Annotated in this window: 118 protein-coding genes, 1 riboswitch and 1 other annotated feature (1 of these 120 cut by a window edge); of the genes, 55 read left to right on the top strand and 63 right to left on the bottom strand. The window is 63.0% G+C overall.

Annotated elements, in window-relative coordinates:
• Together F4U95_RS24920 and F4U95_RS11765 are read left to right on the top strand one after the other, a co-directional pair.
• A partial coding sequence (locus tag F4U95_RS24920) for a hypothetical protein (protein WP_211364032.1) occupies window positions 1–299 on the top strand: 299 nt, incomplete at its 5' end.
• Window positions 138–193, top strand: a sequence feature (sul1 is cis-regulatory element that is thought to sense ions involved in sulfur or methionine metabolism; They are found in Alphaproteobacteria). (Overlaps the previous gene by 56 nt.)
• The gene (locus F4U95_RS11765; protein WP_120251149.1) at window positions 265–1,746 is read left to right on the top strand and encodes a SulP family inorganic anion transporter; all 1,482 of its coding nucleotides are present in this window, start codon (window positions 265–267) and stop codon (window positions 1,744–1,746) included. The genes F4U95_RS24920 and F4U95_RS11765, both read left to right, overlap by 35 nt.
• A gap of 184 nt (window positions 1,747–1,930) precedes the next feature.
• On the opposite strand, the gene F4U95_RS11770 is transcribed toward F4U95_RS11765, so the two are convergent.
• A complete protein-coding gene (locus F4U95_RS11770; protein WP_246171578.1) occupies window positions 1,931–2,770 on the bottom strand; it encodes a hypothetical protein in 840 nt (279 codons plus the stop codon).
• A 129-nt stretch (window positions 2,771–2,899) separates the two neighbouring features.
• Here F4U95_RS11770 and F4U95_RS11775 point away from each other — a divergent pair, with 129 nt between their 5' ends.
• Window positions 2,900–4,204 (top strand): SLC13 family permease, encoded by a 1,305-nt coding sequence (locus F4U95_RS11775; RefSeq protein ID WP_120251148.1) that lies wholly within the window; start codon window positions 2,900–2,902, stop codon window positions 4,202–4,204.
• A gap of 141 nt (window positions 4,205–4,345) precedes the next feature.
• Here F4U95_RS11775 and rodA read toward each other — a convergent pair whose 3' ends face one another.
• Together rodA and nhaA (F4U95_RS11785) are read right to left on the bottom strand one after the other, a co-directional pair.
• Window positions 4,346–5,470, bottom strand: a complete 1,125-nt coding sequence (gene rodA, locus F4U95_RS11780) for a rod shape-determining protein RodA (RefSeq protein ID WP_120251147.1) — start codon at window positions 5,468–5,470, stop codon at window positions 4,346–4,348.
• A 58-nt stretch (window positions 5,471–5,528) separates the two neighbouring features.
• On the bottom strand, window positions 5,529–6,713 hold the full coding sequence (gene nhaA / locus F4U95_RS11785) for a Na+/H+ antiporter NhaA (RefSeq protein WP_120251146.1): 1,185 nt from the start codon (window positions 6,711–6,713) through the stop codon (window positions 5,529–5,531).
• A 170-nt stretch (window positions 6,714–6,883) separates the two neighbouring features.
• Between nhaA (F4U95_RS11785) and F4U95_RS11790 the strand changes: the two genes are divergently transcribed.
• The 3 genes from F4U95_RS11790 to F4U95_RS11800 all read left to right on the top strand — a co-directional run bounded on the left by F4U95_RS11790 (window position 6,884) and on the right by F4U95_RS11800 (window position 9,758).
• Window positions 6,884–7,798, top strand: coding sequence for a hydrogen peroxide-inducible genes activator (locus F4U95_RS11790; protein WP_120251145.1), 915 nt, complete (start codon window positions 6,884–6,886; stop codon window positions 7,796–7,798).
• Between the two features lie 49 nt (window positions 7,799–7,847).
• A riboswitch (Fluoride riboswitch) is annotated at window positions 7,848–7,924 on the top strand.
• A 23-nt stretch (window positions 7,925–7,947) separates the two neighbouring features.
• Complete coding sequence (locus F4U95_RS11795; protein ID WP_150425823.1) at window positions 7,948–9,342, top strand: voltage-gated chloride channel family protein; 1,395 nt, start codon at window positions 7,948–7,950, stop codon at window positions 9,340–9,342.
• A gap of 32 nt (window positions 9,343–9,374) precedes the next feature.
• Window positions 9,375–9,758, top strand: a complete 384-nt coding sequence (locus tag F4U95_RS11800) for a DUF190 domain-containing protein (RefSeq protein WP_246171579.1) — start codon at window positions 9,375–9,377, stop codon at window positions 9,756–9,758.
• Between the two features lie 372 nt (window positions 9,759–10,130).
• On the opposite strand, the gene F4U95_RS11805 is transcribed toward F4U95_RS11800, so the two are convergent.
• The gene (locus F4U95_RS11805; protein WP_161600434.1) at window positions 10,131–10,742 is read right to left on the bottom strand and encodes a DNA -binding domain-containing protein; all 612 of its coding nucleotides are present in this window, start codon (window positions 10,740–10,742) and stop codon (window positions 10,131–10,133) included.
• Window positions 10,663–10,830, bottom strand: a complete 168-nt coding sequence (locus F4U95_RS25540; RefSeq protein WP_425505057.1) for a transcriptional regulator domain-containing protein — start codon at window positions 10,828–10,830, stop codon at window positions 10,663–10,665. Before F4U95_RS25540 ends, F4U95_RS11805 begins: the two co-directional genes overlap by 80 nt.
• Before the next feature lie 359 nt (window positions 10,831–11,189).
• On the opposite strand from F4U95_RS25540, the gene F4U95_RS11810 reads away from it, so the two are divergent.
• The 7 genes from F4U95_RS11810 to F4U95_RS11840 all read left to right on the top strand — a co-directional run bounded on the left by F4U95_RS11810 (window position 11,190) and on the right by F4U95_RS11840 (window position 16,836).
• The gene (locus tag F4U95_RS11810) at window positions 11,190–11,948 is read left to right on the top strand and encodes a LuxR family transcriptional regulator (RefSeq protein WP_150425826.1); all 759 of its coding nucleotides are present in this window, start codon (window positions 11,190–11,192) and stop codon (window positions 11,946–11,948) included.
• 56 nt (window positions 11,949–12,004) lie between these two features.
• The gene (locus F4U95_RS11815) at window positions 12,005–12,619 is read left to right on the top strand and encodes an acyl-homoserine-lactone synthase (RefSeq protein ID WP_150425827.1); all 615 of its coding nucleotides are present in this window, start codon (window positions 12,005–12,007) and stop codon (window positions 12,617–12,619) included.
• Between the two features lie 24 nt (window positions 12,620–12,643).
• A complete protein-coding gene (locus F4U95_RS11820) occupies window positions 12,644–13,528 on the top strand; it encodes a phytanoyl-CoA dioxygenase family protein (RefSeq protein WP_150425945.1) in 885 nt (294 codons plus the stop codon).
• Window positions 13,525–14,133: a GntR family transcriptional regulator gene (locus F4U95_RS11825; protein ID WP_150425828.1), complete on the top strand. Its 609-nt coding sequence runs from the start codon at window positions 13,525–13,527 to the stop codon at window positions 14,131–14,133. The genes F4U95_RS11820 and F4U95_RS11825 overlap by 4 nt, the downstream gene beginning before the upstream one ends.
• A gap of 123 nt (window positions 14,134–14,256) precedes the next feature.
• Complete coding sequence (locus F4U95_RS11830; protein WP_150425829.1) at window positions 14,257–14,376, top strand: benenodin family lasso peptide; 120 nt, start codon at window positions 14,257–14,259, stop codon at window positions 14,374–14,376.
• Window positions 14,377–14,440: 64 nt separating this feature from the next.
• Window positions 14,441–15,085, top strand: a complete 645-nt coding sequence (locus F4U95_RS11835; RefSeq protein ID WP_161600436.1) for a lasso peptide biosynthesis B2 protein — start codon at window positions 14,441–14,443, stop codon at window positions 15,083–15,085.
• Entirely contained in the window at window positions 15,085–16,836 is a 1,752-nt protein-coding gene (locus tag F4U95_RS11840; protein ID WP_150425831.1) for an asparagine synthase-related protein, read from the top strand. Before F4U95_RS11835 ends, F4U95_RS11840 begins: the two co-directional genes overlap by 1 nt.
• Here the strand turns inward: F4U95_RS11840 and F4U95_RS11845 are convergent.
• The 10 genes from F4U95_RS11845 to F4U95_RS11890 all read right to left on the bottom strand — a co-directional run bounded on the left by F4U95_RS11845 (window position 16,833) and on the right by F4U95_RS11890 (window position 28,198).
• Window positions 16,833–18,938, bottom strand: a complete 2,106-nt coding sequence (locus F4U95_RS11845; RefSeq protein WP_246171580.1) for an Atxe2 family lasso peptide isopeptidase — start codon at window positions 18,936–18,938, stop codon at window positions 16,833–16,835. The two genes, F4U95_RS11840 and F4U95_RS11845, sit on opposite strands and share 4 nt — an antisense overlap.
• 11 nt (window positions 18,939–18,949) lie before the next feature.
• Window positions 18,950–21,463, bottom strand: coding sequence for a TonB-dependent receptor (locus F4U95_RS11850; RefSeq protein WP_246171581.1), 2,514 nt, complete (start codon window positions 21,461–21,463; stop codon window positions 18,950–18,952).
• A 127-nt stretch (window positions 21,464–21,590) separates the two neighbouring features.
• The gene (locus F4U95_RS11855; RefSeq protein ID WP_150425833.1) at window positions 21,591–22,601 is read right to left on the bottom strand and encodes a FecR family protein; all 1,011 of its coding nucleotides are present in this window, start codon (window positions 22,599–22,601) and stop codon (window positions 21,591–21,593) included.
• Window positions 22,594–23,082, bottom strand: coding sequence for an RNA polymerase sigma factor (locus F4U95_RS11860; protein WP_246171582.1), 489 nt, complete (start codon window positions 23,080–23,082; stop codon window positions 22,594–22,596). The genes F4U95_RS11855 and F4U95_RS11860 overlap by 8 nt, the downstream gene beginning before the upstream one ends.
• Before the next feature lie 590 nt (window positions 23,083–23,672).
• Window positions 23,673–24,185 (bottom strand): hemerythrin domain-containing protein, encoded by a 513-nt coding sequence (locus F4U95_RS11865; RefSeq protein WP_150425835.1) that lies wholly within the window; start codon window positions 24,183–24,185, stop codon window positions 23,673–23,675.
• A gap of 110 nt (window positions 24,186–24,295) precedes the next feature.
• Window positions 24,296–24,697, bottom strand: coding sequence for a DUF6766 family protein (locus F4U95_RS11870; protein ID WP_150425836.1), 402 nt, complete (start codon window positions 24,695–24,697; stop codon window positions 24,296–24,298).
• 306 nt (window positions 24,698–25,003) lie between these two features.
• On the bottom strand, window positions 25,004–25,789 hold the full coding sequence (locus F4U95_RS11875) for an SDR family NAD(P)-dependent oxidoreductase (protein WP_211364033.1): 786 nt from the start codon (window positions 25,787–25,789) through the stop codon (window positions 25,004–25,006).
• 12 nt (window positions 25,790–25,801) lie between these two features.
• Complete coding sequence (locus F4U95_RS11880) at window positions 25,802–26,239, bottom strand: DUF4142 domain-containing protein (protein WP_161600437.1); 438 nt, start codon at window positions 26,237–26,239, stop codon at window positions 25,802–25,804.
• 172 nt (window positions 26,240–26,411) lie between these two features.
• The gene (locus tag F4U95_RS11885; protein WP_150425839.1) at window positions 26,412–27,605 is read right to left on the bottom strand and encodes a zinc-dependent alcohol dehydrogenase; all 1,194 of its coding nucleotides are present in this window, start codon (window positions 27,603–27,605) and stop codon (window positions 26,412–26,414) included.
• Complete coding sequence (locus F4U95_RS11890; protein ID WP_150425840.1) at window positions 27,605–28,198, bottom strand: SRPBCC family protein; 594 nt, start codon at window positions 28,196–28,198, stop codon at window positions 27,605–27,607. The genes F4U95_RS11885 and F4U95_RS11890 overlap by 1 nt, the downstream gene beginning before the upstream one ends.
• 515 nt (window positions 28,199–28,713) lie before the next feature.
• Here F4U95_RS11890 and F4U95_RS11895 point away from each other — a divergent pair.
• The 8 genes from F4U95_RS11895 to F4U95_RS11930 all read left to right on the top strand — a co-directional run bounded on the left by F4U95_RS11895 (window position 28,714) and on the right by F4U95_RS11930 (window position 38,871).
• Window positions 28,714–31,398, top strand: coding sequence for a hybrid sensor histidine kinase/response regulator (locus tag F4U95_RS11895; protein WP_150425841.1), 2,685 nt, complete (start codon window positions 28,714–28,716; stop codon window positions 31,396–31,398).
• Window positions 31,399–31,974: 576 nt separating this feature from the next.
• The gene (locus F4U95_RS11900) at window positions 31,975–33,414 is read left to right on the top strand and encodes a DUF7125 family protein (protein ID WP_120251143.1); all 1,440 of its coding nucleotides are present in this window, start codon (window positions 31,975–31,977) and stop codon (window positions 33,412–33,414) included.
• Entirely contained in the window at window positions 33,411–34,487 is a 1,077-nt protein-coding gene (locus tag F4U95_RS11905; RefSeq protein WP_120251142.1) for a sensor histidine kinase, read from the top strand. Before F4U95_RS11900 ends, F4U95_RS11905 begins: the two co-directional genes overlap by 4 nt.
• Window positions 34,484–34,867 (top strand): response regulator, encoded by a 384-nt coding sequence (locus F4U95_RS11910; RefSeq protein ID WP_120251141.1) that lies wholly within the window; start codon window positions 34,484–34,486, stop codon window positions 34,865–34,867. The genes F4U95_RS11905 and F4U95_RS11910 overlap by 4 nt, the downstream gene beginning before the upstream one ends.
• 36 nt (window positions 34,868–34,903) lie before the next feature.
• Entirely contained in the window at window positions 34,904–35,527 is a 624-nt protein-coding gene (locus tag F4U95_RS11915) for a CinA family protein (RefSeq protein WP_120251140.1), read from the top strand.
• On the top strand, window positions 35,517–37,586 hold the full coding sequence (locus F4U95_RS11920) for an NAD(+) synthase (RefSeq protein WP_120251139.1): 2,070 nt from the start codon (window positions 35,517–35,519) through the stop codon (window positions 37,584–37,586). The genes F4U95_RS11915 and F4U95_RS11920 overlap by 11 nt, the downstream gene beginning before the upstream one ends.
• A gap of 159 nt (window positions 37,587–37,745) precedes the next feature.
• On the top strand, window positions 37,746–38,600 hold the full coding sequence (locus F4U95_RS11925) for an SDR family oxidoreductase (protein WP_120251138.1): 855 nt from the start codon (window positions 37,746–37,748) through the stop codon (window positions 38,598–38,600).
• A 13-nt stretch (window positions 38,601–38,613) separates the two neighbouring features.
• Window positions 38,614–38,871 (top strand): DUF6894 family protein, encoded by a 258-nt coding sequence (locus F4U95_RS11930; protein WP_120251137.1) that lies wholly within the window; start codon window positions 38,614–38,616, stop codon window positions 38,869–38,871.
• 3 nt (window positions 38,872–38,874) lie between these two features.
• On the opposite strand, the gene F4U95_RS11935 is transcribed toward F4U95_RS11930, so the two are convergent.
• From F4U95_RS11935 to F4U95_RS11945, 3 genes are all read right to left on the bottom strand, one after another.
• Window positions 38,875–39,633 carry an ATP-binding protein gene (locus tag F4U95_RS11935; protein WP_232015749.1) on the bottom strand — a complete coding sequence of 253 codons (759 nt, stop codon included), beginning with the start codon at window positions 39,631–39,633 and terminating at the stop codon, window positions 38,875–38,877.
• Between the two features lie 158 nt (window positions 39,634–39,791).
• Window positions 39,792–40,034 (bottom strand): DUF6894 family protein, encoded by a 243-nt coding sequence (locus tag F4U95_RS11940; RefSeq protein WP_120251136.1) that lies wholly within the window; start codon window positions 40,032–40,034, stop codon window positions 39,792–39,794.
• Between the two features lie 58 nt (window positions 40,035–40,092).
• Window positions 40,093–40,863, bottom strand: coding sequence for a Crp/Fnr family transcriptional regulator (locus tag F4U95_RS11945; RefSeq protein WP_120251135.1), 771 nt, complete (start codon window positions 40,861–40,863; stop codon window positions 40,093–40,095).
• Between the two features lie 208 nt (window positions 40,864–41,071).
• On the opposite strand from F4U95_RS11945, the gene F4U95_RS11950 reads away from it, so the two are divergent.
• Window positions 41,072–42,243, top strand: a protein-coding gene (locus tag F4U95_RS11950) for an IS3 family transposase (protein WP_120251134.1) whose coding sequence is annotated in 2 segments (ribosomal slippage) — window positions 41,072–41,336 and window positions 41,336–42,243 — 1,173 coding nt in all. Because the reading frame shifts where the segments join, the coding sequence is not laid out codon by codon here.
• Between the two features lie 97 nt (window positions 42,244–42,340).
• On the opposite strand, the gene F4U95_RS11955 is transcribed toward F4U95_RS11950, so the two are convergent.
• The 7 genes from F4U95_RS11955 to F4U95_RS11985 all read right to left on the bottom strand — a co-directional run bounded on the left by F4U95_RS11955 (window position 42,341) and on the right by F4U95_RS11985 (window position 44,817).
• A complete protein-coding gene (locus tag F4U95_RS11955; protein ID WP_120251133.1) occupies window positions 42,341–42,637 on the bottom strand; it encodes a plasmid stabilization protein in 297 nt (98 codons plus the stop codon).
• A complete protein-coding gene (locus F4U95_RS11960) occupies window positions 42,624–42,920 on the bottom strand; it encodes a DUF3175 domain-containing protein (protein ID WP_120251132.1) in 297 nt (98 codons plus the stop codon). The genes F4U95_RS11955 and F4U95_RS11960 overlap by 14 nt, the downstream gene beginning before the upstream one ends.
• A 27-nt stretch (window positions 42,921–42,947) precedes the next feature.
• The gene (locus tag F4U95_RS11965; protein WP_120251131.1) at window positions 42,948–43,148 is read right to left on the bottom strand and encodes a hypothetical protein; all 201 of its coding nucleotides are present in this window, start codon (window positions 43,146–43,148) and stop codon (window positions 42,948–42,950) included.
• Window positions 43,145–43,393 carry a hypothetical protein gene (locus tag F4U95_RS11970; RefSeq protein ID WP_120251130.1) on the bottom strand — a complete coding sequence of 83 codons (249 nt, stop codon included), beginning with the start codon at window positions 43,391–43,393 and terminating at the stop codon, window positions 43,145–43,147. The genes F4U95_RS11965 and F4U95_RS11970 overlap by 4 nt, the downstream gene beginning before the upstream one ends.
• A gap of 15 nt (window positions 43,394–43,408) precedes the next feature.
• Entirely contained in the window at window positions 43,409–43,621 is a 213-nt protein-coding gene (locus F4U95_RS11975) for a hypothetical protein (RefSeq protein ID WP_120251129.1), read from the bottom strand.
• Window positions 43,618–44,286: a class I SAM-dependent methyltransferase gene (locus tag F4U95_RS11980; RefSeq protein WP_232015748.1), complete on the bottom strand. Its 669-nt coding sequence runs from the start codon at window positions 44,284–44,286 to the stop codon at window positions 43,618–43,620. Before F4U95_RS11980 ends, F4U95_RS11975 begins: the two co-directional genes overlap by 4 nt.
• Before the next feature lie 144 nt (window positions 44,287–44,430).
• Window positions 44,431–44,817, bottom strand: coding sequence for a response regulator (locus F4U95_RS11985; protein ID WP_120251128.1), 387 nt, complete (start codon window positions 44,815–44,817; stop codon window positions 44,431–44,433).
• 196 nt (window positions 44,818–45,013) lie between these two features.
• On the opposite strand from F4U95_RS11985, the gene F4U95_RS11990 reads away from it, so the two are divergent.
• Window positions 45,014–45,535 carry an MgtC/SapB family protein gene (locus F4U95_RS11990; protein WP_120251127.1) on the top strand — a complete coding sequence of 174 codons (522 nt, stop codon included), beginning with the start codon at window positions 45,014–45,016 and terminating at the stop codon, window positions 45,533–45,535.
• A 514-nt stretch (window positions 45,536–46,049) separates the two neighbouring features.
• Here F4U95_RS11990 and F4U95_RS12000 read toward each other — a convergent pair.
• The 5 genes from F4U95_RS12000 to F4U95_RS12020 all read right to left on the bottom strand — a co-directional run bounded on the left by F4U95_RS12000 (window position 46,050) and on the right by F4U95_RS12020 (window position 49,258).
• Window positions 46,050–46,808 carry an HvfC/BufC N-terminal domain-containing protein gene (locus F4U95_RS12000; RefSeq protein WP_120251126.1) on the bottom strand — a complete coding sequence of 253 codons (759 nt, stop codon included), beginning with the start codon at window positions 46,806–46,808 and terminating at the stop codon, window positions 46,050–46,052.
• Window positions 46,805–47,647: an MNIO family bufferin maturase gene (gene bufB / locus F4U95_RS12005; protein WP_120251125.1), complete on the bottom strand. Its 843-nt coding sequence runs from the start codon at window positions 47,645–47,647 to the stop codon at window positions 46,805–46,807. The genes F4U95_RS12000 and bufB overlap by 4 nt, the downstream gene beginning before the upstream one ends.
• An 89-nt stretch (window positions 47,648–47,736) precedes the next feature.
• Window positions 47,737–48,006, bottom strand: a complete 270-nt coding sequence (gene bufA2, locus F4U95_RS12010) for a BufA2 family periplasmic bufferin-type metallophore (protein ID WP_120251124.1) — start codon at window positions 48,004–48,006, stop codon at window positions 47,737–47,739.
• Window positions 48,007–48,080: 74 nt separating this feature from the next.
• Window positions 48,081–48,722 carry a DUF1109 domain-containing protein gene (locus F4U95_RS12015; RefSeq protein WP_120251123.1) on the bottom strand — a complete coding sequence of 214 codons (642 nt, stop codon included), beginning with the start codon at window positions 48,720–48,722 and terminating at the stop codon, window positions 48,081–48,083.
• Complete coding sequence (locus tag F4U95_RS12020) at window positions 48,722–49,258, bottom strand: sigma-70 family RNA polymerase sigma factor (RefSeq protein WP_120252212.1); 537 nt, start codon at window positions 49,256–49,258, stop codon at window positions 48,722–48,724. Before F4U95_RS12020 ends, F4U95_RS12015 begins: the two co-directional genes overlap by 1 nt.
• Before the next feature lie 225 nt (window positions 49,259–49,483).
• Here F4U95_RS12020 and F4U95_RS12025 point away from each other — a divergent pair, with 225 nt between their 5' ends.
• Both F4U95_RS12025 and F4U95_RS12030 read left to right on the top strand, forming a co-directional pair.
• A complete protein-coding gene (locus tag F4U95_RS12025) occupies window positions 49,484–49,753 on the top strand; it encodes a BufA1 family periplasmic bufferin-type metallophore (protein WP_120251122.1) in 270 nt (89 codons plus the stop codon).
• Between the two features lie 25 nt (window positions 49,754–49,778).
• Window positions 49,779–50,243, top strand: a complete 465-nt coding sequence (locus F4U95_RS12030; RefSeq protein ID WP_120251121.1) for a DoxX family protein — start codon at window positions 49,779–49,781, stop codon at window positions 50,241–50,243.
• Between the two features lie 214 nt (window positions 50,244–50,457).
• On the opposite strand, the gene F4U95_RS12035 is transcribed toward F4U95_RS12030, so the two are convergent.
• The 8 genes from F4U95_RS12035 to nhaA (F4U95_RS12070) all read right to left on the bottom strand — a co-directional run bounded on the left by F4U95_RS12035 (window position 50,458) and on the right by nhaA (F4U95_RS12070) (window position 58,723).
• Window positions 50,458–52,248 (bottom strand): SLC13 family permease, encoded by a 1,791-nt coding sequence (locus F4U95_RS12035; protein WP_120251120.1) that lies wholly within the window; start codon window positions 52,246–52,248, stop codon window positions 50,458–50,460.
• 3 nt (window positions 52,249–52,251) lie between these two features.
• Window positions 52,252–53,586, bottom strand: a complete 1,335-nt coding sequence (locus F4U95_RS12040; RefSeq protein WP_120251119.1) for a chloride channel protein — start codon at window positions 53,584–53,586, stop codon at window positions 52,252–52,254.
• Complete coding sequence (locus F4U95_RS12045; protein WP_120251118.1) at window positions 53,586–53,777, bottom strand: hypothetical protein; 192 nt, start codon at window positions 53,775–53,777, stop codon at window positions 53,586–53,588. Before F4U95_RS12045 ends, F4U95_RS12040 begins: the two co-directional genes overlap by 1 nt.
• The gene (locus tag F4U95_RS12050; protein WP_120251117.1) at window positions 53,774–55,183 is read right to left on the bottom strand and encodes a DUF2254 domain-containing protein; all 1,410 of its coding nucleotides are present in this window, start codon (window positions 55,181–55,183) and stop codon (window positions 53,774–53,776) included. The genes F4U95_RS12045 and F4U95_RS12050 overlap by 4 nt, the downstream gene beginning before the upstream one ends.
• Window positions 55,184–55,247: 64 nt before the next feature.
• Window positions 55,248–56,807, bottom strand: a complete 1,560-nt coding sequence (locus F4U95_RS12055; RefSeq protein ID WP_120252211.1) for a DUF389 domain-containing protein — start codon at window positions 56,805–56,807, stop codon at window positions 55,248–55,250.
• 190 nt (window positions 56,808–56,997) lie between these two features.
• Window positions 56,998–57,204: a pirin family protein gene (locus F4U95_RS12060; RefSeq protein ID WP_120251116.1), complete on the bottom strand. Its 207-nt coding sequence runs from the start codon at window positions 57,202–57,204 to the stop codon at window positions 56,998–57,000.
• Window positions 57,201–57,533 carry a cupin domain-containing protein gene (locus tag F4U95_RS12065; protein ID WP_120251115.1) on the bottom strand — a complete coding sequence of 111 codons (333 nt, stop codon included), beginning with the start codon at window positions 57,531–57,533 and terminating at the stop codon, window positions 57,201–57,203. The genes F4U95_RS12060 and F4U95_RS12065 overlap by 4 nt, the downstream gene beginning before the upstream one ends.
• Window positions 57,530–58,723, bottom strand: a complete 1,194-nt coding sequence (nhaA, locus tag F4U95_RS12070; protein WP_150411931.1) for a Na+/H+ antiporter NhaA — start codon at window positions 58,721–58,723, stop codon at window positions 57,530–57,532. Before nhaA (F4U95_RS12070) ends, F4U95_RS12065 begins: the two co-directional genes overlap by 4 nt.
• Before the next feature lie 1,143 nt (window positions 58,724–59,866).
• Here nhaA (F4U95_RS12070) and F4U95_RS12075 point away from each other — a divergent pair.
• Window positions 59,867–62,338, top strand: a complete 2,472-nt coding sequence (locus F4U95_RS12075) for a TonB-dependent receptor (protein WP_150425842.1) — start codon at window positions 59,867–59,869, stop codon at window positions 62,336–62,338.
• A gap of 82 nt (window positions 62,339–62,420) precedes the next feature.
• Window positions 62,421–63,488, top strand: a complete 1,068-nt coding sequence (locus tag F4U95_RS12080; protein ID WP_150425843.1) for a tyrosine-protein phosphatase — start codon at window positions 62,421–62,423, stop codon at window positions 63,486–63,488.
• Window positions 63,489–63,736: 248 nt separating this feature from the next.
• Here the strand turns inward: F4U95_RS12080 and F4U95_RS12085 are convergent, their stop codons facing one another.
• Window positions 63,737–64,135, bottom strand: a complete 399-nt coding sequence (locus F4U95_RS12085) for a winged helix-turn-helix transcriptional regulator (RefSeq protein ID WP_150425844.1) — start codon at window positions 64,133–64,135, stop codon at window positions 63,737–63,739.
• 100 nt (window positions 64,136–64,235) lie between these two features.
• Here F4U95_RS12085 and F4U95_RS12090 point away from each other — a divergent pair, with 100 nt between their 5' ends.
• A complete protein-coding gene (locus F4U95_RS12090; protein ID WP_150425845.1) occupies window positions 64,236–65,330 on the top strand; it encodes an SDR family oxidoreductase in 1,095 nt (364 codons plus the stop codon).
• A 114-nt stretch (window positions 65,331–65,444) separates the two neighbouring features.
• On the opposite strand, the gene F4U95_RS12095 is transcribed toward F4U95_RS12090, so the two are convergent.
• Window positions 65,445–66,239, bottom strand: a complete 795-nt coding sequence (locus tag F4U95_RS12095) for a hypothetical protein (RefSeq protein WP_150425846.1) — start codon at window positions 66,237–66,239, stop codon at window positions 65,445–65,447.
• Between the two features lie 125 nt (window positions 66,240–66,364).
• Here F4U95_RS12095 and F4U95_RS12100 point away from each other — a divergent pair, with 125 nt between their 5' ends.
• From F4U95_RS12100 to F4U95_RS12125, 6 genes are read left to right on the top strand one after another with little or no spacing between them, the layout of a single operon-like run.
• Window positions 66,365–67,060, top strand: a complete 696-nt coding sequence (locus F4U95_RS12100; protein ID WP_150425847.1) for a DUF4129 domain-containing protein — start codon at window positions 66,365–66,367, stop codon at window positions 67,058–67,060.
• Window positions 67,057–68,295 carry a DUF4350 domain-containing protein gene (locus tag F4U95_RS12105; RefSeq protein ID WP_150425848.1) on the top strand — a complete coding sequence of 413 codons (1,239 nt, stop codon included), beginning with the start codon at window positions 67,057–67,059 and terminating at the stop codon, window positions 68,293–68,295. Before F4U95_RS12100 ends, F4U95_RS12105 begins: the two co-directional genes overlap by 4 nt.
• Window positions 68,295–69,251: an AAA family ATPase gene (locus F4U95_RS12110; protein ID WP_150425849.1), complete on the top strand. Its 957-nt coding sequence runs from the start codon at window positions 68,295–68,297 to the stop codon at window positions 69,249–69,251. The genes F4U95_RS12105 and F4U95_RS12110 overlap by 1 nt, the downstream gene beginning before the upstream one ends.
• Before the next feature lie 10 nt (window positions 69,252–69,261).
• The gene (locus F4U95_RS12115) at window positions 69,262–70,566 is read left to right on the top strand and encodes a DUF58 domain-containing protein (protein WP_150425850.1); all 1,305 of its coding nucleotides are present in this window, start codon (window positions 69,262–69,264) and stop codon (window positions 70,564–70,566) included.
• Window positions 70,563–71,597: a stage II sporulation protein M gene (locus F4U95_RS12120; protein WP_150425851.1), complete on the top strand. Its 1,035-nt coding sequence runs from the start codon at window positions 70,563–70,565 to the stop codon at window positions 71,595–71,597. The genes F4U95_RS12115 and F4U95_RS12120 overlap by 4 nt, the downstream gene beginning before the upstream one ends.
• Window positions 71,581–72,459, top strand: coding sequence for an RDD family protein (locus tag F4U95_RS12125; RefSeq protein ID WP_120251105.1), 879 nt, complete (start codon window positions 71,581–71,583; stop codon window positions 72,457–72,459). Before F4U95_RS12120 ends, F4U95_RS12125 begins: the two co-directional genes overlap by 17 nt.
• Before the next feature lie 89 nt (window positions 72,460–72,548).
• On the opposite strand, the gene pgeF is transcribed toward F4U95_RS12125, so the two are convergent.
• A complete protein-coding gene (gene pgeF / locus F4U95_RS12130; protein WP_150425852.1) occupies window positions 72,549–73,313 on the bottom strand; it encodes a peptidoglycan editing factor PgeF in 765 nt (254 codons plus the stop codon).
• A gap of 169 nt (window positions 73,314–73,482) precedes the next feature.
• On the opposite strand from pgeF, the gene F4U95_RS12135 reads away from it, so the two are divergent.
• The gene (locus tag F4U95_RS12135) at window positions 73,483–75,045 is read left to right on the top strand and encodes an amino acid permease (RefSeq protein WP_150425853.1); all 1,563 of its coding nucleotides are present in this window, start codon (window positions 73,483–73,485) and stop codon (window positions 75,043–75,045) included.
• A gap of 116 nt (window positions 75,046–75,161) precedes the next feature.
• Here the strand turns inward: F4U95_RS12135 and F4U95_RS12140 are convergent, their stop codons facing one another.
• The gene (locus F4U95_RS12140; RefSeq protein WP_150425854.1) at window positions 75,162–76,433 is read right to left on the bottom strand and encodes a multidrug effflux MFS transporter; all 1,272 of its coding nucleotides are present in this window, start codon (window positions 76,431–76,433) and stop codon (window positions 75,162–75,164) included.
• Between the two features lie 295 nt (window positions 76,434–76,728).
• Here F4U95_RS12140 and F4U95_RS12145 point away from each other — a divergent pair, with 295 nt between their 5' ends.
• Window positions 76,729–77,025, top strand: a complete 297-nt coding sequence (locus F4U95_RS12145) for a hypothetical protein (protein ID WP_120251102.1) — start codon at window positions 76,729–76,731, stop codon at window positions 77,023–77,025.
• Here F4U95_RS12145 and F4U95_RS12150 read toward each other — a convergent pair whose 3' ends face one another.
• The 5 genes from F4U95_RS12150 to F4U95_RS12170 are packed head-to-tail and all read right to left on the bottom strand — an operon-like array spanning window position 77,026 to window position 80,265.
• Entirely contained in the window at window positions 77,026–78,159 is a 1,134-nt protein-coding gene (locus F4U95_RS12150; protein WP_150425855.1) for a GNAT family N-acetyltransferase, read from the bottom strand.
• The gene (locus F4U95_RS12155) at window positions 78,152–78,883 is read right to left on the bottom strand and encodes a glycerophosphodiester phosphodiesterase family protein (RefSeq protein ID WP_150425856.1); all 732 of its coding nucleotides are present in this window, start codon (window positions 78,881–78,883) and stop codon (window positions 78,152–78,154) included. The genes F4U95_RS12150 and F4U95_RS12155 overlap by 8 nt, the downstream gene beginning before the upstream one ends.
• Complete coding sequence (locus F4U95_RS12160; RefSeq protein WP_150425857.1) at window positions 78,864–79,328, bottom strand: RidA family protein; 465 nt, start codon at window positions 79,326–79,328, stop codon at window positions 78,864–78,866. Before F4U95_RS12160 ends, F4U95_RS12155 begins: the two co-directional genes overlap by 20 nt.
• Window positions 79,325–79,981 (bottom strand): HAD family hydrolase, encoded by a 657-nt coding sequence (locus F4U95_RS12165; RefSeq protein WP_120251099.1) that lies wholly within the window; start codon window positions 79,979–79,981, stop codon window positions 79,325–79,327. Before F4U95_RS12165 ends, F4U95_RS12160 begins: the two co-directional genes overlap by 4 nt.
• Entirely contained in the window at window positions 79,978–80,265 is a 288-nt protein-coding gene (locus tag F4U95_RS12170) for a DUF3572 domain-containing protein (RefSeq protein WP_150425858.1), read from the bottom strand. Before F4U95_RS12170 ends, F4U95_RS12165 begins: the two co-directional genes overlap by 4 nt.
• 66 nt (window positions 80,266–80,331) lie before the next feature.
• Here F4U95_RS12170 and F4U95_RS12175 point away from each other — a divergent pair, with 66 nt between their 5' ends.
• A complete protein-coding gene (locus F4U95_RS12175) occupies window positions 80,332–80,694 on the top strand; it encodes a response regulator (RefSeq protein WP_172598788.1) in 363 nt (120 codons plus the stop codon).
• A 147-nt stretch (window positions 80,695–80,841) separates the two neighbouring features.
• Window positions 80,842–82,722: a PhoX family protein gene (locus F4U95_RS12180; protein WP_150425859.1), complete on the top strand. Its 1,881-nt coding sequence runs from the start codon at window positions 80,842–80,844 to the stop codon at window positions 82,720–82,722.
• Between the two features lie 190 nt (window positions 82,723–82,912).
• Here F4U95_RS12180 and rpmG read toward each other — a convergent pair whose 3' ends face one another.
• Window positions 82,913–83,080 (bottom strand): 50S ribosomal protein L33, encoded by a 168-nt coding sequence (gene rpmG / locus F4U95_RS12185; RefSeq protein ID WP_120251096.1) that lies wholly within the window; start codon window positions 83,078–83,080, stop codon window positions 82,913–82,915.
• A gap of 201 nt (window positions 83,081–83,281) precedes the next feature.
• Here rpmG and F4U95_RS12190 point away from each other — a divergent pair, with 201 nt between their 5' ends.
• From F4U95_RS12190 to F4U95_RS12200, 3 genes are all read left to right on the top strand, one after another.
• Entirely contained in the window at window positions 83,282–83,608 is a 327-nt protein-coding gene (locus F4U95_RS12190) for a hypothetical protein (RefSeq protein ID WP_150425860.1), read from the top strand.
• Window positions 83,609–83,621: 13 nt separating this feature from the next.
• Window positions 83,622–84,188: a TMEM165/GDT1 family protein gene (locus F4U95_RS12195; protein ID WP_150425861.1), complete on the top strand. Its 567-nt coding sequence runs from the start codon at window positions 83,622–83,624 to the stop codon at window positions 84,186–84,188.
• 124 nt (window positions 84,189–84,312) lie between these two features.
• Entirely contained in the window at window positions 84,313–84,804 is a 492-nt protein-coding gene (locus tag F4U95_RS12200; RefSeq protein ID WP_150425862.1) for a Dps family protein, read from the top strand.
• Between the two features lie 71 nt (window positions 84,805–84,875).
• Here the strand turns inward: F4U95_RS12200 and F4U95_RS12205 are convergent, their stop codons facing one another.
• From F4U95_RS12205 to F4U95_RS12235, 7 genes are all read right to left on the bottom strand, one after another.
• The gene (locus tag F4U95_RS12205) at window positions 84,876–85,346 is read right to left on the bottom strand and encodes a GreA/GreB family elongation factor (protein WP_150425863.1); all 471 of its coding nucleotides are present in this window, start codon (window positions 85,344–85,346) and stop codon (window positions 84,876–84,878) included.
• A 78-nt stretch (window positions 85,347–85,424) separates the two neighbouring features.
• Entirely contained in the window at window positions 85,425–87,251 is a 1,827-nt protein-coding gene (gene cobT / locus F4U95_RS12210; protein ID WP_150425864.1) for a cobaltochelatase subunit CobT, read from the bottom strand.
• Window positions 87,248–88,027, bottom strand: coding sequence for a tyrosine-protein phosphatase (locus F4U95_RS12215; RefSeq protein WP_150425865.1), 780 nt, complete (start codon window positions 88,025–88,027; stop codon window positions 87,248–87,250). The genes cobT and F4U95_RS12215 overlap by 4 nt, the downstream gene beginning before the upstream one ends.
• Window positions 88,024–88,446: an OsmC family protein gene (locus F4U95_RS12220; RefSeq protein WP_150425866.1), complete on the bottom strand. Its 423-nt coding sequence runs from the start codon at window positions 88,444–88,446 to the stop codon at window positions 88,024–88,026. The genes F4U95_RS12215 and F4U95_RS12220 overlap by 4 nt, the downstream gene beginning before the upstream one ends.
• Before the next feature lie 34 nt (window positions 88,447–88,480).
• Entirely contained in the window at window positions 88,481–89,488 is a 1,008-nt protein-coding gene (gene cobS / locus F4U95_RS12225; protein WP_120252206.1) for a cobaltochelatase subunit CobS, read from the bottom strand.
• Window positions 89,489–89,575: 87 nt separating this feature from the next.
• A complete protein-coding gene (locus tag F4U95_RS12230) occupies window positions 89,576–90,868 on the bottom strand; it encodes an Hsp70 family protein (protein WP_150425867.1) in 1,293 nt (430 codons plus the stop codon).
• Window positions 90,869–91,163: 295 nt separating this feature from the next.
• Entirely contained in the window at window positions 91,164–91,784 is a 621-nt protein-coding gene (locus tag F4U95_RS12235; RefSeq protein WP_120251089.1) for a J domain-containing protein, read from the bottom strand.
• Between the two features lie 45 nt (window positions 91,785–91,829).
• Here F4U95_RS12235 and F4U95_RS12240 point away from each other — a divergent pair, with 45 nt between their 5' ends.
• Genes F4U95_RS12240 through F4U95_RS12250 form a run of 3 tightly spaced genes read left to right on the top strand, consistent with a single transcriptional unit; the run spans window position 91,830 to window position 93,784 of the window.
• A complete protein-coding gene (locus tag F4U95_RS12240) occupies window positions 91,830–92,117 on the top strand; it encodes a BolA family protein (RefSeq protein WP_150425868.1) in 288 nt (95 codons plus the stop codon).
• 57 nt (window positions 92,118–92,174) lie between these two features.
• Window positions 92,175–92,882: a glutathione S-transferase gene (locus tag F4U95_RS12245; protein WP_150425869.1), complete on the top strand. Its 708-nt coding sequence runs from the start codon at window positions 92,175–92,177 to the stop codon at window positions 92,880–92,882.
• On the top strand, window positions 92,879–93,784 hold the full coding sequence (locus F4U95_RS12250) for a pirin family protein (protein ID WP_150425870.1): 906 nt from the start codon (window positions 92,879–92,881) through the stop codon (window positions 93,782–93,784). Before F4U95_RS12245 ends, F4U95_RS12250 begins: the two co-directional genes overlap by 4 nt.
• Window positions 93,785–93,798: 14 nt before the next feature.
• On the opposite strand, the gene F4U95_RS12255 is transcribed toward F4U95_RS12250, so the two are convergent.
• Window positions 93,799–94,632, bottom strand: a complete 834-nt coding sequence (locus F4U95_RS12255) for a zinc-ribbon domain-containing protein (RefSeq protein WP_150425871.1) — start codon at window positions 94,630–94,632, stop codon at window positions 93,799–93,801.
• Window positions 94,633–94,803: 171 nt separating this feature from the next.
• Here F4U95_RS12255 and ftsE point away from each other — a divergent pair, with 171 nt between their 5' ends.
• Genes ftsE through F4U95_RS12275 form a run of 4 tightly spaced genes read left to right on the top strand, consistent with a single transcriptional unit; the run spans window position 94,804 to window position 97,657 of the window.
• The gene (gene ftsE, locus F4U95_RS12260; protein WP_120251084.1) at window positions 94,804–95,526 is read left to right on the top strand and encodes a cell division ATP-binding protein FtsE; all 723 of its coding nucleotides are present in this window, start codon (window positions 94,804–94,806) and stop codon (window positions 95,524–95,526) included.
• Window positions 95,526–96,431, top strand: a complete 906-nt coding sequence (locus F4U95_RS12265; RefSeq protein ID WP_150425872.1) for a cell division protein FtsX — start codon at window positions 95,526–95,528, stop codon at window positions 96,429–96,431. The genes ftsE and F4U95_RS12265 overlap by 1 nt, the downstream gene beginning before the upstream one ends.
• A complete protein-coding gene (locus F4U95_RS12270; protein ID WP_150425873.1) occupies window positions 96,428–96,961 on the top strand; it encodes a YdcF family protein in 534 nt (177 codons plus the stop codon). The genes F4U95_RS12265 and F4U95_RS12270 overlap by 4 nt, the downstream gene beginning before the upstream one ends.
• A 12-nt stretch (window positions 96,962–96,973) precedes the next feature.
• On the top strand, window positions 96,974–97,657 hold the full coding sequence (locus tag F4U95_RS12275) for a lysophospholipid acyltransferase family protein (RefSeq protein WP_150425874.1): 684 nt from the start codon (window positions 96,974–96,976) through the stop codon (window positions 97,655–97,657).
• Window positions 97,658–97,879: 222 nt separating this feature from the next.
• Here the strand turns inward: F4U95_RS12275 and F4U95_RS12280 are convergent, their stop codons facing one another.
• The 3 genes from F4U95_RS12280 to F4U95_RS12290 all read right to left on the bottom strand — a co-directional run bounded on the left by F4U95_RS12280 (window position 97,880) and on the right by F4U95_RS12290 (window position 101,378).
• Window positions 97,880–98,785 (bottom strand): prephenate/arogenate dehydrogenase family protein, encoded by a 906-nt coding sequence (locus tag F4U95_RS12280; RefSeq protein ID WP_150425875.1) that lies wholly within the window; start codon window positions 98,783–98,785, stop codon window positions 97,880–97,882.
• Between the two features lie 4 nt (window positions 98,786–98,789).
• Window positions 98,790–99,887 (bottom strand): histidinol-phosphate transaminase, encoded by a 1,098-nt coding sequence (gene hisC, locus F4U95_RS12285; protein WP_150425876.1) that lies wholly within the window; start codon window positions 99,885–99,887, stop codon window positions 98,790–98,792.
• Between the two features lie 540 nt (window positions 99,888–100,427).
• Window positions 100,428–101,378, bottom strand: a complete 951-nt coding sequence (locus F4U95_RS12290) for a 2-hydroxyacid dehydrogenase (protein ID WP_246171583.1) — start codon at window positions 101,376–101,378, stop codon at window positions 100,428–100,430.
• A gap of 76 nt (window positions 101,379–101,454) precedes the next feature.
• Here F4U95_RS12290 and metX point away from each other — a divergent pair, with 76 nt between their 5' ends.
• Both metX and metW read left to right on the top strand, forming a co-directional pair.
• Window positions 101,455–102,591, top strand: coding sequence for a homoserine O-acetyltransferase MetX (gene metX / locus F4U95_RS12295; RefSeq protein WP_150425878.1), 1,137 nt, complete (start codon window positions 101,455–101,457; stop codon window positions 102,589–102,591).
• Window positions 102,588–103,181: a methionine biosynthesis protein MetW gene (gene metW, locus F4U95_RS12300; protein ID WP_056692280.1), complete on the top strand. Its 594-nt coding sequence runs from the start codon at window positions 102,588–102,590 to the stop codon at window positions 103,179–103,181. The genes metX and metW overlap by 4 nt, the downstream gene beginning before the upstream one ends.
• Before the next feature lie 2 nt (window positions 103,182–103,183).
• On the opposite strand, the gene F4U95_RS12305 is transcribed toward metW, so the two are convergent.
• Both F4U95_RS12305 and F4U95_RS12310 read right to left on the bottom strand, forming a co-directional pair.
• On the bottom strand, window positions 103,184–103,585 hold the full coding sequence (locus tag F4U95_RS12305; RefSeq protein ID WP_161600397.1) for a PilZ domain-containing protein: 402 nt from the start codon (window positions 103,583–103,585) through the stop codon (window positions 103,184–103,186).
• Window positions 103,586–103,688: 103 nt separating this feature from the next.
• Entirely contained in the window at window positions 103,689–104,306 is a 618-nt protein-coding gene (locus F4U95_RS12310) for a TetR/AcrR family transcriptional regulator (protein WP_120251074.1), read from the bottom strand.
• Window positions 104,307–104,465: 159 nt separating this feature from the next.
• On the opposite strand from F4U95_RS12310, the gene F4U95_RS12315 reads away from it, so the two are divergent.
• Window positions 104,466–106,826 (top strand): TonB-dependent receptor, encoded by a 2,361-nt coding sequence (locus tag F4U95_RS12315; protein ID WP_150425880.1) that lies wholly within the window; start codon window positions 104,466–104,468, stop codon window positions 106,824–106,826.
• Window positions 106,827–106,921: 95 nt separating this feature from the next.
• Window positions 106,922–108,181, top strand: a complete 1,260-nt coding sequence (locus F4U95_RS12320; protein ID WP_150425881.1) for a spinster family MFS transporter — start codon at window positions 106,922–106,924, stop codon at window positions 108,179–108,181.
• Between the two features lie 93 nt (window positions 108,182–108,274).
• Here the strand turns inward: F4U95_RS12320 and F4U95_RS12325 are convergent, their stop codons facing one another.
• Complete coding sequence (locus F4U95_RS12325) at window positions 108,275–109,852, bottom strand: peptide chain release factor 3 (protein WP_150425882.1); 1,578 nt, start codon at window positions 109,850–109,852, stop codon at window positions 108,275–108,277.
• Between the two features lie 157 nt (window positions 109,853–110,009).
• On the bottom strand, window positions 110,010–110,900 hold the full coding sequence (locus tag F4U95_RS12330) for an aldose 1-epimerase family protein (RefSeq protein ID WP_246171584.1): 891 nt from the start codon (window positions 110,898–110,900) through the stop codon (window positions 110,010–110,012).
• Window positions 110,901–111,025: 125 nt separating this feature from the next.
• On the opposite strand from F4U95_RS12330, the gene F4U95_RS12335 reads away from it, so the two are divergent.
• The 3 genes from F4U95_RS12335 to F4U95_RS12345 all read left to right on the top strand — a co-directional run.
• Complete coding sequence (locus F4U95_RS12335) at window positions 111,026–111,550, top strand: hypothetical protein (RefSeq protein ID WP_120251069.1); 525 nt, start codon at window positions 111,026–111,028, stop codon at window positions 111,548–111,550.
• Window positions 111,551–111,685: 135 nt separating this feature from the next.
• The gene (locus F4U95_RS12340) at window positions 111,686–112,102 is read left to right on the top strand and encodes a SufE family protein (protein WP_150425884.1); all 417 of its coding nucleotides are present in this window, start codon (window positions 111,686–111,688) and stop codon (window positions 112,100–112,102) included.
• Between the two features lie 61 nt (window positions 112,103–112,163).
• On the top strand, window positions 112,164–112,465 hold the 5' portion of the coding sequence (locus F4U95_RS12345; protein WP_150425885.1) for a hypothetical protein. 196 nt of this gene lie beyond the right edge of the window; only the first 302 of its 498 coding nucleotides appear in the window; its start codon is at window positions 112,164–112,166; its stop codon lies off the right edge, out of view.

Here is a 112,465-nt window from a genome sequence, read left to right on the forward strand (position 1 = left end):
CGACCACGTCCGGCCATTTCGGCCTAATTCGAGGAACGACCTATTTCGACGTAAGCAGTCATTCGGTAATCATAAACGATCAAAATGAGGCGCAATGTTGCGCTGCGGCAAACTTCTGGCTAAGGAAGCGGCAATCGCATGGACCCGGTGCAATTCCGGGTGGCTATTCCGGCCGCCGATCCGCCGGACAACGCACTTCGCACTCCAATATCACGCCACTCTTCGAAGACGGCGCTGCTGCGATCTTTGCGGAATATCACATTGATGAACATCACACCCTTTGCCCGGTATCGTGCTGAATGGTGCAACGGCGCCGGTAGCGTGCGCCGCGATGTGCTTGCCGGTATGGTTGGCACTTTCGCGCTCATTCCCGAGGTTATTGCCTTTTCCTTTGTCGCCGGCATTGATCCCGAAGTCGGCCTTTTCGCATCTTTCGTGATCGGGATCGTCATCGCTATTGCCGGCGGCCGACCGGCGATGATCTCCGGCGCAGCTGGCTCGGTCGCACTAGTCGTAGCAGCTCTGGTTCACAGCCATGGCCTTCAGTACCTGCTTGCCGCGACGATCTTGGCTGGCATCCTTCAGATCGTCTTTGGCCTGCTCAAGCTGGACGTCCTGCTGCGGTTCGTGTCGCGGTCCGTCCGGACTGGCTTCGTGAACGCTTTGGCGATCCTGATCTTCTCGGCGCAAGTGCCGCAGATGCTGGGCGTAACCTGGCACACCTATGCGATGATCGCTGGCGGTCTCGGGATAATCTACCTGTGGCCCCGCCTGACGACGGCCATTCCGTCGCCGCTCATCTGCATCGTAATCTTGACGCTGATCAGCGTCGCTTTCCCGATGCCGGTTCACACCGTCGCTGACCTGGGTCGATTGCCTGCGTCGCTTCCTTCGTTCCATATTCCCGACTTCCCGCTCACCCTAGAGGCGTTTCGGATTGTGGCGCCCTACGCTTTCGCGATGGCGGCAGTTGGCCTGCTGGAATCGATGATGACCGCGAGCGTGGTCGATGAGCTCACTGAAACCACCAGTTCAAAGGCGCGGGAATGTACGGGTCTTGGCCTCGCTAACGTAGCTGCCGGCCTCTTCGGCGGCATCGCGGGCTGCGGCATGATCGGTCAAACCGTCGGCAATGTGCGGTACGGTGGCCGAGGGCGCCTCTCGACCCTTGTTGCAGGCGTCTTCCTGCTGATCGTCATGGTTCCGCTGCGTCCTTGGATCGCTCAGGTGCCGGTTGCCGCGCTCGTCGCGATCATGATCATGGTGTCGATCAGCACATTCTCTTGGGGATCGCTGTCGGATCTTGCGCGACATCCCAAGGTCTCGGGGGTCGTCATGCTGGCCACGGTGGCGGTGACGGTTGCAACGCATGACTTGTCTGCCGGGGTCGCGGTCGGCGTGGTTCTCAGCGGCGTGTTCTTCGCCTTCAAAGTGACCAAGCTCATGCGCGTCGAAGAAGACTTTGATCCTCTGACCGACACGCGGACCTATATCGTCTCCGGCCAGATTTTCTTTGCCAGCGCCGAGATTTTCGCGGACCAGTTCGACCTGCGCGACACAGCGCGAAACGTCCGGATCGACCTGACAGCGGCACATCTCTGGGATATCACGGCCGTGGGTGTGTTGGAGGACATCGTCACGAAGATGCGACGACACGATATACGGGTGGAATTGATCGGCCTCAACCAGGCCAGTGCGATCCTCGTCGACAGGCACGCACCAATTGTTCGCCAATCCACGGGCTGATGGTCTGCTTATGCCTATTATGATCGTCTGAGGTTCTGCAGCCGGAGCGGTTCAAATTCCGGTCGCTGCCGGGGGTTGCTCATTCCATTGAAACGCATGACGCGATCGGCGTTAGGAAAGATACGCATTGGTTTGATGCCCGGTGAATCGATCAGCCCGCATCGTCGGAAGGCGCTATGTTGCCTCATTCGCGCTGGTTCGTTTCGCTCACCGGCCAGACACCGAGCAAATCGCCTGTCTTGGAATTCTCGACGCGCAACTCCGCGAAGTCGCCGATGATCATGCACTGCGGTCGTTCATGCAGCCCGGCCCGCTGGAAACATCGCACTGGTCCACCCGCCTCGGCTGATTGGAGGCGGCCAGTGATCCGCAAGGCAAATCCGCGTACGGCATCAAAATCGTCCGGCGCCATCCGCTTGACGATGTCGAGCCTGCGCGCGCTCTTGCCCGCATCGTCTCCAATAAGGCGGGCAATCGCCAATTCGCCCTGGGCCTGACCAGACGGATCGGTGTTGATCGCGCCGGAAAGTGGGGTGGCAGGGCACTCTGGGGCCGTCGACCAAGGCCTGGCGATCCAGAAGCCCTCAAACGCGGCCTTGCCTTCCCCGGTCTCGGTGATTCCCCATAGTGCGCGTTCCCACCGCATGGGGTTGATCCACACGCGCAAAGTCGACTTTGCCTCGTCATACCGCCATCCGAACGGCGCAGTGCGTTCGCCCTCGACCGGTCCCTCGCAGCCGAACGGTAGCATGAGATCGAAGCGCCGGCCCGCCGCTGCCTGCACCGCTTCCGGCAAGGGACGTGAAGCACTCGCCGCGTCGATCGCATCGGCGACTAGGTCGAGCAGTCCGGCTCGTTCCAGAGTGGGGGGCGGCGCAATGGCTGTTGGCGCAGGCGGCGCTTCGCCTTGAGGCGTCAGAGCGGCCGCCACTAGAGGCGCAGGTTCGGGAGCCGTCGCGCGACCGATCAGGAAGCCGCCGCCACCCACCAGCAGCACCGCGGCAAGCCCGCCGGCGATGGCCAATCGACTGGAATGGGGGGTCGGCTCTTGCATAAGCCCCTCCTAGCAAAGCATCTTCCGCTCTCCCACCCCGAAGACCATTGGTGCGTCTTTCGTTGACAGACGGCGGCCATAAACCGAGGCAGGGAAGCCATGACGCTCGATCAACTTCTTACCCTCCTGGTTCTGGCGACGGTCGTCGCCGCGCTCATCTGGGACAAGGTGCGAGCCGATGTGGTGGCGCTGAGCGGGGCAGCCCTACTGCTGATAACGGGCGTGGTCAGGCCGGTCGAAGTGCAGAGCGCCTTTGCCAGCCCCGCAATCATGGCGCTCGCATCGCTGTTCGTCATCGCCTACGCGTTGGAATTGAGCGGACTGCTGGACCGCGCGATTGTGTTGGGTGTCAACCTGTGCAAGCGCATGGGATCGAAAGGGATCTGGCTACTCCTCACCATGATCGGCTGTGCCTCCTGCTTTCTCAACTCGACCCCCATCGTCGTGCTGGGTGCCCCCGTAATCCGTGACATCGCGCAGTCGCTGGGCCAGTCGCCCAAGCGCTATCTGATGCCGCTTTCCTACATCACCGTGCTGACTGGCTGCTGCACGCTCATCGGCACCTCGACTAACCTGCTTGTCGACGACATGGCGCGCGTCGCGGGACAACCCCGCTTCGGCTTCTTCGAGATCACGCCCGTGGGTCTGCCCGTCGCGATCGTCGGCGGCCTCTACCTTCTGCTGGTGAGCGGGCATATGCTCGCTCGGCCCGAGGAGGAGACGCAATCGCATCCCAAGGCGATCGACCCGCACGCGATTCATAGCGCTCAGGTCGGAGACGCCACGCTGTTTGCCGAGCCACGCATCCTGCATCCGCGCAAGGCCGCACTGGCCGCCGGAATATTCGTGGGCGTCATCGCGCTTGCCGCGTTGAACGTTGCGCCGATCGCCGCGACCGCGCTGACCGGGGCCGTCCTGCTCATTCTTCTGCGCGTGATCAGCCCGGATGAGGCCTATGCCGGCCTCAAGCCCGAAATCCTTATCCTGATCGCCGGGATGGTCGTGATCGGTATCGCCATGGACCAGAGCGGGCTGGCGTCGCAGGCGTCGGAACTGCTCATCGCCAGTGTGGAAGGGCTCAGTCCACTCGTCGCACTCATCGTGCTCTACGGCGTCACCATGGTCCTGACCGAACTTCTCTCCAACGCCACGGTCGCGGTATTAGTGACGCCTGTCGCCGTCGCGCTGGCCGACAGTCTAGGGGTCAGCCCGCGTCCCTTCCTAATCGCCGTCATGATTGCAGCCAGCGCGGCTTTCGCCACCCCGTTTGGCTATCAGACCAACGTCATCGTTTATCAGATGGCAGGCTACCGCTATATGGATTTTGTGCGCGTCGGGCTTCCGCTCAACTTCATCACTTTTGCCGTGGCCATCGTTGCGATCCAGGCGGCCTTTCCTTTCTAGAGCCGACTTATCGGACGTTTTTGCTGAAAAAATTAGAAAGCGCCGACGGCAAGGAGCAGCGCGAAAGTAAGCGCAACTGATGCGATTATGCTCCAGACGAAACCGGAGTCTAACTGTCGCTTCATAATCGTTCTCCAAAAGTCAGACAGCGAACGATCCAGTGCCGTTCAGGCGCGATCCGCCTACGTTCTCACGGTGGATGGCCATAAGGATGCCGAGCAGGATCAGCACCGTCATCATCGCTGAGCCTCCGTAGGACATGAGTGGCAGCGGAATGCCGACGACCGGCGCCAGCCCCATCACCATGGCAAGGTTGATCGACACATAAAGGAAGATGGTGAAGGCCAGGCCGCAAGCCGTCAGTCGAGTGAAGATCGTGTCACCGGCGACACCCAGGCGCCAGCCCCAGCGAATGAGATAACCGTAAGTCAACACGACGAAGAGGCCGCCCATGACGCCCCACTCTTCCGCCATTGTCGCGAAGATGAAATCGGTATGCGCTTCGGGCAGATAGGCTAGGTGGCTTTGGGTGCCATCAAGGAAACCCTTGCCGAACAGTCCGCCTGATCCGATCGCTATTTTCGATTGGGTAATGTGATAGCCCGTGCCCAATGGATCGCCTTCCGGGTCCATGAACACCAGCACCCGGTTTTTCTGATAATCGTGCAGCATGCTCCATGCGACGGGGAGTGCGGCAAGAAGAGCGGCACCCGCTGTCAAGAACCAGCGTAGTCCGACACCGGCGAGAAAGATGACGAGCACGCTCGCCATGGAAATCATCATGGCGGTGCCAAGGTCGGGCTGGAGCATGACCAGCGCAGCGGGGACAGCGAAAAGGGCGATCGGCGCAACAAGCACCGATGGCGTGCTGACATAGATCGCCGGTAGCCGGTGAAAAAACTTGGCGAGGCTGAGCACGACCGCGATCTTCATAAACTCGGACGGCTGCAACCGTATAAAACCGAGGTCGATCCAGCGTTGCGCACCCATACCGATTTTGCCGAACAGTTCGACGATCAGCAGCAGTACGAGCGTGACGCCGTATAGCGGATAGGCAATGTCCATCCAGCGGGCCACGGAGATGCGCGACAGAGCGAACATCAACCCGGACAGCAGTACAAAGCGAAGGCCCTGGTTGGAAGCCCAGGGCGAAATCGAGCCGCCAGCTGCGGAGTAGAGGGTAGCAAGACCGAACAGTACGATCGCCATCAATGTTGCCAGCATCCCCAAGGGAAGGGTGCGGATGGCTGCGGGGACGAGCGACAACGCGGTAATGCTCCAGATACTGTCATGGAGGGCGGCCTGCCGCCCGTCTTCGGGTGGGTCAGATTGCCGGTTTTGATCGTTCCGGTTGCGCCCAGCGTAAGATGGCGTAGCCGATAATTCCGGACAGAAATGAACCAGCCAGGATGCCGATCTTGGCTTCCGACTGGAGCAACGCTTCGCCGGGAAATGCCAAAAGCGTGATGAACAAGCTCATCGTGAAGCCGATGCCGCACAGAAAGGCGACGCCGAGCATCTGTAGCCGGCTTGCATGAGCGGGCAGGTCCGCGAACCCCAAACGGATCGCAAGCATGGAAAACCCGAAGACGCCGATCACCTTACCCATCAGCAAGCCGAGCGCCACGCCCAGCGTGACCGGCGCAGCCAGTGCTTCGGCGGGCAGGCTCAGCACCGGGACGCCCGCATTGGCGAGGCCGAAAATCGGCACGATCAGGAAGCCAACCGGCAGATGCAGGAAATGCTCAAGCCGGTGCAGCGGACTTTTCGTTTCACTGTCCGGACGCGCAGGGGTCCGGTCCATTGGGATAGTCAAAGCCAGGACGACACCAGCCAGCGTCGCGTGAATGCCGGATCGGTAGACCAGCACCCATAGCAGGATACCCAGTAGCAGGTACGGGCTGAGACGACGCACCTTGAACCGATTGAGGGCGACCAGCGCGGCGACCACACCTCCCGCTGCGGCAAGGTCGATGACCGACAGGTCAGCCGTGTAGAAAAAAGCAATGATAACTACGGCGCCCAGATCGTCGATAATCGCCAGGGCCGTCAGGAATATCCGGAGCGACGCCGGCACACGGCTGCCAAGCAGCGAGATAACGCCAAGTGCGAAGGCGATATCAGTGGCTGCCGGAATGGCCCAGCCATGCACCGATGCGCCTTGGTTGAAAGCAACGTAAACAAGGGCAGGAGCGATCATCCCTCCGGCTGCTGCGATCCCTGGCAGGACACGCCTCGACCAGCTCGAAAGCTGGCCATCGAGCATCTCGCGTTTGATCTCCAGACCGACAAGCAGGAAAAAGACCGCCATCAGCGCATCGTTGATCCAGTGTCCCAGAGATAGCGGCCCGATATAGAGATGAAGCAGTGCTTCATATCCCGGGCCAAGCGGAGAGTTGGCGATGATAAGGGCTGCCGCTGCCGCGCCCATCAGGACGAGTCCAGCAGAAGATTGCGCATCCAGAAATCGGCGCAGGGCACTGGGATGGATGCGGTGATAGTCCGTCATGCGGTCGGCCTTGGCTGTGGGTCGTCAGGGTTGAGGGTTGCTGGCCGCCCAAAAACACCCGCCAAAGCGAGCGACACAAACTGCCGAAGCTGCTGATATTCACAAAAGCGAGTACGAGGCAAATTGGAAGTTTCGTTGCTGCTTATAGCTACAGGCTATAAGGCATAGGCATGCCGACGTTACAGCAGCTTCGATACCTGGTCGCGGTCGCCGACACGCTGAGTTTCAGCCGTGCTGCTCAAGCATGCCACGTCACTCAACCGACCCTTAGCCTTCAACTCAAGGAGCTGGAAGGCAGACTCAAAGCGCGCCTTGTGGAGCGGACGCGGGCACGGGTGCTCCTGACACCAGTGGGAATCGAAATCGCCCATCGGGCAAGACGCGTGTTGGCGGATGTCGACGACATAAAGGAAGTTGGCCGGCGCGACGAACAGGGAGGCCTTAAGGGCACGCTTCAAATGGGCGTCGTCCAAACCGTCGGTGCCTATGTTTTGTCCGTCGCGATGCCATCGCTTCGCGCATGTTACCCGGACACGCGCATTTTCGTCCGCGAGGATCGCCTGGAAAATCTCCCCTCGAAGCTCTCAGACGGCACGCATGATCTGCTGCTCTTGCCAGAAGCGATCAATCACCCGGATTTCACCAGCACTCCCCTGATTCGGGAGCCGCTCCAATTGGTCATGCCGACGGATCACCGGCTCGCCCAGCAGGCGGTGATTGATCCCGAAGCTATTGCAGGCGAGACGATATTGGTCATGGAGCGTGGACGTCGGCTCCATGATGAGATTGCTGCGCTCTGCAATGATTTTGGCGCGCTCCAGGCCCAGGATTACGCCGGGACGACGCTCGACACTCTTCGCCTCATGGTGACCACCGGAATGGGACTGTCGCTGCTACCTGCGCTCTATGTCCGCTCGGATGTTCTGCGGGAGAAGCTGATTGTCGCACGGCCATTGTCGCGGCGGGCGCCTGTGCGTCAGGTCACGATGGTATGGCGCAGTTCATCACCACGCAGCGATGCCTATCACCGCCTCGCTGCCACAATTGCGGAGACGTTGCTTCCGTGGGCGGAGAAGGAAGCTTAGGCCCAAGCGCGTGGCGTCCCTTGATCTTTTCCGCTTCGCCCATCATACGGCGTACCACGGTAATGGATTTCTGCCGGACCTTCGGGTCGAACCGCCCTGACAAGGGACGATGATTCCTACTTGGCGCCGCAAGGCAGCAAGGAGGAATCGTGCGCGCGACTTTTCGCAACCTGTTCAGTATACTCAATGTGGCGGCCTTTCTCCGGGATCGACACGATCATGCGATGTCGGTCGTGCGCTGGACGCTGATCCTGGTTCCCCTGGCCGCGCTGATCGGCACGTTGTGTGCCGCATTCCTGTGGAGTCTGGATGCGGCAACACAGGCCCGTTTCGATCATCCCTGGCTTCTCTATCTTTTGCCGGCAGGTGGCGCGGCAATCGCCCTGCTCTACCATCGCACCGGTAAGTCGGTCGAAGCGGGCAACAATCTGATCGTCGAGCAAATTCATGAGCCAGGGGGCGGCGTTCCCCTGCGAATGGCGCCGTTGGTCTTCATCGGTACTATCGCCACACATTTGTTCGGCGGAGCGGCAGGCCGCGAAGGCACAGCGGTGCAACTCGGCGGCAGCCTTGCAAGCGCTGCCGCCCGACTGTTCAAACTTGACGCTCCGAGCATCCGCATCGTTTTGATGGCTGGGGTCGCTGCCGGCTTCGGGGCTGTTTTCGGCACGCCGCTAGCCGGCGCTGTGTTCGCGCTCGAAGTACTGGCGGTCGGCCGCATGGAATATAGCGGGATCTTACCGTGTCTGCTTGCCGCGCTGGTGGGCGACTGGACGTGCCATGCCTGGGGCATCCATCACACGCCCTACCAGGTCAGTAGCATTACTGGAGGCGTGGGCGCTCTGATCGTCGAACCGCTGATTCTCGCCAAGGCGGCCGTAGCAGGGGTGGCATTCGGCCTGGCAGGACTCCTATTTGCCGAAGCCAATCACGCGCTCGGCGGGTTCCTCAAGGCTCGCATTCCCTATGGCCCTCTGCGGGCGGCCTTTGGCGGCATATTGGTCATCGCGCTGGTCTGGATTTTTGGCACACGTGCCTATCTTGGTCTTGGCGTCTGGTCCGCCATTCCCGGAGACCCGACCATCGCTGGCTTCTTCACCGGTCCTGCCGATCGGTGGAGCTGGGCGCTCAAGATGGTCTTTACGGTCGTGACCCTCAGCGCCGGCTTCAAGGGCGGCGAAGTGACGCCGCTATTCTTCATCGGGGCAGCACTCGGCAATGCGCTGGGTTGGCTGCTCGGCGCGCCGCTCGACCTTTTCGCCGGCCTTGGGTTCGTCGCCGTCTTTGCCGGCGCGGCCAATACACCGCTTGCCTGTACGATCATGGGTATCGAGTTGTTCGGGGCCACCCACGCGGTTCCGATCGCGGTGGCCTGCTTCGTGGCTTATATCTGCTCGGGCCATAACGGAATCTACCTGTCGCAGCGTATCGCCGTTCCGAAGCGGCTGACACGCGGCCATTCCCATGGCGCTACCCTGCGCAAAGCGCGTGCCTCGCGGCGAACACGTCGGGAGAATAGCTCTTTCAACAAGAAGGAAAACTGATGTCTCACAAGGTCACGCCCAGCGAGATCGGCATGATCCGCATCTACATGAAGCCATCGGACAAGGCGACCGATGGCTCGCGTAGCTTCTGGACCCGAAAACCGCTCTACCGGCAGTTGGTCATGCAGGCGAAGCGCGACGGCATCATGAACGCCGTCGCGCATCATACCCACTACGGCTTCAGCAACCACGGTCCGGTAATGGAGGATGGTGCTGAATTATCCAATCCGCATCTGACGATGTGTGTCGAGCTGATCGGCCAGCGCCATGAACTGGAGCGCTTTTGCGAGGTACATGGCGATCTGCTCGGCGGGAAAGTGATCGTCTACAAGCATCTTGAGCATCGGAGCATCGGTCCAGGCGGAGTGCGGCATCAGGACGCAGCGCCAGCGGAACTGACGGCAAAAGCTCGATGAGCGTCGGGTTTTGGCGAGAGCCGTCGGTCACGGTCGCGCTTGGGAACGGCAGAATTGTCCCACAAGCCGATCAAAACCCGCAATGGTCAAAGGTAGCCATTTGGGCCTTGACCATACCACTCCCGCGCCACCGGGAGAGGCCACCAAACGCGCCGCCGCGCAAGCGGCGACCGCAAGGGTCAGCAGCGCTGACCCGCGCCAGCGATCGTCACCGGCAGGCCGAGACCCGGCAACGGGGCTCGGCGGCGAGAAGCCTGGCTTCTCGCCGTAGAGCGCGGTCGCGCCGCTTCACCGGCGCGAGGCGTCATCCCTTCTGGGGCAAAACCTATCCAGTGGACATGACGCACCGCACCGCGCGGGCCACATAGGGAGCTAGGGCTTTCGCCGCATCAGTTGCCGCCAGCCACCGCGTGCCATGATGCCCGCGTCTCGAACCAGACGCCTGACCCGTGATCGCAGAGAATCGGACGGCACCGTCCAATCCAGCGCCACACGGTGTTCGCCGAACAGGGCGGCACCGATCTCGCGCTGGCTGGCCCCTTGCACGAGCGCGTCATGAACCCGCAGCATGTCGACCATGCGGGCGATCCGGGGATCGGGCGGGAATAGCGAGCGGGAGAAACGGCGCGTGCGACACAGGTGGAGGAACCGGCGCAATGGCAGCAAGCGCCGCTCCGAAGACAGGATGCCCTGCAATCTGAAATGGAGCAGGACGGCTTGCTGTCCCGCCAGGCACCCTTCCTCGATGTCGAACCGGATATGATGCCAGCCGTCGGAGAGGACGGCATGTTCGCGGCCCCCTACGCCGATGGCGACGGTGAGCCAGGGCGCGATATCGGCAAGATCGAGGCTGTCGGGATCTTCCGGATCGGCGGGGATGGAGGCAACAGCGATCGTCCCGGGATCAAATTCGGCATGCCAGATGATCCGGGCCTCGGGCGCGGCGCGGCTCGGATGTTCGGCGAAAGTGAAGCCCCCATGCAAGCGGTTCGGGATGAACGCCCCGGGTGGCGGTACTCGCCTGCACATGCCAGGCGATATAGGCGGGATCGCGGCGCAGCCATTCCCACATGAGACCGGCGCGATCGATGCCGCGCAGCCGCGCATAGCCTTGCCCATGACGCCAGTCCGGCGAAGACGGTTCGCCGGTCGGCACGCTCACCCGCCGCGCTTGACGCCGCTGGTCGAACGGCGATCAAGGACAAGAATGGATGGCGTGGGCAATATGCGCTCCGGCGGACCCGGACCATGCTGCACTGCACTATTTCGCACGAAGCGGTTGTGATATGACATTTCTATGACGTGAGTCGTCGCGCACCGACGTGAGACACCCGTGCTCGACCCGAAATGCAGGGAAAGGGCGATCGCCGGACATGCGGTGACTTGAGACACCGCCGGGGATCGCGATGCCGCCTTATGCGCATGCACAGCATGGCGACGCAGTTCATGCGCGTCATCGAGGCCGTCGCAAACCCGGACGATCTCATCGCCGCCACGGCGGCGATGACGGATCAGCTCGGTTTTCAATATTTCGCGCTGACGCATCATGTCGACGTCGTCGCGGCGAGCGGCAGCGCCATCCGCCTCCATAATTATCCGGCGCGTTGGGCCGACTATTATGATCGCAACGCGCTCGGCGTATCCGATCCGGTCCACCGCGCCAGCCATATGACCAACGTGGGCTTCCCCTGGTCGCGGATTTCGCAGATGATCCCGATGACCCGGCAGGACCACCGCATGCTGGCGCTGGGGCGCATGCAGGGCATCGGGGACGGCTTCACGGTTCCGGCGCATGTGCCCGGCGAAGCACGCGGCTCCTGCTCGTTCGCGAACGAGGCCGGTCGGCCGATACCGCATGAGATGCTGCCGCTGGCGCAACTTGCCGGAATGTTCGCGTTCGAGGGCGCGCGGCGAATCTGGTCGATCCGTGGCGGCCAGCAGGGGCCGTTGCGACCGATGCTCACAGACCGCCAGCGCGACTGCGTCCTCTGGGTCGCGCGCGGCAAGAGCGACTGGGAGATCAGCCTGATCCTGGGCGTCGGCGAGGAGACGGTCGCCCGCCATATCAAGCAGGCCTGCGAACGTTACGGCGTGAACAAGCGGACATATCTGGTGATCCTGACGCTCTTCGACGGAACCCTGACCTTCTCCGATATCTTCCGCCGCCGATATTACCCTTTTCCGGAATAGCGGCATGACCTGCAGCAGCGCGACCCTGGACCGATCACGTCCAGGGAGTCCTTGTCATGCTACATGTCCTTCAATCCGCCGCGCCGTCGGCATCGCACGCCGTCCTGCGGTCGATGTTCGCCGCCCGCAAATCCGTCTTCGTCGATCTGCTCAAATGGGACGTGCCCGTCCTCGACGGACGCTATGAGGTCGATCAGTTCGACGATGTCCACGCAACCTATCTGATCCTTGCCGAACCCGACGGCACCCACCTGGGATCGGCGCGGCTGCTGCCGACGACGCGTCCCCATATCCTGGGCCATCTCTATCGCGACCTGTGCGACGAGGCCCCGCCCCGAGCCCCGGATATTTTCGAGATCACCCGCTTCTGCCTCGATCGTCGGCTGAGGGCGCGCGAACGACGCCAGGTGCGCGATGCCCTCGTCAACGCACTGGTCGATCATGCGCTCGCGAGCGGCATCACCGCCTATAGCGCGATCGCGGAGATGGGCTGGTACCAGCAGATCCTCGCCTTTGGCTGGCGCTGCATGCCGCTCGGCCTGCCGCGCGTCATCGACGGCTCGATGCTTGCCGCGCTTCGTATCGACATCACGGCGGAGACACCGGCGCTGCTTGCCGACGGGCGCATGGTCGCTTCGGCATTGCGCGAAGACCAGCGTGTCGCGGCCTGAAGCGGGAGACAGGACATGACAGACATGATTGATCTTCCCGGCGACCTTTCCAGCGAGATTGCGCGCCACGCTGCCGACCTGCTGGCCCAGGGCTATTGCATCATCCCCGACGCGCTGCCGTCGGCAACCATCGCCGCGCTCGACGCCGACCTGGCCGGTGATTTCATCCGCACGCCCTTTGGCCAGGGCGGGTTCTATGGCACGACGACCAAGCGCTTCGGTCGGCTCCTGATCCGCTCGGGCCATGCCGCGGCGCTGGTCCAGCAGCGGCTCGTGCTCGGTGTCGTCGAGACGATATTGTCACCCTGGTGCGATCGCATCCAGCTCAACACGACCCAGGCGATCGCGGTGCATCCCGGCGCGCCGGCGCAGCTTCCCCACCGTGACCAGGACATGTGGCGCGGCCCGGTCGGCGAGATCGAATATCTCGTCAACGTGATGTGGCCGCTCAGCACCTTCACGCCGGACAATGGCGCCACCCTGGTCTGGCCGCGCAGCCATGGCGGACACGCACTCGACCCCGAACCCGAAGAAGCGCCCTTCGCGGCCGCGATCGCACCCGGTGCGGCGCTGATCATGCTCGGCTCGACCCTGCACGGTGCGGGCGCCAACGTCACCGGCGCGGTGCGACGCGGCGTCGTGGTCGGCTATGCGCTCGGCTGGCTCAAGCCCTACGAGAATCCGTGGCTGGCCTATCCACCCCAGGTCGCGCGAAGCTTTGCGCCGGATCTCGCGGCCCTGGTCGGCTACCAGCAACATCGCCCTAATCTTGGCAATTTCGAAGGCCAGTGTCCCTCCATTCTGCTGGGCGACCATGCCGATGCGCCATTGGGCGCGATCGACGCGCTGCGGCCTGACCAGCAGGCGCTGGTCGACGCCTATGTGGCCGCCCAAGGGTCGGCGTCATGAATTCCGGTCCTACCGCCGAACGCGTGCATGAGACACTGCGAAAACGGATCATGACCCGTGCATACCGGCCAGGCGACCGCCTTGATCCGGCGGTCCTCGCTGCGCCGCTCGCCTCGAGCGTCACGCCGGTGCGCGACGCGCTGCATCTCCTGACGGGGGAAGGGCTGGTCGAAACGCGGACGAGCGGTGGCTTCCATATCCCCGCGCTCGACGAACCGGCGCTCAAGGATCTGTACGACTGGTCGGCCGAGTTGCTGGCCCTGGCGATCCACGCATGGCCCCGCGCCGGGGCGCCCGCCCCGATGCCGGTCGTGCCGGCGGATCAACCGATCGCGGATCGCGCAGGCGCGATTTTCCTGGCGGTCGCGCGGCGGTCGGCCAATAGTGAGCATCCCCGTGCCGTCGATCGCCTCAACGCGCGCCTTCATGCTACCCGATCGGTCGAGCCCCATGTGCTCGAAGGGGTGGAAGAGGAACTGGCGGCGATCGGTCTTGCCGCGGCCAATGGGGAAAGCGATCGCCTGCGTCGGCTGACCACGGCCTACCACCGCCGCCGTCGCCGGGCCGCCGCCGCGATCGTGCGGGCGGTCTACCGGTTCGATTGAGCAGGCCGTTTGCGCGCATGGGCGAAACAATATCCATATAGAATCGGTATAAAGTTCGGATAGATCGCCGCGCTTCCTAAGCTGCCATGGCTGCAATTCGCAGCATGACAGAAGGAGTGCATCATGGAACGCGAAGACAATGTGATCGACCTCGGCACCGCCAGCATCGAGACCAAGGGGCCGGGCGGCAACGCCGGCGACGTCGGTCTCAACCAGATCCTGACCGGCCTGACCGAGGATTGATGCGGTGGCGCGCGGCTTGCGCCGCGCGCCATTGTGTCGCCGATATCCGATGGCTGGCTATAGATTGCGCGACGGCTTGAGCTTCTGCAGGATTGGTGAACGATCGCTGTTCCTCGACCTCGTCGCAGACCGCTATTTTGGCCTCAGCGCGCCTCTCGACAGGGCGTTTTTCGCCCTTTGCGAGACCGAGGCCATTGATCCTGCGCTGGCCAGCACGCTGGTCGAGATGGGCATCATCATTGCCAGCCACGACGCCCCATCGCCAAGCCCCTGCGCGGCCCGATCCTGGACAGCGACAGGGAAATCCGACCCAGACGCCCGCCCATCGATCGCCAGCATAGCCATGGCGCTGGCCAGGCGGGCCTCATGGTCGCGGCGCGTCAGGCGCCGCCCGCTCGCGCAGAATGTCCAATATCTCAAACGCCAGAAGCACAAAGACGCAAGGACAGGATCCCCGCCACCCGCCGCGATCGCCCGGATAGAAGGGGCCTATCGCCGCGCCGCGCTCATCGTCCCCACGCGCGATCGGTGCCTGGCGACGTCGATGGCGCTCATGTCCGCCCTCATGGCGCAAGGCGCGCGCGCCGACCTCGTCCTCGGGGTCAAGCTCGATCCGTTTCAAGCGCATTGCTGGGTCGAACTGGACGGTGCGGTCATTGGCGACGAGCCCGATCTCCTCCGGCCGTTCACGCCCATCCTGGTGGTGTGATGGAAGGCTATCTCATCATCGCGAGCACCGGCGGAGCGCATTCTCCGATCGCGCCATGGGTCCGATCGGCCATCGCCGATCGATCGGACCTCACGATCGTCCTCGATGAGATCGGCCTCATGATCGTGACGACGGCAGGCCTGCCGGTGGGTTGGCTGCAGGGCGGGCGCGGACTGATCCTGGGATCGATTTTCCCGGCCGCAAAGAGCGTGCCGGTGAACGTCGCGACCGAGGCCGCAGGGCCCCTGTCAGGGCAGATCGAACCCCATGCCTTCATGCGGTCCTATTGGGGTAATTATATCGCGATCCTGCGGGATGGGCCGACCGCGCTGGAAATCATGCGGGCACCGTTCGGGCAATTGCCCTGCCTCCATGCCAGCCATGGGGACATGCTGCTGGTCGCGTCCGACCTCGCCCTGCTGGATGCCGCGGGCTGGCGGTCGGCCGGGTTCAACTGGGACGCGATCGCACACCGGCTCGCCTATCAGAATATGCCGTCGCCGACGACCTGCCTTGTGGGCGTCTCGGAAGTGCAAGGCGGCGTCTGTCTTGGGATCAACGATGGCTGGATTACCATCGCACAGGCCTGGACGCCATGGGATCATGCCGGCCGACGGCATTGGGTCGGCAATCGCGAGCAGGGCATGGCCATGCTCCGCCAGGCCGTGACGACGGCCATCCGTGCGCCGATCGCCACCGCCGATCGCATGCTGCTGATGCTGTCTGGCGGTCTCGATTCATCGGTGCTGGCTGCGGCGCTGGCCAGCCAGGGCGGTGCCTATAGCTGCTTCAATCTCTCCAGCCATGGCGGTGTCGGTGACGAGCGGCGCTATGCGCGTGCGGTGGCCCGCCATCTGGGCGCTCCCGTCATCGAGGCCGAATGGGATGTCGATCTTGTCGATATCACCCGCTCGCACGCGGCTGGACGACCAAATCCCGTGGCCCGCAGTTTCATGCAAGGCACCAATGCGCTGCTCGCCGATGCGATCTGCGGGGCTGGCGCCGATCTGTTGATCGATGGCGGCGGGGGCGACAATATATTCTGTGCGCTCCAGTCGGCAGCGCCCGTCACGGACGCATTCGTGCGCGGCCGCAGCCTGCGCGCAACATGGTCGACGGCACAATCGATCGCCGCGCTGGCACAGGTCGGTGCGCCGACCGTGCTGGCGCACGCGGCGAGGCGGGCCTTTCGCCGTTCGCCTGCCTATCGCTGGCATCCCGACACCCAATATCTCGCCCCGGCGCTGCCCGGCGAATGCGCTATCATGCCCGGACATCCCTGGCTGCTCGCGCCGAAAGGTGCCGAGACAGGCACTGCGGCGCATATCGCGCTGATCGTGGCCGCGCAGGCCTGGGCCGAGGCCAGTGATCTGCCCGGTCTCGTGCGTCGTGCCTCTCCGCTTGCCTCGCAGCCCGTCGTGGAAGCCTGCCTTCGCATACCAAGCTGGTGGTGGTTCGGCGACGGGCGCAATCGCGTGATCGCGCGTGACGCCTATGCCGATCGACTGCCTGCCGACATCGTGCAGCGCCGATCGAAGGGGTCGCCTGACGGCTATATTGCCGCCTTATATGCCGCAAATCGCACCACCATTCGGGCGATGCTGCTCGACGGTCGGCTGCGCGGCGCGGGCCTGCTCGATGCGCCGCAGCTCGAGCGCGCCCTTGACGAAAGCGCGCTCGTTCGCGGGACCGACTATCACAGGATCATGCGTCTCGCCGATGTCGAGGCCTGGATCGCAAGCCGCACCTAATCGTCCCTGGCCTTGCGATGCTGCTTACGAAGGGATCGCCATAGCGCATATTGGTCGGCCTTGCGCGGATCGGGATCGATCCTGTCGTTGAGCCAATAGTCGAACCAGTCGAGATTGCGGTCGTAGATGGCGAGCCGGTGCGCAGGCTGCCATTTATTGTGATATTCGTCGGGAAAGACATACATGTCGACCGGCTTGCCCTGCTCGCGCAGCGCGGCATAGACGTCGATCGCCGTCAGATATTCGCGATCGGCCAATTGCATGAGCAGCGGCGTATCGATCGAGGCTGCATTCTGGATCAGCGACCCCGGTGCCCAGAATTGGCGGTCGTCGGCCGTGGCGGCGGGCCATCCCTGTTTGCGCATCGTGCGGGCGAAGGCCGGTCCGAAGGTCGCGTTGACCATCCAGGGTTCGAGGCAGCAGGTGCTCACGGCTGCGGCGGCAAAGCGTCGGCTGTTGATCAGCGCAAAGCCCACCGTGCTCGATCCATCGCTGAGGCCCGTGATACCGATGCGATCGGGATCGGCGACGCCCATGTCGATGACGCGTTGCATACCGACCAGCACGGCGGAATGCAGGCTGCGGCGCTCGGCCCAGTTCGCCGCGTTGACGGTGTTCAGCCTGTCCGCATCGATGACCGTCGCATCCGCTTCCGCGACGAAGGGCGGGCGATGGAGGCTCAGCACGGCAAAGCCGCGCGCCGCGAAGGCATGGATCGGATATTCATTGCCCGTCGCACCGCGCAGGAAGCCGCTGCTCCAATAGGTGGTGATGATGAGCGGCAGCCTTGTGCCGGGCTTATGGTCCGGCGGCAGGACCAGGTCGCCGCGCACCTTGAGGCCGCGATCGTTGCGCCAGTAGAGACGTTCGACATCGCCGAAACGGATCGCCGAAAATTCAGGATTGGGATCATAGAGGCTTTCCGTCCGCCCGGTCTGCGGGTCGATCCGCACGATGTGGCGCGGGACGGTCGCGCTTTCGCGCAGGCAGACGAGCTGCGCGTGCGCCACGACGCATCCGTCGATCACCCCGCTCGTCCGCAGGACGGCGCGCGGCTGTCGTGACCCGGGCTGCCAGCGATACAGAACCAGGTCGCCGAGATCCCAGCCTTCGCGCCGCATGAAGAGCAGCGGGCCACCCTTGGGCATCCACCACAGACCGGTATATTTGCCGCGGCAGGCACCGGCGGTGCAGGCGATCGGCTGACCGGACGCCATGTTGGCCTGGAGCACGAGCGGGCTGAGCAGATTATCCGTGCTGTGCGCCGTCCAGGCGCGACGGCCATCGTCGGCGCGCGCGGCGGGCAGTGGCGCGGGGTCGTTCAGGGCATCGGGGGGTAGCAGCGTGCGTTCTTCGCCAGCGACCGGTCGTATGGCAAGGCTGGCAATATCGACCGCATAGGCGGACAAGGGCGTCGTGGCGACTGGCAGCGGCACGCTACTCATCGCCGGCACGAAGCGGTCGCCATAAGGATAGCCCGTCAATGCCAGGGCGGCGTCTGCGGCGCGTTCGGCCACCTGTCCGGTCCGGCTCGAAAACAGGACGGCGCTGCCGTCGGCCCGCCAGACTAACTGTTCGACATCGACCGGGGAATCCGAGAGCTGGCGCGCCATGCCGCCCTCCGCCCGTGCCATCCAGAGCTGGGTGACGCCGCGATCCCGGCGCAGATAGGCGATCCATCGGCCGTCCGGCGACCAGGCCGGCGTCACCGTCGCAACATAGCCGGTCGGCGTGATCAGCCCGCGCACATTGCCCGACGCGAGGATCATCTCCCCGCCCTGGTCGATGAGGTGCGGGCGACTGCCGGAACGTAGGTCCATCACCGCCAGCCCGACGCAATAGGCGTTTGCCTTAGGATCGGCCCGGCTGATGACGAAGGCGACGCGTGCCTGGTCCGGGGAGATGGCAAGCGGGCTCATGCCCCCCAGCAGTGCGCCGTCGGGACGGCCGATATCGCGCAGGCGCGCGAGATCGGTCGGTACGATCGACCGTTGCAGTCGTGCCTGTGGCAATGCGCGCGGTAACAGATCGGCGCAGTGCGCCCAAGCCTGGGTCGGCAGGAGGAGCGTCATCGCCAGGACCCAGCGCAGGCCGATCCTCAAGAGCGTCTCCCTCACCATTTCTTCACCATCTCGAAAGCCACGAACCGACCCACGGGCGAATAATTGGTCGAGTCATAGGGCGTGTCGTAGAACAGGCTGGTCGCAATCACCGCGGGAGCCTCGTTGGTCAGATTCTGGACCGACAGCCCCAGTTCTAGGCCGTCCAGCGGACCGCGTCCGCCATCGATCCGGTAGCGAAGGCTGACATCTGCCGTCGTCATGCCATGGACGCGTCCCGCAGAGGCTGTCCGCCGATCGTCGACACCGCCGATATGGCTGATCGTCAGCGCCAGGCCGAGACCGCCCTTGTCCCAACTCGCGGTTCCCCGCCCGCGCCAGTGTGGCGGATTGAACAGGGTGCCCGCCAGTTGCCGGACCGGTTGGGTCGCCGAGATCTGTTGCTTGCTGTCGAGATAGGTCGCGCTGGCCGATAGGCTCAATCGTCCGTCTGCCAGCGTCGTCTGGTAGCGGCCCTGCACGTCGATCCCGCGGATGCTTTGCCGGCCGGCATTGACGTTGCTGTTGTCGATCACCGCCACGACCGTCGTCGGATCATAGGCCGACGGCGTCGCGTTGATGAACTCGTTGGCACCGGCCACCAGCGCGGCCAGTTGCGCGGGTGTGGGAGAAAGCGTGACCTGTCCGCCATTTGCCGGATCGCCCAGCGCCTGCGACGCGATCGGTATCGGCGTCACGATCCTGTTTACATAGCGCGTCGAGAAATAGCTGAATTCCAGCGAAGCACCCGGCCAGGCGGGCGGATGCAGCGCGAGGGTCGTGGACCAGCTGCGCGCCCGCTCGGGTTTCAAATCGCTGTTGCCACCCGTCAGGTATAGCGCCGTCGCACCCGTGGGATAGCCAGTGCCGCCGAACGTCGTGACCGGATAGAGCAGCGCCTGCTGGATCGAATGGAGCTGGATGAAGCTCGGCGCGCGGAACGACCGCCCCCAGCTCGCCTTGACATCGACGAAGTCGGCAGGTGCATAGGTCAGGCCGAGCTTGGGCGTGACGATCTCACCGATCTGCCGATAGCGTTCGTAGCGCAACGCCCCACTCAGGTTGAGCCTGTGGACGAGCGGAATGTCGAGGTCGGGACCGATGACGGGAAGGTTGACCTCGGCAAAAGCGTAGCGGCTGTCCTGCGATGGCCGGGCGTTGTTGATATTGCCCGCGCCACGGAATATCTCGAAATCATTGGCCCGGATGCCGGCGCCGATCGCGAGCTTCGCCTCGCCGCCCGGCAGCAGGAACAGCGGGCCGTCGCCGGCGACTTCGCCCGTGACGGTCTGGTTGTCGTAGCGCCCGAAAGCCATGCTCGCGAACTGGTCGTTTCTGAACGTGTCACCCTGAAAATGGGTGCGACCCTTGCCGAAGGTGCCGGACAGGCTGAGCTGCCACGGTCCGAGCGACAGACGCGCGGCGCTGGCCAGGGCAAGCGTGTAGGAATCGAACGTCTGTCGCGTTCGGCTGATCGCAAGATCGCCTGCCGCATTGAGCGGATAGGTGAATGCGCCGGTGCGGCTATTGTAGAGCGCATCGGCTTCGATCGTGAGATTGCCGGTTATATCCTGATGAGCGCTGGCGACGATCGCATGGCGTCGGCTCGCGGGGAGGATGGTGACGTTGGGTCGCACGCGGGCATAGTCGCGCTGGTTCGTCATGAGATCGCTGTTGCGGTTATATTCGTAGGTGATGAACCCGCCGCCGCCCTGCCATCGACTGCCGGCCAGAACCGAATAGCGTTGCTCGAAACCGCCGCCCTCGGTAGCGCCGCCGATGCGCGCGCGGGTCTGCAATCCGTCATGATCGCGCTTGAGAATGACGTTGACGACGCCGCCGACCGCATCCGAGCCATAAATGGCCGAAGCACCGTCTGCGACGATCTCGATCCTGTCGACCGCAGCCAGCGGGATGGCGGAAATGTCCACGCCCTGGCGCGCCGAATCATAAGGCACGCGTCGCCCGTTGAGGATCGTGAGCGTCGCGTCACTGCCAAGACCGCGCAGGTTGACCGAGGATCCGCCACCGACATTGCCGCCCGTGCTGGACGGTACGTTGAAGCCGACGCCGGGATTTTGTCCGCCACCGAAACTTTGCGGCAGGCTGCGGGCCACGTCGCCGAGATCGGCCAATCCGGTGTCCCGGATGGTCTGTTCGCTCAGGATCGTCACGGGTGACGCGATCGGCGCGCCGCGAATCCGGCTGCCGGTGACGACGATACCCGCTCCGTCGCTATTGCCCTGCCGGTCGCCAGTCGCGCGCGACGGCCGGACGACGAAACTCTCGTCCACGCGGTCGAAGGTCAGCCCCGAACCGTCGAGAAGGCGGCGCAGCGCGTCCTCGATGCCATAGGCACCCTGGAGCGACGGCGCCTGCCTGTCCCCGATCAGCGTCGCATCCGCGAGGACCGTCCTGCGGGACAGCAGCGCCAGCGCCTGGAGTGAACGCCCGAGCGGCTGCGCGGGAAGGTCGACGCCGATCCGCTGGGCTGGTTGCGCCTGGGCCGTCGTGGCGCTGGCGACCAAGGCTACCCCAGCAAGGCGATGAAGCCCGTTCTTCCCAGATATAAACATTGTCTTTGGTCTCCCCTGAACCGCCGAAGGGGCGGGTTGGGCGGGAGACGATGAGGGCGGAAAACACCCGCCAACTATTTTAGGGGAGGGTGGAAGTTCGTGCGCGTCTCGACTGCAGCAGGAGAATATCCGGATGCGATTTATCGACGGTCAAGCCGAACATGGTCGCGACCGCACGGGCGAATTGCTGCGGATCCCGCGCCTGGAAGGCACCCGTGACGGCAAGGCTGGCAAGGTGCGGCTCGGCCAGTCGCACCTGCGTTCGATTATAGCGGTTGATGGCGGCCACCGCACTGCCAAGCGGCGTTTTTTCAAGCGCCAACATGCCCGATACCCATCGCGCATCCGCCAAGGAAAGCGGGCGAGGCCCGGCAGGCTGGCCCAGCGCGGCCTGCTCGCCGCCAACGAGCCGCTGCGGGCTGCCCTTGCCATCAGGAGCGGTGCTGAGAAGCGCGACCTCTCCCTCGATCAAGGCCACCAGGGGCTGCGGCCCGACGACGCTGACGTCGAAGAGCGTGTGTCGCGCGACAATCTCGCCGCCTGAAACCGCAACGGTGAAGGGCCGATCGTCCTTCGCCACCGAAAAACGCGCCCGCCCCTGCTTAAGGTCGAGCCGCCGGGACGCACGGCTGAAACGAACGTGCACGACGGTCGACGTATCGAGCGTGAGGTTCGACCCGTCCGCGAGACGCACGCTTCGAATTTCACCGACGGCTGTCTGGTAGGTCGCCGCCTCGGCCGGAGCGACAAAACCGAAGGGTCCTGCGTGCCGGACAATCCCGACAGTCCCTAATCCCAGGAGGGCAGCAAGGCTCAGGCTGACAGCACCGACATGCGTGCTTCGGCGCATCAGGAACGGTGCGCGGACGAGCTTGCGGGTTCGACCGACAGCACTGTCGGCAAGCTGCGCGCTGTCGCGCCAATCGCGGGCCACCTGTCCATAGGCGATGCGGTGTCGAGGATCGGCGTCCAGCCAGGCAGCAAAGGCCTGTTCCACCGCAGCATCGGCACCGGCCTGCCGACGCACCAGCCACGCGCCAGCCGCGTCATGCACGCCGGGTGGAATCGAGGCCCGTTCAGGATCAGTCATCGTGGCGCAGATGTCGCCCGAGTTGCTTGATCGCCCGGCTCATTTGTTTCTCGACACCCCTTATGCTCAGCCCGGTCTGCTCGGCTATCTCTGCATAACTATAGCCGTCGAGACGACATGCGAGGAAAATCTGTCGCCGAAGAGGCTTGAGCCGAAGGACGGCCTGCTCGATCCGCGCGAGCCGGTCACGGGCCTCCAGGGCCGCGACCGGGTCGGCATCAGGCAAAGCCACGTCCTCGATCGCAACATGCAGGTGCGCGCTGTTGCGTCCGGCCGTCCTGGCATCGTCGCGGACGAGATTGCGCGCCGCCTGGCGCAAATAGGTTGCAGGCGATAGGATCGCAGCCGTCTGCTCCGCCGTCTTCCCGGCCATGCGGGCGAAGACCTGCTGGACGATATCTTCGGCACGGTCGTCGGATGCGCGCCGCGATAGAAATCGAAGCAATCCTGGCCGTTCGGCGCGGTAGAGATCGCCGAGCACGTCCTTCGGCGCTTCCAGCCGGTCATGGCCAGGCGGAAGCGGATCGCGTTCATCAAGGGGCAGGCGCGCAGCGCCTAAAGCGGTCGGCATCTCGACCGAAAACCCTTTGGGCTGCTCGCTTCACGCACCATCGACAACGTCTCCATGCGACTGGCGAGGCGTTGCCGACAAAAGCCGGGTGTAGAGAACATGCTTGAGACATGCGCCGACGCCTTTGGCCGCAAGCGGCTTGGACATGCGCGTCGGCCACCCGGCCGCGTCGATGGCGGGTCAAATCGTCTTCCCAAGCGAGGTTCTCAAGCCTCGGCGCCGCTTTCGCAGCGCGCAACCAGACTAACATTCTGATTCACAGAAGCAATACCGCAGGGAAGATTGCAGTTGGGCTTGCCTATCGACTTGAAAGGGCGAACGTCATCTTCGCCTATTTTTCATGGCGCTTTGCCGTGACAGTGGTCGCGATCATTCGGCACGGCCCTCCATCGAACGACGTACAATTCATCGTCGATCTCGTGCGCATCATGGAGGCGTTGCGAACCCAACCGGAGAAGGCACATGTCCGACCGTCAGGAAGGCGGCCGGACATGTCTGCGTCAGGCAGCGATCAGATTTACGACGCTGGGCTTCGCCGCTGGCAGGCCGGAGGTCTTGGCGAGCGCAAGCAACTCTTCCTTGCGCGCCATCATCTGGTCGCGCAGGGCGACGAGATCGACGTCCGTCTTGCGACATTGCGCGAACATGCCCTCCGACGGCATTTCCTCCTCATGGACATGATGCTTGATCTCCTCGGACAGCACCTTGACCTTGGCAGCGTAGAAATCATCCTCCGCTGACCCCGCTTCGATATCGTTGATCAGCACTTTGGCGCCATCATGCTCGACATAGGCCTCGTCCAGCGTGTCGTCCTCGATTTTCCCGCGAAACGCCGGATAAAAAATTTCCTCTTCGATCGACGTATGAATCTTGAGTTCGGTACAGATTTGGTGCGCGATCTGCTGCTTCTTCGTTGCCGCCTTCGTCGCCTCGAACTGATCGAACAGCTCTTCGACCTTGCGATGGTCAGCTTTCAGCAATGCGATCGCGTCGGTGAATGTATCGGTCGCCATAACGTCCTCCTGTTGCTCCGCTCCTGACAAAAAAATCGAGCACCCGCTCGTTGTTCCAAGCGAACGACTCGCAACAAACATCCGGCCATCTAGCGCCTAATGCCGAGGTCTCACTCATGTCCCACATCATGGGCGTGCGGCTTTGCGTGGCCGTGGGTCCGAAGATAGCGATCATCGATTGTGGCGATCAGCCGTTCGGCCTCCGCACCGCCGACAAGCTTCATCAACTCATCCACCTTCGCTTCGAGTCGGTCGTCATTTTCCTTGGACGCCGGTGAGCCGATATAAAGGAAATACGCCAGACCCACGACCTGCCAGATGAGCTGCAGAAATTCGGACTGCCAGTTTTCAAAAGTATCCCGGCCCATCTCGACGAGATAGCTGCTGACCTGCGCGACCTGATGATGCTCACGCGCTTCATCGACAAACGCATACCAACCGAAAATCCAGTGCCCGGCAATCGACACAAGAAAGAAAAGGGCGGTAATCCAGCCATAGGCATATTTCTCCATGAACGTTCTCCTCTTCATCACCCTCGAGAAACGGCCATGAAGAACAACGCTCAGCGACAGATGTCGTTCTCGTATCGCCCCGACGATGGAAACGACCAAAGTGGCATATCGTCAGTCGCCATGGCTGAAATGGGCAGAGCCACCGGCGCACCCTCCGGCCCGAAAAATATCATGACTGCATCCCGCCTCATAGGCTGGCGAGCTGCACGGCGGCGACTGCCTGCTGCGCGCCCTCAAGCCTGCGGCATTGCCATGCTCGGCGACGTCCTGAGCCCATATATGGGCGGTCATGGCTCGTTTCCCTGCCTATTCGACCTTTGCTGACCCAGGCTGGGCCATCTTGCGGTGCTGCTCGGCAAGAACCCCCGCCGGCGTCACATGGGCCACCGCCGCCTGGATCTTGTTCTTCCACCCCGAGACAATGTGCGCATGACCGGCCATCAACGCATCCCAACCGTCCTTGGCGACGTCCCTGGGATCGCTTTTGCTTTCCGACGCGCCCACGCTGGTGTCGAGCATATCTCCTCGCGCAAAAAACTCCGTTTCGACCGGGCCTGGCATAAGCGTCGTGACCGTCACGCCTTTGCTCTCCTTGATCTCGTTGCGGATTGCATCGGCAAAACTGTCAATGAATGCCTTGGTACCGTTGTAAACCGCCTGGAAACTACCCGGGATGAAGCCGGCGATCGAGCCGGTGATGAGAACCCTGCCGTCATCGCGGACGACCATCTGTTTCAGCACTTTCTGTAGCAGGTAGATTGTACCCGTGACGTTCGTATCGATCACCCGCCGCCAGTCCGCGACATCCTGATCGAGAAACCCGTGGCCCAAGCCGCGACCCGCATTGGCGCAGAGCAAATCGATCTGCCGACCGGCGGTCGCGGCAAGCAGTTGATCGACGCCTTGCAGAGTGGAAAGGTCCGCCTCGACCGATTGCACCTGCGTACCATATTGCTTGAAATCCTCGGCCGATGCCTCGATCAGCGGCTCGTCGGCCACAACCAGCAGATCATAGCCATCCTTGGCCGCCAGATGCGCGAGCTCGAAACCTATGCCGGTCGAAGCGCCGGTGATGAGCGCGAATTTGCTCATGATTGTTTCTCCTTACTTGGCCGGGAACGCCGCGAGATGGGCGATATGCTCCTTGACGACAGGTGCGATCTGCGCGGCCGCCTGCTTGAGCGCCGGCGTATCCCCGGCGCTGGCATAACCCTCGTGCAGGGCGAGCGCGGCATCATGTGCGATCTTCTGGTCCTTGATATAGACGGCATCGATCATATCGGCCGAGGCGGCCTTGATCTCGTCGAGCATCGTCTGCTGATCCGGAGCGAGGCTTGGCGGTGCCACGGTGAGCTTGGCTTCAGCCGCCGCGGCCTTGACCTTCGCTGTCGATTGCTGATGGGCCTTCACCATCATCTGCGCAAAGTCGCGCAGCTTGGCGTCCTTGCTCTTCTCGAGCAAGGCTTTGGACGATTCGATTTCAAACATGTCGCCGCCACCTGCCTTGGCAAGATATCCAGAGGCATCGGTCGGCGCGGCCACAGGGTCTGCCATGACGCCTTGATCGGCCATTTCTGACGCGCTGTTGGCGGAAATGGCATTCGCCCCGACCTGGTTATCGGATGTGTCGGAACCATTGCACCCGGCAAGAAGCAAAGCGCTTGCGGTGAAAAGGAAGAAAGAACGCATGAGCTAGTCTCCTATGGGATAAGGGTCAGGTCGCCTGCGTCAGGTCCATGCCCGGCTTCAGCACGATTTTCGTCACTTCGTTCTGCTTGTCGTGGAACAGCCTGTAGCCCTGCGCTGCCTGTTCAAGCGGCATGCGGTGCGAGATGAGAAAGGTCGTGTCGATCTTCTCCTCCATGATCGCATTGAGCAGCCCAGGCATATAATGCTGAACATGGGTCTGGCCGGTCTTGAGCGTCAGGCCCTTTTCCATGAAGGCACCCAAGGGGAATTTGTCGACGAAGCCACCATATACCGCCGGCATCGAGACACGCCCCCCTTTACGGCAGGCGAGGATCGCCTGGCGGATCGAATGGGTGCGGTCGGTGCCGAGGAAGGTCGAGACCTTGATCTGATCCCAGACATTATCGGCGAAAAATCCGTGCGCCTCCAGGCCGACGCTGTCGATGCAGGCATCCGGACCGATACCGCCGGTCATCTCCATCAATGCGTCATAGGTTTTGGTTTCCTCGAAGTTGATCGTCTCCGCGCCAAACTTTCGCGCCAGTTCGAGCCGGTGCGGGAAATGGTCGATGGCAATGACGCGCTCGGCACCCATCAGGAAAGCGGACTGCACTGCGAACAGTCCGACCGGGCCGCAGCCCCACACCGCCACGGTGTCGCCGGGTTCGATCTGCGCATTTTCCGCAGCCATCCAGCCGGTCGGCAAGATGTCGGAGAGGAACAACACCTTGTCGTCGTCGACCCCGTCGGGAACGACGATCGGTCCCACATCGGAAAAAGGCACGCGTACATATTCGGCCTGGCCGCCTGCATAGCCGCCGGTCATATGGCTGTAGCCGAACAGTCCCGACATGGGCTGGCCATAGGCGGCCTGCGCAATATCCTGATTGTCCGCTGGCAGGCCATTGTCGCATGCCGAATATTGATGCTTGCTGCAATGGAAGCAGCTGCCGCAGGCGATGGTGAAAGGCACCACAACGCGCTGGCCCTTTCGCAGTGTCGATTTGGGGCCGGTCTCGACAACTTCGCCCATGAATTCATGGCCAAGGATGTCGCCCGCCTTCATGGTCGGGATATAGCCGTCATAGAGATGAAGGTCGGAGCCGCAGATTGCGGTCGATGTGATCTTGATGATCGCGTCGCGCGGGTTGAGGATTTCGGGATCATCGACCGTGTCGACGCGCACGTCATGCTTCCCATGCCAGGTCAAAGCGCGCATCAGGCCTGCTCCTCTTCCAGCTGCTTGCGGGTCCAAGCCGCAGTCGCCACCTCGCCGGTCTCCATAAGCTGCTTGAAACGGCGCAGTTCCCGCCGCGCCTGAATGGCAGGTTCTCGCTGAAACATGGTAGCGATGACCTTGCCGATGATGCCGGCTGGCGGATCGTAAAGGATCGTCGCGCTGACCCAGGTGCCGCGCCCGCCGGGAGCATCGTGAAAATTGATGCGCCCGCTATTGGGAACATCCGCGCCGTCTTCCGAGGCCCAGGCGATGAATTCGTCCTGTTTCTCTCCGGTTATCGCAGCGATCCATTCGACCGTTTTTCCGGCCGGTGCCTTCACGACCCACCGGGACCGCCGATCATCGAGCTTCTCGACGGAAACGAGATTTTCCATGAAGCGTGGAAGGTTGGAGAAGTCGCGCCAAAAGGCGAAAAGCTCCGCGCGCGATCGGTTGATCGTGACCGTCTTGCCGATCAGCGCATCTCCCTTGTCCTCGACAAAGCTGGCTGTCGCGTCATCGACGGCATTACGCTGCTTTGAAGTGGTGATCGGCGCGTCATCTTCGCGCGGCGGGACAAGCGTGTCGCTCATGCGGCTCTCCTGGCTTACGATGGCAATAGACCGATCAACCCGGTTCTTGGCGGCTCGTTCCCATTTTGATTGTCCGTCACAGACGGAAAAACGCGGAAATTAACCTTGGTTAGTAGGAATTATTGTGGGCTTAAGGGCAAGGCCCGGTTTATGTGTCAATCGGCGAACACGAGCTTGGGAATATGCTTGGTCGGGCGCGCAGGATCTGCTTGGTCAGCGTGGGGATTTGCCTCCCCCCAACGAAGAACAAGAATGCAATGACACGGAATGTTGGCCAATATCCCTTGGTTCAACGGGCAAAGCGCCCCGCCGCAGGAACTTAAGGCAAAGGCAGTCATTAGGGTTACGCCACCGTCTCGTGACCAGTAGTTTGGGGGATCATGACCGACCGCATGTCTGAGATTTTTCCTGGTGATTCCAGGATGAGCGCCATCATGCGTGCCCATGAATGGGGGAAAACCCGGTTAGGTTCCCCAGAACAGTGGCCTGAAGGCTTGAAAGCGTCGCTCCGGCTCATGCTCATGTCGCGGTTCGAGATGTGGCTTGGCTGGGGGGAAGATCTGACCTTCTTCTATAATGATGCCTACATTCCAACATTGGGTTCAAAACATCCCACCGCGCTGGGCCAGCCCATGTCGCAGGTCTGGAAGGAAGTGTTCGAGGACGTCGAGGATCGCATCGTGTCGGTCATGCGCGACGGCGTCGCGACGTGGGACGAGCAGCTGCTCTTGTTCCTCGAGCGCAATGGCTATCCCGAGGAAACCTACCACACCTTCTCCTACAGCCCACTCGTCGGCGGCGACGGCACCGTAGAAGGCCTTATGTGCGTCGTCAGCGAAGAGACGGACAGGGTCATCAGTGAACGACGGATCAAGCAGCTCAACGATCTGGCCGCAACCTTGCTCAGGGCGCAGAGCCGGTCGGACGTGGCAGAGGCGGTTCGTACCTATTTCGGCAGCGACAGTCGGGACTTTCCTTTCGCCGACCTCATATTGTTCGATCTGCCCGAAAGCCCCCATCCTGCCTCTGGCGACGCAACACGGTGGCCCGTTGCCGCGATCGAACAAGGAGAGAAGCAGACGGTCATCGCGCTCGACGGTTTCGGGCGAAACCTGCCGACGGGACCGTGGCACATACCGCCGCGTGAAGCGTTGATCCTTGCGGTCGAACAGCCCGGAGAGGCGCGGGCCATCGGCGCGCTCATTCTCGGCTTGAATCCCTATCGCCTGCTCGATGAAGCCACCCGCGATTTCGCCAGCCTCATCGCGGTGCAGATCGCCGGCGCGCTTGCTACGATCGATGCCGTCTCGGCCCAGCGGCGCGACCGTGACCGGCTCTGGTCGCTTAGTCAGGACCTGATGCTGGTGTGTGATTTCGACGGCGTGATCCGATCGGTGAACCCAACGGCAACGCGGCTCCTGGGATGGCAGGAAGATGAGATGGTCGGTCAGGTTCTGGCCGATTTCGTCCATCCCGACGACTTGCGCAGCACGGCCAGGGAGGTCGCAAAGCTGGCGAAGGGCGTTACTACCCTTCTGTTCGAGAATCGCTATCGCTGCCGGGACGGCAGCTATCGGCTGCTCGACTGGAACGCCGTTCCCGATGCCGGCCGCATTCATGCCGTGGCGCGCGACATAACCCAGGAACGCCTGCTGGCCCGCGACCGGGAACGGATCTGGGCGATCTCGCCCGTCGTCAAGGTGGTGGCGACGACGCAAGGCGTCATTAATGCAGTCAATCCATCCTGGACGAAAGTGCTCGGATGGATCGAGGCCGATACGGTCGGCCGCAATATCCTGGAGTTCGTGGCCGAGGAGCAGGACGCCGCGCGCAAGAGACTGGCGAAACTTTCGCAGCCCGATGCGACCGTCGTAGAATCCCAAAGCGTCTTTCGGGCGCAGGATGGCAGCCACCATCGCTTCGCCTGGACCGCCGTGCCTGAGGGCGGCCTGCTCTATCTTTTCGGCCGGGACATCACGGCTGAAACCGAAGCGGCCGAGGCGCTCGCCGCGACTGAAGACGCTTTGCGCCAGAGCCAGAAGATGGAAGCGGTCGGGCAGTTGACCGGCGGCATCGCCCATGACTTCAACAATCTGCTGGCCGGCATTCTGGGCAATCTGGAACTGCTGGAGCTGCGTATTTCGCAAGGCCGGTTGGAGGCGATCAGCCGCTATCTCGAGACGGCGCAGGGCGCGGCAAAACGCGCTGCCGCGCTAACCCAGAGGCTGCTCGCCTTTTCGCGCCGGCAGACGCTCGATCCTACGCCCGTCAATGTAAATCGGCTGGTCTCCGGCTTGGAAGACCTGCTGCGCCGCACTGTTGGTCCTTCGGTCGAAATCGAAGTAGTCGGATCGGGCGGGCTGTGGACGACATTGGTGGATCGCTACCAGCTCGAAAACGCGCTGCTGAACCTGTGCATCAACGCACGGGATGCCATGCCGGACGGCGGTCGGCTGACGATTGAAACGGCTAATAAGTGGCTTGACGACCGCATGGCGCGCGAACGCGAACTGCCGCAAGGTCAATATGTATCACTTTGCGTGAGCGATACCGGCACCGGCATGACACCCGATGTGATCGCCCGCGCGTTCGACCCCTTCTTCACGACCAAACCGCTCGGCGAAGGGACGGGGCTGGGGCTGTCGATGATTTATGGCTTCGCGCGCCAATCGGGCGGTCAGGTGCGAATCTATTCCGAGGTGGGCGTCGGCACAACCATATGCCTTTATCTCCCCCGCCATACTGGCGCCGTGGCCGAAACGGAGGAGGAAGGCGAGTCGCTATGTTTGGATCTTGGTGGCCATGGCGAGACAGTGCTGGTCATCGATGACGAGGCTTCGGTTCGCTCGCTCATCGTCGATGTCCTTACCGATGGCGGCTATCATGTTATCGAGGCGGCGGATGGTCCGAGCGGCCTCAAAGTGCTCCAGTCCGACTTGCGTATTGACCTTCTCATCACTGATGTCGGTTTGCCCGGAGGAATGAACGGGCGTCAGGTCGCCGACGCCGGTCGAGTGCACCGACCGCATCTTAAAATCTTGTTCATCACGGGATATGCGGAAAATGCCGTGGTCGGCAACGGCCTGCTGGGTCAGGACATGCACGTCATCACCAAGCCCTTTGGCATAGAAGCCATCGCCAGCAAGGTGCGCGAGATGATCGACGAGGCGGACAAGTCAAGGCGGGAAGGGGAAACATAGAGGGCCAGCCAGCCATATCGTGGAGTCCGTGAAAAGGCAGCAAACTGGCTGACGTAAGGGTAATCCTTTAGCATAAGCCGACCTTTTCCGGACCTTCGGCTGGTCTATCGTCACTAGGTGTGAAATGTCCGTTATTCTGGCTAGCCAGACCTAATCTGAAACTGGGCAACGATTTCGCTGCTCAGGTTTGGACATTCGGCTACCCATGCCCTGGCACCCAGCTGGTCATTGGACCAGAACCCGCCCTGCCTGACGTTATTTTTCGGAGTAGCTCTCTAGAGACCCCGGAACGTCGTAGCGCGACTCCCGCAAACATATGTCGTTATGGCCGCTTACTTTGTGTCAAAGACAGGCCGCAGAACATGGATGTGCCACGGCAAGGTAGAGCCGACCCGTTCAGCTGATCCGTGTCACCCAAAATCTCCTTTCTCGCCGGTTCGGATAAAGACAAGGAGACCCCGTCCAGCTTAACGCGACAAGACTTCCATGTTCTAATCCAAGGCGCGAGAACCCTTCTCCATCGTACTGGCAAATCAGAGGCGATTGTGCGATCCGATGCCAAACGAGGAGACATGAGTGAGCAAGCGTAAAGCCCAGCCTGTGGTTGCAACGGGCGTCGCAGGACTGGATGAAATCCTGCGCGGCGGCCTGCCCGCATCCAACCTCTATATGCTTCAGGGTGCGCCCGGCGCGGGCAAGACGACAGCTGCTCTGCAGTTCTTGCGCGCAGGCGTAGAAGCAGGGGAAAGATGCATCTACGTAAGCCTTTCCCAGACTGCTGCTGAGCTGAAATCGATCGCCTTGTCGCATGGCTGGACGTTGGACGGCATTCGGATCGAGGAACTGTCCGCATCCGACGCCATCAATGGCGCGGCCGATCAGACCATATTCCAGACCGCCGAACTCCGCCTCGACGAAACGCGCCAGGCGATCGAACTGGCGATCGAGGAGCATAAGCCACACCGCCTCGTCTATGACTCGCTGCTGGAGATCCGGCTCATCACGGGTGATACACCGCGGTTCCGCCGCGAACTGCTTGGCTTCAAGGCGTTCCTTGCGCAGCGCAAGGTCGTCGCGCTTTTGTTGGATACCCAGACCAATGAGGCAGCGCCCAACGGAGAAGAGGTCGAAGGGATTGCACATGGCGTCATCCGCTTCGACAAGTCGTTGCAGGATTATGGCTCGGTGCGACGGCGGATCGAGGTCAGCAAGATGCGCGGCGTGCCGATTGCCGACGGTTATCACGACATGGCGATACGGGAAGGCGAAGGCGTTGTTGTTTTCCCCCGGATCATCCCGGGCGAAGCCGTCGATACCCGCAAGCCGCAGCTAATTAAATCGGGCGTCGATGCGCTCGACGACATGTTTGGCGGCGGCCAGGAATCGGGCACAACCACTCTGGTCATCGGCCAGTCCGGGACCGGCAAATCGACCATGGCCTCGCTCTACGCAACTGCAGCGCTCAAACGGGGCGAAACGGTGGCGCTATTCCTGTTCGAGGAACGCCTGGAGACCTTCTTTCGGCGATCGGAAGGCCTCGGTATGGATTTGCGGCAGTTTCATGAAGACGGTCAGCTGATCATCCGGGATTTCAATCCCAACGAGATATCTCCCGGCGAATTCGCCCAGATTGCACAGTCGATCGTCAAGGATTTCAAAACCCGCGTCGTGGTCATCGACAGTTTCACAGGCTACCTCAACTCGTTGCCGCACCGCGAGAAGGCTGTACGAGACATTCAGTCTCTCCTCAAATATCTGGCGCGGTCGGGCGTTCTGACAATGCTGATCGTCGCCCAGCACGGTCTGCTCGGCCAGAATGTCGGTATCGATGTCGATGTGAGCTTCCTGGGCGATACCGTACTCCTGCTGCGGATCATGGAAGATGATGGCCGTCTTCGACGCAACATCACCGTCGTCAAGAAACGCCATGGCCCCCATGACCTGAATGTTCATGAACTGTTGATCGAAAGCGACGGCGTCAGGGTCGTCCCGTTCAATCCGCTGCCGACGGCATGAGTGGCAGCGATCTGGTCGAGCCGGGTGCGCTGGACCAGGTCCTTATTCTGGCGCCGTATCGACGGGACGCGGCCTATCTGGGTCAGTTGCTTGCCGAATATGACATGGCTGTCGCGACCTGCATCTCGGCAGACGAACTGACGGGGTATCTGGCGGCTGGGCCAGGCGTGTTCGTGACGACCCATGAAGCATTGACCCCGACCCTCATCGATATCGTCGCCCGGCATCTGAACGCCCAGCCCCCATGGTCCGAAATGCCGATCGTGGTCCTGCTTGACCGCGCGTCGCCGAACAGTCGAATCCGTGGACAGCTGGCGGCGGCATGGCCACGGTCGCGCCAGCTTTTCTATCAGCGCCCGCTCACCCAGGTCGAACTGGTCAGCGGCATCCAGTCGGCGCTGCTGGCGCGAATGCGGCAGAGGGAAGTGCGCGATCATATCGAGCGCGAGATCGAACTTCGCAGGGAACTGAACCACCGGGTCAAGAATATCCTGGCGAGCGTGTTTTCAATCTTTGAAATGACGCGCCGCGGCGCGACGAGTGTGGACGCGCTTGCGGATGATTTCGGTGCCCGCCTGACCGCACTGTCCAACGTACATTCCGCCGTCTTCGAGGCCAAGGGGGAGGCGATCTCGATCGCCGAGATCGCACGGCTCACGTTCGATCCCTATCGGCAGATGGGGGTCAGCCGGATCGACGCCTCCGGCCCGTCAGTCATGTTGACACGCGAGGCGGGTACAACACTGGCACTCTGCCTGCACGAACTGACGACCAACGCGATCAAATATGGTGCGTTGTCCGTGCCGAACGGCCAGGTTGCGTTCCATTGGGACATACTGCCGGACCTGGGTCCTGACTTGTCTGTCTTGTGGCAGGAAACGGGTGGACCGCCTGTCGTCGCGCCGTCGCGCTCAGGCTATGGCACACGCTATCTACGTGCGGCTCTAGGCGGCTTGTTCGGTGCCAAGCCCGACATCATGTTCGCGACCGATGGCCTTCGATGTGAGATTAACGGACCATTGGCACGCGTCGCCTGCAACCCGGAGGCACCGGACAGCGTTTCGGGCTTATGACATCAGACACCATCGGCGTTCGCAAGCCACTGCGGATCTATTGCATCGAAGATAATCCCCTGATCGTGTTTCATATCGAACATCTGATTGAGAAGGCAGGCCATGTTCTGGCGGGTTTTGCCGATAGCTTCTCCCAACTGACGGCTGACCCTGCCGCGATCGACATAGATGGCGCGCTCGTGGATGTCGATCTGGCTGATGGACGCACCGGTCCTGATGCGGCTGCATGGCTCAAGGAACGAGGCATTCCGTCGATCTTCGTGACCGGCCAGCAGGACATCGCGAATCTATATGCCGACCGGGTCGTCGGGGTGGTCATCAAACCGATCGTCGCTCAGGATTTTGCCGATAAGGTCCAGCGTCTGGACGGGCGGACCTGATCCCCGTTTGTAGGTAGAGATCGACTCTTTGCCGACATGCTTGCGGCGGTTCCGGGATCGCCCAGCGCATATATCGACAGGAACGAACTTTTATCAAAGCGGTTAACGACGCAAGTAAGTGAGCGGAGTGGGAACTTGTCTCATAGCCCGGCAGAAACTCTGTCCCCTGTCTTGCCGACTGCGGTCGAAGACGCAGCCTCCAAGCTTCTTCGTGCCTGTTGCGACGCCCGGTTAAAGATTGCGACGGCGGAAAGTTGCACGGGGGGCCTACTCGCCTCTCTGCTTACCGACGTGGAGGGTGCGAGCCACGCCTTCGAGCGTGGCTTCATTGTCTATAGCGAAGAAGCCAAATGTGAATTGCTCGGCATCGCGGGGGATCAGATTGATGTGTGCGGCGCCGTCAGTCGTGACGTCGCTATTGCAATGGCGCAGGGCACCATCCGGCAATCAGCCGCCGACATTTCGCTTGCGATCACTGGCTATGCGGGTCCCACCAACGACGGCGGAGAAGAAGGGCTTGTCCATTTTGCCTGTACCCGCAGAAACAGGACGACAAGACATAGGGTGGAGCATTTCGGTGCCGTAGGCCGTGGACCCATTCGGATCGCGGCCATAACTGTAGCGTTGGATATGATGATGGACGCCGTGCGTGACGCCTGATCGCTTCGCCTCGATCAATGAGCATGGGCTGATCCGCCTTGCAGTGGCAACGCCGACCGCAAGCGTCGGCGATGTAGCGGGCAATTCCAATGCAATCCTAGACTTAGTGCGGAAAGCGGCATTGGCAGGTGCCGACATCGTCCTGTTTCCAGAGCTGTGCCTATCATCCTACGCTATCGATGATCTGCATCTGCAGGATGCGCTACTGGACCGCGTGGAAACAGAGATCGGCAAGCTGATCGAGGCAAGCCTCGACTTACCTGTCCTGCTTGTTGGCGCTCCTGTTCGGCGTGCAGGACGGCTCTATAATGCGGCCTTGGCCATCGGCCAGGGAAAGCTTTTGGGCGTGGTCCCGAAAAGCTACCTTCCCAATTATCGCGAATATTATGAGAAGCGCTGGTTCGCGTCCGGCGCAGGCTTGACCGATCTCGATATCGAGCTTGCCGGCTGCCAAGCGCCCTTTGGCACTGACCTCCTCTTTTCGGCGAAGGAGAAGTCAGACTTCATTTTTCATATCGAGATTTGCGAGGATTACTGGTCGCCCCTGCCCCCCTCGACGATGGGCGCGCTGGCGGGCGCGCTGATCCTGTGTAATCTCTCGGCGTCGAACATCACCATCGGCAAATCGCGCGATCGGCATATGTTGTCGGCTTCACAGTCGGCGCGATGCTTGGCCGCCTATGCCTATTCTGCGGCAGGCCCCGGAGAAAGCACGACGGACTTAGCCTGGGATGGGCAGGCAATGGTGCACGAACTGGGGGAATTGTTAGCGGAATCGAAGCGCTTCGGGGACGACCCGGAGCTTACACTGGCCGATATCGATGTCCAGCGTCTGCGGCTCGAAAGGATGCGCAACGGAACTTTCAATGATACAGCCACGGCATGCGGCCACCCCGAACAGCGGTTCCGCCACGTAAAATTTTCCTGGGTAGCCCAAGGCGACCGTTCGGGTCTGTACCGTCCGCAACGGCGCTTTCCGTTCGTCCCCGCGGACGCGATGGCGTTGGATGCCGACTGCTACGAAGCGTTCAACATCCAGGTGCAAGGTCTGATCACCCGCTTTCGGGCTACTTCGAGTAAGCATCTGATCATCGGCGTTTCAGGCGGGCTCGATTCTACGCATGCGCTGATCGTGGCCGCCAAGGCATGCGACCGGCTGGGTCTCCCGCGTTCGACGATCCTTGGTTTTACCATGCCGGGTTTCGCGACCGGTGAAGAGACCCGATCGAATGCCTGGGCACTGATGAAAGCGCTTGGCATAACGGCCCAGGAGATCGATATCCGTCCCGCTGCGCGCCAGATGCTCTCAGACATGGAGCATCCCTTCGCCGCCGGCGAGCCGCTATACGACATCACTTTCGAAAATGTGCAGGCGGGGCTGCGCACCGACTATCTGTTTCGGCTCGCCAACCGCCACGGCGGCTTCGTCATCGGCACCGGTGACCTGTCCGAATTGGCGTTGGGCTGGTGTACCTATGGTGTGGGCGACCAGATGAGTCATTACGCCGTCAATTGCGGGGTTCCCAAGACGCTTATCCAATATCTGATACGCTGGTGCGTTTCTACAGGGCAGTTCGACTCCGCCACGGACGCGGTTCTGACTGCTATCCTCGGCACTGAAATCTCTCCAGAGCTTGTCCCGGCCGACGCCAGCGGCGCACTGCAGAGCGCGGAGAGCAAGGTTGGACCTTATGCCCTCAATGATTTCTTCCTTCACCATGTGGCGCGCGTCGGGCTGCCGCCCTCCAAGGTGGCATTTCTGGCTTGGCAGGCCTGGCGCGATGCCGATGCGGGAGAATGGCCGCCCGGCTATCCCGACGATGCCAAAATCTCCTACGATCTTTCATCGATCCGGCGCTGGCTTGAAAATTTCCTGTTTCGCCTTTTCACGATCAGCCAGTTCAAGCGATCGGCAATCCCCAACGGGCCCAAAGTTTCATCCGGCGGGGCATTATCGCCGCGCGGAGACTGGCGGGCACCATCCGATGGAACCGCAGCAGTCTGGCTCGATGAACTGGCAGCAGCGTTCGCCGACGCTCCCATTCGCTCCGATCCATGAAAGGCCGATACAATACGCAAACACCCAATATCCTTGGAATTGAGCGGGGCTGGCTTCCTGCTTCAGCATAAGCGCCGCTTAGGTTTGGATCGATCGCGTTGAACCCATTGGGCCTTTGCGTGTTGAAATCTTGCTCCCAACAGATTTGGACTGCGCACCATGACCGACCCAAGACCACCCCAGCCAGAGCAACAGCAATCGATGCCGGGCCTGACCGAGCCTATGGATCCACGCCCTGACCACGGCGAAACGAGCTATCAGGGATCGGGTAAGCTAAGTGGCAAGACGGCGATCATCACGGGTGGCGACAGCGGTATCGGGCGCGCTGTTGCGCTCGCTTTCGCGCGAGAGGGTGCCGACATCCTCATTTCCTATCTCAATGAAGAAGAGGATGCCCGAGAAACGGCGAAGTGGGTCGAGGAGGCGGGTCGCAAGGCAGTGCTGGTGCCCGGCGACATCGGCGATCCCGCTCATTGTCGATTGATCGTCGATCGCGCACTGGAAGAGTTTGGCGATCTACATATCCTCGTCAACAACGCCGCCCATCAGGCGAGCTTCGAAAAGATCGGAGATATTTCAGACGAGGAATGGCAGCAGACATTCGCCACGAACATTCATGCGATGTTCTATCTTGTGAAAGCGGCGGAGCCGCACCTGGCCCCCGGGGCCTCGATCATCAATACGACGTCGATCAATGCCGATCAGCCCAATGCCCATCTCCTTGCCTATGCAACGACGAAGGGCGCTATCCAGAATTTCACGATGGGCCTTGCCCAGCTGCTGGCCGACAAGGAAATCCGGGTTAATTGCGTAGCGCCCGGCCCGATCTGGACGCCGCTCATTCCCTCGACCATGCCGCCGGAGGCCGTGAAGAATTTCGGGAAAAACACCCCGTTCGGTCGCGCCGGGCAGCCCCGCGAGTTGGCTTCAGCCTATGTGATGCTGGCAAGCGACGAGTCCAGCTACACGACGGGTGCCACGGTCGCTGTCACAGGCGGGCGGCCCTTCATCTGAAATTTATTACCGAATGGGGAAGGCGATGCCTCGTTACTTTTTTCATACCGTTGATGGCGGGCGCGACTTTGACCAGGAAGGCACTGAATTGCCAAACGATGCCGCGGCACGGAAGGCGGCGATCCGGTTTGCCGGTGCTGTAATGCATGATGAGCCTGATGTACTTTGGGATGGACGTGACTATCGGGTGGAGGTCACCAACGAGACGGGCGCTCTCCTTTTTACGATCGTGATGCTGTCGATCGATGCGCCTGCATCCAATCGAGCCTGAACGCTAGCTTGCGCTTTGGCCGCTGGGTACGACAATCTCGAATGTCTTCGATCCCGACGGTGGCTGATGAAATTTCCCGCCACATGACGACACAAGACGGCGGACAAGACCAAGGCCTAGTCCATGCCCGTCTGATGGGGCGGCATCGAGGAACGGTAGGCCATCATCATCGACCTGTACGACGACATCATCGTCACGCCGTCGAACGACCACGGTAATCTTGCCACCCTTCGCATCGAAAGCATGTTTAATCGCGTTGGTCGCAAGTTCGTTCACGGCCAGGCAGATCGGCGTGACTAACGGCGAAGCAACCTCGTCGCAGCCATCACCTATTTCGAGCGAGATCAAAACGGATCTCAGCTCCGCATGCGCCTGCAACGCCTCGCAAACCTGACGCAAAGCGGTCGCCAGCGCGGACTGTTCCTCTTCCGACGTGGCCGCCCGCGCTCGGGCCAGAATAGCTATCCGTTCCGCCGCATCCTCAAGGGCGGCGCGTCCTTCCCGATCTTTCAGTCGTGTCGCTTGGAGGGAGAGCAGACTGACGACCAGTTGGAGGTCGTTGGTGCACCGGTGTACCGTCTCCCGCAATAACAGTTCCAAACGCTTGCACGCCTCCTGCGCTTCGGCGCCCGCCCGATCATCCGATCGAGTTGATGATTGCGGCCGCCCCATGCCTTCATTGGCAGTGCCATGCATGGGCAGGTTATCGCGCAACGCGGGTTTACCGGCAACCTCGTGAGTGCCATTGAGCCGCTCTGACATACGCACCTCTCTTTCAAGAGAAGAGTAGGAAGCGGGTTCAGGCGTGTCGCTAACCTCGATTGCTCATGATGTTAATGTCCAGGTCAGGATTGAGCATGTGAGCATCAGAATTTCCGTTTTGACACTATCTCATCCGCCATTCGGCCATTCACCTGAATTTACTCCGTACCTTCGCCCGCAGGCGCGTTCACGGCCACCATTTTGATAGTGAACAGGAGTCTTCTCAGTTCATCCGTTACAAAGATGCTGAACTCTCGACCATCCCAAAGTACGTCAGGCTGATCGTTCATGATTTCGCCAGCAAACTGGATGGCGAAATGCCTTGCTGCAGCGTGATCGCGTAACTCTGTTCCTGTTTCATCCCCATCGGCATCCGACGCGGAAAAGAAGTAGCGTGGCATTTTGTCCTCCAGGCATCGCGCACAGTAATGCTTCGCCCGAACTCACGCTCTAACCTGGTTAAGGAAACATCGATGAAAGGGGACCAGGTAAATGCGGCGCAACCTGATCGAGGTGCAGGTAAAGCGGATTGAAGTCGCCTTCTCGCCTGATCTTGTTCCAGTCCTGAATGGCGATCCAACGTCCGCTATGATCGATAAGGCCATCTTTCGCGAGTGCCTTCAAGGTTCGATTGACATGAACGCTGGTCATCCCGGTCGCGTCCCCCAATTGCTCCTGCGTCATCGGCAGATGAAAGTCAGCCGCATCGATAACACCGGCAGCGTGCATGCGAACGGCGATTTCGCACAATATATGGGCAATGCGCGCCCTTGCGTCACGCCGCCCGACGTTGAGCACCCATTCTCGATAAATCGAGGCGTCCACCAGACCATCGATCCAGAGCGCTTGGCCGACGGCGGGCCGCTCCAGGGCCATTTCCCGCAGAGCGTCGCGATCAATGTCGGCCACCTCAAGTTCGGTCAGGGCCTGGACACTGTGGTCGGCAATGTTGAGAAACAAATGTTGTAGATCGAGCAGATCGCCAGCCAGATGGATCGACACGATCTGACGCGCGCCATGCACCGTCAACTTATGCCGAAATGCGAGTCCAGAGAGGACAAAACTGCAATGCGGACGGGGCGGCTCCCCCTCGCGGACGACATAAGCACTTGGGTTAAGGTAGCGATGCTGAAAAGGGAGTGCTGATACTGCGGCGCGATCTTCTTCGTCGAGCGCGGCCCGCTGCGAAAGCCGTCGCGCGAAGAAATCCAAATTGGTGATCGATGACATGCAGCCTCCACCGGGCGGGAGCACATGTATCTCTCTGTCGCCGGGACACCCAGTTAGTTGCCCGGCAATATAGCGTCTTTAACATGGCCACTAACATATGGCCTAACCTATCTCATCAGCTGACATTATGACGGTTTCGATAAGCTGATCTGCCCCCTGCTGAGTGGCCCAAAGACTATGATAGTCTGGACCACGAAAGGGACGATGAATGCCGAGCAAGAAGCACAAGCCGGAAGAGATTATCGGCAAGCTGCGTGAAGTTGAGATTGTGCTGGCACAGGGAGCGAGCACGGCCGAAGCCTGCCGCCGGATCGCGGTCAGCGAGCAGACCTATTATCGCTGGCGGAAGGAATATGGCGGCCTGAAGACCGATCAGGCGCGGCGGATGAAGGATCTGGAGAAAGAGAACCAGCGTCTTCGCCGGGCGATCTCGGACCTGACGCTGGACAAGCTGATCCTGCAGGAGGCAGCCAAGGGAAACTTCTAAGCCCCGCGCGGCGGCGACGCTGCATTGATCATGTGCGACGAAAGTTTCCGGTATCCGAGCGACGGATATGCCGGGTGCTGGGTCAGCATCGATCGACGCAGCGCAAGGTGCCGCGCGGGGCGGATGACGAGCAGGCGCTGACGGAGGACATCATCGCTCTGGCAAAGCAATATGGTCGATACGGCTACCGCCGGGTGACGGCGTTGCTGTGCCATGCGGGTTGGACGGTGAACCATAAGCGGGTCGAACGGATCTGGCGGCGTGAGGGGCTGAAGGTTCCACAGCGCCAGCCAAAGCGCGGGCGTCTATGGCTCAATGACGGATCCTGCATCCGCCTGCGGCCGGAATATCCGGGACATGTATGGGCCTACGACTTCGTCGAAGGTCGCACGCATGATGGCCGCAAGTTCCGCATCCTGACCATCATCGATGAGGCCAGCCGGGAGTGCCTGGCGCTCGTCGTGGCGCGTCAGCTCAAGCATGAGGATGTTCTGGCGGCCTTAGCCGACCTGTTCATCTCGCGCGGCCCTCCGGCACATATACGGTCCGATAATGGCAGCGAATTTATCGCGACAGCCGTCCAGCAATGGCTGGGGCAGATCGGCGTGAAGACGCTCTACATCACACCAGGATCACCATGGGAGAATGGCTATAACGAAAGCTTCAACGGGTCGCTTCGCGACGAACTGCTCAACGGCGAGATCTTCTACAGCCTCGCCGAAGCCAAGGTGCTGATCGAAGCTTGGCGGCGGCATTACAACAACGTCCGCCCGCATAGCAGTCTGGGCTATCGACCACCGGCACCGGAAACGGCGACACCGCCATATCCGGCCTCCGGTTCCGCTTCGCTCCACCTCCGTCCGGATATGGCGGCAATCGGCTTAATCCACTAACAAACCAATCGGTCCACTCGGTGGGGGCAGATCATTGGCACCCACTCGACAACGCCCTGTGCCTGCTCCAAAAGCGACCCCGCTTCGGCGAGTATCGTCAGGCCTTCGCCTGTTTACGCCGGGTTTCCCACCCTTTCTTTGCAGCGGCTGATCGCTCGTCATGGGTCTGGCTAGCTCCGCCGACACGCCCGCCTTTGCTCGATGACGCATGGCTTTCCGTCTTACCCCGCCCCGAACCGGATTTCTTGCCACCGCCAGACTCCTTGTTCACCGTCGCCCATGCGCGGCGCTCGGCCTCGTCTTTCGGAATGCCGCGATCCTCATACCCCTCCTCGATATGCTCGGCCTTGCGCTTTTGTTTGTCGGTATAACTCGACTTGTCACCGCGGGGCATGGCGTTTCTCCTTCTTGCTGAGCGCCATGCGGAGCTCATCCTTGGTCTTCTCCAGGATGTGCCGCTGCTTGACGCTGAGATTGTCCCCCGCGCGATTGATATAGAATGTCAGCATGCTCATTGCAGATTGCAGGGGTGTGCCTTTACGACGATGGCTGTGTTCGGCGGATCGTTTCAACGACAGGGCGATCGTTTTTGGATCAGTTTGCTTGAACAGGCCTTCATCAAGATCCAGTGCGTCGCTCTGCTCGGTCACATCTTGCGACCATTTATGTTTGCTCATCGCGTGTCTCCCGGCGCGTTCAGCTGCTTAACTTCCCGGTTCTATGTTTACAGGTGGTGCGAGCGGATTGTGGTTCGACGCAGGTTGAGGTTCAGCCTGATCGTCATCGCCGCCTTTTTCGGATTCCGCGTCCGAAGGCGTGGGCGAACCTTGTTCCGGTGGAGGCGTTCCAGCGCCTCCTTCCACTGGCTCAGTGGAGCGCGGATGGACGCCATCATCATCGATCATGATTTGTATCCTTTCTGCATTTCGTGTCCCGCCCGCGTGTCGTTTTCCTCACCGCGCCTCGTCATGGCATCGGGATTGTAATCAGACGATATGGCGCCACCGCTCACAGGGTCGCGCGTCGGCTCGCGATCCAGCGTGTCGCTGGGCCGTCGCGCTGCGCCCTCTGGCTGATTCTCGGTGGAGATGTTGGGACGACGTGTTTTCTCGGTTGGAACAGATTGATGGCTGTGCGTTTCATCTTCCATGGCACGCTCCTGTCTTCATGCGCCTTTGGCGCGTTGATCCTCTGGATAGTCTTCCGGCTTGACTGTCCCCACGGCGGGACGGTCGTTGACATCCTCTTGCCGCTGGCCACCGCGCGTACGGGGATCGGGACCTTTCTGTGGCAGAACGTCACCCAGCGGCCCCTGGCGCGGACTTTTGTCCAAGGATGTTTCCACCGCCTCGGACGGCGTGTCTGTCGGCTCGTTCATCGGTGATCTCCTACGGTCTGGTTTCCAAGTCCCGCCTCAGCCCAATAGAGATGACATGGCGGGATGTTGCGCCACTCAAAGGCAGAGTGGATCGGGCCGATATATGTTTCGAGCAGCGGCTTGATGGTGCGGCGCATTTGATAGGCGCAAAACATGCCGTTTGATGCGAGAATGGCGCGACTGGCGCGCATCGTGCGATCGGCTTCGTATCGCTCAAGCGTGGAGAAGGGCAGGCCGGAGAGTATGCAATCGGCAGAGGGCAGGCCGCGTTCTCTCAGGACAGCAGCGACATTCGCCGCAGATTCGCAGACGGCTTCAAACCGGGGATCGTCGATCGATGCTCTGAGATGATCGACGAAGGCCTCACTCGTGTCCAGCGCGAGGAGGACGGCGCTGGGAGGCAAGCTTACCAGCACTGCTCGTGTAAACGCCCCCGTTCCCGGTCCAAATTCGACGAATAGCTGGATCCGCTGCCAGTCGATTGGTGCAAGCATTCGATCCACGAGCCAATGACTTGCTGGAAAGGCCGATCCAACCATTGTCGGATACTCGATGAATGTCTTCACGGTCAGGCGCAGGGAAGGAGTCTGAACACTGCTAGGAAAAGCAGTGGCCTTGGAAATTGCACGATCCGCAATCCCATCGGCACGTGCTTTGATCACCATGTCCTCCTTGTCGGCCAAATACGACAAGGTTGACAACCAGACCGTCCACAAGCAGTTCCGTTGATTATGCTTGGAAATGGAGGGACTTTAACCTGGTTAAGTCACTTTATGCCGACCGATTTTTGTATCATCGACAAGCCGTCGTTAGCGACCGGCTACCAGCACACGCACCCGATCGCTAAGGCTAAGTGGGTCAAACGGTTTGGCGATAACGCCTACAACGCCGGGACGTTTATAAGCATCAACCTCATGAGGTCGAATTCCGGCGGTGATGATGGCCGTGCGCAAGCCAGACAGTTGGGGCAATTGTCGTAATTTTTCGTGTAACTCGATGCCTGTCATGGATGGCAGCCGCATGTTGAGGAGGGCGAAATCAAATGAGTGGCTGCTTCTTTCGATATCTTCCAGGGCTTCAATTCCGCTGCCGTATGTAGTGAGAGAAAAGTCAGGATCTCGTCCCAAAGCTAGTGCAACGATTGTGCGAATGTCGGGTTCGTCCTCCACGAATAGAATTTTCAGTTGCTGAACCATGCTCGCCTCCACTTTTGCAGAGTGATATTTTTTGGATAACTAGCGAAACCCACACCGCTCAAAAAGGTTCGGCGGATGGCAATGCTCAAGGTGGCTGGTTCATATTCGATAGAGCTAGCGCTGCCCTGCAAGCGCGCAACCTGAGGCCGTGCATCTCATCGGCGCGAAGCGCGTTGCTGGGAGGGAGGTAGTCGCTATGCTTGAGAATGATCTTCCCACCACCTTGACGCGATTGGGCCTCGCAACCGTCCTCGGTCTGGCACTGGGCTTTGAACGAGAGCGAAGCGGCCATGATGCGGGTTTGCGAACCCACGGTCTCGTCGCGCTCAGTTCGGCGATGTTAACCCTTTCCGCGCTCGAAATGGTAGAACAACACAATGAGGGAGACCCTGTCAGGGTCGTGCAAGGCCTGGCACAGGCGATTGGTTTCATCGCAGGCGGCCTTATCTTCGTGCGCGGCGGCGATGTTCGAAACATGACGACGGCTGCCAGCCTTTGGATGGCCGCTGCGGTAGGGATCACGGCAGGAGCGGGACAATATGTGCTGGTGTTTGCCGGAACAGTCCTGGCGCTTCTTCTCCTGTCTGCCGCTTTCCTTTTCGAACGCTTCATGCCGCGGTCCCATAGACAGGAAAGCAATGGCACTTCGGATGATATTCGGATGCCGAACCGGCGGGGGTCGCCAAGTCAGCAGGATGAAGAAATTTATAAGGGTTGAGGAAAGCGGCCATCCAACGGGATGTTTTTGGAATTGTGCCAGCGCGCCTCGAGAAATGGCTGGGAGGTAACTGTGGATTGGAGTGCAAGCCCTCGGGTATCAAGTTGGCTCCTCTTAAGAGACGAGGAGCCCAAGTTCATATTTCGGTGTTTTCAGCTAGGGGAAGCGCGTCTTCTACGTCGATCGCGAGATAGGCACCGTATTTTCGATCTTGCTATCACCGAGAAGGATCTGGAGGGCGCGCAGGTCGCCGTCGCCGTGTAGATCATGCACGCCTTCGTTCGCCGAAGTGAGTGGGTCCCATACTCGCGGGACTCATGAGGACAAACAGCGCAAGGCGCAATTCGTCCGTCGGCCGTCAGTCTTCTCTCTAGCAGGAGCGGCGTCGCTAGGCGTCCTCAAGTAAGTTCGGGCACCGCCGTTAATGGCCAATCGGATACGACGGGCCGCGATAATTGGCCCGCCGCGCAGCAACGGCCGAACAGCAAAAGCGTGGGGAAGACCATGCGCATGGCTATTCTCCATCTAGGGTGATTGCGACGATTAGCCCGTCCCCGATCCACTGACTGAGCAGCGCGCCAGCCTCGCCCACTCCGACTTGCTCACCGCACTGTTCGACCAGGGCGAGGCAAAGGGCACCGAACGTCGCACCGGCTATGATTTGCGCCAGCGCGAAAGCCTCCGTGGGCTCGACCGTGCGGAAACAGGGCGTGAAATCCTGCCGCCCGACCAGCATTGCGCCCGGCTCCGGCAACAGAGCCGCCATCGGCGGGTCATCCAGTGCCGCCAGCGCCGACCAGATCGCGCCTGCATTCGTGCGGGCCACCGCGATTTGCATCGTCGGCGCGAACATCAGTCTGGCACTGTCCCAGTCCACCGCCGCCAGTTCCTCTGGAGACACAGGAGCTGCATCCGGCCCTTCAAAGGCGCGGCTCAGCGCCCAGTCGAGCCATGCCAGTTCGGCAACTTCGGGATCGTCGGGATAGATTTGGCTGAGGGTATTGGAGAAACCGTCGCCATATACGCCCAAGGTCCAGCCATGGGGCGGCGTGGCTTCGATATGCGCGCGGGCGGCATCGGTGAACGCATCCTCCCCCAGCCATAGCAGCGTCTTTTCAAACGTGTCGCGCAGGCAGTCGACAAGCTGTACCCGATAGGCGTTGTGATACACAGCGAGGCCAGCCTGCTCGGCGGAATCGACCCACTGTTCCATCGATACCGGCGCATCGATCAGCCACCCGCGAAAGTCGCGTTGCATCGCGGCAAGGCTCATGCCGGCGCCCTCCGGTCGTTGCTCGAAATGTTGCGCGCCATGTCCAGTTCGGTCAGCAGATCGGTGATCGGTGGAATGTCGTCGTCGCGCTCGATCATGGTCGCAACCGGGCCGACCTGGCGGCAAGCCTGCGCATACAGCGCCCACACCGACGGCGGCACGGGTTGGTCATGGGTGTCGATCAGGCGGTCTTTGCCTTGGCTATGCCCGGCGAGATGGATCTGGCGCACCCGGTCGGCTGGTACGCCTTCAAGATAGTCCAGGGCATCGAACCCGTGATTGACCGCGCTGACATAGATATTGTTGACGTCGAGCAGCAGCGAACAGCCGGTGCATGCACACAGCGCATTCAGAAATTGCCACTCGGTCATGCTGTCGGCGGTGAATTGCAGATAGGTCGAAGGATTTTCGATCAGCATCGTGCGTTCGAGCACATCTTGCGCCAGCGTGATGTTCGCACAGACCAGATCGAGGGCCTCTTGCGTGTAAGGCAGCGGCAGCAAATCGTGGGAATTGAAACCCTCGATCCGCGTCCAGCAAAGGTGATCGGATACGAACAGCGGATCGAGATGATCGGCCAGCGCCTTGAGCCTGTGCAGATAGTCGCGATCGAGACCATCGGCCGAGCCGACGGACATCGACACGCCATGCAGCGCGACCGGGTGGCGCTCGCGGATCTGGTCGAGGATATGGCGGGGCTTGCCGCCATCGATCATGAAATTCTCTGAGATCACCTCGACGAAATCCACCGGCACCGTGCCGGTCAGGAAGTCCTGATAGTGCGGCGTGCGCAGGCCAAGACCAAAGCCGTGGAATGTCGCGTCTGAATGGCCTGTCATCGGTTCGCTCCGGAAGAGTGGAGGTCCGGCCGGGGGTAGCCGGACCTCCGGGTCGCGATCACCGGGGGAAGCGATCGCGAAGCCTTGGGTCACTGACCGGCAGGTTCGGTCAGGCTGCCGCCAGCGGCAGTGCACTTTTTCTCGGACATTTCCTTGAAGCCGGTGCCTTTGCAGCTGTTCAGACCCTTGCAGTCATTCTTGGCGGTTTTGCAGTCCGATGTGCCCTTGCAGCTGTTGACGCCGTAGCAATGGACGGCCTTTGCACCAGCGGCGGTCGCCGGGGCGGAGGCCGCAACGCCGGCGATGGCGAGCAGGGCGGCGGTTGTGGCGATGCTGACGCCGGACTTGAGGGTGATCATGATCGGTCTCCGAATAGGCTTGCCGGGATGGCATGAGGTTCTTCGGAAGCGTGGACCGGTTGGTTACACCCGATCTACCAACGCAAAAAACGCGGGCCGATTAACGTGCCCGCCAGTGCAGCCAGACCCATGCCCAAACTATACCAAGTCAGCACGAACAGCGCCGATGCTTCGGGGCAATGCAGGCCGTAGAGCGTTGCGGCACAAGCGCCCGATGCAAGACCAGCGGTCGCGCCGGTAAGGCGCAAGCGGGTTGGCGCGAATTGGCGGAACGCCCAGATTAGTCCGATGAAGATAGGCGCCGCCAGCATCGCCACGAAAATCGAGCATCGTTTCCAGCTCTGGCCCAGCCAGAGCGGCAGCCAGCCGTCAAAGGGCGTTCGGGCCAGCTCGCTTGCCGCCACGCAGGCCAGAAGGCCAAAAGGAATGACCAACAGCCACAGCCACTGCGCCCGCGTCGCGTCCGGCCGCGCCAAATGCACTGTCGCGGCAATCGCCCCAACCCCCAGCGAAATCGTGTAGGTCCATTTCATCCAGAAGGTGAAGTCGTGCATCGCCGCGGCAAGATCGGGCCGGAATCCCAGCGTACTGGCAATTGCCAGCAAGGTGGCCACGGCTCCTGCCGCAATCCCCATCGCAAGCTGACGCTCGACCAGATGCGGCGACACCGGCGCCACATTTCCGGCCAACGCGCGGATGAGATCGTCCGTCTGCATCATGCGCCTCCCTTGAGGCGCGCGGCCAGGGCCTTGAGGCCACGATGGACCGACACTTTCACATCCGCCTCGCTATAGCCCCCGGCCCTGGCGGCTTCTGCCGTGCTCAGACCATCGATCTTTGTGGCGCGGATTGCCCTGGCCTGCTTGTCCGACAGGCCGCCGAGCAGCCGGTCGATATCCATGCGTGCGGCGCAGGCATCCTCAAATCCTTCGGCGATCAATATGTCCTCAAGCCCTTCGATCGGCACCGTGCCGCGGGTGCGCCGAAACTGGTCGATCATCTTGTAGCGCGCGACAGCATAAGCCCAGGCGGCAAAGGGACGCGTCCGGTCATAAGTGCCGCGGCGCGTGTGTATGGCCATCAAAGTTTCCTGCACGAGGTCCTCGACATCATCTTCGGCACCGCGAAGGCGACGCCCGAAAAAGGATCGCAGCATCGGAACGAGCGCGCGGAGCAAGGCGGCATGGGCTTCGGCGTCGCCATCAAGACCGCCGATCATCCATATCCTGAGCTGTTCTTCGCTCGCCCGCATGTGCACTCCCGGACAGCTATTCGCGGCGCTTTGCCTGATGGTTACAGCGATACGGCAAAAAAATTCTGCGGCTTCAACTTGAGCCGCATCTGTAACGCTTTTCAGTGTCGCCGCGAAGAAGCTTCCGTGACCCGGCCCGCTTGGCCTCCCAGGGTCGCCATGCGGCGGGACCATCATTGATGATCCCGCCGCATGTGAGGCCTCAAGCATTCACGGAGACTATCGATGCCATCCACATCCGCAGCCCTCGCCGCAGCCCTCGCTCTTACGATGATCGCCGGAAGCGCGCACGCCGCCGGTGCCGCCAAGCCGGTGGAGAAATGCTATGGCGTCGCCCAGGCCGGTAAAAACGACTGCAAGGCCGGTGCCGGCACGAGCTGTGCTGGCACATCGCGGATTGCTTATCAGGGCGATGCCTGGAAACTCGTCAATGCTGGCACTTGCACGAAGATAAAGACCCCCAAGGGCTTCGGCTCGTTGACGCCCAAGGCCTGATCTTCACGAACTCCCGGAGAGAGCAATGACGATATTTGTGCGTCACTATCGTGAAGCATCGGCGTGGCTGACCCGTCATATATCGGAAAGCCTGCTACTGCTGGTCGCGCGCCTCGGGATCGCTGCCATCTTCTTCCTGTCGGGTCGCACCAAGGTGGAAGGCGTGCTCACGATCACGCCTTCCACCTATGAACTGTTCCGCACAGATTATGCCCTGCCGCTGGTGCCGCCGGAGATTGCGGCGCACGCGGCGACTTACTCGGAGCACGTCTTTCCCATTCTGCTGGTGCTTGGCCTTTTTACCCGGCCCGCTGCCGCAGCGCTGCTGGGCATGACACTCGTCATAGAGGTCTTCGTTTATCCCGACGCCTGGCCGACGCATCTTAGCTGGGCCGGGCTATTGCTGCCGTTGATAGCGCGCGGCGGCGGCGCCTGGTCGCTCGATCGCTTGTTTGGGTTTGAGCTTGGTTCACTCGTTGACCGGCCGTAACCGCCTCTCGGCATCAAAAAACGCTGGATGGTTTGGCCATGATTGTTACTCCGTCGCCCCCACCAACATGGGCCGTTCCGATACGGTATTGGGAATGCCTGCGCATGCCAAATCCAGTCATTATCGAGTTTAACAGCTGTCGGGCAGCAGGGCGCCTACATCTCGCCATTCCGCGTTGTGGCCACCGATCCTGAAAGCCGCCGTTGCCCGGCTCCTAATAAAGACCGTAGCGAAGCACGAGTAGGCCGGACAGGGTAAGAACCATGATCGCAACCAGCGGCAATCCGGTGCGCGTATAGTCCGCAAACCGGTAGTCGCCTGCCGACATGATTAGCATGTTGGTCTGGTAGGCAACCGGCGTCGCGTAGCAAAGATTGCAGCCGAACAGGACGGCCAGGACCAGCGGCTCAACCGGGATGCCCAGCTTTTGCCCCAGGCTGAAGGCGATCGGCGTTCCGACCGCCGCCGCCGTGGTGTTTGAAGCGAAGTTGGTCAGCACTGTGACGAACAGCATCACCGCGGCCAAAACGCCCGCCGGCGGCAGGAACTGCAGCCCCAGCGCGATCAGTTCGCTCAGCCATGCCGCCGCGCCGCTCTCAAGAACAATACGACCGATGGCGATGCTGGCCGCGACCAGTACGATGACCTTCGCCGACAAAGCGCGGCCGATCCGGTCAAAGCGGACGCAGCCGGTGACGAGCATCGCGATCGCACCCCCGAGCGCGGAAATCGCGATCGGTACGAGCCCGATGCTGGCGGGTATAACCGCGCATGCCATGATCGCCAGCGCCAGCGGCGCCTTGGAGGTGCGGGGAAGTTCCTTTGCTCCTTCGAGTACGAGCATATTCTCGGCCAGCGACATCCGCTCGATGCTGCCGAGCGCACCGGCGACCAGAAGAATGTCGCCTTCGTCAAACGCGTTTTCGGACGCAGAATCGTTCATCGGCTGCGTCGCCCAGCGGCGTTGCGCGCGATGCACGCCAAGGATGGCAACATTGTAAAGCTCGGCTACATTTGCAGACGCCACGCCCTTGCCGACCAGGCCGGAATCCTTGGTCACCGCCAGTTCGGCGACGGTGATATCATCACCCGTCTGGGCATAGCCGCCGCGCAACCGGTCCATCAGCCAGACCGGGGCGGCGGTGGCGCCAAGGATACGCATCGTCTGCTCCAGAGCGGCGTGCGTCGCCCGCACCGGTATCCGCCCGCCTGCGGGAGTCTCGGCCAAGAGCTCGACATCGGCGGGCAGCCGCGCGGCGATCAGATCGCGGGACAGCCCATGCGCGAAGGAACTCTCGCCCAGGCGGAGCATCGCCGCGAAGTGCCGCGGCTCGTGCCCGGCTTCGACAGAATTGTCTGGCAGCAGGCGCGGCATGACCAGCCAGATGAACGGCAGCGCCACCAGCGCGGCCAGCAGCACGATCGGGGTGAAGTGGAATACCGACATCGGCGGCAGGCCGAGGTCGCCGGCGATCGACACGACGAGCAGGTTGGTCGAGGTGCCGATCGTCGTCGACATGCCGCCAATCAACACTGCGCTGTTCACCGGGATCAGCGTGCGCGACGCGGGCATTCCGCCATTCGCCGCGATCGCCGCCATGACCGGCAGCATCAGGACGAGCACCGGCGTATCGTTGACCATCATGCTCATGCCGAACGCCAGCAGCAGCGTCACCAGGAGGCCGACCTGACGATTAAACCGCCAGACTCGCGTCAGCAGGCGCGATACCGGCTCGAGTGCGCCTGTCGTCACGAGTCCTCGCCCCAGCACCATCAGCGCGCAGATCGTGATCAATGCGTAATGGCCAAACCCTTCGAATGCGAGCTTCAGCCCTTCAGTCGGTGACTGTCCGGGAAGCGGAAACCAGTAAAGACCGAGCGCGATGGCACTGATCGTCAGCAGCGAGATGATCTCGACGCGCGCTCGACCGGATACGAAACCGTAGAACATCGCGCCTGTCAGCAGCATGGCGCCCAGAGCATGGGGTTGAGGAGCATCGATCATATGCTAGCGAACCGGGAGATCGGCATTCCGATCCGTATCGGCGTCGCTTTCGCGCTCGGGTGGCAGGAATGCCTGCGACAATGCATGGTACAGACGTTCCTTCGAGACGGCCTGCGCCACGACATCGGCGATCAGCGACGAGGCGAGCAGCGGCATCATCAGGCCACGACTGCCGGTCGTCTCGGAAATGATGATGACCGCCGTCAGCGGGGCGCGGACGACACCGGTGAAATAGGCGACCATGCCGAGCAGCACGATCGCACCGCCGGGATAGGTCGGGAACAGCCAGCGCAACATGTCACCGACGCCGGCGCCGACGGCGAGCGACGGAGCGAAAATGCCGCCCGGCATGCCTGACACCGCCGTCGCCAGCGTCGTCGTCAGCTTGGCGATGCCGAACCAGTGCGGCACGTCGCCGCCGGTGATGATGCCGCGCGCCGCGCCATAACCAGTGCCCCAGGTCAGGCCGGTGGCGACGCCGATGATCGCGACGATCCCGCCGAGCGAACCCGCCAACAGCATCGGCCGCGACCGCAGCCAGACGACCGGCGACCAGCGTGTCCGCCCGGTCGCCAGCACCGCACGCGAGAAGAAAGCGCCCAGCAGCCCGCCGAGGATACCGGCCACGGGGGCGGCCAGCATCGTCTCGCGCACCGACAGCGTCTGTCGCATGACACCGAAATAGACATAGTCACCCGAGAGACCGAGGCTGACCATGCCTGCGATCAGCACCGCGGTCATCACCAGCAAGGTCATGCGCTGTTCGTAGGCGGCGGCCAGCTCCTCGATCGCGAAGGCGACGCCGGCCAGCGGGGTGTTGAACGCCGCGGCGACACCGGCAGCGCCGCCCGCGATGAATACCGATGCGCGCAAGGGGATCACCATCACCCGATGCGCGTACCCCATGATTGATGCGGCGACCTGCACGGTCGGCCCTTCTCGCCCGGTCGAAGCGCCTACGAGCAAGGTGCCGATTGTGAGCACCAGCTTCGCGATCACGGTCTTTGCCGACACCAGACCGCCCATCGCATGGTCGGGATCACGCGTGGCCGCCATCACCTGCGGGATCCCCGATCCACGGGCCTGGGGAACGAAACGCGCCGTCAGACCAGCGATCGCCGCATAGCCCAGCGGGGTGACGATCAGCGGTGCCCACCACCAGCGCGCCGCGAGCGCCACGAAGCGGTTCCCCGCCCAGTCCGCGAGATGCGCAAACACCAGCGCGACGAGCCCGATCATCACCGCGCCGCCTAGAATCGCCACGCGCCGCCGCCACACGGGTGCCGTGGGGCCATGCTCGCGCAGCAGATCGCGTGCCTGTTCGGGGAGCCGCACCATCATCCTTCGGCCGGTGCGCCGACCGCTGCGGCGACGAGGCAGACGAGCCCGATCGCGACGAAGCCGATCCGTTGCCCCATCGAGGCGAGCGGCATGACGGTCCCACGCCAGCTATCCGATCGTGCAAACTTCCCGAACGTCAGCGCGATCGTGACGATCACGGCGACAATCAGCGCGATGATAACGATCATGCAGTTCCTCCAAGCCAGGCGTTGCCGTCCCGGAGGCGACGTCTGTAATCGGGTTCAGCCAGCGCACGCAGCAGGTCGTCGGCGCGTATCAGTACCGTGTTGCGGCACGCGCCGTCGAGCGCCGTATCGGACAACGCCCGGAATTCGCGGGTCTGGCGCGCTAGACAAGCGATGCGGCCCGGGTCGTCGCAGTGGAGCGCGACATCGCCGAGCGCCCCGAGGAAATGCTTTGCTGCAATCATATCAGCGCTCGCATATTGCGCGAGCGCGCCGAACGCCCGGGCGATGAAGCCCTCGAACGTCACCGGATGCGCGATGACGCGCAGCCTATCATCGCCATCCGCACGCAACCGCGACGGCAGATCGCGTCGGGCCAGGTCCGCCATTGCGGCACTGAGCCAGTCAAGGCAGCTGTTCGCGGTGAACGGATCGTTGACCCCCGGCGACAGCGCGCGAGCCGCGATCTCGACAAGTTCGTCGATCAGGAAGCGCAGGTCCTGGAGTGCGGTGCGTCTGGAGCCGACCGCGAAGGCCTCGCGCAGAGCATTCGCCGCCGTCTCGTCGCAGCGTTTGGCCGGCCATGCCTCGAGCAATAGGCTGCCCTTGTGGATGAAATCGCCTGGTTGATAGTGCAAACGGATCACGAGATCGTGATCCCGTGCCGCGGCCATCAGCGTGCTTTCGTCGATCAGTTGGATATAGCCGGTGTCCTGCGACCGGACCGGCGCGCGCCGATCATGGTCGGCGCGATCGGTCTCGGCCCGGAAGGCGGCGGGTATCCGCGGATCGTCGGCGCGCTCGTCGAGCGGCGTCCCGACGAACACCGGAAAGCGCGCATCGATCTCCCCGATCAGCCGGTCGCCGATCCGCTCGATGACGTTGTTGATGTGGATCCGCATCGGCACATGGTGGATGAAGAAGATCAGCACAGCGATCGAGCAGAGCACCAGGATCAACGCGACTAGCAAGGCAAGCTGCGGCACGAAGGCTGCTGCCCCGGCTCCACTTTCGCCGGCCGAACGGATCGTGCGCAGGACGACCAGCGAATAGACGAAGGTCGCGATGAAGGTGCCGAGCGTCACCTGGTTGCCGCGATCCGACATGAAATTGCTCAGCAGCCGCGGACCATATTGCCCCGAGGCATAGACCACTGCGGCGATCGTCACCGAGAAGGTCGTTCCGGCGACCCCAATCATCGACCCGCCGATCGACGACAGCAGGCTGCGCGCGCCGTCAGGCCGCGCGGCATAAAGCCATGCCAAGTCGTCCATCCACGCCGAGCCCGCGTGGCTGTCGATATAGACCATCGCCAACGCGAGCAGCAACGCGCCGATCGCCATCACCGTAGGCACGAACCAGTAGCTTTCGCGCAGATCGTTCGACAGGCGCAACAGGCGGGCTCTCATGCTTGTTTTGCCGCATCGGCCGGCATCTCGCTCACGCGATCGGCTTGGGGCAGGAAACGGCCGATCATTGTGCGATAGCGATCGAGAGGGCGAACCGTTGGCCTGCGGCGGGTGCGGCCACGGCACCGACGCCCTGCGTCGCCAGCATCGCCGCCACCGCTCGTGCCCGTCTCTGGGTGAGGTTCGGTCGCGCGGGAGGTTCGCCGCCCGGCAAGCCTGGAACCGAGAGCGTCGGCACGTTCCAACGCCGTGCCGCCCACGCAGATGTGATTACTGCGGCGCGCGCTGATGCATCGAGCGTATCGACATTGTCAGCGAATTCAATCTCGGGCAGCGGCCCCTGCGGCGGCACGATCGTCACGGTCCACCCGTCGGTCTCCGCCGCGGCACGCGTTTCGAGGGTGCGATAGGTCGCGATGGTTGCGCCCGGCAGCGGCACCGCCGCCGCGGTCGCCCGCCGGTGGTCGCGATCGATAGTGACGTCGTCGGCTGCGATGCCTGTGATGAGCGCGATCATCCGCGCCAGCGCCGTCATCCGCTGCGCTTCGAGGTTCGACTGATCCCCCGCCTGGCGCAATTCTTCGCGCTGCGCATCGAGTGCGCCCGCACCGGCTTCGAGTAGAACCTGGTCGATATCGAGCCGGACGGGACGGCCAAGTGCATCTGCGATCGACCTCTGCAAGGTCGCGGTCTTTTGGGTCCGCCCGCGTGGGGCGATAACGACCGCCCGAACAAGGTTCGGCTCACGGTCGAACTCGACTTCCAATTGCGTGACGCGCGCATCGCTGCCGAACCGGTCGTTGAGCAGTGAGCGCACCTGCGACACCGTCAACGCCTCGCGCGCAATGCGATTTAGCGACAGTCCGAGTGGGACCGCCATAACCGCGAATACCAGAAGCAATACGATGGTCTGCATCCAGCTTTGCCGCGAGGAGAGATGGTGCGCAAAGCCGTAGTACCGCGCCATGACCGTTGCGGAGAGAGCGATGGTGATGAAGTTCGTGACGAACAGCGCTAGCGCTCCGCCAAGGACAGGCAGGTTCCAGGTCGCCAGGCCATAACCGACGACGGCCAGCGGCGGCATCAACGCAGTGGCGATGGCGACGCCGACTATCGTCTCCCCGCGGCCTCTGATGATGGCGAAAGTGCCGGCCAGCGCGGCGAACAGCGCGACACCAAGGTCGAACAGGTTTGGTCGCGTTCGCGCCACGATCTCGGCAGTGGGTGCCTGCAATGGCGACAGGCTGACGATCAGCGCGGTGAAGACGACAGCCGCGAGCGATCCGAGGGCAAGCGCGAACACCGACCGCCGCATTTCGGCGAAATCGAACAGCGCGAGACTGAAGCCGAATCCGAGAATGGGATTCATCAGCGGCGAGATCAGCATGGCGCCGATCACCACGGCAGGCGATGAGAGCAGCAGCCCGAGCACCGCGATGCCTGCCGACATCATCGTCATGAAAGCGTAGCGATGCGACCAGCCGCTTTCCTCTACGATCCGCGCGACAACCGCTTCGTGGTCGATCGGACCGACGACACTGCGCCGCCACCATTTGTAGAGGGCAAGCCTGGTCAACCGCTCGCGTATGGGATCTCGTCCAACGGTTCCGTCGGCGTCAGACATCATGCGCCTGGTTCCTCAAAATGCAGTTCATGCCCAGCGGCTATATTGCCCCCTGCGGCTGTAGCCAACCATGCGCCGCGCGGGCGATGATTGCCGAGAACCGCAAGACGACTCGCCATGACCCACGCCCCTGAATGTATCACATAGAGGGATTCGGGAGCGATGCTGCGGCCCGTTTTGTGACCTGCGATCATGCAGGCATCTCGATCAGCATGAGTTCCGCGTCGTCCTTGCCAGATACGACAAGCCTCTTTTCCCCGTCAATCGCGATGCCTTCATATGGCGCAAGTCCCGTTCCATCGTGCGTGACAGCCCCTTTCAGAAGAAACGCATAGGCGCTGGCAGCCGTAATCGGAATGTCGGCGGACAGGCCGTTCGGTATATGATGCTTCGTCATCGTCGCGGCACAATGCAGGCGATATAGGCCCGTATCGCGCATGCCGGCGATGACCTGGGTCTCTGCCCGCTGCGGACGCGCGTTGCTTCGCCGTTCAGTCGCACGAAGTCGATCGCGCCACTCTCGACGATATGGATCACCTCCGTGCCATAATGCGTCACGGGCGTGGTCGCTGCGTTCGGCACCAATATGTTGTGGTTGACCGCGCGCAGCGCTCCCCAGTTGACCAGATCGACGTTTTGCGCGCCCGCGAAACAGAAATGATGACGCGCCCGGATCCATCCGAGTTCCGAGACGCCCAGCGATGCTGCATGTCGATGCGAGATCATGGCGCAATATCCTGGTGCCTGGGACTTTCAGTCCCGCTCACCATACGCAGCATCACGAATCCGAGCAGGCCCGCGATAAACGACCCGCCCAACACGCCGATCTTGGCTTCCGCCTGCAGCAGCGGGCTTGTCGGGAAGGCGAGCAATGTGATGAAGATGCTCATCGTGAAGCCGATGCCGCAGAGCAGCGCCACACCGAACAACTGGAGCCGGTTCGCGTGCGCGGGCATATCCGCCAATCCTGTTTTAACCGCTAGGATAGAAAACCCGAATACGCCGACCACCTTGCCAATCAGCAGGCCGGCCGCGGTGCCGACCGTAACCGGTGCCAACATGGCGCCGGGAGGAAGGCCGAGAACCGGAACCGCCGCATTTGTCAGTCCGAAGATGGGCACGATGAGGAAGCCGACGGGGGTGTGCAGAAGTTGCTCCAGTCGATGGAGCGGGCTGACGCAGTCCGCATCGGAGCGACCGGGCGTGCGCTCCATCGGGATGGTAAAGGCCAGCATCACGCCGGCGAGCGTGGCGTGGATGCCGGATCGCAAGACGAATACCCATAGGATCACCCCGACCAGCAGGTAGGGGGACAAGCGCCGGACGCCGAGGCGGTTGAGCGCGATCAACACGCAAAGCGCCACGCCGGCACCGGCCAGATCTGGCAACGACAGCCCCGCAGTGTAGAACAGCGCGATGATGACGACCGCGCCCAGATCGTCGATGATCGCGAGTGCGGCCAAAAACACCCGCAGCGACGCCGGAACGCGATTGCCCAGCATGGCGATGACACCGAGCGCGAAGGCGATATCGGTCGCGGCGGGAATCGCCCAGCCGGCGGCTGTCGGGCCGCGATTAAATGCCAGGTAGATGAGCGCCGGCACGATCATCCCACCCGCGGCGGCGACGCCCGGGAGAATACGGCGCGACCACGTCGAGAGTTGACCGTCCAGCACTTCGCGCTTGATCTCAAGTCCGACGAGCAGGAAGAACACGGCCATCATGCCATCGTTAATCCAGTGGCTGAGCGAGAGCGGCCCGAGATAGGCGTGCAGCATCGCAGCGTAGCTCGTTCCGAGCGGGGAGTTGGCGATAACCAGCGCCACGACCGCAGCCGCCATGAGCACGATACCCGCGGACGATTGCGCTTCGAGGAAGCGGCGGATTGCGCTCTGGCGCGCGTATATTTGGGTCATCGGTGGGAGTCCGGTCGCAAGGATTATCGCTGGCGGCCCGACCAACGTGATAACCTGTCCGATTCCAACGGAACGCGAACACCCTCGGGCGGCTATCGCATCAGTCTTTCAATGGGGCAACCGAAGACGTTGGCTTTGCCGTTCTAAGCGCGCATTATTTGCTATCTTCCATGCTCGCTAGGCATGCTGGGCAGTTTCTCGACTGAACCGGACAGCGCCCGAATTGGACGGGTGTTCGACGGGCCGAGAAGCAGCGTAACCTGTGAAGCATGTGCTTTCAGATACCGACAATTGCTCAGCCAACATATGTCGGCGAGCATTAACGCCCCTTCTATATTGGGCAGATCACTTTGGCAGGTGCATGGTTCGTCCAGCGCGGTCCGGCCTTTTCCAGACGATGTGATGGTGCTATTGATGGTTTCGTCGATTTCCCACTGCTAATTTGCAGGATAAATCAGCTGCTTGAGTGCCCGATAAGAGTGTTCTTCTGGCACCATTTTTTCTCAACATGTTGAGAATGCTGGGGGACTGTCGAGAGACGGTCCCCTAACGCGTTTCTGCTATGCTTTGTGCCGATAGACGGCAGCTAAAGTCCCGAAATCTGCGAGAAATGGGCCGCGCGGTTGTTGCGGTTCCAACACCGGTTTGCGACCAAAGGGCATGCGCCTTCGTGCGGGGGTGGTAGTGCGTCCGTCGCCATGTGCCCTACGACCTAAAGCTACGGCGTTCGCTGAAGATCGACATCCTCCCGATACCGCTCGGCAGAATGCCCGCCGTCTTGGCTGGGATTGGGGCCAAGTGTGAATTTACGCGCTTAGATGCAAAGCCGACGCTGAGATCCGGTTATTACCATTCGTTATTCCATTTCCGATTTTCAATCGCGAAATGACATATTTTCAATTGTACACAGTTACCGAGAATAGTCTGTTTGATTTCAAGCAATATTCGAAAGCTGAACATGGTTGGCTTGTGGTCAAAAATGGCGCCTACTTTCTACTAGGTAGATTTTGATAATAAAAAAGACGTAAAAACGAAACAAAAATGCAGCAATAATGTAAATATTAAACATAGTGGAAATTGTAACAATAAAGACATTGATCAGCACCATTGGGCAACCTCGCAAACATCAATCGGGGTCCAATCATGCTTTTCAATCACACGCGCGGCATTCGGCGCATGCCGACCGCTACGGCATTTGCCGCTCTATTTTTGGCGGTTGCTGCTGCCCCCGCATATGCCGCGGAAGGTGACGTTGCCGAAGCCGATGCAAGCGCCGGGCAGCTGGACGAGATCGTCGTTACCGCAGAAAAGCGTCCGCAGAGCTTGCAGACGACGCCGATCTCCATTTCGGTGATGCGCAGCGACGATCTGGTGAACCGTCATGTCCAGTCGCTGACCGATCTGGGCGACGGCGCGATTCCCTCGCTGCGTGTCGCGCCCTTCTTCTCCCGTCCCGGCGCGCTGATCGTCAACGTGCGCGGCGTGGGCGTACTGTCCGACAGCAACCAGCCGGCCCGCGACCAGGGCGTCGGCGTCTATATCGACGGCGTCTATATGGGCCGCCCGCAGGGTCTGGGCGCGGCGCTGTATGACATCGAGAATATCGAAGTATTGAAGGGGCCGCAGGGCACGCTGTTCGGCCGCAATACGGAAGGTGGCGCGGTCAATATCGTAACCAAGCGTCCCAGCGGTCAGTTCAAGATGAACACCATCTTCGGCGCCGGCAATTTCGGCAGCTACAAGGCCGAAACCCATATCGACCTGCCCGAATTCAACAATATCTCCATCAAGCTGGACGGCGTGGTCAGCCACCGCGACGGCACGGTCAAAAATCCGCTCAAGAGCCAGTCGGACTTCAACGGCTACACCAAGCGCGGCGTGCACGGCGAAATCATGTGGAAGCCATCGTCGGACTTCACCGTCGATCTGGCCGCGGACACCTCCTACGACGCATCGACCACCCTGTATCAACAGCAGATATCGGCCGGCACCAACAAGCTGGCCGCCGCCGCCAAGCTCCAGCCGCATCGCGCGAAGGAAGCCGTGGTCGGCACGATCGAGCAGCCCAGCATCGGCAAATCGACCGGCGTTCGGCTGAACCTGGAATGGCAGGCGGCGGACTCGCTGATGCTCAAGTCCATCTCCTCCTATCGCAAGCTGACCCAGAGCCAGTTCGACAACGCCTCTGTCGCCACGTCGATGCAGCAGCCGATCACGGCGGCAAACCCGACCGGCGCGTTCAACCTGCCTTCGACCGTGACGACGGCGGGCACCGGCTTCGTCACCAACTATCCCGGCTTCGCCTTTGGCCGCTACAGCCTCGCTTATTTCAAGCAGAACCAGATCAGCCAGGAACTTCAAGCGATCGGCGATTTCGGCGATCAATTCAAATATGCCGTCGGCGCGCTCTATTATCGCGAAAAGGTGTCGGACAACGCGCAGGCCTATAACACCAACTATTTCCTGAATGCGGCGGGCAGCGCCTATGGCGTGCTGAACATCGATCCGGCCACCCGCAACATCGACCGCGCCAGCCACGTCACCACCACCAGCATCGGTGCCTATGGCCAGGCGACCTATACGCCATCCTTCGCCAATGACATCATGCACCTGACCGGCGGCCTGCGCTGGACCCGCGACAAGAAGGTGGGCGCGCTGACCATCGTCAACAATGTCGCGCCGATCCTGCCGGTCAACGGCGTCAACGTGCAAGGGCCGATCGCTCTGGACGCGCACTGGTCGCGGGTCGATCCGATGGTCAACCTTGCCTTCGACGTGACGGACGACGTCCATGTCTATGGCAAGTGGAGCACCGGCTATAAATCGGGCGGCGCCAATTCGCGCGCGACCAATTACAAGCCCTTCAACCCTGAAACCGTGTCGATGTTCGAAATCGGCGCGAAGACGGAATTCTGGGATCACCGCGCCCGCTTCAACATCGCGGCCTACACCGGCACCTACAAGAATATCCAGCTGGACTTCAGCGGCCTGTACGAAGATGTGGTCAACGGCGTACGCGTCGTCACGACCCGCACCACGACCAATACCGTGAACGACACGGGCAAGGGCAAGCTGAAAGGGGTCGAGGCCGAATTCACCCTCGCGCCCGTCAACGGCCTGACCCTGTCGGCCAGCTACGCCTATAACAGCGTCAAGATACCCGACGCGCTCAACCCCTTCCCGGTTGCGGGCAATAACGGACAGGCCAGCAAATTCCCGGTGCCCATCTATCAGGTCTACACGCCGGAGCATTCGGCCAGCGGCGCGATCGACTATGAAGTGCCGCTCAACGACTATACGTTGCGCTTCCATATCGATGGCAATTATGACAGCGGCTATTATGGCGCCTATACCGATCCTGGCTTCAATGCCTTGACCGGCGTGGTGACGTACAAGCAACCCAAGGGGGAAGCCGGCCTGGTCTTCAACGGTCGCATCGCCCTGGCCGACATCGCACTGGGCAACAGCGGCGCGAAAATGACCGTCTCCGCCTGGGCGCGCAATCTGTTCAACGAAGAACATGTGTTCCTCAAGTCCGCAGCCGCCACCACCGGCGTTGCCGGCTTCTTCAACGAAGCGCGCACCTTCGGCGGCGAACTGAACATGAAGTTCTAACCATCGTGCACGGACTAGCGGGCGCCTTCCAACCGGAACGGCGCCCGTTCTCCGTTACGATGCGTCAAAGGAAGATGATGCCATGATGAAATTATCGACCCTGTTCGTCACCGTGACGACGGTGCTTGCCAGCCCGTCGGCCATGGCCGGCACGATCGCGGCCGCCCATGTGGACCGTCAATCGGCCACTGCCCTGTCGGTCGAATGGACGGACAGCGATCCTGTGGATGTGTTCGTGACGGACAATCCAGCCGCCACCATCGCTCAGGCGAAACTATTGTCCGGCAGCGACAAGAATGGTCACTATGCCCTGACCGCAGCCGGGACGGAGCGCCGCTATTTCCTGCTGCGCGACGTCAAGAGCAAGCAGGTCGTAACGGTGGCCGAACGCTTGCTGCCGCTGGAGCGCGGGTCCAACTTCCGTGACATCGGCGGCTATCCGGCAGCCGGCGGCAAGCATGTGCGTTGGGGCCTCATCTATCGTTCGGGCGCTTCGGCCATGCTGACCGATGCGGATGTGCAGCAGGTACAGGGCCTGAAACTCAGCCAGATGGTCGACCTGCGATCCAGCGAGGAACGGGTTCTGGCCCCAACCCGGATCGATGGCGTCCCCTATATGGCGGTCGGCTATTCCATGGGCGCGATGATGAAGCCCACGGCAGGCAGCACCGAAATCAAGAATGGCGGTACGATCTATCGCAACTTCCCCACATTCCTGGCGCCTCAGTTGCGGATCATCTTCGGCGACCTGCTCGCCAACAAAGGCGCGATCGCCTATAACTGCTCGGCCGGGCAGGATCGCACCGGCTTTGTTACCGCCATGATCCTGAGCGCACTGGGCACGCCGCGCGATATCATCCTTCAGGACTATCATCTGTCGACCCAATATCGGCAGCCTGGCAATGAAATGCCCAAGATCAACCTGGAGGCCCATCCCAACGATCCGGCCGCAGCACTGTTCGCCAAATTTCAGAGCGACCCGCGCGGCAATGTGGCCCAGCCTTTGAAGGAAGCGGATGGAACCCCCTTCCTGGCGTCGGCCTTCGATGAGATCGACAAGCGCTGGGGATCCGTCGATGGCTATCTCGAAAAGGAAATCGGCCTGAACAAAGTCGATATCGCAAATCTGCGTCGGATTTATTCACAGTAAAAGCATGTAGCGGGCCTTGTGCCCGGACGTGCATTGAACGTGCTTTTGACGCGCTAAAGCGGGTGGAGAAAAATGTCCCGATGATGGCCTAAAAACAGACGTGGCATTCCGTCGTCCCTGCTGTCGACGGACGGCGCGATGCCGGATTGGGCGCGGCGCTCTGTGCAGATGATGGATGGAAACTCGATGCCTTCTGGCTATCGACCCCGTGGCGAACGAGCACGCGTCCGCCACGGCAGGCTGAGAGATCAGCCCGTGACCGCCTTGCCCTGCCGTCGCGACGTGGCCCTGCCGACGAGCTGGTCGAGGGCATCCGCATTCTCCCGGCTCCAACCATAGAGCAGTTCGATCGGCTCGATGAAGCGCGTGCCGAGCGGGGTCAGGCGATATTCGACGGCGGGCGGGATCGTCCCTTCGACATGGCGGGTGACGAGGCCGCTCGCCTCCATCTCGCGCAGCGTCTGCGTCAGCATCTTCTTCGACACGCCGGGGAGGCTGCGGTGCAGAACGCCGGTACGCGCGCCGCCGCCATGGCGGGAATGCAGGACGTGCAGGATCATGCTCGTCCATTTCGTATGGAATATCTCCAGGATGCGGCGGGGCGCGCAATCCTCGCGCCACTCATGATCGTCCGAAAGCCGTTCCACTGGTTACCTCATGGTTCCTATGACCCAATATGGTGCCGTCTAGCGCATGTCGGCCCGGAGCCCTAGCTGGAATGCAGGACATTCGACGGAAGGCAGGATCATGACGAAGACGGCACTGGTGGCTGGCGCGAGCGGTATCATCGGCAGCGCCACCGCCGCGCACCTTACGAAACGCGGTTGGACGGTGCATGGGATTGCCCGTCGCCCGGTCGAGCAGGACGGTGTCCTGCCGATCGCAGCGGACCTTCAGCATCTGTCGGCGACGACCGCGGCGCTGGCCGACGTGCGGGCAGACGCGGTGTTCATCACGACTTGGCTGCGCCAGCCGACGGAAGCGGAGAATATCCGCGTCAACTCGGCGCTGGTGCGCAACCTGCTCGATGGCTTGCGCGCGTCGGGCCATCCGCCCAAGCATGTCGCGCTCGTGACGGGCCTCAAACACTATCTCGGGCCGTTCGAGGCCTATGGCAAAGGCGTCCTGCCACAGACGCCCTTCCGTGAAGAGCAAGGCCGGCTCGACGTTCCCAACTTCTATTATGCTCAGGAGGACGAACTGTTCGCCGCAGCCGCGCGCGATGGCTTCACCTGGAGCGTCCACCGGCCGCACACTGTGATCGGCAAGGCGGTGGGCAATGCGATGAACATGGGAACGACCCTTGCCGTCTACGCGACGATCTGCCGCGAGACGGGCCGGCCGTTCCGGTTCCCTGGCTCCTTGGCGCAATGGGATGGGCTTACCGACATGACGGATGCCACGATGCTTGCCCGCCAGATGCTGTGGGCGCTGGAGACCCCAGCGGCGGCGAACCAGGCGTTCAATATCGTCAATGGCGACGTTTTCCGCTGGAAGTGGATGTGGGCGCAGATCGCCCAATGGTTCGGCATCGAGCCGGCCCCGTTCGACGGCTCTGTACAGACGCTGGAGGAGCAGATGGCGGACGATGCCGCGATCTGGCGGACCATCGCCGCGCGCGAAGGTCTTGTGGAGGCGGATCTCGGCCGGCTGGCCTCTCCGTGGCACACCGATGCCGATTTGGGCCGGCCGATCGAATGCCTTACAGACATGGCGAAAAGCCGTCGTCTGGGGTTTGGTGATTTCGAGCCGACCCAGGACGCCTTCTTCCGGCTGTTCGACACGCTAGAGGCGGACCGCATCATCCCCGGAAAAGAGGCGCGATCCGTTCGGCCGAGCTGACTTCCCATGCGCGGGCATCGGAAGCGTCGCTCGCGTCAACATGAGGATAATGGCCTTGGCCGGGTATCGGTTTGAGGGGCGGCCAGCGCGTCGGCGCTGGCACGCCATGCCGCCTCAGGCGAAGATATCCGCCAGATCGCGCGACGCCGGGCCATCCTTCCAGTTGCGCAGCGACGTGTAGAGGCTGGCCTGCGCCACGCTCCAGAAGGCGATGAAGATCGTGTTGGTGACGGCCGACAGCGCCAGATAGGCCGGCGAAAACTGCATCGCGCCATTATTGACGACCGGCATCATCCCGCCGGTGATCATCACGATGCCCAGCAGGCCCGACACCAGCCACAGCAGGATCAGCAGCAGGATCTGAAACCCGAATATCCGCCAGCGCGCGCCCTTGGTCAGGTACCGGCTGCGCCCGAACGCGGCGAAGACGCCGCTATCCTCCGCCACCAGCGCGGGCGCGGCGACCGACCACATGATGAACAGGATGATGCCCGGCACCAGCAGCAGCATGAAGCCGGCCATGAAGCCCAGGACCAGCAACAAAGTCAGCCCGATCAGCGGCACCGCTTTCGACAGGCCGGTGCCGATGCACGCGCCAAGGCTCGCCTTCTCCCCCTTCGCATGGGCCAGCGTCGCGCGGACCAGCGCGCCCTGCACCAGCATCGAGAGCAGCAGGAAGATGATGAAGGACGCGATCGACACGGCGATCACCGCAAGGGTGCTGCCGCGATCGGCCACCGCCAGCGAAGCCCCGATGAAATAGCTGTAGATCGCCTGCGGCACCGCCCCGAACAGAAAGGCGATGCCGAAGGTCGCGACCGGATTGCTGCCCAGCGTGCCGAATGCCCGCCCCAGGACCGTCCCGACCGAAAAGGACCGCCCCTCATCCGCCATCGCCTGTGTCGCCATCCCGATACTCCCCCGTTTATAAACCCGCTGCCATGCTGTCCCATCTGTCGGACTTTGTCATCCTTTGAATGACTTGCGCCGCCGTCATCAGTCGCTAGGGTCGCAGGCCGATGGGGGTGGCAGCAATGGCCGGACCAGATTCGCTATCCGACGACAAACTGGCTGCGGCGCATCGCGCGCTGCGGTCCGGTGGCGATATCCAGTTCGATATGATGCCGGCGCCCGGCCGCCAGCCGCCGCCCGCCTGGCTCAAGGCGCTGGGCGAATGGCTGGAAGAGGTGCTGGCGCCGGTTGGCCGCTTCCTGCGTTGGATCGGCAGCTTCATGCCAGACGCGCCTTATGCCCGCATCTTCCTGTGGACCATCATCGCCGTGCTGGCGTTGCTGATCCTCTGGATCGTGGTGGATCGGGTCCGTCATGGCGAATGGCGCCTGCCGCAATGGCGCCGCCGGCGCACTGCCCGGTCGGTCGATGCCGATGAAGAAGACTGGACGCCCGACGCCGCCCCGGCCCGCGCCTGGCTGGAGGAGGCGGATGCGCTGGCTGGGCAGGGGCGCTATGCCGAAGCGGTGCATCATCTCCTGCTGCGCAGCGTCGAGGATATGGCCCGCCGCCGGCCGCATATCGTCCGCCCCGCGCTCACCAGCCGCGACCTCGCCCGCGCGGACGGCATCCCGTCCGCCCCCCGCCGCCTCTTCACCGAAATCGCGCAGGCGGTCGAGCGCAGCCTGTTCGGCGGCCGCCCGATCGATGCGGCGGAATGGGATCGCTGTCGCCACGCCTATGCCGACTTCGCCCAGACGCGGAGCTGGGCGGCGTGAGCGACATCGCCATCACCCGCCAGACCAGCGACGCCGGCCTGTTCCGGGGGCGCACCGTCGCCCTGATGCTGGCGATCGGCATCGCCGGTTTCGTCGGCATGCTGGTGCTGGGCGCCTATGCACCGGACTTGCGATCGGGCCGCAATGGCGGGGCGCATGCCCTGTCCAACGCCGTCACCGGCTATGCCGCGCTGGTGAAGCTGGCGGAGGCAACCGGCCGCAACCCCCGCATCGTCCGCAACGCCCATGATTTCGAGACGGAGGATCTCCTGATCCTGACGCCCGAAACCGGCGCGACCGACATCAGTCAGGCGTTGATTCAGCGCGCGACCCGGCCGACTTTGTTCGTTCTGCCCAAATGGCGCACCGTGCCCGATGAGGATCATGCCGGCTGGGCGCGCTATCAGGGGCTGCTCCCGCTCGATGAACCGATCGGCGTGCTGGCGCCGGGCATCCGCTTCACCATGCGGCAAGGCAAGAGCGGTGGCGGCCTATTGGAGTCCCATGGCGCCCCCGGCCGCTTCTGGACCCCGCGCCCGGTGCAGGTCATCACCGGCATCGACCCCGATAACGACCAGCGGCAGGACCGGTGGCGCGACCTGCACCCGATGTTGACGGACGGGCGCGGTGGCATCCTGCTGGCGCAGGTGGGGGAAGGGCCGCTCTATGTCCTGGCCGATCCCGATCTGCTCAATAATCGCGGCATGAAGTATCTGGGTCAGGCCCGGTCCGCGCTTGCCCTGCTCGACTGGCTGAACAGCACGGACGCAGACGGCATCGCGTTCGACGTGTCGATGAACGGCCTCGGCCATTCGCGCAGCCCCTTGAAATTGCTGTTCGAACCGCCTTTCCTGGCGATGACGCTGGCGGTTGTCGCGACCCTGCTGCTCGCCGGCTTCCACGCGTTCGGCCGCTTCGGCCCGCCGCGCGCCCGCGCCCGCGCCGTAGCCTTCGGCAAGACGGCGCTGGTCGATAACAGCGCGCTGCTGATCCGCAAGGCCGGCCGCGAATCGCGCCTGGGCGGTCGCTATGCCGCCGTCATCCGCGAGCGCGCCGCTCGTGCCTTCGGTGCACCGGCACGGCTGCGCGATCAGGCGCTCGACCAGTATCTCGACAGTTTGAAAGGGGCGCACCGCTTCACCGATCTCGCGCAGGCGGCGGATGCGGCAAGCGACCGGCACAGCCTGCGCGATGCCGCGCAGGCACTCCATGATTGGCAGAAGGACAAGAGCTGATGAATGTGACCGACGTACAGGCGCTTGGTCAGGCGATCCGGCAGGAGGTGGCCCGCGCGGTCGTGGGGCAGGAGGCAACGGTCGACCTCATGCTCGTCGCGCTCTTTTCGGGCGGCCATATCCTGCTGGAAGGACCGCCGGGCACCGCCAAGACCCTGATCGCGCACAGCTTCGCCCGCGCGCTCGGCCTGGATTTCGGCCGTATCCAGTTCACGCCCGACCTGATGCCCGGCGACATTATCGGCGCCAATCTGTTCAATTTCCAGACCAGCCAGTTCACCCTGACGCGCGGGCCGATCTTCACCGAATTGCTGCTGGCCGACGAAATCAACCGCACCCCGCCCAAGACGCAAGCGGCTTTGCTGGAGGCGATGCAGGAACGCACCGTCACCATCGACGGCGAAAGTCTGGCCTTGAGCGACCGGTTCATGGTCGTCGCGACCCAGAATCCAATCGAGCAGCAGGGCGTCTATCCCTTGCCCGAAGCGCAACTCGACCGCTTTCTCTTCAAGCAGAGCGTCGATTATCCCAGCGCGGCCGAGGAACGGCGGATCGTCGCCACCCATGGCGCGCGCACCCATGCGATGACGCCGGAAACATGGGGCGTCATGTCGGTCGCCGACGCCGCCCGCATCGCGGAGGCGATCGCTGTCGTGAACGAAGTGCGTCTGGTCGATGAAGTGATCGACTATATCCTCGCCCTCATTCGCGGCACCCGCGACGTCGCCGATCTGGAAAGCGGCGCATCCCCCCGCGCCGGCGCGATGCTGGCCGGTGCCGCCCGCGCCCGCGCCGCGCTCGATGGTCGCGACTTCGTCATCCCCGACGACGTCAAGGCGCTTGCACCTGCTCTGCTGCGCCATCGCCTGATCCTCTCGCCCGCCGCCGAAATCGACGGCCGCCGGATCGAGGATGTCGTGACCGGCATCATCGACACGATCGAGGCGCCGCGCTGAGCGCGCTGCGATGATCTACCCCACCCGCACCGCGATCTTCTGCGCGGCGGCCGGCGTGCCCGCGACCTTGCTCGTCGCGCTGATGCTGCCGGGCCGCTGGTATGCCGCGCTCGCCTGGCCGGTCGCGGTGCTGCTGGCCTGTCTGGGCGATGCGCTGGGCGGGGCAGGGCCGGGGCAGGCGCGATTGCACCTCACCCTTCCCAAAACCGCCAGCGTCGGCGCCAGCGTGGAGGGCAAAGCGACGGTCGCCATCCCCGGCACGCCGCGCGCGCAACTGCTGCTCGATATCGGCCCGTTGCTGGCACAGGATGAAGATGGCCTGTGGATCGATCTGACGGACGGGAAGGGCGCCGCCGCCATCCCCCTGCAAACCACCCGGCGCGGCACCGCGCGGGTGGCCCGTGGCTGGCTCCGCTGGAAGGGGGCGCTCGGCCTCGTCTGGAAACAGCGCATCCTGCCGCTCGACGCGACCATGGCGATCCTGCCCGACATCCGCCCGGTGCATGATCGCGGCGCGCAGATTTTCCAGCGGCACGCCCTTGCCGGCCTGATGGCGCAGGTCGATCGCGGCGACGGCGCCGATTTCGACGCACTGGTCGAATTCCGCTCCGGCATGGACCGGCGCGCGATCGACTGGAAGCAATCCGCCCGTCATGCCAAGCTGCACGCCAAGGAGTTTCGCTCCGAACGCAACAACCAGATCGTCTTCGCGATCGACGCCGGCCGCCAGATGAGCGAGCCGGTCGCGGGCCTTCCTCGGCTCGATCGGGTCGTCTCCGCCATGCTGCTGACCGCCTGGGTCGCCCTGAAACTGGGCGATCGGGTCGCGCTCCACGCCTTCGATTCGCGCCCGCGCATCGCCAGCGGCCTCGTGTCCGGCGCGGCCGCCTTCGGCGATCTTCAGCGGCTCGCCGCACAGATCGATTATAGTGGCGATGAAAGCAATTACACTTACGCCCTCACCACGCTCGCGACCCGGCTGACCCGCCGCTCGATGATCGTGCTGTTCACCGAGTTCACCGACCTCACCTCGGCCGAATTTCTGGTCCGCGCCGCCAGCCGGCTGGTGGAAACGCATCTGCTGCTGGTCGTGGTGCTGCGCGACGAGGAACTGGAATCCATTCTCGACCGCCGCCCCGCCAGCGCCGACGACGTCACCCGCGCCGTCACCGCCGCCGCGCTGCTGCGCGACCGGCTGACCGTGCTGACCCGTCTGCGCCACCTGGGCGCCCATGTGATAGAGGCCGAGCATGATCGCGTCGCCGACCGGCTGGTCCAGGGCTATGTCGATCTCAAGCGGAGGAACCTGCTGTGAGCGCTCTTGTTCAAGGCTCTGCCGCCTCGCCACTGGTGAACGCCAGCCGCTTCCGCGCCGCTCATGAAGCGGAATGGGACCGGCTCGACCAGCTTGTCACCCGCATGGAAAAACGCTCGGTCCGCGTGCTGTCGGAGGACGAGATTCTCGCGCTGCCCCTGCTTTATCGCTCGGCGCTCTCCTCTTTGTCGGTCGCGCGGGAAACCTCGCTCGACCGGGCGCTCATCACCTATCTGGAGCAGCTCTGCACCCGCGCCTATTTCCAGCTTTACGGTGTGCCCGACACGGCTTTGCGCCAGCTTGGCCGCTTCTTTGCGCGGGACTGGCCGCTCGCGGTACAGGGGCTATGGCGCGAAACATTGGCCTGCCTCGTCCTGACGTTGGTGGGCGTCATCGCCGGCTGGTGGCTCGTGGCGGCCGACGCCAGCTGGTATTACAGCATCATCCCCGACGCGATGGCCAGCGGACGCGATCCCGCCGCCAGCGCGGATACGCTGCGCGCCACCATCTACGGCCCGCAGGAGGGCGGGGGCCTCGCCACCTTCGCCGCCTATCTCTTCACCCATAATAGCCAGGTCGCGATCTTCGCTTTCGCGCTCGGCTTCGCCTTCACCGTGCCGACCGTGCTCCTCCTCCTCTATAACGGCCTGACGCTGGGCGCGATGCTGTGTCTTTTCGCCAGCAAGGGGCTGGGCCTCAATTTCCTCGGCTGGCTCACCATCCATGGTTCGACCGAAATGTTCGCCATCATCCTGGCTGGGGCTGCGGGCATGAAGATCGGCACCGCCGTCGCCTTCCCCGGCCGCTACGAACGCACCGAGGCCGCCGTCATCGCCGGGCGCAGCGCCGCCATCGCCATGGCCGGCGTCGTGCTGATGCTGCTGGTCGCCGGCCTGCTCGAAGGGATCGGGCGCCAGACGATCCAGCAGGATGCGATGCGCTACGGCATCGGCCTTGCCGCGCTCGCCGGCTGGCTCACTTATTATTATCTACCCCGCCGGCAGGAGGATCGCGATGCCTTGGCGGCGTAAGCGGGAGCGCAAAGCGCCCGCCTCGCTGCGGCGCAGCTTCGTCACGCCCGAAGGGGTCGACCTGCGCCTCGAACTGGCGAGCGCGGGGACGCGGGCGTCGGCCTTCATTCTCGATATCCTCATCCTGTTCATCAGCCTCATCCTCACCACCGTCGCGATCGGCCTGCTCGGCATTGCCAAGGCGCAGGCCGAAATCTTCATGATCCTCTGGCTGATCGGCGCCTTCATGCTGCGCAACGGCTGGTTCATCCTGTTCGAAATGGGCGGGCGCGGCGCCACGCCGGGCAAGCGACTGCTGGGCCTGCGCGTCGTCGCGCGCGATGGCGGACGGCTGACGGGAGGCGCGGTGATCGCCCGCAACGCGCTGCGCGAGATCGAGATTTTCCTGCCGCTCTCCTTCCTTGGCATGCAGGCGGCGGATGGCGCGGCGGACGGCTTCCTCACCCTCTTCGCGCTGTGCTGGACCGGCATCTTCCTCTTCTTCCCGCTCTTCAACCGCGACCGGCTGCGGGTGGGGGATCTGCTGGCGGGCACCTGGGTCGTGAACACCGTCCGCGCCAAGCTGGGCGAGGATCTGGTCGCCACCCGCGCCCAGCGGCCGCACCGCGTCTTCACCGATGCCGCGCTCGATCTGTACGGCATCTACGAACTGCAAACGCTGGAAAATGTCCTGCGCAATGGACAGGATGATGCGATCGTCACCGTCGCCGCGACCATCCGGCGCAAGGCGGGCCTGCCCGACGATGGCGACGATTACGCCTTCCTCTCGGACTATTATGCCGCCCTGTGCGCCCGGCTGGAGCGCGGCATGCTGGTCGGCCGTCGCCGCGAGGACAAGCATGCGAGCGCGGGGCGGCGCTAACCCCACGTCCGTTCGGTTCGAGCGTATCGAGAAGCGTCCAGCGCTGCGCGATCGTTTCTCCACTACGCTCGAAACGAACGGATGCTTGATTATCCCGGCAGTGCGATCATCGAAATCTGCCGCCCATAATCGCTTTCTTGTGCGTGGCAGGACCGGCGATAGCTGTAGAATCGGTCTGGCTGGCTATAGGTATCCTCGTCCAGCATCGCGATCCGCCCGATCCCGGCATTGGCCAGCCGCGCCGCGACATAGGCCGCGATATCGAACTGGCAATGACCCGGTCGTCCACCCGGCGTGAAGAATCGTTCGTTAGCCTCGTCCGCCTCGGCAAAATGTGCGGCGAAATCGTCCCCCACCTCATAGGATAGCCGCCCGATGCACGGCCCGATGGCGCAGGCGATTCGGGCAGGATCGGCGCCCAGCGCGACCATCGCCGCGATCGTCCGGTCGGTCACGCCGCCGATCGCGCCCTTCCATCCGGCATGCGCCGCGCCGACGACGCCGGCCTGTGCATCTGCAAACAACACCGGCACGCAATCGGCGGTCAATATGCCCAGCACCAGACCCGGCCGGTCGGTCACCATCGCGTCGGTGGACGGCCGATCGCCCTCCGCGATCCCGCCCGTCACTGTCGCCACATCGGGCGAATGGACCTGATGCACCGTCACCAAAGTCGCACCGGGCAGCAACGCGTCGCGCGCCAGATCGCGGTTGCGCAATACCGCTTCCCGCTCGTCCGCCGACCCCAACCCGACATTCAGCCCCGCATGGATGCCCGTGGACACGCCGCCGCGCCGCCCGGCAAAGCCATGGGGCACGCTTTCCAGTCCCTTGGCGCGCAGCAATTCGATCATCGGCTAGGCTCCTGTCAGTCCCATGTCAGTCCGTTCCACTACTGCACGGGAATGTCGCGCGAACGCAACATACTTGCGCGTGGCGGATTAGGCGATAGTCTCGCGTCATAGCCAATGGAGCGGGTGCAAAGCCGCCCGGCAAAACAATGAAGACAAAAGGGCATCATTCATGATTTTCGGGCGCGTAAAGCCTCTCGACGCCATTTTGGCGACGGCCGAGAAGAAATCGCTGCATCGGTCGCTGGGCGCATTCCAGCTGACGATGCTGGGCATCGGCGCCGTCATCGGCACCGGCATCTTCGTGCTGACGGCGGAGGCCGCGCAGAAGGCCGGCCCCGGCATGATGCTCTCCTTCGTCATCGCCGGTTTCGTCTGCGCCGTAGCGGCGCTCTGTTACGCCGAAATGGCGGCGATGGTGCCCGTTTCCGGTTCCGCCTATACCTATAGCTATGCCGTCATGGGCGAACTGATCGCCTGGATGGTCGGCTGGGCGCTGATCCTCGAATATGCGGTTGCCGCCGGCGCCGTGTCGGTCGGCTGGTCCGGCTATGTGGTCGGCCTGATCGAACATACATTCCACCTCGACATTCCCGATCTGCTGACGCGCGGGCCGTTCGATGGTGGCATGGTGAACCTGCCCGCGATGCTGATCGCGTCGCTCGTCACCTGGTTGCTGGTCATCGGTACGAAGGAAAGCGCGACCGTCAACGCCGTGCTGGTCGCGATCAAGGTCGCCGCGCTGACCCTGTTCATCGTGCTGGCCCTGCCGGTCATCAACATGGACAAGTTCACCCCCTTCGCGCCGCTCGGCTTTTCGGGCATCTCGGCCGCTGCCGCCTCCATCTTCTTCGCCTATGTCGGCTTCGACGCCGTCTCCACCGCCGCTGAAGAAACCAAAAATCCGCAGCGTAACATGCCGATCGGCCTGATCGGTTCGCTCGGCATCTGCACCATCTTCTACATGCTCGTCGCCGCCGGCGTCATCGGCACCGTCGGTGCGCAGCCGGTCGCTGGCCCGGCCGGCGAAGTGCTGGCCCCCGGCTCCGCCGCCCTGTCGCAGCAATGCGCCGCGCTTGCCGCTGCCGGCACCGAAGCCGTCACCTGCTCGAAGGAAGCGCTGGCCTGGACCCTGCGTGAAATCGGCTGGCCCCAGATCGGCAACCTGCTCGGCCTCGCCGCCGGCCTTGCGCTGCCTTCGGTCATCTTGATGATGATGTTCGGCCAGACCCGCATCTTCTTCGTCATGAGCCGCGACGGTCTGCTGCCGGCCGTCTTCTCAAAGGTCCACCCGACCTATAAGACGCCGCATGTCATCACCATCCTGACTGGCATCTTCGTCGCGTTGTTCGCCGCCTTCTTCCCGGTCGGCATCCTGGCGGACATCTCCAACTCCGGCACGCTCTTCGCCTTTGCCGCCGTGTCGATCGCGGTGATGCGCCTGCGCAAGACGGATGCGAACCGCGCCCGCCCCTTCCGCACCCCCGCCATCTACATCACTGCACCCTTCGCCATCGCTGGCTGCGTCTATCTTTTCTACAGTCTGGGCATCGAAACCAAGCTGATGTTTGTCGGCTGGGCGACCTTGGGTCTGCTGGTCTATTTCGGCTACAGCCGCAGTCGCAGCCATGTCGGTCGCGGTGTGGTGGACGTTGCCGAAGGCGACAGCGACATCCCGCCGCAGCCGGTGCCGCCGCTGCCGGGCGCGCCGACACCGGGCGGCAAGGACGCCTGATCCGGACACAGAAAAGGGGCGGGAAACCGCCCCTTTTTCTTTGCTTGAATAGGCGTGGGATCACCTTCTCACCCGTTCGGGCTGAGCCTGTCGAAGCCTCTCTCCAGCGCTCCCGATCAGTGGAAGTCCACCTCGGCCTCCCGCATCGCGCCATGATGCGGCCGGGTGAACAGCTTGCCCCGCTCCGCCCAGATCACGATCAGGAAAGATCCGATGCCAAAGGTCAGCAGGCCGATGGTGAAGGGCAGGGTGGTGCCGTCGAAGGCGCGACCCACGACGCTGCCCAGCGCGCTCGACAAGGCGGTCGTCAGAAACGCCTGGAAGGAAGAGGCGACCCCCGCGCCCTTGTGGAAAGGCTCCATCGAAATGGCGCTGAAATTGGACGCGGTGAAGGCCACGGTCATCATCGTCATCGCCTGTAGCACCATGAAGGTCGCCAGCGTCTCCGCGCCGGCCAGAATCACCGCCAGATGCACGGCCGCGATCAGGATGAAGGCGATCAGCGCGCTCTGGCTCATGCGCCGCGCGCCAAAGCGCGACACCAGCCGGCTGTTGATCAGGCTGCCGACCCCCATGCAACCCGCGATCGCGGCAAAGCCCAGCGGAAAGATCGCCTGCGCGTCGAACACATCGTAGAAAATCTGCTGGATCGACAGGATGAAGCCGATCAGCCCGCCCATCACCACGCCGCTGGCCAGCATATAGCCGATCGAACTGCGTGTCCGCATGACCATGCCTATCGTCTGCAACAGCGCGCCCGGCGTGATCCGCATGCGGTTTTCCGGCTTCAGCGTTTCGGGCAGGCGCACGACCATCCAGATCAGGATCAGGCTGGCCAATATGACCAGCGCCCAGAAGATCCAGCGCCACGGGGCGACCAGCAGGACCGCCGATCCGAAACTGGGCGCCATCACCGGAATCAGCATGAAGACCGCGAAGATCAGCGACATGACCCGCGCCATCGCGTCGCCATGGAACCGGTCGCGCACGATGCCCACGGTGATGACCCGGCTCGCCCCGGCAAAGAAACCGGCGCAACCCCGCCCCACCAGCATCATGAAAAAGCTTTGCGCACTGGCGCAGGCGATGGACGAGACGATGAACAGCGCCATCGCGCTGCCCAGCACCAGCTTGCGGCCGAACCGGTCGGACAGCACGCCGAACAGCAGCGACCCGAAACCCAGTCCCAGAAAATAGACGCTGATGATCAGCTGTCGATCATTGGGATGCGGGATCGCCAAGTCGCGGCCGATGTCGGGCAGGGCCGGCAACATCGGGTCGATCGACATCGCGTTCATCGCCATCAGACATGCGCATAGCAGCACGAATTCGCGGAAATGAATGTCCTTGGCGGCTGACGCTGGCGAAACAGGGGGGGTGGGACTCATGCGGGGGCTATGCGGGCAACCGGCCGCCGATTCCAGTCCCAATACGCCACCTGCCATCAGAAGTGCGTGGGATCGTGAGGGTTCGGCCTTATGCGAAGCGTTCCCCCGCCTGCGCCGGGGAACGAAAAGCCATAGGTTCACATCGATGTCGGTCGATATTCGCGGAAAGTCTAACGATCAGACCATTATGGCAAAAATTCCGTTAACCATTTTTTATCGCTTCCCGGTCAAACCTGCTCCTCGTGGAAAAGGGGTCGCAATCCATTGAGCTAGTTTGAAAGACGGGGGAAACATCATGGCTAACAGTATCAAGAGCGCAGAATTTCTTATGCAGGCCCGCCAGTCGCGGGCGACCTATGGTTCGGCGGACGAGTGTTTCGATCTGGGGGTGGCTTATAGCTGCGGCACCGGCGACCTGCCGATCGACCTGATCGAAGCGCATAAATGGTTCAACCTCGCCGCGCTGCGTGGCAGCGAGCAGGGCCAATCGATGCGCGCCGAAATCGCCGAGGAAATGACCGCGCGCCAGATCGCCGAAGCCCAGCGCCAGGCCCGCGCCCTCATCGCGGCCGGCCAGTTGCGCGCCGCCTGATCAGCTGCCTTTCCTGAACGGCGTCCGTTCGGCCAGCCACAGCCGGTCGCGCTGTACGCCTTCCCGTTCGGCCACCAGAAAATCGGCGACCGCCCGGCGAAAACCCGCATTGGGCAGGAAATGCGCCGAAAAGGTCGGCTCTGGCGCATAGCCGCGCGCCAGCTTGTGACCGCCCTGCGCGCCTGCCTCGACCTTGCTGAGGCCGCGCGCGATCGCCGCGTCGATCGCCTGATAATAGCAAAGTTCGAAATGCAGGTTGGGCACATCCTGCGAACAACCCCAATAGCGGCCATAGAGCGTGTCACCGCCGATCAGGTTGAGCGCGCCTGCGATCGGTTGCCCATCCCGCAGCGCCAGGATCAGCAAAATCTTGTCCGCCATCGTCTCCCCCAAAATGGAGAAGAAAGCGCGGGTCAGATAGGGCTGTCCCCATTTGCGCGCCCCGGTATCCTGATAGAAATCCCAGAAAATATCCCAATGCGCCTCGGTCAGGTCGCCGCCGGTCAGATGGACGATCTCCAGCCCCTCGACCGCGCGAGCGCGTTCCTTGCGGATATTCTTGCGCTTCTCGCTCGACAGGTCGGTCAGGAAATCGGCGAAGCTGCCATAGCCCCGGTTGGTCCAATGATATTGGCTGTCCTCCCGGATCAGCCAGCCCGCCGCCTCGAACAGCGGCACCTCCTCCGGCGCGATGAAGGTCGCATGGGCCGACGACAATTCGTTGCGCTCCACCAGCATTTGGATCCCGGCGATCAATGCGGGCGCTTGTGTCCTGTCGCGCAACAGCAGCCGGGGGCCGGGCACGGGGGAGAAAGGCGCGGCGATCTGGATCTTGGGATAATATTGCCCGCCGGCCCGTTCCCACGCCTCGGCCCAGCCATGATCGAACACATATTCGCCTTGGCTATGGCTCTTGCCATAGGCCGGCGAGGCGGCGGCGATCTGCCCGTCCGGCCCGTCGATCACGATCGGCAAGGGCTGCCAGCCGCTGCCTTCGCCGACGCTGCCGGATCGCTCCAGCGCGACCAAAAAATCCCAACTTATGAATGGGTTATTCTGTCCGGCGCAGGCGTCCCACTGCGACCGGTCGAAATCCGCCACCCCCGACGCGATGCGCGCCACCACGTCAGTCACGGGGCCGCTCGAAGATGATCTGGTCGGCATGGGCGGCCGCGATCGCCTGCTCCGCCGCGCTGCGCACGGTCCATGTCAGCACGGGCGTCCCCTTGGTTTGGGCATGGCGGGACAGGCGGGATGGCAGGTCGCGAATATCACAGGCCAGAAAGTCGGGCTTCGACAGCCAAAGTGCAAGAGCGCGTTCGATTGCCCCGCGCAAACGCCCCTTGCCCTGTTGCGTCAGGACAAGCCCATGCACCTGTCCAACTCGCTGTCGCAAAAACCAGCGCACCGCCCATGGATTGAAGGACATGACAGCCACCGGCGCACCGGGCCAGGCCGCCAGATCGCGCGCCACGGCCGCGCAGACGGCCTCGACCCGCCGCCCATCCGCCTTGATCTCGACCAGCAATGGGGTGCGTCCCCCGCATCGCGCCAGCAGTGCCGACAGGCGCGGGATCGTACCGCCATCGGGGAGGGTGATCTGGTCCAATATGGCGGCGTCCAGCGCCGCGACCGCCGCGTCGCGACCGGTCATCCGCGTCAACGCGGTGTCATGAAAGACGAAGGCGACGCCATCCCGGCTCGCCCGGACATCGCATTCGATGCCATATCCTTTGGCGATGGCGGCGTCGAACGCCGCCATCCCATTTTCACTCAGCCTTTGCCCGTCCGTCTGGCCATGCAGTCCGCGATGGGCGAAGGGCCGGGCGGTCAGCCAATCAGGCGTCCGCTTTGACAAGCACCACCGCGTCGATTTCCACCACAGCGCCCAGCGGCAGCACCGGCACACCGACCGCGCTGCGCGCATGCTTGCCCGCTTCGCCGAACACCTCGATCATCAGTTCGGACGCGCCATTGGCGACCTTGGGCTGGTCGGTGAAGGACGGCGCGCTGCTGATGAAGGCGCCCAGTTTCACGATCCGCTCGACCCGGTCCAGCGACCCCAGCGCCGCCTTGATCTGGGCGATCAGGTTGAGGCCGCACACCCGCGCGGCGGCGACGCCATAGTCCAGGTCGCGGTCTTCACCCAGGCGGCCGGTCATCAGGCCGTCGGGCGCCAGCGCGATCTGGCCGCTGATATGCAGCAGGCCATTGGCCTCGACTGCCGCGACATAGGCGGCGACGGGCGCGGCGGCCTGCGGCAGGGTGATGCCCAGTTCTGTCAGGCGGGCTTCGATGCTCATGAAAGGACTCCTTGATTGTTATGCATGTCGATCGGGGCCGGCCCTTGCGCCAGCTTGTCGGTGATCCAGTTTTCGGCGGCCGCCCAATTGTCGATCCGGGCATGCGCATAGGCCGCATCCTCGACATATTCTGCCATTTCCGGCTCGCCCACCAGATGCAGCCGCCATACGCCCGGCGCATGGATCGCCACCGAATGATGATGTTCGGCCAGATCGTCGACGAACAGGGCGACGCTGGGCTGCCGATCCGCGACGATCTTAGCCAGCGCCCGGCCCTTGCCGCCCTGGTTCCAATGGACCGGCAGGTGCAGGCCGTGGGTCGCCAGTTGATCGGCGCGCGGCTGCTGGTGCCGCTCGGTAATATTGGTCAGCACCACGATGTCGGCAATGGCGGACAGTCGATGCAACGCCTCGATCGCGCCGGCGATCGGCGTCTGCCGGTGCATTTCCGTCTCGAAAAAGCCCAGCAGCAACGCCCACACCAGCTCTCGCTCCACCACCACGCCGCTATCCTTGTGGCGCAGCGCTTCCGCAAAGCCGCGTTCTTGCATGTCGAAATGCACATCATGCGTCTCGTCCAGCCACTGGCGGAACGGCACCACCATATGCAGCAGCACCTCGTCGCAATCGGTAATGATGAGGGGGCGGGTCATCGGCTCAATCTCTCCTGCGCCGCGATCAGGGCGGCGGGCGTCGTGTCGATCGCTTCGGCGCAGGCGATCAGGTCCGGCTCATGGTCCGCCAGGAACGCCAGCACCGCGCTCAATATGGTGGGGTCGCCGATCCCGGCGCGCAACGCATCGACGTCCAGCCCCGTCAGCGACAGCAGCCGGTCCGCACGCCCTCCGTCGCTCAGCGTCCATCCCAGCGCCATCAGCGCCAAGGTCGCAGGGTCGGGATTGCTATCCTGCTTGCCATTCTCTGTGTCGGGTCGCATGATCAGCTTTCGGGGCGGAGCGGCTGGTTAGGCGTTCCAAAATCATTTTCGGACCGCGGGTGACTGGTGGCAAAGCGCGTGCTCGTTGTCGAGGACAACGAACTCAATCTCAAACTTTTTTGCGACCTGCTGCGCGCGCACGGGCATGAAGTGTTGCCGCTGCGCGACGGGCGCGACGTGCTGGCGCAAGCGCAGGGCTTCCTGCCTGATCTTGTCATCACCGACATCCATCTGCCCCATGTCAGCGGCCTTGATCTTATCGTCTCGCTGAAGGCGGATGATCTGCTGTCCGCCGTGCCGATCATGGCCGTCACCGCCTATGCGGGGCATGGAGATGAGGAACGCATCCGGGCCGCCGGCGCACAGGCCTATGTGTCCAAACCCATTTCCGTGCTGCGCTTCGTGGAGCAGGTGAACGCGCTTCTGTAACGGCGACGGTCGCATTGTCACCGTCCTGTCACGCCCGTTTCATCATGTCGCCTTCATTCGGAAGGGATGGCGTCATGTCCCTCTGTCAACTGCCTCCGCCAAGGCGCGGCGCCCTGCCGACAGCCTGATCACAGGGGTAGAACCACAATGTCTCATCTGACCGACGAGGCGCGCGCGCCCTATCGCGACGCGCAGCCCGAAATCAGTTTTGGCGAAAACAGCCTGGAAGCGATCGTCGCCGCCAATCCCGGCCGCCGCAGCGTGCTGAAGAACGGCCTTCTGGGCCTGTCGATCCTGCCGATGCTGGGCACGCTGGCCGCCTGCGACGATGATGACGATAGCAGCAGCCCCACGCCGACCCCGACGCCCACGCCGACCCCAGCGCCCACGCCCAGCTACGGCGTCAACTTCGCCTCCGTCGCGATCAACAGCAACGACACGGTCACCGTGCCGGCGGGCTACACCGTCGATGTCGTGCTGAAGGCCGGCGATCTGGTCGAACCGGGCACCGCTTTCGTCAACGGCACCTTCCCCACCAGCGTCAGCCAGACGGCGGCCTGGGCCGGCGGCAACCATGACGGCATGGAATATTTCGAACTGTCGGGCACGGATGCCAATAGCGGCGGCCTGCTCGCCATCAACTTCGAACTGCCCGACTATAATATCCTCTTCTCCAACGGCACCTACAACGCGGCCACCGCGACCGCCGAACAGAAGCAGATCGCCCTGTCGGCCGTCGGCATCGCCGTGGTCGAAGTGGCCAAGGGCACGGATGGCAAATTTGCGGTGAAGGCCGGCTCGCGCTTCAACAAGCGGTATAGCGGCAACACCAATTATCGTGTGGGCGGCCCCGCCGCAGGCGCGCTGCCGTCGACCATTCGCGGCATGCTGAACAATTGTTCCAGCGGACGGACCCCCTGGGGCACCTATCTGACCTGCGAAGAGACGACGAACAATTATCTCGATCCGACGCAGCCCAACAACAGCTATGGCTGGGTCGTTGAAATCGACCCCTATCAGGAACTGGCACCCGCAACCAAGCGCACCGCCATGGGCCGTTTCAGCCACGAAAACGTCGCCTATATGACCGACGCCAACAACCGCGTCGCCTTCTACATGGGTGACGACTCCACGCCGGGCTGCATCTATAAATTCATCCCCGACCGCGCCTTCAACCTCAACAACCGCGCGGCCAACACCGACCTGCTCGATTATGGCACGCTCTATGTCGCGCGCTTCAATGCCGACGGCACGGGCGAATGGCGTGCGATGGTTCAGGGTCAGAACGGCCTGGTCGCAGGTGCTGCCGATCCGGGCAATGTCAGCCAGTCGACGACCCCGCCCACCCCGACGCCGGTCAATTTCAACACCCAGTCCGACGTGCTGATCAATGCCCAGTCGGCCGCGCGCGTCGCGGGCGGTACGGTCATGGACCGTCCGGAATGGATCACGGTCGCGCCCAACAAGCAGTCGATCTTCGTGACGCTGACCAACAATGGCAGCCGCCGCGTGACCGATGCCGCCAACCCGCGCGTCACCAATCTGCACGGTCATATCCTCAAATTCCGCGAAACGGGCGATTCGCCGCTGGCGACCCGCTTCACTTGGGAAATCTTCCTTCAGGCGGGCAACCCGTCGCTGACCGAAGCCAATCTCAAGGGCAATATCAGCGGGGATTATTTCTCCAGCCCCGATGGCATCCGCATCGACCCGCAGGGCCGCCTCTGGGTGCAGACCGACCATAATCTGACCGGCAACGCCGGTACGCTGAACGGCGCCGCATCCAACATGACCCAGGCGTTCGGCAACAATTCGATGTACTATATCGATCAGGCCACCAAACAGTCGAAGCGCTTCCTGGTCGGCCCGGCCGGCTGCGAGATCACCGGCATCGCCTATACGCCGGACCTCAAGAGCTTCTTCATCAACATCCAGCATCCGACCGGCAACTGGCCGGTGTCGGGCCAGCAGCCGCGCTCCTCGACCATCGTGGTGCGTCGCACGGACGGCCAGCCGGTCGGCAACTAAGCACCATCAAATCCCCTCCCGCCTGCGGGAGGGGAATAGGGGGAGGGCCTGTTACAGGCTCTCCCTTTTTTGTGCGCTCCTGAACCACGCTCACAGCAACAGGAAAAGGCCCGCTCCCCAAAGGGACGGGCCTTTTCCTGTTCGTCAGAAGCGACGGATCAAGCGCGCGGGCACGAAGCCCGCAAGCGGCTTACTTGATCTTGGCTTCCTTGAATTCGACATGCTTGCGCACGACCGGATCATACTTGTTGAAAGTGAACTTCTCGGTCTTGGTGCGCGGATTCTTCTTGGTGACGTAGAAGAAACCAGTGTCAGCCGTGCTGACGAGACGGATCTTGACGGTTGCCGGCTTGGCCATGGCCCTATTCCCTGGTCTTGAAATGCGTAAAAAGAAAAGCGGCCCACAGCGGACCGCCCCGTTTCAGCGGTGGCCCTTGGGGCAGATTCGGCTCCATGTCAAGGCTGAGGCGGTAAATGGCACCGCCCGATCCACGCTTTACATGGCTTTAACCAATCGGGCGCATGATCTTTCATGGGGCGATAGACGGGGGACTTTCCCATGCGACATGATCCGAAACTGGCCATTTTGAACGACCTGATGCGTCGGGTCGATGGTCTTGCGAGCCAGCGCGGCCATGTTTCCGCGCCGCGTATGCAGGATGAACTGGCGCAGATCCGCCATATCGCCCGCGCCTTTCGCCTCGACACGATCGAGGGGCTGGCCGGCACGCTCGAATCGGCGCTGTCGCTCCATGGCCTTGGCCCGATCGTTCTGTCCTATCTGGACCTGATGCGTGAAGCGATCAGCCACGACATGCCGCAGGCCATGATCGTGCCGATGATCCCGCGCACCGCTACGGTCGCCACATTGCCGCTGCACGCCTGATTCGCACGATCTGATGGACGCATTGCTCATTGCCCTGCTGGGATGCCTGCTCGGCGAAATGGGCGGTAAGAGCCAGTTGCTCGTCCTCGCGCTCGCCACGCGCTATAATCGCAACGGTGCGATCATCGTCGGCATCGTCCTGGCAGCCATCGCCAATGCCGCCCTTTCCGCGCTCGCCGGTGCGTGGATCGGTCCGATGCTGGGGCCGGACGCCCGCCTGCTGTTCATGGCGCTTTCCATTCTCTTTCTGGGCGCAGGCCTGTTCTGGCCGGCTCGCCAGCCCGATGTGCTGAGTGGTTGGCGGCTTGGCGCGTTCTTCACCACCGCCATCGGCCTCTTCATCCTGAGCTTTGGCGAAGGTCCGCAATTTCTGATACTTGGCATAGCGACCCGTACCGCCGACCCGTGGCTGGCCGGCATCGGCGGCGCGATCGGCGTCATCGCGGCATTGGTGCCCGTCGTGCTGGGCCGCGACCACCTGCTGGCTGCCCTGCCGCTGCGGGCTGTTCGCTGGGGCGGCGGCGTGGTGATGCTGATCACCGGCGCGCTTATGGGTCTGTCGGCAGTCGGCCTGCTCTGATCGCCAGTCCCTGATCGAACGCTTGGATCAGGCTGATCGGGATTTTGCACCGCAAAAAATGGCACCAACTTGCCCCGCGATCATTATATGTCCGAAATCATTTCCACGAACAGGAGGACATTGCATGACCGCGCCCGATCTGAAGACCCCGACCGACCTGAAGAGCAATGCCACCAAGTCCGTGGCCGATGCGCTGAACGGCGCGCTGGCGGATGCCTATGCGCTGTATCTCAAGACCAAGAATTTCCACTGGCACGTCTCCGGTCCCCATTTCCGCGACTATCATCTGATGTTCGATGAACAGGCGACCGAAATCCTGGGTGTGACCGACCTGATCGCGGAGCGCGTGCGCAAGACCGGCAATGTCACCCTGCGCTCCATCGGCGACATCGCCCGTCATCAGACCGTCAAGGATAATGACGCCGAATTCGTCGCGCCCGCCGACATGCTGAAGGAATTGCGCGACGACAATCTCGCGATGGTCGAAACTTTCCGCGCGGTGAAGGCCGCCGCGACCGAAGCGGGCGATAACGCCACCGAAGGCATTGTCGACGATTGGACCGATCAGGCCGAACAGCGCGCCTGGTTCCTGTTTGAAGCAGCCCGCGGCGCCTGATTCGCCTTTTGACCAAATAAAAAGCCCACCGGCGCAAACCGGCGGGCTTTTTCATGTCGGTTAGGGCGCGCTCAGTCCTCGTCCACCACCGCGATCGCCACGATTTCGATCGCCTCGACCTTCCCGGCAAAATCGACCTTCTCGCCGACCTCGGCATCCATCATCGCCCGGGCTAGCGGGGACGAAAAGCTGATCCGCCCCGCATGCGGATCGGCCTCGTCGTCGCCGACCAGCACGACCGTCTTCTCCTGCCGGTTCAGTCGATAAGTAACGCGCGTGCCAAAGGCGACCGCTTGCGGCTCCGCCACCGGTCGCAATTCCGCCGTCGCCAGCCGGGTGCGCCAATAGCGCAGCACCCGCTTATGCTTCTTGCCGGCTTCTTCCTCCATGTCGGCGGTATCGACGGCCTCCAGCGCCTCGACCTTCTCCCGCGTCAGCCGCAACCCGCGCGCCGTCACCCAATTGGGGCCGGGCGGAATCGGCAGCTCGAACTTGGGCTCCATATGCTCATCATCGCTCTCGCGACGAAAGGCGACACTCACGTCATCACTCTCCTGCAAATCGTCGGTTCTGCCGCGAACGGCGTCCGCAGCATGGCCCAACCCGTCCCTATGTCGGGATCAATCCTCGTCGAACAAGCCCGCCAGCTGCTCGACCATCGTGCCGCCCAGTTGCTCGGCGTCCATGATCGTCACCGCGCGGCGATAATAGCGCGTCACGTCATGCCCGATGCCGATCGCCACCAGCTGCACCGGCGATTTGTTCTCGATCCAGTCGATCACCTGCCGCAAATGCCGCTCCAGATAGGTGCCACTATTCACCGACAAGGTCGAATCGTCCACCGGCGCACCGTCGGAGATTACCATTAAGATGCGCCGCTCTTCGGGCCGCGCGATCAGCCGGCTATGCGCCCACAACAGCGCCTCGCCGTCGATATTTTCCTTCAACAGCCCTTCGCGCATCATCAGGCCCAGATTCTTGCGCGCGCGCCGCCATGGATCGTCCGCCTTCTTGTAGACGATATGGCGCAGGTCGTTCAGCCGCCCCGGCATCGGCGGACGCCCGGCGGCCAGCCATTCCTCGCGGCTCTGCCCGCCCTTCCAGGCGCGCGTGGTAAAGCCCAAAATCTCGGTCTTGACCCCGCACCGCTCCAGCGTGCGCGCCATGATGTCGGCGCTGATCGCCGCGATGCTGATCGGCCGTCCGCGCATGGAGCCTGAATTGTCGATCAGCAGCGTGACGACCGTATCGCGAAACTCGGTGTCGCGTTCGATCTTGTAGGACAGCGAATGGGTGGGATCGATCACGATCCGCGCCAGCCGCGCCGCGTCCAGCATGCCTTCTTCCTGGTCGAAGTCCCACGAGCGCGACTGCTGCGCCATCAAACGCCGCTGCAACCGGTTGGCCAGCTTCGTGACCGCCCCCTGCAAGCTGACCAGCTGCTGGTCGAGGAAGCCGCGCAGCCGCGCCAGCTCATCCTCGTCGCACAGCTCTTCCGGGCTGACGACTTCGTCGAACTTCACCGTATAGGGCTTGTAATCGAAGCCGGGCGGCAGGTCGGACATCGGCCGGTTCGGGCGGACCGGCATCATGCCTTCCTCGCCCATATCGTCCGCGCCTTCGTCGCTGTCGGCGTCGAAATCCTCGCTATAGTCGGTTTCGCCCTCTTCGGTGTCGCCGCCCTGATCCTCGGCGCGCGCCTCGGCGTTCATGTCGCTGTCGCCGGATTCCTCCTGGCCGCTCTCGCCCTCTTCCTGTTGATCTTCCTGATCCTCACCCTCATCCTGCGATTCGGGTTCTTCGGTATCGGGCGGCACATCGGCGTCGATCAGTTGCAGATGCTCCAACATCGCGGTCGTCAACTTCTGGAACGCGCGCTGGTCGTCGATCGCCATGGTCAGGGCGTCCAGGTCACGCCCCGCCTTGTCCTCGATCCACTGGTCGACCATGGCGACGCCCGCTGCCACATCCTTGGGAATGGCTTGCCCGGTCAGCCGCTCGCGCACCTTGAGCGCCAGCGCCGTGGACAACGGCACCTCATCGGCGGACCGTGCCCGGCGGATAGCATCGGATTTCAGCCGCAGGTCCAGCGCGTGGTTCAGGTTGGCGCGCACGCCTTCCATCGACCGGGCGCCGATCGCCTCGACCCGCGCCTGCTCGACCGCGTCGAACACTGCGCGCGCCACGGCCTCGCCCGGCGCCGAATGGGCGTGGATCCTGGGGTTGTGATGGCGCAGCTTCAGCGCGGACGCATCGGCAAAGCCACGCGCCAGCGCCACCTGATCGGCGGGCAGGGCACGGCCGGGCGTCGGCACCTTGATCGCCTTGCCCACGGCATGGGGGGTATCGGCGGTAAAGCCGACCTCGACCTCCGCGTCGCGTGTGATCGCGCGCGCCACGCCGGACAACACATCCTTGAAGGCGTCGATGGGTGACCGTTCGCTCATGGAATCAGCAATGCCTCACGCAGCGCCGCCTGCTCGGAGGCACCCACGCCAAGCACATCACGCAAATAGCCGTCGACACCGCCATGCAGCGTATCGAAATGGTTGAACAAAGCCTCCAGATAGGCGACGTCGGCAACCAGCAGCGGCTCCAGCACATCCGCCCGCGCCTGCTTCAACCGGCTCAAATGACTTTCGCCCTGCGCCAGCCGCCATGTCCAGTCGGCATGGCTGTTGGTCAGCAGATAATCCTCGACGATGACATCGCGCGACACGCCCAGCGCCGCCAGCACCATCGCCGCGCCCGCGCCGGTCCGGTCCTTGCCCGCCGAACAGTTGATCAGGATCGGCAAATGGCCCGCCAGCATCTGCCGGAACATCGCGGCATAGGCCTCGGCATGGTCTGTCGCGATCTCATGATAGACGGCCAGCATCGCGGCCTTCATATCCGCAGCCGTCGTCCGCTCCTCGCGCACCATGTCCACCAGCACGCCGGTCGCGCCGCTATAGTCGCGGCAATAATAATCGACGGTCGCATCATGCCAGCTGGTCGGTTCCGACTTGCGCTCGCCCGGACGCCGGAAATCGCAGATCGCCCGGATACCCAGCGACCGCAGCTGCGCGCTGTCCTCTGGCGTCAGCAACGCCATCGTGCCCGACCGGTACAGCATGCCACGTCGGATCATGCGCCCGTCCGCCGTCGGATAGCCGCCGAAATCCCGTAAGTTGAATGCGCTCGCCAGCGGCAGCCCGCTGCGCTCCATCACCGTCTCGCTCATGGCCGTTCCGGCTCCCCGACGCGGGGCACGGCGATCGTCTCGATCTGCGTCTCGACCTCGCTCATCAGCTTGTGGACCGGGCATTTCGCCGCGACCGCGATCAGCTTGTCATGCTGCTCGTCGCTCATGTCGCCGGTCAGGGCGATGCGCGTGGTCAGCTTGTAGACGCCCTTGCGCTCCTGGCTCGCATCGCGAACCACGCCGACATGGATGGCCTCCACCGGAATGGCGTTGCGCTGCGCATACCAGAGCATGGTCATGGCCTTGCACGCGCCCAGCGCCGTATCATAGAGGTCGTGCGGGTCCGGTCCGGCATCATGCCCGTCCGGCGCCGACATGTCCGCGACGATCTCATGCCCCCGGATGCTGATCCGGTGCGCGGTCCCGCCTGTCGGGTCGATCCGTTCGACGACGATCATCTTCTGTCTCCCTGCCGTGGGGCAGGGCGAACGGTCAGTTCGCCCGGCTCGCCACGCTTTCCGGCAGATCCTTGCCGAACACGCGCTGATAATATTCGGCGACCAATGCGCGTTCCGCCTCATCGCATTTGTTGAGGAAGGACAGGCGGAAGGCGAAGCCGACATTCTTGAAGATCAGCGCATTTTGCGCCCAGCTGATCACGGTGCGGGGCGACATGACGGTCGAAATATCGCCGTTGATGAAGCCCTGCCGGGTCAGTTCGGCGACCTTGATCATATTCTCGACTTCCTTGCGGCCGCCTTCATGATCATATTCGCCCGACTTCGCCAGAACCACCTGCGCCTCGGTCGCGGCGGGCAGGTAATTGAGCGCCACGACCAGATTCCATCGGTCCATCTGGCCCTGGTTGATCTGCTGCGTGCCATGATACAGGCCGGTCGTGTCGCCTAGACCCACCGTATTGGCGGTCGCGAACAGGCGGAAATGCGGGTTCGGCCGGATCACGCGATTCTGGTCGAGCAGCGTCATCTTGCCGTCCGTCTCCAGCACGCGCTGAATCACGAACATCACGTCCGGGCGGCCGGCATCATATTCGTCGAACACCAGGGCGACCGGGCGCTGCAACGCCCAGGGAAGCAGGCCTTCCTTGAACTGCGTCACCTGCTGCCCGTCCTGCAACACGATGGCGTCGCGCCCGACCAGGTCGATACGGCTGATATGCGCGTCCAGGTTGATGCGGATGCACGGCCATTTCAGGCGCGCGGCGATCTGTTCGATATGGCTGGACTTGCCGGTGCCATGATAGCCCTGCACCATGACGCGGCGATTATAGGCAAAGCCCGCCAGGATCGCCAAAGTGGTGTCCGGGTCGAACACATAGGCGGGGTCGAGGTCGGGGACGCGCTCGTCGGCCTCCGAAAAGGCCGGGATCTTCATATCGACATCGATGCCGAAAATCTCCCGCGCATCCACTTCGCGGTCGGGCGCTTCCAGCAGCGTTTCGGCGCGGGTGTCAGGCTGGACGTTGGAAATATCGGTCATCGGGTCCGTCATCTTTCTGCGAGTCACTCGCGCCCTAACCCAAATTCAAAGCGCGTGTCGATAGAGTGGCGCTTCGCAACGCGGCGATCAAGCTGCCCATTCCGCCAAATTGGCTTCCTCGCCGATCAGCGCCAATCCATGGGCGATGGAGGTCAGCTCGCCCCCAGTCGCCAGCCTGTCCTGCCCGAAACGCGCCCGGAAAATATCACGGATCGCCGGAATCAGCGACGATCCACCGGTCAGGAACACCCGGTCGATAGTATCAGGCGCCACATTCGCCTTGGCCAGCGCCTTGTCCACCGTCGCCTCGATCTGCGCGATATCGGGCGCGATCCAGCCTTCGAAATCGGCGCGCGACACCGCCTGCTCGATCGCCAGCCCACCGCCGGAAAAGCGGAAAGTCGCATTGTCCTGTTCCGACAGCGCCCGTTTCAGCGCGCCGACCGCATCATAGAGTGGATAGCCCAGTTCCTTTTCGATCACCGTGATCATCCGGCCGATCGCCGCCGGCTCCTTCGCCGTCTTCTGCAATCGGGCCAATTCCTCCATCGTGCGGCGATTGCGCATCAGCGCCAGCCGCGACCAGTCGGCAAAGTCGGCGAAATAGCTGCGCGGTATCTCCAATTCCTTGCCGAAACTCTGATAGCCGCCGCCCTTGCCCAGCATCGGCAGCACCAGATTGTCGAGGATGCGATAATCGAACCGGTCGCCGGCCAGGCCGATGCCCGCCGACCCCAGCGGCGTCGCCCGCCGCGCCGCACCCGGCGCTTCGATCCGCACCAGCGAAAAGTCGCTCGTACCGCCGCCGAAATCCGCGACCAGGATGGTGGCGGCATGGTCGATCCGGCTGGCATAGCTGAACGCCGCGCCCAGCGGCTCATAGACATAATGGACTTCGGTCCCGAATCCCTCGAACATCGCGTCATAGCGTTTGCGGGCCAGCGCCTCGTCCGGCCGTGACCCTGCATATTCGACCGGGCGGCCCACGACGATGCGCTCCGGGCGCTTGTCCAGCATACCGCCGGCATGGCCGATCATCCGCCCCAGGAACATCTGCCCCAATTCCTCGAAGCGGAATCGTTTCTCGAACACATTGGCGCTTTCGAAGATCGCGCTGGCCGCCACCGACTTGAACGATTGCAGGAAGCGACTGTCCTCGGGATATTCCATATATTCCGCGATCGCCCACGGCCCGGCCTCATGCGCCATGCCGCCCTTCACCGCCTCGTCATGCCAGAAGCAGAGAGCGGACCGGAACACCGCGCCGGTCGCCTGTTCGCCGGCAAATTCCACCAGCTGCGACTCCCCGCCCGCCGCCAGCGCGGCCACGCTGTTGGTCGTGCCGAAATCGAGGCCCAGCGCGCGCGGCACCTGCTGCATGAAAAATCTCCGGAGCATTGAGCATTTTCAAAGCGCTGGACTCACCTGCTGACTTGGAAATGCGTAAAACAAAAACAGATGTAGATATCCGATATGACCGAATGCCTACCCTGCGAAAGGCCGGGCGCTATGACAGTCCTGCCGGACGGGGGCAAGGGGGCTGCGCTGTCCTACATCCGGCCCTTATGATAGAAAGGCAACCGGCTCCTTCTCCGCGTCCGCTCCGGCTTCATCCACGCAGCAAAATTTCCTATTCCCGCACGATAATGTCGAAATATGCGGGAAAAGTGCGAAGTTAAGCGAAAACCGATGCCTTCTTCAAATGCCCATAGGCTTCGATCACGCTCTGTAACGCGCCTTCATGGCTACGGTCCCCGCCATTATGGTCGGGGTGATAGCGGCGCAGCAATTCGGTATAGCGCGTGCGCAACGCCTTGCGATCGGCGTCGATGGACAGGCCCATGACCGACATCGCCTTGCGATCCTCGGCCGACAGGAACCGGCCATCCTGGCGCATCTGGTTGGCTTCGCGCGCCTTGGCCACCCGCTCCTTGAACTTGGCGCCGATCGCATCGAGCGGATCGGAAAAATCCGACCATTTGGGCGGCGGGCTGTGCGCGTTGGAGGAAAAGGCCCGCGTCTCCCGCTCCCACCCGGCATAGGGGCGCTGCGCGTCGGCAATCTCTTCGGGCGACATGCCGGTGAAGAAATTATAGCCCTGGTTGAAGGCCTTCACATGGTCCAGGCAGAACCAGCGCCAGCGCGGGCCTTCGTCGCCCGGCCGTGCGCTGCCCTCCGCAGGTGGGGCGCGGAACTCGCCCGGCTCCGGGCATCCGGGCGCGGCGCAGGGGCGGTCGCCTTCCACCCGGCCATGGAAACGGTTGAAACGGCGTGTCGAGAAAGGGTCGCTGCTCAAGATTGTCCTGATGATCTGGCTGGCAAAGCGGCCTATATAGGAAATATGACCACAGACCTCAAAGGCCCCGTTGCCACCGAAATCGACGCGCGGCTGCGCGCCGCCCTGTCGCCTGTCCATCTCGCCGTGATCGACGACAGCGAAAAGCATCGCGGCCATGCCGGCCATGACGGATCGGGTGAAAGCCATTTCACCGTCGACATCGTGTCGGATCGCTTCACCGGCCAGACTCGCGTCGCGCGCCAGCGCCTCGTCAACGCCGCCCTTTCCGACCTGCTCGCGGAAAAGGTCCACGCCCTCGCCATCAAGGCCCGCGCACCGCACGAGGCATGAGACTTTAGGCATGGGCCGGGCGTTCATCCTGCTTCGTCAAGCAAGGAGCGCCCGTCCATGGCCTATGATTTCTGGTATTGGCCCATCATTCCGGGTCGTGGCGAATTCGTCCGCCTGACGCTGGAAGCCTGCGGCATCGCCTATCGCGATCGCGCGCGGGAGGAGGGGGCCGATGCCCTGATGGCCGATATGGCGGGTCATGCGGCCGCGCCCGCCTTCGCGCCGCCCTATCTGGCGATCGACGGGACCACCATTTCGCAGACCGCCAACATCCTTTTTTACCTGTCCGAACGGCATGAATGCGGCCCCTCTGGCATGAAGAGCCGCTATTGGCTGGCACAGCTGCAACTGACCATCATGGATCTGGTGGCCGAGGCGCACGACGTGCATCATCCGGTCGACGTCGATCTTCATTATGAGGATCAGAAACCTGAATCCCTGCGTCGGGCCCAGGGTTTTCGCGAACAGCGCATCCCTAAATATCTCGGCTATTTCGAGCGCGCCCTGACCACCGACCAGCGGCAATGGCTGGCGGGCACGCGCTGGAGCCATGCCGACCTCTCGCTCTTCCATCTGGTCGCCGGCCTGCGCTACGCTTTCCCCTTGCGTATGGCGACGCTGGCGGCGGGCTTTCCGGCGGTCATGGCATTGCATGACAGGGTTGCGAACCTGCCAGAATTGCAGGATTATCTGGCCAGCGACCGGCGGCTTCCCTTCAGTGAAGAGGATATTTTCCGCCATTATCCCGAATTGGATGCCCCATGACCGCAGACGATCTCATTCTTCAGACCATCACGCCCACCAGCCATGATCTGGGCGATTTCCGGGTATATCGGTCCCTGCCGGTCAGGGAGCGCACGATGGTCGGCCCCTTCATCTTCTTCGATCAGGCCGGCCCTGCCAAGATCGGCGCGGGGCAGGGGATCGACGTGCGCCCGCATCCGCACATCAACCTCGCCACCGTGACCTATATGTATGAAGGTGCCTTCCTTCACCGCGACTCTCTGGGCACGGAGCAGCTGATCGAGGCCGGGGCGGTCAATCTGATGACGGCGGGTAAGGGCATCGTCCATTCCGAACGCTCGCCGGACGACGACCGCGCGAAGATATCGAAACTCTCGGCGATCCAGACCTGGCTTGCCTTGCCGGACCGGTATGAGGAAATGGACCCGGCCTTCGAGCATGTGGGGGAGGGCGGCATGCCGGTGATCGACGACGGCCATGTCCGCGCGCGTGTCATCATGGGATCGCTCTGGGGCGAAACCTCACCGGTCACCACTTATGCCCAGACCATCTATGCCGATATTCAGCTGTCGCCGGGCAGCCGGATCGCTATCGACCCGTCCGTCGACGAACGGGCCATCTATGTGTCGGGCGGCGACGCGGCGCTGGATGGGCTGATGCTGGCGCCGCAAACCCTTTATGTCCTGCGCCCCGGTACAACCGCCACGTTGATGAGCGTCGATGGCGGCCGCGTCGTGTTGTGCGGCGGGGAGGCCTTTACCAGTCCGCGCCATGTCTGGTGGAATTTCGTGTCGTCGACCAAGGACCGGCTGATGCAGGCGCGCGAGGATTGGGAAGCGATGCGTTTCCCGCTGATCCCCGGCGACGATCAGGAGTTTATTCCCATCCCGCAGGGCCGCCCGAAGACGGTCAGCTATCCCTGATTACTGAACGCCAATTACTGAACGAAGGTCAGCGAGAGATTTTCGGCATTTTTGGGAATGTCGATCCGGCTCTCGTTGATCGACGCTTCCTCGCCGGGCTTCAGCCGCGTCTTGTCCGCCTTCGTGGTCCAGCTGAAGACCAGCCGGTTCTGCCGGTCGCGCAACTGCACCAGTACCGGCGGCACCGGCAGCGCCTGCGTCCCGCTGTTTACGATCCGCGCGCCGAAGGCGAAATATTCCTCGCCGGTCGGCAGCTTGCGGCGCTCGGCTGGCTTGGACAGGTAGAAGAGCAGGTCGGGATCGCCCTCTTCGGCGACCAGGCCCATCGACACCATCCAGGCGGGCGGTCCGAAATAGGTGAAGGCGCCACCCGCCGCCGCGATGATCAGGCAGAAACCGATCGCCGCATAGGTCCAGAGCTTCAGCGGATTGCGCCGGGCCTTGGTCGGCGGAGTGGGTACGAAACGGCTTTCCTCGACCGGATCGACCGGCGCGCCAGCATAGATGTCGTCGAAGCGATGATCGGCAGGCGCAGCAACCGGCGCTGCGACCGACGGTGCGGCGGCAACGGCGTCCTGCTCCACGAAAGGATCAGCGGTGACCGGTTCGGGCGCGACGACGGGCGGCGGCGGTGCGGGTGGCGGCGGAGGCGGCGCAACAGGTTCGGGCGGGGCGATCGGTGCCTCGACCGGTGCGGCAGCGACTGGCGTTTCACGTTCGGGCAGGACGGGCGGCGCCTGGAACCAGCTATGCTTGCAGGCGGCGCAGCGGACCTGGCGTCCGTTCGTACCGACGGCCGTGTCGGGAACGACATAACGCGTCGCGCAATTAGGGCACACCAGGATCATTTCGCTTCATAGGCACGGCAGGGACTCGCGCGCAAGACGTCAACGACGATCCGAGTCATTCTGCCGCGACTCGTGGCAGAATGCGGGCCGGGCTTTACGGCGGGGCGCCCGCTGTGCCATGGCTGATACTTGTCGGAAGCAGGGAGCGCGACGGCGCGATAACATTCAGCCATGTCGGCCATCGTCCAGTTCGAAAATGTCGGCCTGCGCTATGGTCTGGACAGTGAAACGCTGTCCGACGTCAGCTTTTCGCTGTCCAGTGGCGGCTTCTATTTCCTGACCGGCGCGTCGGGCGCGGGCAAGACCTCGCTGTTGAAATTGCTCTATCTGGCCCAGCGCCCCAGCCGCGGCGTCATCCGCCTGTTCGGTGAGGATGTGGTGACGTTGCCACGCAAGCGCCTTCCGGGTTTTCGCCGCCGCATCGGCGTGGTGTTCCAGGATTTCCGGCTCGTTCCGCATCTGTCCGCCTATGACAATATCGCCCTGCCGCTGCGCGTGTCGGGCATGGAGGAGGGCGAGATCGACGCCCCGGTGGTGGAGATGCTGAACTGGGTGGGGCTGGGTGATCGTGGCCAGGCGCGCCCCGCCACCTTGTCGGGCGGGGAGCAGCAGCGCGTCGCCATCGCCCGCGCCGTGATCGGCCGCCCGGAAATATTGGTAGCAGACGAACCGACCGGTAACGTGGACGCCGACATGGCCCGCCGCCTGATGACCCTGTTCGAGGCGCTCAACAGGCTGGGCACCACCATCGTCGTCGCCACCCATGACCTGCCCCTCATCGCGCAGGTATCCGGCGCGCAGATGATGCGGCTGGACAAGGGGCGGCTGGCCGACCCGACCGGCACGCTGCGCTACCCGCCCCAATCCCAGTCGAAGCCGCAGGGCAACGCCTGATGCCCAGCCATGCAGATCGCAAGGCGTCTGCCGCCGCGCGCCATCGCCTGCTGCCCGGCGGTCGTCTTGCCGGGCCGATGCCGTGGATCATCGCGATCATGATGTTCCTGACCGTGCTGGCCGCCGCCGCCGGGCTGGGCCTGGGCGCCGCCGTCCGGTCCATGAGCGCCGACCTTGCCGGGCGCGCCAGCGTGCAGGTGGTAGAGGCCGACGCGCAGGTTCGCGCCCAGCTGGCGGCACGGACGCTGACGGCCCTGCGATCCTCCAACAGCGTGCGCGCGGCCGCTCCGGTCGATCCGGCAGCACTGGCCGACCAGTTGCGCCCCTGGCTGGGCGATGCGGCGACCAGCGGCGACCTGCCGGTCCCCGCATTGATCGACGTCATGCTGACGCCCGGCGATGCGGAGGCCAAGATCGGCGGTTTGCGCCGTCTGCTCGCCAATCTATCGCCCAAATTGCGGATCGAACCCCATGCCGCCTTCCTGCTGCCGCTGGCCGGATTGCTGAGCGCGCTGGGCTGGCTGTCGGCGGGTGTCGTGCTGTTGATGATCCTGGCGACCGGCGCCGTCGTCGTCCTGGCGGCGCGCGGCGCGCATGACAGCCATCGCGGCACGATCGACGTGCTGCACCTGATGGGATCGACCGATGTGCAGATCGCCCGGCTGTTCCAGCGCCGCATCGGTCTGGACGCGTTGATGGGCAGTGCGCTCGGCTTTTCCTTCGCCGCGTTCGTCATCCTGCTGATCGGCCTGCGCCTTGCCGCCACCGGATCGGACCTGATCGGCGCGGTGGAACTCGACATGCGCGGCTGGCTGATCCTTGTGGCCCTGCCGATCTTCGGCGTGGTGCTGGCGACGCTGGCGGCGCGCTGGACGGTGCTGCGGGCTTTGGGTCGGGCGCTGTGATCGTCCGCTTCGTTGCCATTACTCTGCTCGCCTGGATGCTGGGCTTTGCCTGGTTCGCCATCTTCCTGCCCCAGCCGTTAGACGGGCGGCAGACCGATGCGATCGTCGTGCTGACCGGCGGGGCGGGGCGTATCGACCGCGGCATCGCCCTGTTGCAGGACGGATCGGCCAAGCGGATGCTGATTTCCGGCGTGGACCGCTCCGTTCGCCCGGTCGAACTGGCGGTGCAATATAAGACGCCCGAAAGCCTGTTCAGCTGTTGCATCACGCTGGGCCGCGAAGCGATCGACACGCGTTCCAACGGGCTGGAGACGGCGCGCTGGCTGGAGCGGCGCGATTACAAGACCGTGCGCCTGATCACCACCGACTGGCATATGCGCCGCGCCGCGCTGGAACTGCGCCAGTCGATGCCGGACGGCAAGGTGACGATCGTCTATGACGCGGTGCCCAGCCGCCCGAGCCTCACCATATTGGCGCGGGAATATAATAAATATCTGTTGCGGCGCATCGCCGCGCTCATCGGCATCTGATCGGACCTGCATGTGATCGTCATCCGCTCCATTCTCTTCGCGCTGGCCTTCTATCCCGGCAGCCTGATCTTCGTGCTGTGGGCCATGGCCTTTGGCTGGGTCACGCCGCTGATGGTGCAGAATACCGCGACCAACTGGAGCCGTTTCCATCGATGGTGCGTGCGCCGGCTGCTGGGGCAGCGGATCGTGGTGGAAGGCGACCTGCCGATCGGCCCCTATCTCTACATCGCGAAACATGAATCGATGTTCGAGACGATCGATATATTGTGCCTGTTCGATCGGCCGGCGATCGGCGCCAAGCGGGAATTGTTCGACATCCCTCTATGGGGCGGGATCGCCCGCCGCTACGGCCTCATCCCCATCGAACGCGCCGCTGGGGCGAGCGCCTTGCGCACCTTGCGCGCGGCGGCGAAGGACCGGATCGCGCAGGGCCGCGCCATCTGCCTCTTCCCCGAAGGCACCCGCGTGCCGCATGGTGAATCGCCGCCGCTCAAGGCCGGGTTCGCCGGCCTTTACAGCCTGCTCGGCCTGCCCGTCGTGCCGATCGCCATCGACAGCGGGCGGGTGTCGCCGCGCGGCAAATTCCTCAAACGTCCCGGCACCATCACCTACAAGGTGGGGGAGATCGTGCCGGTCGGCCTGGACCGCAAGGAGGCCGAGGCGCGGGTCCATGCGGCGATCAACGCGCTCAATTAGGGCGGGATGACTGTGCGGATGCTTCGATACGGTCCTTCGACAAGCTCAGTCCCTACTCAGCACGAACGGTTATTCATATGTCATCCCGCTCTAAGCGGGACGTGGCAGAGTAGGAAAGCGATTTTTAGAGCATGATCCGGATCATGCTCTAAAAGTCTTTTGTGTTCCGCATTTTGCGAGCCGTCAGCTGTGCCAGCTGACTTCAAAATGCTCTAAGCCGCGTCAGTGCGACCGGCCGAAGTCGGGCTTGGCGTCGTCCTGACCCTGTTCGATGATCGACCGGCGGATCGCGCGGGTGCGGGTGAACAGGTTGAACAGGGCGTCGCCGTCATTCCAGCGGATCGCCCGCTGCAACGCCGACAGATCTTCCGAGAAGCGCTGAAGCATTTCCAGTACCGCATCCTTGTTCGCCAGGAACACGTCGCGCCACATGGTCGGGTCCGACGCGGCGATGCGGGTGAAGTCGCGGAAACCGCCGGCGGAATATTTGATGACTTCCGACTGGGTCACATTCTCCATGTCGCTGGCCGTGCCGACGATGGTGTAGGCGATAAGGTGCGGCAGATGGCTCGTCACCGCCAGCACCAGATCATGATGCGCCGGGTCCATCATTTCCACGTCGGCGCCGACGCGCCGCCATAGTTCGGCGACGCGCTCGACGGCGGTGGGATCGGCGTCGGCGGGTGGGGTGACGATCGACCAGCGGCCTTTGAACAGGGTCGCAAAGCCTGCTTCCGGCCCGCTATTTTCGGTCCCGGCCACGGGGTGCGCCGGGATGATGGTCCGCCCCGGCAGCGCGGCGTTGAGCTGCGCCAGCACATCCACCTTGCAGGAACCCACATCGCTGACGATCGCATCGGCCGGCAGGTCGTCGGCGATCTCTGTCGCAGCCGCGCCCATCGCCCGCACCGGTACGCACAGGATCACCAGATCGGCGTCGGTGACGGACGCGCCCGCCGTGTCGGTGACATCGTCGGTCAGGTCGATCCGCCGGGCGGTTTCGCGCACGGCGGGATCGGCATCATAGCCGGTCACGCGCACGGTGGGCATGTCCGCCCGGATCGCGCGGGCGAGCGAGGAGCCGATCAGCCCCAGGCCGATGATGGTGACGCGCGCGAACGGCAGCATGGGCTCAGGCGGCCTCCGCCATGGCGCGCAGCTTGGCCGCGACGGCGCGGTTCTGCGCCTTGGTTCCGATGGTGATGCGCAGGCCGTTGGGCAGGCCCTGACCGGGCAGCCAGCGGGTGGCATAGCCTTCGTCCCACAGCCCCTTCATCGCGGCTTCCGCGGTCAGCTTGCCGTCGAACAGGATCAGCAGGAAGTTGGTCTTGCTGGGTACCGCGCGCAGGCCATGATTGGACAGCGCGGCGACTTCGCTGGCCAGCCAGTCGCGCCAGCGGGCATTATGGGTGCGGCTGAACGCGACCCATTCGCTGTCGCCGATCGCCGCGATCGCCGCTGCCTGACCCGCCGTCGTCACGTTGAACGGCGCGCGGATGCGGTGGAGGATGTCGATCACCTCGGGCGAGCCATAGCCCCAGCCGATCCGTTCGGCGGCCAGGCCATAGATTTTCGAGAAGGTGCGGGTGACGAGAATGTTGGACGCGGTCTTCGCCAGGTCCAGCCCGCCGTCATCCTCGCCATCCTCCAGATATTCGGCATAGGCCTGATCCAGGACGAAGAGGATGTCGGGGCGCAGCCCGGCGTGGAGCCGGGCAATCTCTTCCCGGCTGGTCATCGTGCCGGTCGGGTTGTTGGGATTGGCGAGGAAGACGACCTTGGTCTTGTCCGTTACGGCGGCGAGCAGCGCGTCGACGTCCGTCGCATAATCCTTGTCCGGGGCGATCACCGGGGTCGCGCCGACGCGGCGGGCGGCGATGTCGTAGACGGCAAAGCCATAGCGGACATAGAGGATTTCATCGCCCGGCCCGGCATAGGCGGAGGCGGCGATATGCAGCAGCTCGTCCGACCCGGTGCCATAGATGATCCGGTCGGGATCGAGGCCATGGACCGCGCCGATCGCCGCGCGCAGCTTTTCCGCGGCAGGATCGGGATAGGTCGCCATGTCCGCCGTCGCGGCGACGAAGGCTTCGCGCACGGCCTTGCTGGTGCCGAGCGGATTTTCGTTGGCGCTCAATTTGATGAGGGGACGGCCATCGTCGGCCGCCGATTTGCCCGGCACATAGGCATGAATGCCGAGGATCCAATCCTTGGGAGCTGGTTTTGTCATGGTTGCGGGCTTTAGCGGCTTCCTGGCGAAAGGCAAAGTGGGTGGAAGGGGCGACAATGAAGCGACGAGCGAAGTTCACACCGTTGCAGGGTAAAAAAGGGGTCGAAGCGCTCGCAAGGCGCCCGCGAAGCCACACCGACGCGCCGCAGGAGCGTCCCTTGCGCGACGCGGGCGAGACAATGGCGCGCCACGGACGCGACACTTGGACGACGGGAAGCGACGGCTGGGCGTCTGTCTTGCGACGGGAAGGCGACAGGGAAAGAGGGCGAGGGGAAGGCTGTCCATCGGACAGGGTAGGCCAGAATAAATCCTACATTGGAAGCATGTTGGATGGCTTGCAGCCGGGCGGTTAGTGAATGGAAGCGAGCATTTCTAAACCCTCTCCCGTTTTCACGGGAGAGGCAACGCAGACTTGGCAGCTTGCTGCCTAGTCGAAGTCGGTGAGGGTCTTTTCCTTACTGAATGTTTCCCCGCAGCAAGAAGAAAGACCCTCACCCAACCCTCTCCCGTGAAGAACGGGAGAGGGCCAAGAATAGCCCCCTACACCACCGGGGTCAGCAACGGTTTACCTGCGAACCATGCGTCCAGATTGGCGAGGACGAGGTCGGCCATCGCCTTGCGCGTGTGGGTGGTGGCGCTGCCCTGATGGGGTTGCAGCACGACCTGATCCATGGCGATCAGCGCCTGTGGCACATGGGGTTCGTGGGCGAAGACGTCCAGCCCGGCGCCGGCGATGCGGCCTTGCGCCAGCGCGGCGATCAGCGCGTCCTCGTCGATCACGCTGCCCCGGCTGATATTGACGACCACCCCGTCCGGGCCGAGCGCGTCGAGCATGGCGGCGTCGACCAGCTTCGCGGCCTCCGGACCGCCCGAGGTGGCGACGATGATGACGTCGCTTTGCTGCGCGAAGGCGATCGGGTCGGCGACATAGCGATAGGATGTGTCGGCCGCTTCGCGCCGGTTGTGATAGATAATCTCGCCCGCCACCGGCTCCAGTCGTTTGGCGATGGCGCGGCCGATGCGGCCAAGGCCCAATATGCCGATGCGCCGGCCCGTCACCCGGCCGGACAAAGCGGGCCGGGTGCCCCGCGCCCAGTCGCCCGCGCGCAGCATGCGGTCGTTGGCGACCATGTTGCGCACCGTGGCATAGAGCAGGCCGACGGCGAGGTCGGCGACATCGTCGTTCAGGACATCGGGCGTGTTGGTGAGGCGGATGCCCTTTGCGCGGGCGTGCTCCACATCGACCTTGTCATAGCCGACCGAAAAGAGGCCGATCATTTCCAGCTTGGGCAACGCGTCCATGATCGCGGCCGATGCGCCGACCGACCCGAAGCTGACCAGCGCGCGGGCTTCGCGCACCGGCGGGGGCAGGGTGGCGGGATCGGCATCGGCCGCCACGACATGGACGGTGAAGCGGCGGGCCAGTTCGGCATCCATATAGGGGTTCAAGGGGCCATAGGCGACGATCGGGGGGCGTTGGGTCTGGGTCATGTCGCCCATCTAGGGACTGTGCCACCGATGCGCCAGATTGACAGAGGGAGACGGCGGTCCTAGCCCCGCCTGCATCATGGCCAGCGTCCCCATCAGTCAAGATAGTCGTTTCGGCCTGCGTCGGCAGGCCCGTCTGACCGGTCCCCTGCACCTGTCGAGCGGTGCGCTGCTTGGCCCGGTCGATATCGCCTATGAAACCTATGGCACGATGAATGCGGATAAATCCAACGTCATCCTGATCTGCCACGCGTTGACCGGCGACCAATATGTCGCGTCCGACCATCCCGTCACCGGCAAGCCCGGCTGGTGGTGGCGGCTGGTGGGTGAAGGCAAGCCGGTCGATCCGGCGCGCCACTTCATCGTCTGTTCCAACGTCATCGGCAGCTGCATGGGGTCGTCCGGCCCGGCCAGCATCGACCCTGCGACCGGCGATCCGCACGCCATGCGCTTTCCGGTGCTGACCATCGCCGACATGGTGCGCGCGCAGGCGGCTTTGCTGGACCATCTGGGCGTGGATCGCCTGTCCGCCGTGATCGGCGGGTCGATGGGGGGGATGCAGGCGCTGACCTGGCCGACGCTCTTCCCTGATCGGGTGGAAAGCTGCGTCGTCATCGCGTCGACGGCGCGGCACAGCGCGCAGAATATCGCGTTCCACGAAGTCGGGCGGCAGGCGATCATGGCCGATCCCCATTGGCGGGGTGGCGATTATTATGCCGACGGGCAGGTGCCGAGCGCGGGCCTGGCCGTCGCGCGCATGGCCGCGCATATCACCTATCTGTCCGAAGCGGGGCTGACCGAGAAATTCGGGCGGCGCTTGCAGGGGCGGGACGCCAAGACATTCGGCTTCGACGCGGATTTCCAGGTGGAAAGCTATTTGCGGCATCAGGGGCTGAGCTTCGTCGAGCGGTTCGATGCGAACAGCTATCTCTACATTACCCGCGCGATGGATTATTATGACATTGCCGACGATCATGGCGGATCGCTGGCCAAGGCGTTTACCGCGACCAAGGCGCGCTTCTGCCTCGTCAGCTTCGATACCGACTGGCTCTACCCCACCACCGAATCGCGGATCATCGTCCATGCGCTGAACGCATCGGGCGCGCAGGCCAGTTTCGTGGAACTGTCCAGCCCGTTCGGCCATGACGCCTTCCTGCTGGAATGTCCCGAACTCAACCGGGTGGTGGACGGATTCCTGAAAGGCGGCCGGGCATGAGCGAGACTCTGCGGCCCGATCTGGCATTGATCGCACGCACGGTGCGTCAGGGTGCGCGCGTGCTGGACGTGGGCTGCGGCGACGGCGCGCTGATGGCGGCGATGCGCGACAATGCGCAGGTGGATGCGCGCGGGCTGGAGATTGACGGGTCGAACGTGGCCGCTGCCGTGGGCCGTGGCCTGTCGGTGGTGCAGGGGGATGCCGACACCGACCTTGGCTATTATCCCGACGCCAGTTTCGACTATGCGATCTTGAGCCAGACGTTGCAGACGACGCGGCGGCCGGACCTGGTGGTGGAGGAATTGCTGCGCATCGGGCGGCAGGCATTCGTGTCCTTCCCCAATTTCGCGCACTGGCGCGGGCGCATTTCGCTGCTGTGGGGCGGGCGGATGCCGGTGACGCGGCTGTTGCCCGACACCTGGTATGATACGCTCAACATCCACCATGTGACGGTCGACGATTTCCGTGCGCTGGTGAAGGAGCGCGGCTGGACCATCGATGGCCAGTGGTTCCTGAAGGGCGACAAGGAAACCACCCACGCCAACGCGAATCTCTTCGCGGAGCATGCGGTGTTCCTGCTGCGCAAATAATATTAGCGACCGGCGCCTGCCAGACGCTGGCCGAAGGACGCCGTGCGGCCGCGCGCGGCTTCGCGGCGGAAATGGGTGAGGCCGGATGTGAGAGCCGCCGCATAGACCGGGCGGTCGGGCGATTTGGGCGGGGCGGCCTTCAGCACCGCATCGACATCGACCGGTTCGTCAAATTCCATGCCGAAATGACGGTCTGCCGTCCATACGACCCGGCCGGGCATTTGCGTTGCGCCGCGCGTGATGACGATGCGGACGCCGACGCCGGGCGACTTGCCCTGAATGCGGGCGCCGCCTTCTGAAATGTCGCGGATGCGCACCAATTGAGCCGCCGACAGTGGCTCGCCCAGATTGAGATGAGCGTCCATGAAGACGTTGGAGCGTTTCGGGCGGGGTGGGAGATCCATGATCCTTCTCGCATGATGGTTGGTCAGGACAAGGAGTCCTGAACCGGGCGGCCGGTTGCAGGGGTAGCGCCGATCCGGGTTGCCCATGCGACGGACGGTGCTTTTATCGGCCTTGCGCGCCGATTCCTCGCTCGATCAGGGCATTGGCGATGGCGGCAACCTCCTCGGCGGGGCGGCTGTCGTCCCACACGCCATAGCGCAGGCCCAGAAACACGTTCATGCCCATGATCGCCCAGGCATGGACCTCTTCGACGTCGGGCCGCACGTCGCCGCGGGCTGCGGCGCTGGTGAGGCGCGCGGCCATGCGGCTGGCGGTATTTTCATAATGGGCACGATAGGCGGCGGCATCGACGAACTCGGATTCGTCGATGATGCGGTAGATTTCCTTGTGGGTGCGGGCGAACTCCAGGAAGCTGAGCAGGCCGATCCGTTCCGCGTCGATGCCGTCGCGCGCCTGCGCGATGCGGGGCGATACATAATCGCGCACCTGCCCCGACATGTCGTTCACCAGCGCGCGGAAAATATCGTCCTTGGTATCGAAATAGGTGTAAAAGCTGCCGAGCGCGCAGCCCGCCCGGCGGGTGATGCCGCTGATCGACCCGTCATGAAATCCCTTCTCGCCAAATTCCGCCGCAGCGGCCGACAGCAGGGCGCGGCGGGTGCGTTCCCCGCGCGCGGTGCGGGGCGTCTTGTCATCCTTTGCGGCGCCTTGGTCGGTCATCTCCACTCCTGAAAATCGTGTATTTTTTGCCGCACCGGCGCGCGCTCATCTCCTGCCTCTTATTTCAAGTTGAAAGCTGGTTCAACTTTCATTATCGAATGGACAAGGCAAAGCGACCCGGTAGACCGGGCGCGCCATTTTCAGGAGAGGACCGACCCGATGAAGGCCCATCAGACCATTCGTGCGATTGCCCTCGCTTCGGCCGCGTGGGGCGGCATGATCGCGCTGCCTGCACTGGCGCAGAACGCCACGCCGCAGGCCGCTGCCGACGAAGATGGCGCAGCGATCGTCGTCACTGCCCGCCGGCGTGAGGAAACGCTGGTCAGCGTGCCGATCGCGGTCAGCGCCTTTTCCGGCGAGGCGCTGGAGCGGGGCGGGGCGATCGATATCACGGACCTCGCCAACGTCACCCCCAACACCACGCTGGAGGCGTCGCGCGGCACCAATTCGACGTTGACCGCCTTCATTCGCGGCGTGGGCCAGCAAGATCCGGTGTCGGGTTTCGAACAGGGCGTGGGCATCTATCTGGACGATGTCTATCTCAACCGGCCGCAGGGCGCGCTGCTCGACATTTATGATGTGGAACGGATCGAGGTGCTGCGCGGGCCGCAGGGCACGCTTTATGGCCGCAACACGATCGGCGGCGCGGTGAAATATGTGACCAAGCTGCTGCCGCAGGATTTCGCGCTGAAGGTGAAGGGCACCTATGGCAGCTATGATCAGGCGGACGGGATCGTCACGGCGTCGGCGCCGATCGGCGACCTGATCCGCGTCGGTGGCGCCTTTGCCCGCCTGTCGCGCGGCGGGTTCGGCAAGAACCTCACCACGGGGCAGGAAAATTACAACAAGGATATCTGGGCCGGGCGCGCCACGTTCGAAATGGGCGGCTATGGCGAACCGGTGCTGGTGCGCATCACCGGCGATTATAGCAAGGACAAGAGCAGCCCGCGCGGCGGCCATCGGCTGATCCCCGGACAGGCGTCGGGCGCGCCGGTGCTCGACAATGTGTTCGACACGCGCGGCGGCTTGCTCGACCCCCGGCAGCAGGTCAAATCCTATGGCCTGTCGATGAATATCTCGGCCGAATTGAACGATGTCTTCACGCTGAAATCGATCAGCGCCTGGCGCAAGGATGACAGCGCGTCGCCGATCGATTTCGATGCGCTGCCCGCCGTCGATGTCGATGTGCCGGCCTTCTACCGCAATGAGCAACTGAGCCAGGAAGTGCAGTTGCAGGTCGATGCCGGGCCGTTGAAGGGCATGATCGGCTTCTATTATCTGGATGCCAGCGCCGATACGCAGTTCGACACGCGCATCTTCACCACGCTGGCGGGCCTGACGGCGTTCACCCAGGCCGATGTCGATACCGAAACCTATGCGATCTTCGGCGATTTCACCTATGATTTCAGCCCGCAGTTCAGCGTGTCGGCCGGTGGCCGCTATACCTGGGACGAGCGGCGCGCGGATATTCTTCGGCAAAATTATCTGGGCGGCGGGTCGCCGGTCTTCGGCGGCGCGGGCTTGCCCTTCGGCGCGCCCAGCACCGATTTCCGGGGCGTGGCGAAATATAAGAAATTCACGCCGCGCTTCTCCGTCAGCTACAAGCCGACGGAAGATCACAATATCTATGCCAGCTATTCCAAGGGCTTCAAGGGCGGCGGCTTCGACCCGCGCGGCGTGGGCACCAATGCGCCGGACCTGAATGGCGACGGCATCCGGCAGGATAGCGAAATCGCCTCCTTCCTCAGCTTCCGTCCCGAAGAAGTGGACAGCTATGAGGTCGGCTATAAGGGCAATTTCATGGACGGCGCGCTCTATGTCGCGGTCGCGGGCTTCTATGCCGATTATAAGGATGTACAGATTCCGGGGTCGGTCGCCTGCACCGTCAATGTCGGCGGGGTGGCGACGCCGTCCTTCTGCGGCATCGTGTCCAATGCGGGCAAGGCGCGGTTCAAGGGGCTGGAGTTCGAGAGCAATGCCCGGCTGGGTCGCGATATCCTGTCGAGCGGGGACCGGCTGAATCTGGCCACCGCGATCGGCTATATCGACGCGGAATATCGGGAATATATCACCAACATCGGCGGCGTGCCGACCGATGTGGCGCAATATCGCCGGGTGCAGAATACGCCCAAATGGACCGCGAGCGGGACGTTGAGTTATAACACTCCGGTGGGCGACGGCAGCCTCTATGTCGGCAGCACATTGTCCTGGCGGTCCAAGACCTACCAGTTCGAAATTCCCAACCCCTATATCGACCAAGGCGGCTATGCGCTGTGGGACGCCAGCATCGTCTATACCGCGCCCAGCGACCGCTGGACGATCGGCGTCCATGGCAAGAACATCCTGGACAAGGCATATAAGACGTCGGGCTATACCTTCGTCGCGGCCAATCCGGTGACAGGCGCCATCATCAACAATGCGGCGGGTTTCCCGACGCCATCGCTGGGGCGTGAAGGCACGCTGACCGCCTTTTACGGCAATCCGCGGCAGGTGTTCGTGACGGGCACGTTGAAGTTCTGACCTAGCCTGCCCGTCCATTCGGTTCGAGCTTGTCGAGAACCTTCACGCAACGGTTCTCGACAAGCTCGAACTGAACGGAGATGGGTGAAAGCCTTATGACCAACCCAACCACACCCCCATCCTCCCCCGCCTATCGTGGCGTCGTGCTGGCGATGCTGCTGCTGGTCTATACGTTCAATTTCCTCGACCGGCAGATCCTGGGCATTCTTGCCGGGCCGATCAAGGCGGAGCTGGGGCTGAGCGATACGCAGCTTGGTGCGCTGGGTGGGATCGCCTTTGCTTTGCTCTATTCGACGCTGGCGATTCCGCTGGCGTTGCTGGCGGACCGGACCAGCCGCACCTGGGTCATCACCGTCAGCCTTGCAATCTGGAGCGGCTTCACTGCGCTGTGCGGGGTCGCGAGCAGCTTTACCCAGATGTTCCTGTTCCGCATCGGCGTGGGCGTGGGGGAGGCCGGCGGCGTCGCGCCCTCCTATGCCGTGATTGCCGACTATTTCCCGGCGCATCAGCGGGCGCGGGCGCTGTCCATCTATTCGCTCGGCATTCCGCTGGGGTCGGCGGGCGGCGTGCTGCTGGGCGGCTATATCGCGCAGACGGTGGAGTGGCGCACGGCCTTCATCGCGGTCGGCCTGCTGGGCATATTGATCGCGCCTATCTTTCGCCTTGTGGTGCGGGAACCGGCGCGGCCGGTGCAAAGTGGCGAGGCGGTGCCGGTGTCGGCGGTGTTCGGCATCCTTGCGGCCAAGCGCAGCTTCTGGATGCTGGCGCTCGGCGCGGCATGCAGTTCGATGTGCGGCTATGGCGTGGCCTTCTGGCTGCCCAGCCTGCTGATGCGCAGTTTCGGCCTCGACATATTGGGCGCGGGGCAGTTTCTGGGCGGACTGCTGCTGATCGGCGGGGTGGCGGGCGTGTTGCTGGGTGGCTTCCTGGGCGATGCGATGGGTGGCAGGGACAAGGCATATTATGCCTGGGTGCCGGCGGTCAGCTATGTGATCGGCATGCCGCTGTTCGTGGTCGGCGTGCTGTCGAGCAGCGTCCCCTTCGCCTTCGCGCTGTTCCTGATTCCGCAGGCATTGGTCTATGTCTGGCTGGGACCGGTGCTGACCGCCGTGCAGCATCTGGTGCCGCCCCATATGCGGGCGAGTGCGGCGGCGACCTTCCTGCTGATCAACAATCTCGTCGGGCTGGGGCTTGGGTCATGGAGCGTCGGTGCGTTGTCCGATGCGCTGACGCCGACCTATGGGGTCGAGGCGTTGCGCTATGCGATCGTCGCGGCGCTGGGCTTCTACCTGCTCGCCGGGCTGTTCATGGCGCTGGCGGGCAAGGCGCTGCGCAAGGATTGGGTTGTGGCGTAGCTATCAACTGCCGTTCGCTTCGAGCGAAGTCGAGAAGCGGCCAGCGCGGCGCTACTCGTTTCTCGACACGCTCGAAACGAACGGAGTTTGAATTTACCGTTCCTTCGTCGCGCTGAACTTCACCTTGGGATGGCGTTCCTGCTGGTAGCCGATGTCCCAGGCGCTGCGAGCCATGAAGACGAGATTGCCGTCGCGGTCCTTGGCCATGTTGGCGCCATTATAGCTGACCAGATCCTTGACCGCCGCATCGTCGCCGCTGATCCAGCGGGCGGTGTCGAAGGGTGAGGGTTCCAGCCCTGCCGCGACCTTATATTCGGCCTCCAGCCGGCTGATCAGCACTTCGAGCTGAAGCTGGCCGACCACCCCGACGATCCAGTTGCTGCCGATTTCGGGATAGAAAACCTGGATGACGCCTTCTTCGCTGAGGTCGTCCAGAGCCTTGCGCAACTGCTTGGTTTTGGTCGGGTCTTTCAACTGCACGCGGCGCAATATTTCCGGCGCGAAATTGGGCAGGCCGGTGAAGCGCAGACCGGGCTTTTCGGACAGCGTATCGCCCACGCGCAATGCGCCATGATTGGGGATGCCGATGATGTCGCCGGGGAAGGCCTCATCCGCCAGCTCGCGGTCCTGCGCGAAGAAAAGGATGGGCGAGTGAACGGCCAGCGCCTTGCCGCTGCCCGATGGCGTCAGCTTCATGCCGCGCCGGAACTTGCCGGAGACGAGGCGCATGAAGGCGATGCGGTCGCGGTGCATCGGGTCCATATTGGCCTGCACCTTGAAGATGAAGCCGGTGACTTCGCTCTGGTCGGGTTCGACGGCGGCGGGTTCGGCCGGCTGCGAGCGGGGCGAGGGGGCGTGGGCCGACAGGGCGTCGATCAGCTCGGTGACGCCGAACAGCTTCAGGGCCGATCCGAAATAGACCGGCGTCAGGTCGCCGGCGCGATAGCGGTCGAGGTCGAATTCGGCATAGCCGCCCTGCGCCAGTTCGGCCTCCTCACGCAATTTGGCGAGCGCGCGATCGGACAGATGATCGGCGAGTTTCGGATCATTCAGGTCGCTGAACTGCTGGCGCGTGCCGTCGAATTCGCGGCTGGGTCCGCTGGGCTGCATCAGCCGGTTGGTGGCGAAGTCGTAAATCCCTTCGAACTCGCCACCCATGCCGGCGGGCCAGCTCATCGGGCAGACGTCGAGTTGCAGCTGGTCGGCGACTTCGTCCAGCAGGCCGAAGGTTTCGCGCCCTTCGCGATCGACCTTGTTGACGAAGGTGATGATGGGCAGGTTGCGCAGGCGGCAGACTTCGAACAGCTTGCGGGTCTGCGGCTCGATACCCTTGGCCGCGTCGATCACCATGACGGCGGAGTCGACAGCGGTCAGGGTGCGATAGGTGTCTTCGCTGAAATCTTCATGGCCCGGCGTGTCGAGCAGGTTGAAGGTGATGGTTTCACCATCACGCGTGCGCTCGAACGTCATGACCGAACTGGTCACGGAAATGCCGCGCTGCTGCTCGATCTTCATCCAGTCGGACCGGGCGCGACGGTTGGCGCCGCGCGCCTTGACCTCACCGGCCAGATGGATGGCGCCGCCTTCCAGCAGCAGCTTTTCCGTCAGCGTGGTCTTACCGGCGTCCGGGTGGGAAATGATCGCGAAGGTGCGGCGGGATGGGATGGTCATGGCGCGTCCAGAAATAACAACAGCCGTTCGTGCTGAGTAGGGACTGAGCATGGCGAAGGCCCGTATCGAAGCATCCGCGCCAAACCCATCCTTCGATACGCCCCCCGGATCAAGTCCGGGATCAGCGGCTACTCAGGACGAACGGAAAGCGGGCTACTTAGTCGCCAATCAGGCTGACGTCCATGCGGAAGCTGCGGGCATTGCCTGGTGCCAGCCGGATGATCCCCTGCTTGTCCCACACATCGCCGGTAAAGCCGACCAGATCGGCCATGCCGGCCCAGGGTTCGACGCACAGATAATGGGCGCCGGGTTTCTGCCAGAGGCCGAGCCAGGGCGTGTCGGGGAAGTCGATCTTGAGGTGCAGTCGGCCCGGCACGCCCCAGGTCAAGGATCGGCTAGCCAGATCGTCCCAGATCAGCGCGTCGCCATCGAACATCGCATAAGTGGGGGCGAGGGTGTCGCCGTCCACGGGGGAGGGGGTGGTTTCACGGGCGATGAGGCCGGGTTCGGCACCGACCTTGCGGATGGGTGCGGGTTCGGGCTTTTCGAAGCGGATGCGATGATCCTCCGCCGCGCCGCCATAAGGGAGCGGCCAGGCGAAGGCGGGATGATAGCCGAAGGAGAAAGGCATGTCGGCCTCCCCCCGGTTGGTGACGGTCGCGGTCATGCGCAGCGTGGCGTCTTCAATCGCGAACGCCATGTCGAGGCGGAAGTCGAAGGGATAGGCGGCGCGGCTTTCGTCATCCGCCTCCAGCCGCAGGGTAAGGCTGGCCTCGTCCTGATCGACCGGCACGAACGGCTTGCGGCGCGCGAAGCCATGCTGGGGCATGGGATGTTCCTGCCCGTCGAGGCGGTAGGTGTCGCCGCGCGATCGGCCGACGAAGGGGAAGAGCAGCGGGGCGTGGCCCGTCCACCAGCGCGGATCGGCATCGGTCATCAGCGCGCGGCCTTCGCCGTCCGTCAGCGACCAGAGTTCGGCACCAAGCGGGTCGATTGTGGCGGACAGAGCGGGCGAGGCGATGGTGAAACGCGGGTCGGATTCGGGCAAGGAAGGGCCTCCTGCATAAGGTTTGTCGTCGCATAGCGGCGCCGCGATCCCCTGTCTCCTTCGCTGTTCGTTTCGGAAGGGAACCGATGGCATCGATCGCTGGTTCTGCGCAGCGGAGGATCACAATGAAATCTATCGCAATCGCAACCGCCCTGGCGCTGCTTATGCCCTGCGCCGCGCTCGCCCAGAAACAGGACCAGTCTGCGGACAAGGCCAATCAGGAAGAGGCGAAGAAGAAAGAGGGCAATCTGGATAAGGCGGGCAAGATCGCTACCCAGCCGGCCCGCGACGTGGGGCTGGACAAGGAGGAGATTCCCCCGGTCCTGCTGAAGGCGGTGGAAAATCCCTATGCCGCGCCGCCATCGCGCAGCTGTACGGGGTTGAAGGCGTCGCTTGGCGAACTCAACGCCGTGCTGGGCGACGATTTCACCGTGGGCGCCACGGCGAACGAGAACCGCACCGGCAAGATTGCCACGGCGGTCGGCAAGACGGTGGTCAATTCGCTGATCCCCTTCCGGGGCCTTGTGCGCGAAATCAGCGGCGCGGCCCCGGCCGAGCGGCGCTTGCAGGCGGCGGTGACGGCCGGCATTGCGCGGCGCGGCTATCTGCGCGGGATGGCGGCGGCCAAGGGATGCAAGGTAGTAAGCTAAGATCGACTTTCTACGCCTGACGTCATGCTGAACTTGGTTCAGCATGACGTTTTATAGGAAGGATGATGTTGTGGGCCGGATAGGCGTTATCAAAACACGCTTCCGCTTGGCCCATTTGCCCCTATATGGGCGGCCATGACCGACCAGCCTACTCTTGCCGATCTTCAGGAAGAATATGAATTTCTGGATGCCGACGATCGCTATCGGCTGCTGATCGATCTGGGGCGTGGGCTGGAGGATATGCCCGACGCGCTCAAGACCGACGCGACGTTGGTGCGCGGCTGTTCGGCGGCGGTGTGGGTCTATCCCACCGTACGCGATGACGGGCGTCTGCATTTCCTGGCGGACAGCAATGCGGCGATCACCAAGGGGATCATCGCGCTGGTGCTGCTGACCGTGCAGGATCGTGCGCCGGCAGACATTGCGGCGGCCGATATCGAAGGCGCGCTGGCGCCGTTCGATTTGAAGAACCAGCTCAGTTCCAACCGGACCCAGGGCATTCCCAACATGATCGCCCTGATCCGCGAAACGGCGGGCCGTTACACCGATTGAGGAAACCGCAGGCCGGTTCAGACATTGTCCTTCCGTAACCATTTTGGAAGGACAGGACGCGATGCGCGCCATTTTGATGATTGCGGCCGTCGCCACGCTGGCGGCCTGCGGCGACAACAAGCCCAAGGACCCGACCCAGCGCGAGCAGATCGGCCAGGTGTGGAAATATGAGGGCGCTGAAAATGGCGGGCGGCCCAAGGTCGCCTATATCGGCAGCGTCAACAGCGTGCAGACGATGACGGCCCCCGATACATTTTCGGTCCTGCTGGTCCAGCCATTGAAGGAGGGCGGCGCGGACGTCACGGTCAAGCTGGTCGGCGCGCCCTTCACCTGCGACTTGTCGGACTGCCGGATCACAGCCAC

It is taken from the genome of Sphingobium limneticum (genome assembly GCF_008710165.1).
Lineage (GTDB): Bacteria > Pseudomonadota > Alphaproteobacteria > Sphingomonadales > Sphingomonadaceae > Sphingobium > Sphingobium limneticum.

Coding starts and splice junctions, on each gene's coding strand:
- F4U95_RS11765 (WP_120251149.1), top strand. CDS start 265: ATGAACATCACACCCTTTGCCCGGTATCGTGCTGAATGGTGCAACGGC.
- F4U95_RS11775 (WP_120251148.1), top strand. CDS start 2,900: ATGACGCTCGATCAACTTCTTACCCTCCTGGTTCTGGCGACGGTCGTC.
- nhaA (WP_120251146.1), bottom strand. CDS start 6,713: ATGACGGACTATCACCGCATCCATCCCAGTGCCCTGCGCCGATTTCTG.
- F4U95_RS11790 (WP_120251145.1), top strand. CDS start 6,884: ATGCCGACGTTACAGCAGCTTCGATACCTGGTCGCGGTCGCCGACACG.
- F4U95_RS11800 (WP_246171579.1), top strand. CDS start 9,375: ATGATCCGCATCTACATGAAGCCATCGGACAAGGCGACCGATGGCTCG.
- F4U95_RS25540 (WP_425505057.1), bottom strand. CDS start 10,830: ATGTGGGAATGGCTGCGCCGCGATCCCGCCTATATCGCCTGGCATGTG.
- F4U95_RS11810 (WP_150425826.1), top strand. CDS start 11,190: ATGGCGACGCAGTTCATGCGCGTCATCGAGGCCGTCGCAAACCCGGAC.
- F4U95_RS11815 (WP_150425827.1), top strand. CDS start 12,005: ATGCTACATGTCCTTCAATCCGCCGCGCCGTCGGCATCGCACGCCGTC.
- F4U95_RS11820 (WP_150425945.1), top strand. CDS start 12,644: ATGATTGATCTTCCCGGCGACCTTTCCAGCGAGATTGCGCGCCACGCT.
- F4U95_RS11825 (WP_150425828.1), top strand. CDS start 13,525: ATGAATTCCGGTCCTACCGCCGAACGCGTGCATGAGACACTGCGAAAA.
- F4U95_RS11830 (WP_150425829.1), top strand. CDS start 14,257: ATGGAACGCGAAGACAATGTGATCGACCTCGGCACCGCCAGCATCGAG.
- F4U95_RS11840 (WP_150425831.1), top strand. CDS start 15,085: ATGGAAGGCTATCTCATCATCGCGAGCACCGGCGGAGCGCATTCTCCG.
- F4U95_RS11855 (WP_150425833.1), bottom strand. CDS start 22,601: ATGACTGATCCTGAACGGGCCTCGATTCCACCCGGCGTGCATGACGCG.
- F4U95_RS11865 (WP_150425835.1), bottom strand. CDS start 24,185: ATGGCGACCGATACATTCACCGACGCGATCGCATTGCTGAAAGCTGAC.
- F4U95_RS11870 (WP_150425836.1), bottom strand. CDS start 24,697: ATGGAGAAATATGCCTATGGCTGGATTACCGCCCTTTTCTTTCTTGTG.
- F4U95_RS11875 (WP_211364033.1), bottom strand. CDS start 25,789: ATGAGCAAATTCGCGCTCATCACCGGCGCTTCGACCGGCATAGGTTTC.
- F4U95_RS11885 (WP_150425839.1), bottom strand. CDS start 27,605: ATGCGCGCTTTGACCTGGCATGGGAAGCATGACGTGCGCGTCGACACG.
- F4U95_RS11890 (WP_150425840.1), bottom strand. CDS start 28,198: ATGAGCGACACGCTTGTCCCGCCGCGCGAAGATGACGCGCCGATCACC.
- F4U95_RS11895 (WP_150425841.1), top strand. CDS start 28,714: ATGCTCATGTCGCGGTTCGAGATGTGGCTTGGCTGGGGGGAAGATCTG.
- F4U95_RS11905 (WP_120251142.1), top strand. CDS start 33,411: ATGAGTGGCAGCGATCTGGTCGAGCCGGGTGCGCTGGACCAGGTCCTT.
- F4U95_RS11910 (WP_120251141.1), top strand. CDS start 34,484: ATGACATCAGACACCATCGGCGTTCGCAAGCCACTGCGGATCTATTGC.
- F4U95_RS11915 (WP_120251140.1), top strand. CDS start 34,904: ATGCTTGCGGCGGTTCCGGGATCGCCCAGCGCATATATCGACAGGAAC.
- F4U95_RS11925 (WP_120251138.1), top strand. CDS start 37,746: ATGACCGACCCAAGACCACCCCAGCCAGAGCAACAGCAATCGATGCCG.
- F4U95_RS11930 (WP_120251137.1), top strand. CDS start 38,614: ATGGGGAAGGCGATGCCTCGTTACTTTTTTCATACCGTTGATGGCGGG.
- F4U95_RS11935 (WP_232015749.1), bottom strand. CDS start 39,633: ATGTCAGAGCGGCTCAATGGCACTCACGAGGTTGCCGGTAAACCCGCG.
- F4U95_RS11940 (WP_120251136.1), bottom strand. CDS start 40,034: ATGCCACGCTACTTCTTTTCCGCGTCGGATGCCGATGGGGATGAAACA.
- F4U95_RS11945 (WP_120251135.1), bottom strand. CDS start 40,863: ATGTCATCGATCACCAATTTGGATTTCTTCGCGCGACGGCTTTCGCAG.
- F4U95_RS11955 (WP_120251133.1), bottom strand. CDS start 42,637: ATGCCCCGCGGTGACAAGTCGAGTTATACCGACAAACAAAAGCGCAAG.
- F4U95_RS11960 (WP_120251132.1), bottom strand. CDS start 42,920: ATGAGCAAACATAAATGGTCGCAAGATGTGACCGAGCAGAGCGACGCA.
- F4U95_RS11965 (WP_120251131.1), bottom strand. CDS start 43,148: ATGATCGATGATGATGGCGTCCATCCGCGCTCCACTGAGCCAGTGGAA.
- F4U95_RS11970 (WP_120251130.1), bottom strand. CDS start 43,393: ATGGAAGATGAAACGCACAGCCATCAATCTGTTCCAACCGAGAAAACA.
- F4U95_RS11975 (WP_120251129.1), bottom strand. CDS start 43,621: ATGAACGAGCCGACAGACACGCCGTCCGAGGCGGTGGAAACATCCTTG.
- F4U95_RS11980 (WP_232015748.1), bottom strand. CDS start 44,286: ATGGTGATCAAAGCACGTGCCGATGGGATTGCGGATCGTGCAATTTCC.
- F4U95_RS11985 (WP_120251128.1), bottom strand. CDS start 44,817: ATGGTTCAGCAACTGAAAATTCTATTCGTGGAGGACGAACCCGACATT.
- F4U95_RS11990 (WP_120251127.1), top strand. CDS start 45,014: ATGCTTGAGAATGATCTTCCCACCACCTTGACGCGATTGGGCCTCGCA.
- F4U95_RS12000 (WP_120251126.1), bottom strand. CDS start 46,808: ATGAGCCTTGCCGCGATGCAACGCGACTTTCGCGGGTGGCTGATCGAT.
- bufB (WP_120251125.1), bottom strand. CDS start 47,647: ATGACAGGCCATTCAGACGCGACATTCCACGGCTTTGGTCTTGGCCTG.
- bufA2 (WP_120251124.1), bottom strand. CDS start 48,006: ATGATCACCCTCAAGTCCGGCGTCAGCATCGCCACAACCGCCGCCCTG.
- F4U95_RS12015 (WP_120251123.1), bottom strand. CDS start 48,722: ATGCAGACGGACGATCTCATCCGCGCGTTGGCCGGAAATGTGGCGCCG.
- F4U95_RS12020 (WP_120252212.1), bottom strand. CDS start 49,258: ATGCGGGCGAGCGAAGAACAGCTCAGGATATGGATGATCGGCGGTCTT.
- F4U95_RS12025 (WP_120251122.1), top strand. CDS start 49,484: ATGCCATCCACATCCGCAGCCCTCGCCGCAGCCCTCGCTCTTACGATG.
- F4U95_RS12030 (WP_120251121.1), top strand. CDS start 49,779: ATGACGATATTTGTGCGTCACTATCGTGAAGCATCGGCGTGGCTGACC.
- F4U95_RS12035 (WP_120251120.1), bottom strand. CDS start 52,248: ATGATCGATGCTCCTCAACCCCATGCTCTGGGCGCCATGCTGCTGACA.
- F4U95_RS12040 (WP_120251119.1), bottom strand. CDS start 53,586: ATGGTGCGGCTCCCCGAACAGGCACGCGATCTGCTGCGCGAGCATGGC.
- F4U95_RS12045 (WP_120251118.1), bottom strand. CDS start 53,777: ATGATCGTTATCATCGCGCTGATTGTCGCCGTGATCGTCACGATCGCG.
- F4U95_RS12050 (WP_120251117.1), bottom strand. CDS start 55,183: ATGAGAGCCCGCCTGTTGCGCCTGTCGAACGATCTGCGCGAAAGCTAC.
- F4U95_RS12055 (WP_120252211.1), bottom strand. CDS start 56,807: ATGTCTGACGCCGACGGAACCGTTGGACGAGATCCCATACGCGAGCGG.
- F4U95_RS12060 (WP_120251116.1), bottom strand. CDS start 57,204: ATGACGAAGCATCATATACCGAACGGCCTGTCCGCCGACATTCCGATT.
- F4U95_RS12065 (WP_120251115.1), bottom strand. CDS start 57,533: ATGATCTCGCATCGACATGCAGCATCGCTGGGCGTCTCGGAACTCGGA.
- nhaA (WP_150411931.1), bottom strand. CDS start 58,723: ATGACCCAAATATACGCGCGCCAGAGCGCAATCCGCCGCTTCCTCGAA.
- F4U95_RS12075 (WP_150425842.1), top strand. CDS start 59,867: ATGCTTTTCAATCACACGCGCGGCATTCGGCGCATGCCGACCGCTACG.
- F4U95_RS12080 (WP_150425843.1), top strand. CDS start 62,421: ATGATGAAATTATCGACCCTGTTCGTCACCGTGACGACGGTGCTTGCC.
- F4U95_RS12090 (WP_150425845.1), top strand. CDS start 64,236: ATGACGAAGACGGCACTGGTGGCTGGCGCGAGCGGTATCATCGGCAGC.
- F4U95_RS12095 (WP_150425846.1), bottom strand. CDS start 66,239: ATGGCGACACAGGCGATGGCGGATGAGGGGCGGTCCTTTTCGGTCGGG.
- F4U95_RS12100 (WP_150425847.1), top strand. CDS start 66,365: ATGGCCGGACCAGATTCGCTATCCGACGACAAACTGGCTGCGGCGCAT.
- F4U95_RS12110 (WP_150425849.1), top strand. CDS start 68,295: ATGAATGTGACCGACGTACAGGCGCTTGGTCAGGCGATCCGGCAGGAG.
- F4U95_RS12115 (WP_150425850.1), top strand. CDS start 69,262: ATGATCTACCCCACCCGCACCGCGATCTTCTGCGCGGCGGCCGGCGTG.
- F4U95_RS12125 (WP_120251105.1), top strand. CDS start 71,581: ATGCCTTGGCGGCGTAAGCGGGAGCGCAAAGCGCCCGCCTCGCTGCGG.
- pgeF (WP_150425852.1), bottom strand. CDS start 73,313: ATGATCGAATTGCTGCGCGCCAAGGGACTGGAAAGCGTGCCCCATGGC.
- F4U95_RS12135 (WP_150425853.1), top strand. CDS start 73,483: ATGATTTTCGGGCGCGTAAAGCCTCTCGACGCCATTTTGGCGACGGCC.
- F4U95_RS12140 (WP_150425854.1), bottom strand. CDS start 76,433: ATGAGTCCCACCCCCCCTGTTTCGCCAGCGTCAGCCGCCAAGGACATT.
- F4U95_RS12145 (WP_120251102.1), top strand. CDS start 76,729: ATGGCTAACAGTATCAAGAGCGCAGAATTTCTTATGCAGGCCCGCCAG.
- F4U95_RS12160 (WP_150425857.1), bottom strand. CDS start 79,328: ATGAGCATCGAAGCCCGCCTGACAGAACTGGGCATCACCCTGCCGCAG.
- F4U95_RS12165 (WP_120251099.1), bottom strand. CDS start 79,981: ATGACCCGCCCCCTCATCATTACCGATTGCGACGAGGTGCTGCTGCAT.
- F4U95_RS12170 (WP_150425858.1), bottom strand. CDS start 80,265: ATGCGACCCGACACAGAGAATGGCAAGCAGGATAGCAATCCCGACCCT.
- F4U95_RS12180 (WP_150425859.1), top strand. CDS start 80,842: ATGTCTCATCTGACCGACGAGGCGCGCGCGCCCTATCGCGACGCGCAG.
- rpmG (WP_120251096.1), bottom strand. CDS start 83,080: ATGGCCAAGCCGGCAACCGTCAAGATCCGTCTCGTCAGCACGGCTGAC.
- F4U95_RS12190 (WP_150425860.1), top strand. CDS start 83,282: ATGCGACATGATCCGAAACTGGCCATTTTGAACGACCTGATGCGTCGG.
- F4U95_RS12195 (WP_150425861.1), top strand. CDS start 83,622: ATGGACGCATTGCTCATTGCCCTGCTGGGATGCCTGCTCGGCGAAATG.
- F4U95_RS12200 (WP_150425862.1), top strand. CDS start 84,313: ATGACCGCGCCCGATCTGAAGACCCCGACCGACCTGAAGAGCAATGCC.
- cobT (WP_150425864.1), bottom strand. CDS start 87,251: ATGAGCGAACGGTCACCCATCGACGCCTTCAAGGATGTGTTGTCCGGC.
- F4U95_RS12215 (WP_150425865.1), bottom strand. CDS start 88,027: ATGAGCGAGACGGTGATGGAGCGCAGCGGGCTGCCGCTGGCGAGCGCA.
- F4U95_RS12220 (WP_150425866.1), bottom strand. CDS start 88,446: ATGATCGTCGTCGAACGGATCGACCCGACAGGCGGGACCGCGCACCGG.
- cobS (WP_120252206.1), bottom strand. CDS start 89,488: ATGACCGATATTTCCAACGTCCAGCCTGACACCCGCGCCGAAACGCTG.
- F4U95_RS12230 (WP_150425867.1), bottom strand. CDS start 90,868: ATGCAGCAGGTGCCGCGCGCGCTGGGCCTCGATTTCGGCACGACCAAC.
- F4U95_RS12240 (WP_150425868.1), top strand. CDS start 91,830: ATGACCACAGACCTCAAAGGCCCCGTTGCCACCGAAATCGACGCGCGG.
- F4U95_RS12245 (WP_150425869.1), top strand. CDS start 92,175: ATGGCCTATGATTTCTGGTATTGGCCCATCATTCCGGGTCGTGGCGAA.
- F4U95_RS12250 (WP_150425870.1), top strand. CDS start 92,879: ATGACCGCAGACGATCTCATTCTTCAGACCATCACGCCCACCAGCCAT.
- F4U95_RS12255 (WP_150425871.1), bottom strand. CDS start 94,632: ATGATCCTGGTGTGCCCTAATTGCGCGACGCGTTATGTCGTTCCCGAC.
- ftsE (WP_120251084.1), top strand. CDS start 94,804: ATGTCGGCCATCGTCCAGTTCGAAAATGTCGGCCTGCGCTATGGTCTG.
- F4U95_RS12265 (WP_150425872.1), top strand. CDS start 95,526: ATGCCCAGCCATGCAGATCGCAAGGCGTCTGCCGCCGCGCGCCATCGC.
- F4U95_RS12280 (WP_150425875.1), bottom strand. CDS start 98,785: ATGCTGCCGTTCGCGCGCGTCACCATCATCGGCCTGGGGCTGATCGGC.
- hisC (WP_150425876.1), bottom strand. CDS start 99,887: ATGACAAAACCAGCTCCCAAGGATTGGATCCTCGGCATTCATGCCTAT.
- F4U95_RS12290 (WP_246171583.1), bottom strand. CDS start 101,378: ATGACCCAGACCCAACGCCCCCCGATCGTCGCCTATGGCCCCTTGAAC.
- metX (WP_150425878.1), top strand. CDS start 101,455: ATGGCCAGCGTCCCCATCAGTCAAGATAGTCGTTTCGGCCTGCGTCGG.
- metW (WP_056692280.1), top strand. CDS start 102,588: ATGAGCGAGACTCTGCGGCCCGATCTGGCATTGATCGCACGCACGGTG.
- F4U95_RS12305 (WP_161600397.1), bottom strand. CDS start 103,585: ATGGATCTCCCACCCCGCCCGAAACGCTCCAACGTCTTCATGGACGCT.
- F4U95_RS12310 (WP_120251074.1), bottom strand. CDS start 104,306: ATGACCGACCAAGGCGCCGCAAAGGATGACAAGACGCCCCGCACCGCG.
- F4U95_RS12315 (WP_150425880.1), top strand. CDS start 104,466: ATGAAGGCCCATCAGACCATTCGTGCGATTGCCCTCGCTTCGGCCGCG.
- F4U95_RS12320 (WP_150425881.1), top strand. CDS start 106,922: ATGACCAACCCAACCACACCCCCATCCTCCCCCGCCTATCGTGGCGTC.
- F4U95_RS12325 (WP_150425882.1), bottom strand. CDS start 109,852: ATGACCATCCCATCCCGCCGCACCTTCGCGATCATTTCCCACCCGGAC.
- F4U95_RS12335 (WP_120251069.1), top strand. CDS start 111,026: ATGAAATCTATCGCAATCGCAACCGCCCTGGCGCTGCTTATGCCCTGC.
- F4U95_RS12340 (WP_150425884.1), top strand. CDS start 111,686: ATGACCGACCAGCCTACTCTTGCCGATCTTCAGGAAGAATATGAATTT.